We start from the raw sequence: 115343 nt of genomic DNA, 5'->3' as shown, positions 1-115343 counted from the left end.
CTTGGGGCAACCCGATGCTGTTTATTGAGTCAAATTTGATACAAGGGTTATCGTATCGCCGTCTTGAATCGAAAATCGCACGTCATTGCCTGGTTTGCTTCCCACTTTCTCGTCCTGTCCTTTCTTTCCGCGTCAGCCGCCGAAGAAAGCCTGTGCAAACCTGAATCGGCCCCAGCGGCCGCATCGACTCCCGTTCGTTCGCCGACTCGGGTATTGCTTATTCCCCTCTTAAGAAAAGATCCGGATTCCGCGGAAAACGAACGCTGGCCAGAACGCCCGGCCGCGGAAATCGAAGCCTTTTATCGAACCCGCTTCTCCGCACAAGTCACTTGGTTGCGGGATGTCCGCAAATGGGAGGACTACTACCGCAAGGCCGATATGTTGGCGCAGCGCTCGGCGCCTTTCGACCGAGTGATTCTTATCGGACACGGCGGATATGACGGACCGATTCTGAACGGTCATATCATTCAGAACGCGCTCACCATCGAGGGAGATCACGCTAAAGCGACCCGGATCGTCGAGGCGCAGCCCGGAGTTGCGGAGATTTTCACCGTTACCTATGACATCCGCCAGAATCGGGAATTCAGCAGCTTCATGGACGGCCGTTGGAAAGAACTTTCCCGAAAAGATTCTACGGAAATCAGAAATATTCTGATAAGCAAAGAGCGCAGACTCCAACCCTTGGATACCGCTTGCCTGCAGCGCCAATGTTCGGCCGCGATGCTGGCCTCCATTCCGAACGATACCGATCGGGATCTCAAGCGCGCAGCCTGCGAATCCATATGCAGAGTTCCGCTCTTCGTTTTGCGCTCATTCGAAGAGCTTAGCCCGGAGCGGTTTCGAAACTTCGTCCAAAGTTTGCGTTCTCTCGTCAAGCCGAACGGCTTGATCGTGCTCGGCATGTGCAATCCGGGCAGCAGCGTACCGGAGAAAGAATCTCCCTGGGATGTCGGCGGTGCCTTGGTACACTCGAAGCTTGCCTCCGGCCCTCATCAAACCTATGTACACTTGCTCGCTGCCGCGACCGGGCGGAGCGTAGCCGGCCCCATCGGCAAGACCAGTGCCGAGGATGTCGTGAACCGGGTGACGCTGTTCGAAGAGCGGCGACCCCAACGATATCTGCGCATTGTCGCTCCGACCGAACGCTGCGCTCCCTGAGTGCCCCGCAACGATCGTCCAGCGGTCTCGATTGCTCCGGATTCGGTGCGACAAACTACTTCTGCGCGTAAAATTCCCGTTTTTTCCTGTCCCACACTCCGATGGCTTTAATCACCTTCCGCAATATACACGTCAGCTTCGGTCAGCCTCTGCTGGACGGAATCGGCTTTTCCCTGGAAAAAGGCGAGCGGGTGTGCCTCGTCGGGCGCAATGGAGCGGGGAAATCCACGTTGCTCAAACTTTTGACAGGCGATTTGATTCCGGATGAAGGGGAAATCATCGATCAAGAGGGCTTGCGCATCGCCCGGCTCGATCAGGAAGTCCCGCTGGACGCCACCGGCAGCGTGTTCGACGTCGTTGCAGGCGGGTTAGGCGATACGGGCGAGTTGATCCGCCGGTTTCATGACGTATCCCATCGCGTTGCGAGCCATTCCGACTCGAAGTCCTTGGCGGAATTGGAGCAATGCCAGCACGCGATCGATGCCATCGGCGGCTGGGATCTCCACCGGAAAGTCGAATCCTTGCTGTCTAAGCTCGACCTGCCGGTGGATACCGATGTCGAGTCTCTGTCGGGCGGCCTGAAACGCCGGGTGCTGCTCGCCCGAGCCCTAGTCTCAGAGCCCGACGTATTATTGCTCGACGAGCCCACCAACCACCTCGATCTCGCGGCGATTCTTTGGCTGGAGGAATTTCTGCTCGGTTGGCCGGGAACTTTGATCTTCATCACCCACGACCGGATGTTCCTGCAAAGGCTGGCAACCCGGATTATCGAGCTCGACCGGGGCAAGCTGTTCGACTGGCCCGGCGATTACGCCACCTATCTGAAGCGCAAGGAAGAACAACTGAACGCCGAAGCCAAGGCTCAATCGGAATTCGATAAAAGGCTCGCGCAGGAAGAAGCCTGGATTCGCGAAGGCATCAAGGCGCGCCGCACCCGCAACATGGGCCGGGTACGGCGTCTGCTCGACATGCGCCAGGAACGCGCGGAACGGCGGGGCCGTACCGGCCAGGTCAGCATGCTGCTGCAGCAGGCGGAAAAGTCCGGACGACTGGTGGTGGAAGCCGAGAACGTTCGCTTCGATTACGGCGGTCAACCGATCGTGCGCGATTTTTCCACCACGATCCTGCGGGGCGACAAGGTCGGCATCATCGGGCCCAACGGCTGCGGCAAGACCACCCTGCTTCGCCTGATGCTGGGCGAACTGCAACCGACGTCGGGCCGCATCCGTCTTGGAACCAACCTGCAAATCGCCTATTTCGACCAGTACCGGGCACAGCTCGAGGAAGAAAAATCGGTGATCGACAATGTCGCCCAAGGCAGCGACCGGGTGAGCGTCAACGGGCGCAACGTTCACGCCATCGGCTACCTCAAGGATTTCCTCTTCACTCCCGAACGGGCACGTCAGCCGGTGAAGTCGCTTTCGGGGGGCGAGCGCAACCGCCTCCTGCTCGCGCGGCTGTTCACTCAGCCCGCGAATCTCCTGGTGCTCGACGAACCCACCAACGATCTGGACGCGGACACGCTGGAACTGCTGGAAGAACTGTTGACCGATTACGACGGCACCGTATTGCTGGTGAGCCACGACCGGGCGTTCCTGAACAACCTCGTCACCAGCGTGCTGGCGTTCGAAGGCGACGGCATTGTCAACGATTACGTGGGCGGCTACGACGACTGGGTGCGGCAACGCCCGGCACCTCGGCCCGCCCCGGCGAAACCGGCCGTTGAAAAACCGATTCCGCCCAAGCCGGTCAAGGAAAAGCTGAGAAAGTTGAGCTTCAAGGAACAGCGCGAACTCGAGGCTTTGCCCCAGCAGATCGAGGCGCTCGAAACCGAAATAGCCTCATTGAATGAAGCGATCTCCCGCCCCGAGTTCTATCAGCAGACGAAAGACACCATTACCGGAACCCAGGCCCGGCTGGCGGAATTGCAGCAGACGGTGGAGGCGGCGTATATGCGCTGGGAAGAACTGGAGGCCTTGCGGGAACAGCTGAGCACTTGAGCCGGCGCCCGCAGGCTCATTTTCCGTAGTGGTCCCAATGCTCCCGAAACAGAGCGTGCTCGCTGATCGGACTTCGCGACGACCGCGACGGCGGCGGCCGCCGCCTATTGCGGTCTGGGCTATACCGCCGTCTTCTGGGGCGACGCGCCCGAGCGTATCGACGGCAACTACCGCATCACCCGCATGCTGCAAGCCGAGACCATGTTCACCGGCGATCCCGACAGAGCTTCGATGGATCATGGTATACAGGCGGTCTGCGAGGACCTGCGGCTCAGGGTCGCCATCCCTACCCCATCCGCCTGTGCTCTAGGCGCATTGGGGCATGCGCTGCCGGCGCGGGAACTTCAGCGGTTGGCATCGGCATTCGCCATGATCTTCCGGGTGTCGGCAAGAATCTCCAGGACCATCTCCACACGAGGGTGCGCTGCGAGATCAGGCAACCGCTTACCTTCGCCCCACTTCCAGAGGAGCAAAAGGCCGCAGCGCTGCGGGAATACGAAGCGAACCGAAGCGGCGCGCTGGCTTCGAATTTCCTCGAGGCGGGGGCCTTCGTCAAAAGCCGTCCGGAAGAGACGATTCCCGGACTACAGCTGTTCTTCCTGATGACCCTGCCGCCCGATTATCCCGAAGCGGGAGCCACCAACCGGCACGGCATCACGTTCACCGCCTACATCAATCGGCCCCTGAGCCGCGGAGAGGTCATGCTGGCCTCGGCGATCCGCTCGACCGGCCGGTCATCGACCCCAACTACCTGAGCCATTCCGACGAGGTCGCACCGGGAGCACACCTCCGAAGCGACGCGGATCTCGAATCCTTCGTGAGGCGTACGGCCTCCACCACCTGGCACCCGGCCGGCACCTGCGAGATGGGCCACGACGCCATGGCGGTCGTCGATTCCCGCTTGAAGGTGCACGCAATCGAGGAACTGCGGGCGGTCGATGCTTCGATCATGCCGACCATCGTGAGCGGCAACACCAATGCGCCGACGATCATGATCGCCGAGAAGGCCGCGGATCTGATTCGGAACGGCTAGAGCGTTTTCCGGTTTGGCGTAGAGCCCGAAGTAGGTCGGCAATCCGTTGCCGACCTACGAATTTCCGGTCCTCGCCTACGCGCGCAGCCCTTCCGAATGCATTGCGTGTTTCATATTCGTGCGGCATCCCTGCATTGGTGCACGAAAGGTCGACGAGTTCTGCCAATAAGCGGATCGCAAAGGCTCGAATATCCATAGCTCCGTGACTTTCCGGCGCCTGGCATACCTTCTGCTTCTATGACTCATTGAACAAGCTGCGCGCCAAAGGCGGCGCGCGAAAAATCGACAACGGCGTCTCGCTGCCATCGATGATGGCAGCCAGGCGCTTTTTTTTGCCCGACGATAAACACTGGAGCACAAAAATGGGAGACGAAAAGGCTGTACGGGGAGCGGGGGTCCAAAGGGCCGGCGTCGGTCGGCGCCGGTTCATGCGGCAGGCGGCCGGCATGGCCATGGCGGTTGCGCTTTGCGCGATGATGGCGGCGGGTCCCCACGAGGCGCAAGCGGAGGTGGGGCCACCGGAAAAAGTTTCGCTCAAGTTCGGCTTCATCAAGCTGACCGATATGGTGCCGCTGGCGATCGCCTACGAGAACGGCTATTTCGAGGACGAGGGGCTGTCCGTCACGCTGGAAGCCCAGGCCAACTGGAAAGTGCTGCTCGATCGGGTGATCTCGGGCGAATTGGACGGCGCCCACATGCTGGCCGGGCAACCCATAGGAGCAACGATCGGCTTCGGCACCCAGGCCGACGTCATCACCGCCTTCAGCATGGACCTCAACGGCAACGGCATCACCGTTTCCAACGCCGTTTGGGAGGAATTGAAGAAGAAGCTGCCGATGAAGGACGGCAAGCCGGTGCATCCCATCGACCCCAAATACCTCAAGACCGTCGTCGACGGTTACAAGAAAAAGGGCAAGCCCTTCAACATGGGCGTGGTGTTCCCGGTATCCACCCACAATTATGAATTGCGTTACTGGCTGGCGGCAGGCGGCATGAATCCGGGCTATTACGCGCCCACCAAGGGCGACATCAGCGGCACGCTCAAGGCCGATGTGCTGATATCGGTGACGCCGCCGCCGCAGATGCCTGCCACCATGGAAGCGGGCACCATCGACGGCTATTGCGTGGGCGAGCCCTGGAACCAGCAGGCCGTGTTCAAGGGGATCGGCGTGCCGGTGGCCACCGACTACGAGGTCCAGGTGAACAATCCGGAGAAGGTGTTCGGCGTCACCAAAGCCTGGGCGGACGCCAATCCCAACACCCATATCCGCGTGGTGAAGGCGCTGATCCGCGCCGGGTACTGGCTGGATGCAGAGAACAACAAGAACCGCGCCGAGGCTGTGAAAATCATCTCGAAACCGAACTACGTGGGTGCGGACGAAGCGGTGATCGCGAACAGCATGACCGGCACCTTCGAATACGAAAAGGGCGACAAGCGCGAGGCACCCGATTTCAACGTGTTCTTCCGTTATCACGCCACCTACCCCTACTACTCCGATGCCATCTGGTACCTCACCCAGATGCGCCGCTGGGGCCAGATTCCCGAGGCCAAGCCCGATTCCTGGTACATGGAGACGGCGAAGAAAGTCTATCGTCCGGACATTTACGCCGCCGCGGCCAAAGAGTTGATTGCCGAAGGCAAGCTTAGCGCTCAGGACTTCCCCGATTTCGACAAGGAGACCGGATTCAAGGGCCCGCAAAAAGGTTTCATCGACGGCACCGTCTACGACGGGCGTAAACCCAACGATTACCTGAAGCAGTTCAAGATCGGCCTCAAGGGCAACGAAAAGCCGTAACCCTGGAAACGGCAGTTGACCGCTTCGATGCACGAGAAAAGCCCGCTGCCTTTTGTAGCGCGTTTTTTTACCGCGGTTTGGCTGAGCATCGGAAATGCGCAGGTCGGCAATCCTTTGCCAACCGAGTCCCTTGCCGACGGCGTGTGTCGGAAGGGTCGCGACTAAAGCGACCGTTTGCGATCGGGAATGGATTGCCGACCTACTTCGGGAGCTACGCCAAACCGGAAAACGCTTTGGGTAACCAGTGAAACCATCTTCATTCAGTCACGTCGAAGGCCCTTGCGCTGCGCGGGCTCTCCGACAGGGAGGATCAACATGACGGCACAAACATTATTGCAACGATTGGGCACTCTGACACAGGCCAACGCCAACGGAGATTCGAAACTGGCGGCCATCTTCCACAGCAACTGGCCGCCCCTATTCGGCATCGCCCTCTTTCTGGTGCTCTGGCACGTGGGAGCCGCCGGAGTCAAAACCTCGCTCGGGGAACTGCCGGGTCCTGCGGCGGTGTGGGAACAAACCCAGAACCTGTACCAGGAACACATCGCGGAACGGGAACGCGAGGCCGCGTTCTACGAACGTCAGGAAAAGCGCAAGGAGCGGTTCTTGGCGGAAAATCCGGGCAAGGAATTCACCCCGCTGCCGTACACCGGCAAGCCGACCTACCTGGACCAGATCTTTACCAGTCTTTACACGGTGTTCGCCGGATTCACCATGGCGACCTTGGTCGCCGTGCCGCTGGGAATCCTGTGCGGCCTGAGCAAATCCTTCCAGAACGCGATCAATCCGCTGATCCAGATCTTTCGGCCGGTGTCGCCTCTCGCCTGGCTGCCCATCGTCACCCTGGTGGTGAGTGCGGTATACGTGACGAGCGGCACGCCCATGTTCGAGAAATCCTTCATCATCTCGGCTATCACCGTGACCCTGTGCTCGCTCTGGCCGACCCTGATCAATACGGCCGTCGGGGTTGCCTCCATCGACAAGGACCTCATCAACGTGTCCAAGGTGCTGCGGCTTTCCACCCGCACCAAGGTGATGAAGATCGTCATTCCGTCCTCGCTCAAGCTCATCTTCACGGGGCTCCGCCTGTCCCTGGGTGTGGGCTGGATGGTGCTGATCGCGGCGGAGATGCTGGCCCAGAACCCCGGCCTCGGAAAATTCGTGTGGGACGAATTCCAGAACGGCAGTTCGCAGTCGCTAGGGCGCATCATGGTGGCCGTATTCACCATCGGCTTCGTCGGCTTTCTGCTGGACCGCATCATGCAGACCTTCCAGCAACTGGTCAGCTTCGGCGAGCGTTCAAGCTAAGGAGCCCAATATGTTAAGCCTACAACGCATCCACACCGACGACTTCGAAAGCCAGCCGCCCGAGGAGCAGGCGCCGCGGAACGTAGCGCTGGAACTCAAAGGCGTCGGCAAAGGCTACGGCACCGGCGCCCGGCGGACCGAGGTGCTGAACGACATCAACCTCCGTATCGAGGAGGGGGAGTTCGTCGCCATCGTCGGTTTCTCCGGCAGTGGAAAGACCACTCTTATTTCGCTTATGGCCGGTCTCCTCGACGCCGATGTCGGCGAGCTGTGGTGCAACGGCAAGACCATCGAGGGTCCGGGACCCGACCGGGGCGTGGTGTTCCAGAACTATTCGCTGATGCCCTGGATGACCGTGCGCCAGAACGTGGCGCTGGCGGTCGACCAGGTGTTCAAGGATGCGCCCAAGGCAGAGCGGGCGGCGCGGGTGGAGAAATACATTGCCATGGTGAATCTCACCCCCGCCATGGACAAGCGTCCCGCCGAACTTTCCGGCGGCATGAGACAGCGGGTTTCGGTGGCGCGCGCGCTGGCGGCTTCGCCCGACATCCTGCTGCTCGACGAACCCCTGAGCGCTCTGGATGCGTTGACTCGTTCCAAGCTCCAGGACGAAATCATCCGCATCTGGCGCCAGGAAAAGAAGACCGTCGTGCTCATCACCAACGACGTGGACGAGGGCATCATCATGGCGGACCGCATCATTCCGCTGAAGCCCGGCCCGAACGCAACCCTGGGACCGGAATTCCGGGTGGTCCTGCCCCGTCCGCGCGACCGCCAGGCCATCAACCATTCCCCGGAGTTCAAGCGCATCCGGCGCGAGGTGACTCAATATCTCATGCAAATCAGCCATGAGCGGGAAGTTGCGACTTCCGACAACATCATCAGCTTGCCGACGGTCCTTCCCAACACCGCACGCGAACACCAGGCTCCCGACATCAAGCCGGTTCCGGCAAAAGCCGGTTTGGAGCGCTACGTGGAATTCTCCCGCGTCTCCAAGATCTATCCGAGCCGCAAGGGTCCCATCAAGGTCGTCGACGGCTTCGATCTCAAGATCCGCAAGGGCGAATTCATTTCCATCATCGGCCACTCCGGCTGCGGCAAATCGACGGTGCTGTCCATGGTGGCGGGTCTCAACGACATCAGCGAGGGCGGCATCGTCCTGGACGGCCGGGAAGTGGTCACCGCCGGCCCGGACCGCGGCATCGTATTCCAGGCGCCCAGCCTGGTGCCCTGGCTCACGGCGTACGAGAACGTCTGTCTGGGGGTGGAACAGGTCTATCCCCACGCCAGTAAGAAAGAGCGCATAGCCATCGTCGAGCACTATCTCAGCCGGGTCGGCCTGACCGACGCCAGGGACAAGAAAGCCAGCGAGCTGTCCAACGGCATGAAACAGCGGGTGGGCATCGCCCGGGCATTCGCGCTATCCCCCAAGCTGCTGCTGCTGGACGAGCCGTTCGGCATGCTCGATTCACTCACCCGATGGGATTTGCAGGAAGTTCTGATGGAGGTGTGGACCCGCACCAAACTGACCGCCATCATGGTGACTCACGACGTGGACGAGGCCATTCTGCTCGCCGACCGCGTGGTGATGATGACCAACGGGCCGAACGCGAAAGTCGGCAAGATCCTCGAGATCGACCTGCCCCGCCCCCGTACCCGCACCATGCTGCTCGAACACCCGAACTACTACGAATTGCGCGAGCAGTTGCTCACCTTCCTGGCGGAGTGCGATCACAGTTGATGAAATGGGTCACGCTGAGGAACCGCCACGCCGGACGCTGCGAGGGCGGTGAGTAGTCCGCACGGAGCGCAACGCGATATCGTTGCCAAATGGCCTTTTGGCTCGTTCCCAGACGGATGGGAACGGGAAAGCCGGAGGTTGAGAACCCGCGCAAATGGAAAGCGGCGGCTCAAGGTGCCGCTTACCTTTCCTTTCCCGACCCCGCCGGCTCAGGCGTAGGCCACCTCCTTAATATAACCGAGGCCAGCCGCCGCAGGCCCCCATTGGGCTCCAGGGCATGTTGGCATGTGGAACAGACCCCGTATGCGCCCTTGTTCCGCTGTGCACCATGTTAGTTCAAGCGATATCTTTTTATTCTATTCCAAGCCGCACAAAATTACGCAATTGCCATGATCTATCAATAACTTAGCAAGAATAACGAAATTTGGCACAAAATCCGCTTATATCGAGCTGAGGTTTATTAAGCAACGGCGCTTTAACCCCTTTAGGGTTATGGCGCTTTTTTTTGCCTCACTGGTTCTTCATCGCATGACCGATACCAATAATCGAGCTAAAGGAGAAAATTATGTCTTATTTAGTCCCGTCAGAATTTGTCACCAAGATGGTGGATGCAGGTGAATCGAAAGTATTCATGTCAACCAGGGATACGGTGATCAGAGCGTATATGGCCGGCGCCATCCTGGCATTGGCAGCGGTGTTTGCGGTTGCGATGACCGTACAGACGGGCTCTCCGCTCATTGGCGCCATGTTGTTCCCCGTCGGTTTTTCCATGCTGTATTTGTTGGGCTTCGATCTACTGACCGGGGTATTTGTTTTGACGCCGCTTGCATGGCTCGATAAACGCCCGGGGGTGACAATTGGCGGTATCTTAAGGAACTGGGCGTTGGTCTTTATCGGCAATTTCATGGGGGCGTTTACCGTGGCGGTGATGATGTCGATCGTTTTCACCTTCGGTTTCTCGACAGAACCCAATGAAGTAGGTCAAAAAATTGCCGGTATCGGGGAAGCGCGTACGCTAGGTTATGCAAAGTATGGAGCGGCAGGCATGCTGACGCTCTTTATCAGAGGCATGCTTTGCAACTGGATGGTCTCTACCGGCGTTGTCGGCGCGATGATTTCCACGTCGGTAAGCGGTAAGGTGATCGCCATGTGGATGCCGATCATGCTCTTCTTTGCAATGACCTTCGAGCATTCGATCGTCAATATGTTTTTGTTTCCGTCAGGTCTGATCATGGGCGGAAAGTTTTCGATCATGGATTACCTTATCTGGAATGAGATTCCGACCGTTGTGGGAAATCTGGTTGGCGGGCTCGCGTTCACCGGACTGACTTTGTATTCCACACATGTAAGAACGGCGCCAAAACGGGTCAGTAAGGAGCGTGTCTCGGTGGGAAGAGCAGCCTGACGAGTGACCTCTCATGCCAAAAAGTTGGTGAAGAGGAATCAGTGAGGCTGGTAATAAAGGATGATGGCTGGCGGGAATTCCGGATGAGTTGTGGGAGCGGAACGGTGGGTCGGGAGGCGCGCCCATAGCCGGCTTATTAACCCGGCCTATAAATATAGGCCGGGTTAATCCGGGGCAGGGATGCCCCGGCGCGGCGACAAGCCGCGTGAGCGCAGGCCGGGCGTGTACCGGGCCTGGGCGGCGGCCCGAAATACCAGGAGGGTATTTACGGGCCTGATTAATAATCTGTTCAGCCGTAATTTGATCCATTGGGAACAACGGGCGATAACGATCTTGCCATGCTCTACTTGGCCTGCAGCATCATCGCCTGACGTGCGACCAGCCTACTGGGATCGGCTCCAAATAATATGCAATAAGATGAAAGAGCTTCAGCTGTCTACACGGTTGAAGCTCCCTCAATCTCGTTCTTGATCCGGTCCCCATGAAGTATTAGGCCGTTTGTGCTGGGCTTGCCGAAGCTTTGTAGTCTTTCGACAAGCTCAAGGCGGGCGGCTTAAAAGCTTTACCAGGTCGGATCTATAAAAACAAAAATGTCCAGTCAATTAAGAATCTCCGTAGGACAATACTCCGACAAAGGCCGTAAGGAAACCAATCAGGATTTTCACGGTGTTTGCATACCGAAAGAGCCCCAGTTGAGCTCGAAAGGAATTGCGATTGCGCTGGCCGACGGGATCAGCAGCAGCGATGTGAGCCAGATTGCCAGCGAAGCCGCTGTTAGGAGTTTTCTCGAGGATTATTTCTGCACTTCGGACGCTTGGTCTGTCAGGAAGTCAGCACAGCGGGTTTTGATCGCGACCAACTCCTGGTTACATTCACAGACACAGCAAAGCCAGTATCGTTACGATAAAGACAGAGGTTATGTGTGCACCTTTAGCGGCATGGTGATCAAGTCAACCACCGCACATATTTTTCACGTGGGCGATACGCGCATCTATAGATTGCATGATGATGCCTTGGAGCAATTGACCAACGATCATCGATTTTGGGTATCGCAGGATAAAAGCTATCTTGGTCGGGCTTTAGGCGTTAATCCTCAGCTCGAAATTGATTATCGAGCATTGCCAGTGGAAGAAGGCGACATTTTCTTATTCGCGACAGACGGCGTTTATGAATATGCCAGTCCTCGGTTCATCATCAATGCCATCAGAGAGCATGAAGACGATCTCGATACCGCTGCGAAAGCGATCGTGGACGCAGCATACCAACAAGGCAGTCCGGATAATCTCACGGCTCAGGTCGTTAAAATCGAAAACTTGCCTAAGCAGAATCCGGATGAACTCTATCAGCAGTTAACCGAACTGCCGTTCCCCCCGATTTTGGAAGCCAGAATGGTTTTTGATGGCTACAAGATCGTCCGGGAGGTGCATGCCAGCAGTCGCAGCCATGTTTATCTGGCGGTTGATAACGAAACCGGCACACCGGTCATCATCAAAACGCCATCGATCGATCTTCGGGGCGACCCGGCTTATTTGGAAAGATTCTTGATGGAAGAATGGATCGCTCGGCGCATCAATAGTGCGTATGTACTGAAGCCTTGCGCACAGACGCGGAAACGCAACTATCTCTATATCGTCACCGAATTCATTGACGGTCAGACATTAACGCAGTGGATGATCGACAATCCGAGACCGGACCTGGAAACCGTGCGCGGCATCGTTGAACAAATTGCCAAAGGATTACGCGCTTTTCACAGGCTGGAAATGCTGCATCAGGACCTGAGACCGGACAATATCATGATCGACCGTACCGGCACGGTGAAGATCATCGATTTCGGTTCGACGAAAGTTGCCGGCCTGACGGAGATCACAACGGCAATCGAGCGAAGTCATCTGCTAGGTACTGCCCAATATACCGCGCCGGAATATTTTCTTGGCGAAAGCGGGACAACATATTCCGATATGTTTTCGCTGGGCGTTATAGCTTATCAAATGCTGTCGGGTAAACTGCCTTATGGCGCCGAAGTCTCCAAGGCCAGAACCAGAGCCGCACAAAAGAAATTAGCCTATCACTCTGTACTCGATGACGATCGGGAAATCCCTGCCTGGATCGATGATGTGCTCAGGAAGGCAGTACATCCGAACCCGTATCAGCGTTATGGGGAATTATCCGAGTTTATCTATGATCTACGCCACCCGAACCAAGCGTTTCTGAATAAGACCCGTCCACCGCTCATCGAACGTAATCCAGTAGTTTTCTGGAAAAGCGTTTCCTTCATTCTGGCAATTACTGTTGTTGCCTTATTGTTTAAGTTAACAAATAGGGGTATCTAAAATGAAAACAAAATCGACACAGACACCGTCATCTTGCAAAGCCGATTCTCTGCTGACCAAAGAACAAATGACGGACCGCATTATTACTGCAAAAGTAAAAAAACAACTCACTTGGACAGCCATTGCCGAACAGATTGGCGTCAATGAGGTTTGGCTGGCCTCGGCTTGTCTTGGCATGAACAGCATGAAACACGACATTGCCGAAAAGCTCTGCGCCATTTTGGAGCTGCCTATTGAAGTTCGAGCCGCCTTGGAAATGTTTCCTCACAAACAATGGCCCTTCGAAATACCCCAAGACCCGCTTATTTATCGGCTTTATGAAATCGTCGGCGTTTACGGAGAAACCTTGAAAGAAATCATTCATGAAAAATTCGGAGACGGTATCATGAGCGCGATAGATTTCAGCATGACGGTCGGCAAAGAAGAAAACCCAGCCGGCGATCGCGTCGTCATCACCATGAACGGTAAATTTTTGCCTTACAAATCCTGGTAAATCGGTAAAGGATTGCTTTGCCGGGCTCTATGAGACGAGTCGGCAACCGGCGGATCGGGCGAAAGAGCGGGCTCGAGTGAGAGCCGCTACTAGCTCACCGCCCGGTCGAATTCGAACTCCGGCGCCGGCTCGCCCCGCTCCAAATCGTTGGCGGAGGTTGAGCCCCAATCAGACACAGTCTGGGCGGCGATATGGAGCTGGCGTGGCATCACGCAGTCGCGATGCTCGGCCAGGAACGCCCCGATGTTGGAACGGTGCATGGCGCGGGCCGCCTCGATACCCAGCAGCAAGCCGCCGAGCACCACGGTGCGGTGGGTGCAGCCGAATCCTCACGGTCGAATTTGTATTCGGGTAGTGCCGACATTTCTCTTCCGAAGCCGAAAAAAAAAGCGCCCATGCCGGTTCCGTACGAAACCGGCCAAGGACGCCTTTGTCCGAGGAAGCTATGAACGCCGCTGTTCGCGCTTCCCCTTGATTTTCAAAAATTCCTGTCATGGAAGGAAAATCGGCTCCCGGTCTGCGAAGAACACGTTGCTTAGACGCAGTGCAACGGTAACTTCCGCCGTTGGACGATCACGAGTGCATACGGACGAACTCGATAATAGCCTTAGCGTACACGTCCGGGTGGGTGGCGTGCGGGATGTGCCCTGCTCCCGGAAATTTCAGGACCTCCGCGCGAGGCATCGCCTCTGCAAGCTTGCCGACTACTGGTCCGAAGATGGGTGGGCTCTGGTCGCCCAGCGTGAGGAGAGCCGGACGCGTAAACTCCTTGATCCACTCCAGCTCGAAAACCAGCTGTTCGGGATCTTTCGCCTCGTCGAGGAAGGTCGGAGCATTATCCATCATGATCTTCTTGTACTCCGGCGGCAGTTGAGCCCAGGACCCCGGGCCGAGCACAACAGTCTCGACGAACTGTTCGGCGGCGCCGGCATGATCGCCCGAGGCGATCCGTTCGACCACGCCCCCAACTCGTTGCCGAACCTGCTCCAGCATCGGCGCAACGGCGGAGTCGTCGGCGAGCAGCGCGAAGAGGGGCCGCTCGTGAATGATGAGGCCGCGAAGGAGGTCGTGCCGCTCACCGGCCAGCCGGAGCGCAATCGATGCGCCGAACGAGTTTCCCGCTACCCATGCCGGCGCGAGTCCCAGGTCCTGTATCAACGCAGCAAGGTCGGCCACGTCCTCGCGCACACTGCCTTGTCCCGGTGGACACGTACTCTCGCTGTGGCCACGGCGATCGTAGGTGAGAACTCGAAAAGAGTCGACCAAACGGGGAACGAGCAGGTCCCAGTCGTGATGAGAATCCCATGAGCCGTGAACCAATGCGAGGGGAGCCTCCCCGCTGCCTTGGAGTTCATAGAAAAGCCGCACACCGTTGACATTTGCGGCTGCCATGCCGACCTCCTATGTCCGCGACTTCGCCCTGCAACAAAGCGTCACGGGCGATGCTCGGTGTATTTCTTTTCCTTTAATCTCGCCGTCAAACAATATCTCGCCACCCGCTTTGCAATCGGACGTTACCTTTTTGAGGGGAAAGTATTTGACGATTTCATCATACCGCGTGAGCGCATCGAATATCGTCTCCGGCCTTGCTTCGATAAAAATACTTTTCCTTATCGTAAAGCTATCCATTCTCCGTAGCGCTCCGTCTGTTTATTAGGTATTCAAAGTGAGTAGGTTACGCCGTATTGCTTTTCTCCATTCGGCTAACAACCCGCGCTTAAGTACATCCCATAAAGTTCTGCGGAAAGGGCGTACACTGGTGGCATGAAAGCCATCCTGATCCCCCCGTTGGGCAAAGCGCAACAGAGTGAGTTAGACACCCTGTATCGAAAGACCAAGGACCCACGGCTCCGAACTCGTGCCCAGATGGTCTTGCTCTCGGCCGAGCGGGGTCTCAAAGCGCTGGAGATCGCGGGGATCGTGCGGGAGAGCGAGGACACCGTGGTGCGGTGGCTGAAACGGTATCAGAGCGAAGGCGTGGACGGGCTGAAAGATGCGCCGCGAGCGGGACGGCAAGCCAAAGTGACGGCGGCGTATCGGGCCGCCCTGGTGGCGGCGGTACGGCGCCGTCCGCGCAGTTTGGACCTGCCGTTTTCCATATGGACCCTGCAACGGCTGGTGGATTACCTGGCCGAGCAAACCGGGATTCGCATCGCTCTGGAAACCCTGCGCCAAACCTTGAAGCGCGAAGGGATTGTGCTCAGTCGTCCGCAGCATAAGATCAGCAGCCCTGATCCAGACTATGCGGTGAAAAAAAAGCGGTCGAAGACACCCGTGATCACTTGAAACCGGGCGATGTGTTTTACTACGCCGACGAGTTTAACCTCAGTTGGCTGCCTACCTTGACGGCGTTGTGGAGCCCGGTAGGCCAGCAAATTATGATTCCGACCCCAGGTCAGCCTAAGAAGCGCTATGGGTTGGGAGCGGTGAATTACCATACCGGTGAAACCGTGGTCTTATTCAAACGACACAAGCGCCGTCGGGAGGTGGCCGAACTGCTGCAAGCCATAGTGGACCAGCATCCCACGGGGACGATTTACGTCGCGTGGGACAATGCCGACACGCATCAAGACGACGAGATCGAAGCGGTCGTGCGCGGAGCCGCCGGGCGACTGGTCCTGCTGTACTTGCCGACCTATAGCCCTTGGCTCAACCCGATCGAGATGCTGTGGCGCCATTTCCGCCGCGAAGTGACCCATTGCGAACTCTTCGAGACGGTAGCCGCCTTGCTCCAAGCCGCCCGCGAGTTCTTCGACCGTCACAACCGCTCTCCACAGCAGGTGCTCTCGATTATCGGTTCCTATGCCGCAAAAGTTTCATGAATGTACTTAAAGTGCTTTTCCATCGTTTCCCGCGGTTTCTGCTGATGGCGTTCATAGAGGATGCTCCAGACGGCTTGATCCGTCAGCGAGACGGGTCCTTGATATCGAGGATGACGAGCCGACCACCAGGCCGAAGCGAGCGGGCTGCGTCCCGAGCCCTACGCGTTTTTCCATCTCCAGTGATCTTGCCATTCCGCAAGTTAAATAAGGCAAACCTGCCCGTCTCCGGGGAAGGTTGCAACTCGTTCCTCCCCGGGATATAAGAAACACCCATTCGTTGTCCGGAAATCGTGCCCGCCATCCGCAAGATGAGTACTCGTATCGAATATCCGCACCACAGGTTGCAGCTCATGTTCCTGTTGTCGATAACCGCCGGCGTGGTTCTTCACCTGCTGCAACTGCCGAGCCTGTTGCCCCAGCGGGAGGCCGGGACGATTATGCTGGTGGCGGCATGGCCTCAGCGCTTCTATTTCTGGACATTCGAAGCGCTGGCCTGGTTGCTTGCCGGAACTGCACTTGCCTTGAACCTCTTCTCGCCGAACCTTCCGGCCTGGTACGAGGGCGCAACCCCAACTCAGCGAGCGCGTGCATTGGGTACCGCCCTGGTCCTGGTTCAGCTCCTGCTCGGTCTCGGGTTTTGGCTTACCCGAGACAAGGGAGCGGACCAGCTCAGATGGCTGCGTGCCGCGTTCTGGATGGGCGGCGAGTTCCGAATTCCGGCCATTTTTGCAAGCTTACAGCTCTGGTTTGCCGCGTGGCTTTCGTTCCAGTGCTACCGCCTCGACCGCGCGATTTTCTGGTTCGCGTCCGCGCTGGTATGTACCTACCTCGGGTTCGATGAGTTGCTTTCGTTCCACGAGGCGGTCGGCGTCTTGCTGAAAGGCAGCACACTGATCGGCGACGGCGAGAACACCCTGAGCGTCGGCCCGGTCAGGACGTATTTCTGGCCACTGGTTTTCCTGCCGTTGCTGCTGGTCATGAGCGCCTGGTTTCTTGTCGCGGCACGTCGAGCGGTCGGCCCCCGCGCCCTGTGGCAACTGGTATTGGCCGGGCTCGTATTCGCGACAGGCGCGCTGGGCTTCGAGATCGTCGAGGCGAACGGCGCAGCACGCCTGGGAGAAGCATGGTTTAACTCCACGCCGGGGCAGGTCGTACTTCTGGCGGAGGAATCCTTCGAAACACTGGGGGTGACGCTCGCCGTCGTCGTATTCGCGAGGCACCGCTGGCAAACCCTTGCCGTGTCCCGCGGCGTCGATTGAACGGCCGGTTCACCCCGGCCGTACCTCGGTGGTGCCGGACGCGGAAACACCACCGAAACCTTCAAGTCGCGCTGTTCCGGGCCTTCCAGCAATTTCAGCGTTGCGCCCGACGGGACCGTAGGCTGGGTTGCAGCGATAGCGAAAACCCAGCTAATCCACGTCTTAAACTGACGAAAAAACCGCATCACTCGCGAACGATGCGGTTTATGCCCGGCCAGTCCCGGTTCGGCATCCAACCGGCTCCACCTGCTCTATCCGTTACTTTATATAGACTCACCGGAATACGGGTGCCGTCTTACCACCGTTAAGCGCCCGCGATCCGTACCTGCGCTTCAACTCGGTGCACCGTAGGCGCAACAATGGTGCAAATAGCTGCGGGAAGGCATTCTGCACAGCCCAGCCGACCGCCGAAATGCTGGGCCGACGTGCTTTCGCGCTGTTTGGCACGCGAGCTGCTTACATCAATCAATAGAATGTACCTGCGCCAACGGTGGCGTTCAGGAACATGGCAAAGGCGTCTTGCGATCATCGTGCATCGATGTTCGCCGGGCGCTTTTTTTTTGCTCCGGATTCACCGGAGAGCGGCTCTAGGATTTTTCGAGAAGATTTGTCGATGGACTTCAAAGAATTCAAGCGTGCCGGCCACTGGCCAACCCTGTTGTCCGCCTTTCTTTATTTCGACGTCTCCTTCATGGTCTGGGTGATGCTCGGGCCTTTGTCCCTGTACATCACCAAGGATCTGGGGCTACCGGTGGGGGAGAAGTTCACCATTGTCGCGATTCCCATCCTGTCCGGCGCAATATTCCGCATCGTTCTGGGTTCGATGGCCGACCATCTGGGACCCAAGCTGACTGGCGTTCTGGCCCAATTGCTGGTGATCCTCGGGCTCACCTATGTATTCGTGTTCGGCCTGCATTCCAAGCTGGAAGTGGAGTTGCTGGGATTGCTCTTAGGTATAGCCGGAGCCAGCTTCGCCGTGGCCTTGCCCCAGGCCAGCCGCTGGTATCCGCCCCAATACCAGGGCGTGGTGATGGGTATCGCGGGAGCCGGCAATATGGGGGTAGTCCTGGATTCCATGATCGTCCCTTGGCTGGCGGAACGTTTCGGCTGGCAGGCGGTGTTCGGTTTCCTGCTCATTCCTCTGGTGCTGGTGCTCGTCATCTACGCCGTTCTCGTCAAGGATGCCCCCGACAAACGCACGCCGGTCACCCTGGCCAACTACGCCGCGGTCATGAAGGACCCCGACACCTGGTGGTTCATGTTCTTTTATTCCATTACCTTTGGGGGCTTCGTGGGGCTCGGCAATGCCCTGCCTCTTTATTTCACCAACTGGTATCACGTCTCCGGAATAGCCGCGGGCATGATGGTCGCGCTCGTGGTATTCGCCGGCTCGATGTTCCGGCCGGTGGGAGGGCTTTTGGCCGATCGGGTAGGCGGCATCCGTGCCCTGCAAGTTCTGTTCGTAATCGTTTCCCTGAGCTATCTCGCGATTTCGTTCTTGCCGGAGGGGCCGGCGCCGCAATCGGCGAGCGACGCGAAAGTGGCCGGCTGGGGTCTGTTCGAACTGCCGGCGCTCGCATGGTCTGCCGTCGGCATTTTTTTCGTCGGCACGCTGGCCCTGGGGATGGGCAACGGAGCGGTATTCCAGTTGGTGCCGCTGCGTTTCCGCAGGGAAATCGGCGTGATTACCGGACTCGTCGGCTGCGCCGGAGGTGTGGGCGGATTCTTCCTGGCCAAGACCCTGGGCTGGTCCTGGAATGTGCAACACGGCTTCGCGCTGGGTTTCAGCGTGTTCGCGGGGCTGCCGCTCCTGGGGCTCGTCGGCCTGATCATGGTCAAGAAACGCTGGCGCACGACCTGGGGCGCGGTATCCGGTGCGCGGGTCTGAGCATGGCGGAATGGGGATAAGGGAACACACCGGGGTGCGTCAGTGACTGCGAACGGACAACTCGCCTTGAGCGCCGCCTTCGCTTCCCGCCAAGGGCGGCGCGAAGACAACCAGGACTACGCCGGTATCGCTCAACCGTCGCAGCAGGAACTGGCCTGTCGCGGCGTCGTCGCGGCGGTGGCGGACGGCATGGGCGGGGCCAAGGGAGGGCGGGTAGCCGCGGAGTTGTGCATGCACAGCTTCATGGAAGCCTATTACAGCCTGGCCGAAACCTTGGCGGTGGAGCAGTTGCTGGATCGAAGCCTGGATGCCGCCAATCGCTGGATACACGCGATGGGCAAGCGTGACCCGAATCTCGCCCACATGGCTACCACCTTCAGTGCCTTGATTCTTCGCGGCCGCCGCGCACATCTGATACACGTCGGCGACTCGCGCATCTACCGCCTGCGCGGCGAGCGGCTGGAGCTGCTGACGGAGGATCACACTTTGAACGGCCCCGAGCTGGACCATATCCTGTACCGGGCCGTGGGCCTGGAGCCCCTGCTCCGGACCGACTACGCCGTGCACACGCTCGAAATCCACGACCGTTTCCTGCTGTGCAGCGACGGCCTACACGGCGGACTTAAACAAGCCGAGATCGCGCGCATCCTGCTGGAAAGGGCCGCGCCCCAAAGCAGTGCGGACGCTCTGGTCGAATCGGCGCTGGAGCGAGGCAGCACCGACAACGTCACCGCGCTGGTGGTGGATGTCATCGCCCTGCCCCGGGCCGACCGGCAATCGCTGCGGGAAATCATCGAGTCCTTGCCGATCCTGGAACTACCCCGTCCCGGCGATACGGTGGATGATTTTCAACTGGAAGAACTGCTGTCTTCCGGGCGCTACAGCGCGCTGTTCCGCGCGGTCGACCGGCGCAACGGCAACCCGGTGGTCATCAAGTTCCCTCATCCGCGGGTAGCCAGCGAGCGGCAATATCACGATGCCTTTGTCCGGGAAGCATGGATCGGCGGGCGGGTGAAGAGTCCGTGGGTGGCCGAAATTCTGGAACAGCCGCCGGAGCGGCAAAGCCGTCTCTACTCGGTCATGCCGTATTATCGCGGCGCCACGCTCGAACGGCACCTGCGGCGAAACGCACGCATCGGCCTGGAGCCGGGCATCGACCTCGCTCTCAAACTGTGCAAGGCGGTGCACGCACTGCACCGCCAGCAGATCGTGCACCGCGACATCAAGCCCGACAACATCCTGCTTCCGGACGACGGCGGCCTGAAACTGCTGGATCTCGGAATCGCCCGGTTGCCGGCCTGGGACGAGGACCAGGCCGATCCGATGCCGGGCACCGCCAGCTACATGGCGCCGGAACTGTTTCACGGCGAGCGGGGCAGCGTCGCCAGCGACATCTTCGCGCTGGGGGTAACGCTCTACCGCGTGTTCTCCGGAGGCGCCTATCCCTACGGCGAGATCGAGCCCTTCAGCACGCCCCGGTTCGGAAAACCCAAGCCCCTGACCAGCCGCCGTCCGGATTTGCCGGTCTGGCTCGACGCCGCCTTGGCGCGCGCGGTCGCGATCGACCCCGGCGAACGCTATGCCGACGCCATCGAGCTGGCCTTCGAGCTGGAATCCGGATTATCCAAGGGCGGCGGCAAGCGCGTCTCCGCCCGTCCCCTTCCCCTGTACCAGCGCAATCCGGTTCTGTTCTGGCAACTGACCGCGCTGCTCCTGTTCGGATTGCTGATGGCGTGCCTGTTTCAGGCCTACGGGAGGGTTTAGGTGTTTATCAATGCAGTAAATAAAGCCGTCATGCCGGCAGGGAAGGGTCATCCGGGCGCTCCCTGGATGACCGTTTGCGATTGGAAGGGTCATCCGGGCGCTCCCCGGATGACCGTTTGCGATTGGAATGCCGGCATCCAGAGCACAGGGATTGTGATCCGGGCCGATGCCATCCTTGGCGTCTGGATTCCGGCACAAAACCGTCGGGAACGGTTTTGGACAGCCGCAGGCTGGTCTGAAGGACGAGCCCCCTGGGAAGGGGCGAGCAATCCGTGCCGGAATGACGAGGTTCATCTCACGTCCCCGCATCCTACGAAAGTTGATTTGACGAATGGGATTCATCCCGGAGGTAGGTAAGCCATGAAAAAACAGAAACTCATCGTAATCGGCAACGGCATGGCCGGCATACGCACAGTCGAGGAGCTGCTGAAAATCGCTCCCGACGCATACGACGTCACCGTGTTCGGTGCCGAACCGCACTGCAATTACAACCGTATCCTCCTGTCCCCGGTCCTGGCCGGCGAAAAGACGCTGAACGACATCATCTTGAACGATGACGACTGGTACGCGTCGAACGGCATCACGCTGCACAAGGGGCGGAAGATCGTCGCGATCGACCGCCGGCGGCGGCTGGTTCGGACCGAAGACGGGCTGGAGGCCGGCTACGACCGCCTGCTGCTCGCCACCGGCTCCATGCCTTTCATGCTGCCGGTCCCAGGCAGGGATTTGCCGGGCGTAATCGGTTTTCGCGACATCCGCGACGTGGAACTGATGCTGGAGGCTTCGCAGAAGTACCGGCATGCGATCGTCATCGGCGGCGGCCTCTTGGGGCTTGAAGCGGCCAATGGGCTGAAAAAGCGGGGGATGGCGGTTACTGTCGTGCATCTCCTCGATACCCTGATGGAAAGGCAACTGGACAAACCTGCCGCGGACCTTTTGAAACGGGCGCTCGAGGACAGCGGCCTCGATTTCCGAATGGAAGCGCAGACCGAAGCTATCCTCGGCCACGACCGCGTCACCGGCGTACGCTTCAAGGACGGCTCGGAAACCCCGGCCGATCTGGTGGTCATGGCAGTGGGCATCCGCCCCAACGTCGATCTCGCCAAGAGCGCCGGCATCCATTGCGAGCGAGGCATCCTGGTCAACGACACCCTGCAAACCTTCGATCCCCGCATTTATGCCGTAGGCGAATGCGTGCAACACCGGAAGCAGCTTTTCGGCCTGGTGGCCCCGCTTTTCGAGCAGGCCAAGGTCTGCGCGAATCACCTGGCGGAATACGGCATCGCGCGCTACGAGGGCTCGGTGACGTCCACCAAGCTGAAAGTGACCGGCATCGATCTTTTCTCCGCCGGCGAGTTTCAGGGCGGAAACGGCTACGAAGAATTGTTGTTTCAAGATCCCGCCCGAGGCATCTACAAGAAGCTGGTGGTCGAATCCAACCGCATCAAGGGCGCGGTGCTTTATGGCGATACCGGCGACGGCGCCTGGTACTTCCAGTTGATGCGGGACGGCACCGATATCTCCGCTTTCCGGGAAAACATCCTGTTCGGACAGGCGCATTTGGGCGATGCCGGCCACGGGGCGGACAACCGCGCAGCGCTCATGCCGGACACGGCGGAGGTCTGCGGCTGCAACGGCGTCTGCAAGAAGACCATCGTCGACGCCATCGTTCAGAAAAAGCTATTCACTCTGGATGACGTGCGCACCCATACCAAGGCATCGGCTTCCTGCGGCTCGTGCACCGGTTTGGTGGAGCAGATCCTGCAAAGCACCCTGGGCAGCGATTACTCGGTCAGCCCGGCCAAAAAGCCGCTATGCAAATGCACCGACCATACCCATGAAGAAGTGCGAGAGGCCATTCGCGCGGAAAATCTCAAGACGATTCCCGAAGTGATGCGATTCCTCGATTGGAAAACCGTCGACGGCTGCCATTCCTGCCGTCCCGCGCTCAATTATTACCTGCTCTGCCAGTGGCCCAACGAATACCTGGACGATCCGCAGTCGCGCTTCATCAACGAGCGGGCCCACGCCAATATCCAGAAGGACGGCACCTATTCAGTGGTGCCGCGGATTTGGGGCGGCGTCACCAATCCTCGGGAGCTGCGCGCCATCGCCGACGTGGCCGAAAAGTTCGAGATTCCGACGGTCAAGATCACCGGCGGCCAGCGTATCGATCTTCTGGGCGTCCCGAAACAACAGCTTCCGGCGGTTTGGGCGGAACTCGGCAAGCACGGCCTCGTCTCCGGCCATGCCTACGGCAAATCGCTGCGCACGGTCAAAACCTGCGTCGGCAAGGAATGGTGCCGGTTCGGCACGCAAGATTCCACCAAGATGGGCATAGACCTCGAAAAAATGACCTGGGGGTCGTGGACGCCGGCCAAGGTCAAGATGGCGGTATCGGGCTGCCCGCGCAACTGCGCCGAGGCCACGATCAAGGACTTCGGCGTGGTGGCGGTGGATTCAGGCTGGGAACTTCACGTCGGCGGCAACGGCGGCGTGAAGGTCCGCGCCACCGATTTTCTGTGCAAGGTCGATACGGAAGAGGAAGTGAAGGAATACTGCGGCGCCTATATGCAGCTATACCGGGAAGAAGCCCGCTACCTGGAGCGGACCGCGCACTGGATCGAACGCGTCGGTCTCGCTTATGTCCAGGAGCGCATCGTCTCGAATCCGGAAAGCCGACGCGCCTTGTACGAGCGGTTTCTCGAATCGCAGAAAAGCGCCCAGATCGATCCATGGGCGGTTCTCGCCAAGGAATCCGAGCGGCAACACTTCGAACCCTTGAGGAAAGTAGGATGAATGTCATGAGCGACTGGATCGAAATCGGCCGAATCGAGGACATTCCCCGCCAAGGCGCTCGCGTCGTCGCCACGCCGGCCGGCAATGTCGCCATCTTCCGCACCCTGAACGACGAAATTTTCGCGGTTCGCGACCTCTGTCCGCACAAAGGTGGGCCGCTCTCCCAAGGCATCGTATGCGGAAAGCGGGTGGCCTGTCCGTTGCACAACTGGGTGATCGACCTGGCGTCCGGCGATGCCGCTCCGCCGGACGAGGGCCGAACGGCATGCTTTCCGGTAAGGCTGGAAAACGAAAGGTTGTGGTTGCAGCTCGACAGGCCGGAATAGCCGGAATTCCGTGAACGTTTGCCCTTATCCCAGCCACACTTCGTTATTAAGAGGAAGAGAAACGTGAGTTCTGCACCGCTCTCAGATCCGTCCTTAACAGCGGACGATGCGCCCATCGCCACCACCTGTCCCTACTGTGGCGTCGGCTGCGGCGTGCTGGCCAAGCCGCGCGGTCCCGAGTCGGCGGACATCAAGGGCGATCCGGAACATCCGTCCAATTTCGGGCGGCTTTGCTCCAAGGGCTCGTCGCTCGGAGAAACCCTGTCGCTGGAAACTCGGCTGCTTTATCCCGAGATCAGGGGCCGGCGGGTGAGTTGGGACGAAGCGCTAGGCACCGTCGCCGACACGTTTCGACGGATCATCGATATCCACGGTCCCGACTCGGTGGCGTTCTACGTCTCCGGTCAGCTCTTGACCGAGGACTATTACGTCGCGAACAAGCTGATGAAGGGTTTCATCGGCTCTGGAAATATCGATACCAATTCCCGCCTCTGCATGTCGTCCACGGTCGCGGCCCAGAAACGGGCCTTCGGCGAGGATGTCGTGCCCGGCTGTTACGAGGACCTGGAACTGGCCGATCTCGTCGTGCTGGTCGGTTCCAACGCGGCCTGGTGCCATCCGGTGCTGTTTCAGCGTCTGGTTGCGGCCAAACGGGAAAATCCCCGCCTGAAGATCGTCAACATCGATCCGCGCCGCACGGCGACGAGTCAGTCCGCCGATCTGCATCTCCCGATACGGCCGGGTACCGACGTGGTTCTGTTCAACGGACTCCTGAATTATCTGCGCCAGGATGACAGGATCGATTTCGCCTTCCTGGAAAATCATCTCGGTCGCTATGCCGAAGCGTTCGAGAACGCGCGCAAAACGGCTCCCTCCCTGCCCGCTATTGCCAGGATCTGCGGTATTCCCGAAGAGGACCTCGCGAGCTTTTACCAATGGTTCGCCCGCACCGAAAAAGTCGTCACCGCCTGGTCGCAAGGGGTCAACCAGTCGTCCAGCGGCACCGACAAGGTCAACAGCATCATCAACGTTCATCTTGCCACCGGGCGGATCGGCAAACCGGGCATGGGCCCCTTCTCCCTGACCGGCCAGCCCAACGCCATGGGCGGGCGGGAGGTCGGCGGACTCGCCAATCAGCTCGCGGCGCATCTCGACATCGAGAATCCCGAACACCGGGCTCTCGTGCAGGAGTACTGGAATGCGCCGCGCATGCCGGATAAGTCCGGACTCAAGGCCGTGGAGTTGTTTCAGGCGATCGCCGAGGGACGCATCAAGGCAGTCTGGATCATGGCCACCAATCCGGCCGTGAGCCTGCCGGACGCGAACGCGGTGCGGGACGCGCTCCGCCGCTGCGAATTCGTGGTGGTTTCCGAATGCGAGTCGGGCACCGACTTGGGCGCCTACGCACATGTGAACCTGCCCGCGCTGGCCTGGGGTGAGAAGGACGGCACCGTCACCAACTCGGAGCGTCGCATTTCGCGCCAGCGGGCATTTCTGGCAGCGCCGGGCGAAGCCAAGCCGGATTGGTGGATCGTCAGCCGGGTTGCCCAGCGTATGGGATACGAGGAAGGTTTTCGCTACGGGTCAGCTTGGGAAATTTTCCTGGAGCACGCCCATTTGTCCGGCCTTCGGAACGACGGCAAACGGGTGTTCGACATTTCCGGTCTCGCGGAACTCGATCGCGCCGGCTATGAAGCCTTGAAGCCGATCCAGTGGCCGGTAAATGGGCATCATCCGAACGGCGCGTCTCGCCTGTTCGACGCAGGCGGGCTTTCAAACTTCGGCCGCCGCGCCGGAATGGTGCCGGTGGTCCCCAAAGCGCCGGCCAACCCGCCCGACGCGGCCTATCCGCTGGTGCTCAATACCGGGCGCGTCCGCGATCAATGGCACACCATGACCCGCACGGGAAAAACCGCCCGCTTGACCAACCATGTTCCCGAGCCTTACGCCGAGCTGAACCCCCACGATGCGGCCCGATTCGCCATTCAGGACGGAACCCTGGTTCGCCTCGAGAGCCGGTTCGGCCAAGCCCTGGTCCGCGCCCGCGTCAGTAAAGACCAGCAGCCAGGATCGGTGTTCGTGCCCATGCACTGGAGCGGACCCTATGCCAGCAAAGGCTTGATCAATGCCTTGGTCAACCCGGCAACCGATCCGATGTCCGGCGAACCCGAATCCAAGCATACGCCGCTCCGGATCGCGCCCTATCGGCCGGCGTGGCACGGCTTCTTGCTGTCGCGCGAACCGCTTGACGCTATCGAGGTCGAGTACCGCGTCACGATACGGGGAGACGGCCATTGGCTTTACGAGCTGGCACATTCCGAGTCACCTTCGGACTGGCCTGTCTGGATGCGCGGCTTGTTCACCCATCCCTCGGGTTCGCGCGAATCCGCGTCCGCCGAGCCGGTGCCCGGCAGGGAAGAATGGCTGGAGTTCGCCGACATCCACTCGGGCCGGTACCGCTGCGCACGCCTCCTCGGCGGACGTTTGCAGTTTTGCGCCTTCATAGACCGGAGCTTCGAGCTGCCGCCGCGCAGTTGGCTGGCCGGTCTATTCGCACTGGATGAAGTGCCCGATCGGGCACGCATGAGCCTTTTGGCCGGAAAACCGGCTTCGGCCGAGGATGATCAGGGGCGTATCGTCTGCTCCTGTTTCGGGGTCGGCATCAATACCTTGAAACGCGCCATTCAGAAGCAAAATCTGTCGACAACGGAACAAATTGGTGCAGCACTCAAAGCGGGAACCAATTGCGGTTCCTGTATTCCCGAGCTCAAGTCCTTATTGCAGGGGTAAAAACACCAGCGCCGCTGCGGCGGCACAAGGCGTCTAGCATTGCCTCGTATTTGTGCACTTCAACGGCCTATGTTCCTATTTAAGGCATCGCTTATCTCGGCCTAATTCAAAATCGCTTTTAATAAAGAATTCATGTTTGTAGGGTGGGTTAGGCCGGAGGCCGTAACCCACCGAGCGACCTCGAATCGGTGGGTTACGCGGAGCCTGTCGAAGGGCCTGTCCCGAGCGGAGACTAGGGGCTAACCCACCATCGATGGGTTTCGCTTCGCTCTACCCATCCTACGATGAATGTTCACTCGAATGCCGAACGGAATGACGTAGGTCGGCAATCCCTTGCCGACTGTCTGGGCTACGGCCAAGCACTGGACCGTATGGCACGATCATTGCTGAAACCATAACGTCGTGGCAGGCTACTCGCGTCGTAACTGCTATCGGAGCCGATACGCTCTTGACGCTTCACAATCCAATCCATCCTGGAGAATTTTGGACAAGGAGACCCTTAACTCATGACCTCGGTTCCCCAATGGCTGCGCCCTGGCGTTCATGCGGCAGGCGGCGAAGGACTCGAGAAAACCCAGATCGACTTGGGTTTCATCCCGCTGACGGACTGCGCACCGCTCGTCATCGCCTACGAAAAAGGTTTTTTTCGAAAACACGGGCTGGAAGCGAGACTTTCCCGAGAGGTGTCCTGGGCCAATATCCGCGACAAGGTATTCGCCGGCTTGCTGGACGGCGGTCATATGCTGGCACCCATGCCCATCGCCACGACGCTCGGTCTCGGGGAACTGAAAAAACCGACCATCGCCGCTCTGTCCCTGGATCTCAACGGCAACGCCATTACCGTTTCCCTGGACTTGTACCGGCGCATGGCCGAACTCGATCCGGCGGCGGCAGCCGAGCGGTCCATGAGCGTCCGTGCACTGAAGAAAGTCATCGATACCGGCAAGAACTCAGGAAGCGAGCCCTTGTGCTTCGCAACGGTATTTCCGTTCTCCCCCCATAACTACATGCTGCGCTACTGGCTGGCCGCCGGCGGCATCGATCCGGACCGCGACGTGCGCCTGGTCGTGATCCCGCCGCCGCACATGGTGAAGTACCTGAGCAGCGGAGAAATAGACGGTTACTGCGTCGGAGAACCGTGGAACGCGCAGGCCGTGGCCACCGGCGTCGGACGCACGCTGATCACCGATTACGAAATCTGGAACAACAAGCCGGAAAAAGTGCTGGGCGTGAACCGGGAGTGGGCCGAGCGGCATCCCAATACTCACCGTGCCTTGCTGATGGCGCTTCTGGAAGCGGCGCAATGGATTGATCAACCGGAAAACCGTATCGAAGTGGCCGATATTCTGGCTCGGGAGGAATACGTCAACGCGCCGGCTGACGTGGTGAAAATGTCCATGGTCGGCTCGTTTCGCTACCAGGTCGACGCCGCGCCCGCGCCGCTTCCCGACTTCAACGTGTTCTTCCGTTATGCCGCGACGTTTCCCTGGCGCTCCCATGCCGTCTGGTTCATCACTCAGATGTACCGTTGGGGACAACTCCGCGATCCCGTAGACATGCGAAAGCTTGCCGAAGAGGTCTATCGGCCCGATCTTTACCGCGAAGCCGCCCAGGCTCTGGGCCTGCCCTTCCCCACCGCGGACTACAAGACCGAGGGGCAGCACGGCGAACCGTGGACGCTTCGGGAAGCCACCGAGCCGATGATCCTGGGTACGGATCAGTTCCTGGATGGCGGCACCTTCGATGCGCTCCGTCCGGTGGATTATCTGGAGCGCTTCGAGCTGCACAATCGGCAGGTTTCACTGGACGAACTGGCCAAGGTCAATCCATGAGCCTCAGAATCATGCTGGTCGATCAGGATTCGGCACGCAGCGCCATATTGGAGCAAGCGCTGCACGATGCCGGACATCAGGTCGTCGCCCGGATCAAGCACGGCCACAACCTGCTTCGAGAACTCAAGGAATGCCAGCCGGACATGGTGATCATGGATCTGGAGGCGCCGGGCCGCGACACCTTGGAGCAAATGCGGGAGATTAGCCGCGACCAGCCGAGGCCGATCATCCTGTTCTCGAACAAGCGCGACGGCGATTACATCCGCCAGGCCGTGCAGGCCGGGGTAAGCGCCTATGTGGTGGACGGCCTCAGTCAGGAACGCATCATGCCCATCGTCGAGGTGGCCATGGCCCGTTTTCGCGAATTCGAGGCGCTCAAGCGCGAACTGCACGAAACCAAAACCCAGCTAGCCGACCGGAAAGTGGTGGACAAGGCCAAGGGCATTTTGATGCAGCGAAAAGGAATGAGCGAGGACGAAGCGTATCAGTTGCTGCGCAAAGCGGCCATGAGCCGCAACATGCGCATCGCGGACGTAGCCAGGACCCTGCTTACTCTGGAAGGGCTGACGGACTGACTTCGGGGCGAATTCCGCCCGCCTTTCGCGCATCGCGCACTCTTTTGTCGCACCCGATGCACCAGCCCACCCGCCCGGCGCCTCCGCACTGCGCCGCCAGCTGCTGTTTCAGAGCTGTTTAGCGCGTTAAACGAGCTTGGCACGCTTCCTGTTAGTCCTATGAAAGCTAGAGTCGCGCGCTGACGGCGGCGCTCGACTTCCGGACAAAGGCGTCCTCCCGCAGCTCTTCAACTGCGGGCGACGCCTTTTTTATTGCTTATCGGATCACAACAGAATGGGGGTACAGTCATGGGGATTATCAGGCAGCCGCTGAGTAGCGGCAGCTTAGCGCGGCTTCTGATGCTGGGGCTCGGCACGGCCAGCCCGGTTTTTGCGGAGGGTATTAACGAGAGTATCGAAAAGGCGTTGAACGTCGGCGGCGGCAAGATCAACATCGATATCCGGTATCGGTTCGAATACGTGGATCAGGCCAATCTGCCCGAAATCGCCAAGGCCGATATGATCCGGGCGCGCATCGGCTATTTGACTCCGGAATTTCACGGGCTCAAGGCCTTCGCCGAATACGAAGGCAACCAGGATCTCTTCAGCAACGAGTACAACAGTACCTGGAACAACAAGACTCGACATCCCGTCATCGCCGATCCCCAGAAGAACGAGGTCAACCAGTTATGGCTGAATTACAGCGGTTTACCTCAGACCAACCTAAAAGTCGGCCGTCAACGCATCATCTTCGACAACCATCGTTTCATCGGCAACGTCATCTGGCGGCAGCTGGAACAGACTTATGACGCCGTGGCCATCACCAACGCCAGCCTGCCCGACACCACGATCACCGCCGGTTATATTTGGAAAGTGCAGGACGTCACCTCCCGCACCATCGGCATGAATTCGCCGATCTTCAACATTGCCTACACCGGTCTCCCTTGGGGCAAACTCATCGTCCACGGTGAATGGCTGGATTACGACAATCAAAACGAAAGCTTTCCGACGCGAACCTTCAATACCCTCACCAATTCCACCCAGACGGTAGGCGTTCGCTTTGACGGCGCGACGCCCATCACCGACAAAATCAAGGCCCTCTACACGGCCGAATACGCCTGGCAGGAGGACTATGCGGAAAACCCGAAGGACTTCAAGGTCGATTATTGGCTGGCGGAAGGCGGGGTCGATCTGTGGGGCTTCGTCTTTAAAGGGTCCTTCGAGGAACTGGGCTCGGACAACGGCCAGGGCTTCCGTACGCCGCTCGCGACGCTGCACGCCTTTCAGGGCTGGGCGGACAAATTCCTGGTGACGCCGCCCGACGGCATCCGGGACGTGTACGGCACGTTCAAGACCAGCCTGTACGGCTTGGATTTATGGTTCGTCTACCACGATTTCCGGGACGATACCGGCAGCATCCGCTATGGCGAGGAGTTCGACGTACAGGTGGAAAAGAAATTCGGCAAGCATTATTCCCTGCTCTTCAAGTTCGCCGACTACAACTCGTCCAACCCGAGAGCGTTTGCCGGCAACGTCGACACTCAAAAATGGTGGCTGCAGGCGGGGATCAGTTTCTAAGAAAGCTGGGAATTTAAGGCCGTAGGATGCGGTGAGTATTCGAACCGCATCGATCGCGACAGATGCGGCTCCTACGTCGCCACATCCTACGGTCATTTACATTTATCCTTGCAAGTGCTTGAGCTCGCGTAGGGCGCATTAGCTTTAGCGTAATGCGCCGCATGGGAAATCCATTCTACGCAAACCGGTATTTCTACCCCTGCAAGTGCTTCAGCACCTCGTCCAGCATCTTCTTGGCGTCGCCGAACAGCATCCGATTGTTCTCCTTGTAGAACAGCGGATTGTCGACGCCGGCATAGCCGGACGCCATCGAGCGCTTCATGACGATCGAGGTTTTCGCCTTCCAGACCTCCAGAACCGGCATGCCGGCGATGGGGCTGTTGGGGTCTTCCTGCGCCGCCGGGTTCACGATGTCGTTGGCACCGATGACCATGGCGACGTCGGTCTCCGGGAAGTCCTCGTTGATTTCGTCCATTTCCAGCACGATGTCGTAAGGAACCTTAGCCTCGGCCAAAAGCACGTTCATATGGCCCGGCATACGGCCCGCCACCGGGTGGATGGCGAAACGCACGTCGACGCCTTTTTCACGCAGCAGCCTGGTGATCTCGTACACCGTATGCTGGGCCTGAGCCACCGCCATGCCGTAGCCCGGCACCAGAATGGCGCGGCTGGCGTTGCGCAGGAGTTCGGCCGTTTCTTCCGGTGTGATCGGCTGCACCTCGCCTTGTGGCCCCGCCCCAGCCGCCGGCGCTACGCCGGTACCGGTACCGAACCCGCCGGCGATGACCGAGAGGAAATGGCGGTTCATGGCACGGCACATGATGTAGGACAGGATCGCACCGGAAGAACCCACCAGAGCGCCGGTCACGATCAGCAGATCGTTGGACAGCATGAAGCCGGTGGCCGAAGCCGCCCATCCCGAGTAGCTGTTGAGCATGGACACCACCACCGGCATATCGGCGCCGCCGATCGCCATGACCATGTGCACGCCGAAAGCTAGCGCAACGGCCGTCATCAGCAGCAACGGAACGAACCCGCCCGCAGTGGACTGCGCGTTGACGAAGCCGGCCCCCAAGATGATGGCTAGAATCAAAAGGCCCAGATTGAGCCAGTGCCGGGCCGGAAGCAGCATGGGTTTGCCGTCGATCTTGCCCGACAGCTTACCGAATGCGATGACCGAACCGGAAAAGGTCACGGCGCCGATCAGAACGCCGAGATAGATTTCCACCTCATGAATGGTTCTCTCCACCCCGGTAAAGGCAGCGGTCGGATCGATGAAGTTCGCATAACCCACCAGCACCGCAGCCAACCCCACCAGGCTGTGCATCAGCGCGACGAGTTCCGGCATTTCGGTCATCTTGACCTTGATCGCGGCGTAGACCCCGACGCTGCCGCCGATAGCCATGGCGACGATGATCGGAACATAGCTGGTCACCTTCGGCCCGAACACGGTTGCGAGGATGGCGATGGCCATGCCGAGGATGCCGTAGAAATTGCCGCGCCGCGCGGATTCAGGATGGGAAAGCCCCCCGAGGCTCAAGATAAACAGTATCGTCGAGCCGATATAGGAAACGGTAACTAATCCTTCTGACATTGTTATTCTCTCCGCTTATCTTCTGAACATGCGCAGCATGCGCTGGGTGACCCAGAAACCGCCGGCCATGTTGACCGAGGTCAGAACGATGGCGAGCCCCGCCAAGATGGTGATCAACACACCGGGCGAGGAAATCTGGATCAAGGCGCCGATGGCGATGATGCTCGAAATGGCGTTGGTGACGCTCATGAGCGGAGTGTGCAGAGCCGGGGTGACGTTCCAGATCACCATGTAGCCCACGAAACAGGCCAGCACGAAAACGGTGAAGTGGGACATGAACGCCGCCGGAGCCACAGAACCGAGGCCGTAGAACAGGAGACCCGCCACGCCCAGCGTGATGCCGGTTTGCGCCCAGGCGGGCAGCAGCGGCTTCTTTTCCGCCTTCTTGATTTCGACCGGCGGTGCCGGGGTGGCGCCTGCCGGGGCTGCGGTGATTTTCGGCGGTGGCGGCGGCCAGGTAATTTCCCCCTCCTTGATCACCGTGGTTCCGCGTATGACCTCGTCCTCCATGTTGACGTCGATCGTGCCGTCCTTGTTCGGGCACAGCTCTTCCATCAGTCTCAGAAGGTTGGTGGCGTACAGCGTGCTGGACTGACGGGCAAGCCGGCTGGGCAGATCGGCATAGCCGATGATGGTGACGCCGTGTCGGACGACGACTTCGCCCGGGACCGTCAGCTCGCAGTTGCCGCCCTGCTCGGCCGCCAGGTCGACGATGACGCTGCCGGGTTTCATGGATTCCACCATTCCCGCGGTGATCAGTGTGGGCGCGGGCTTGCCCGGAATCAGCGCGGTCGTGATGACGATGTCCACGTCCATGCACTGGCGGGCGATCATTTCCTTTTGGGCCTTTTGGTAGCCCTCGCTCATCACTTTGGCATAGCCGCCGACGCCGGTGCCCTCCTCCTGATAGTTGACTTCCACGAACTCTGCGCCCATGGATTTGACTTGGTCTTTGACTTCCGGGCGGGTATCCGTTGCCCGGACGATGGCGCCGAGACCGTTCGCCGCGCCGAGGGCGGCCAACCCGGCGACGCCGCAGCCGATGACGAATACTTTCGCCGGCGGCACTTTGCCGGCGGCGGTCACCTGTCCCGTGAAGAACCGCCCGAAATGCTGGGCCGCCTCGATCACTGCGCGGTAGCCGGCGATATTCGCCATGGAACTCAAGGCGTCCAGCTTCTGCGCGCGGGAAATGCGGGGCACGCTGTCCATCGCCAGCACAGTGGCTTTCTTGGCCGCGAGCCGTTCCATGAGATCGGGGTTCTGGGCCGGCCAGATAAAGCTGATGAGATTGCCGCCCTCGCGCAAATAGTCGACTTCATCCACGGCCAGTTCGGGATGGACTTGAGGACCACGCACCTTGAGCACGATGTCCGAGCCGGCCCATAAGGATTTAGCATCATCGGCGATGTCGCAGCCGACTTCGCGGTAGGCATCGTCGGAAAAGTTGGCGCTGTCGCCGGCCCCGGTTTCCACGGTCACCGAGAAACCGAGTTTCATGAGTTTTTCGGCCACCTCCGGCACGGTTGCAACACGCTTCTCTCCGGCGTGTATTTCTTTGGGAACCCCAATTCGCATAAAACGTACTCCTCCTAGCGCTATCGAGCGCAACAATTACGAACGTTGTTTTTGTTCAAGAGGGCGAAAACAGGGCGCCAGAAGTCCCGTTCCTGGTGGGACGGAAATAGCTAACTTGCGTGCGACAATGAGAAATTCACAATCTATGTCTCGATAATTGACAAAATTTTCTGGCCCGGCGTAACGACCCCCGCACCTTCTTAAAGTAATTGCCGGGAGAGGTCAACTTATTTTGCCTCTGGCAACCCATCCGGATTGGGCTGCGGAACTCTTTGCAACGCCGCCGATCAGCCGGATTTTTCGGCGACCAGCATGTAGTTGACGCTCATTCCGGGACTTAGCCTGAATTTCCGAGTAAAGGGATCGATCTTGACGCCGGTGCGATCGAAAACACGCATGCCGCTTTCGAGAAGCATGCCTTCCAATTCGTCCGGTTTCGGAAACTTCCGCCAATGATGGGTTCCCTTGGGGAGCCAGCGCAGCACGTATTCGGCGCCGACGATCGCGGTAAGAAAGGATGCGGCCGTCCGGTTGAGCGTGCCGATGACCATCAGCCCTCCGGGCCGGACCAATCGGCCGCAGGCGCTCATGAAGAGCGGCAAATCGGCCACGTGCTCGACGACTTCGAGATTCAAGACGGCATCGTACGATTCGCCCTGTTCGGCCAAACCTTCCGCGGTGCCGCAGGTGTACCGGATCGCCAGACCGCTCGCTTCTGCATGCTGCTGCGCGATGCGGATATTCTTTTCCACCATGTCGACGCCGTGCACCTCCGCGCCGAGCCGCGCCATCGCTTCGCTCAGCAACCCTCCGCCGCAGCCGATGTCCAAGAGACGAATCCCCTGAAGCGGCACAGCTCGATTCGCGCTGCGACCGAAGCGTGCGCTCAAACGCTCGGAGATGTAACCGGCTCGAAGCCGATTGAGGCGATGCAAGGGCCAGAATGGGCCGTCGGGGTCCCACCAGGCATGGGCCAGCCGGTCGAAATGCGCCGCCTCGGCGGGATCGATTGTGGTTTTTGTGCTCAAGGTTTATTTTTCCAGAGGAAGGAAGCCCGATATGCGTGCCTTCGTCTTAGCGCGTGGCGAGGAATCGGGATAAAATCGCTTTTTTGATTGGAAAGACCGGATATTCAATGGTTCACGTCGGCATCATCATGGGCAGCAATAGCGACTGGGAGATCATGCAGCATGCCGCCCGTCAGTTGAAAGATTTCAATGTCCCGTTCGAAACGAAGGTGGTTTCCGCTCACCGGACGCCGGATTTGTTGTTTCAATACGCCGAAACGGCGGCCGATCGCGGACTCAAATGCATCATCGCCGGGGCTGGAGGCGCGGCGCATCTGCCCGGCATGATGGCGGCGAAAACCCACCTGCCCGTGCTGGGCGTTCCGGTGCCGACGACATACATGAAAGGCAAGGACTCCCTGTACTCCATCGTCCAGATGCCCAAGGGCATACCGGTCGCGACCTTCGCCATCGGCGAACCGGGCGCGGTGAATGCCGGTCTGTTCGCGGTGGCGCTGCTAGCCGTTCACGATTCGGACTTGGCCGCCAAACTCAAGGCTTATCGCCTTCGGCAAACGGAAGCCGTGCTGGGGCTGACGCTGCCGGAAATCGAATGATGCCGAAAGCAGGCCGCTGATTTTCCGAAACAGGACGTCCTGAAGCTAACTAGAATAAGAACGGCTGTCGTCTATCGACCCGTTCCCGTAGTTCCACATTAACCCTATCGACGATGAAACACATTCTACCGAATGCCATGCTCGGCATCCTGGGCGGTGGTCAATTGGGCCGCATGTTCACCATGGCGGCGCGGGCCATGGGCTATCGCGTCACCGTACTGGATCCCGACGGCGACAGTCCGGCCGGCGGATTGGCCGATGTGCACATCCGCGCTGCCTACGATGACCGGGCGGCTCTCGACAGACTCGCCGAAACCTGCGCCGCGGTCACCACGGAATTCGAGAATGTCCCGGCCGAAAGCCTCAGCTACCTGGCACAGCGCGTACGGGTAAGCCCTTCGGCGGAATGCGTTTCGATCGCTCAGGACCGTATCGCGGAAAAGCGATACATTTCCGGGGCAGGGCTCGGAGTCGCTCCGTTTCTCGCGATCGAGACCGCCACCGACCTGGATCGGAATCTGGCGGACCACTTGCCCGGCATTCTGAAGCTGGCGCGGCTCGGCTACGACGGCAAGGGCCAAATCCGGGTGAAAACCGTCGAGGAAGCGAAAGCCGCATTCGCCGAACTGGGCGGAAAGTCTTGCGTACTGGAGCGGCAACTGAATCTAAAAACCGAGATTTCGGTCATCATCGCCCGTTCTTCGCCGACCGAAGTAGTCTGCTTCCCCGTGGCGGAAAACCAGCACGAATCGGGAATTCTCGACGTCAGCATCGTGCCGGCCAGGGTTGCGCCGGCCGTCGCGACACACGCGCAAGACATGGCGCTTAAGCTCGCTCAAGCCATGGACTATATCGGCGTCCTGGCGGTGGAATTCTTCGTGCTGGACAACGACGACCTGGTCATCAATGAAATCGCCCCGCGCCCCCACAACAGCGGCCACTATACGCTGGATGCCTGCGCCGCCAGCCAGTTCGAACAACAAGTCCGCACCTTGTGCGGATTGCCGCCCGCGGATACCCGCTTGCTGAGTCCGGTGGTGATGGTCAATCTTCTGGGCGATATCTGGCGAGACGACGAGCCGGCCTGGGACAAGCTCTTGAGTCAGCCCAACGTCAAGCTCCATCTTTACGGCAAGAAGACTGCCCGCATCGGCCGCAAAATGGGACATTTCAACGTGCTGGCCGAAAACGTGGAAGCCGCTTTGTCCCAGGCACTGGAACTGAAACAGATGCTCCAGGCTTAGCCGGAAAAGCGGCGCTTCCGGCAAGCTGGCGGATCATGCCGAAAGACCCCCTTCAGGTCCTGCGCAGCGTCTTTGGCTACGAACGGTTTCGCGGCCAGCAGCGCGCCGTCATCGATCATCTGACGGCAGGGGGCGATGCGCTGGTGCTGATGCCCACCGGCGGCGGCAAGTCGCTCTGCTACCAGATTCCCGCGCTAATCCGCCCCGGTACGGGCGTCGTGGTCTCGCCCCTGATCGCCCTGATGCAGGATCAGGTCGAAACCCTGCTCCAACTCGGCGTTCGAGCCGCCTTTCTGAATTCCACCCTGGCTTACGACACACAGCGCCAGGTCGAGCGGAACTTTCTGGACGGCCAACTGGACCTCCTCTACGTCGCGCCCGAACGTCTCTTGACCGAGCGCGTGCAGGCGCTCATCGGGCGGGCCGAAGTCAGCCTTTTCGCCATCGACGAAGCGCACTGCGTGTCCCAGTGGGGCCACGACTTCCGCGCCGATTACTGGCAGCTCTCCTTGCTGCACGAACGTTTTCCCGGCATTCCCAGAATCGGCTTGACCGCCACCGCCGACGAGCGGACCCGGCAGGAGATCGTCGAGCGCCTCGGACTGCAGGAGGCCAGGGTCTTTTGCAGCGGTTTCGACCGGCCCAACATACGCTACCGGATATCGCCCAAGCAGGACGCGCGCCGGCAGCTGGTTCAGTTTCTCCGAAACGAACATCCGGGAGATGCCGGCATCGTTTACTGCCTGTCGCGAAAAAAGGTGGAATCGACCGCGGAATGGCTCCGCGCTCAAGGATTCTCCGCCCTGCCCTACCATGCCGGCCTTTCCGCCGAGGAACGCCAGAAAAACCAGCGGCGATTTCTGATGGAGGAAGGCGTGATCGTCGTGGCGACGATCGCCTTCGGCATGGGCATAGATAAACCCAATGTCCGTTTCGTCGCGCACCTCGACCTGCCCAAGAGCCTCGAGGCTTATTATCAGGAGACCGGACGCGCGGGACGCGACGGCTTGCCGGCCAATGCCTGGATGATTTACGGCTTGCAGGATGTGATCACCTTGCGGCAAATGGTGGAGGCCTCCCAAGCGGATGAACTGCATAAACGGGTCGAGCGCCACAAACTCGATTCGATGCTCGGCTTCTGCGAGCTGACCGGTTGCCGTCGGCAAGCGTTGCTCCGCTACTTCGGCGAAATCTCCGACAAACCCTGCGGCAATTGCGACAACTGCCTCAACCCGCCGGACACCTGGGACGGCACCGACGCCGCCCGCAAGGCATTGTCCTGCGTCTACCGCACCGGCCAGCGCTTCGGCGTTCACCACATCATCGACGTACTGCGCGGCAAGTCCAACGAGAGAATACAGCGGCTGGGTCACGACAGGCTCAGCACCTTCGGCATCGGTCACGCCATGGACGAGAAACAGTGGCTCTCGGTATTCCGTCAGATCATCGCCCAAGGCTATTTGACGGTGGACTGGGAGGCTCACGGCGCACTCCGTCTGACCGAGGAATGCCGCCCGGTACTGCGCAGCGAAGTCGACCTTCGGCTAAGGCGGGACAGTTACAAGGAGGCCTCGAGCGGCCGACGCCAGGCCGTCGAGCGCTTTTCCAACCCGGAAGACGAGCGTCTCTGGCAAGCCTTGCGCGCCTTGCGGCGCACGCTGGCCGAGGAGCAGGACGTGCCTGCTTACGTGATTTTTCAGGACGCCGTTCTGATGGAAATGGTCCAGTCGAGACCGACCAGCCGCACCGAAATGAGCCGCCTGGCGGGCATCGGCGAACGCAAGCTGGAGCTCTACGGCGACGAGTTTCTGTCGGTCATCCTGGAGCACGGAAGCGGCGACGGTTCGGCCTCGACCGCCAGCACGACGGCAGACGAAAGCCTGGCGCTATTCCGGCTCGGCATGAACGCCGAACAGATCGCTTATCAGCGCGGATTGACGATTTCGACCGTCTACGGCCATCTGGCCAGGGCCATCGAAACCGGGGCCGTGGAACTCGGCGAGGTGGTGGGTTTGAGCGATTCGGAAATCGGAGAAATAGAAGCAGCGTGGCAGAGCCTGCCGGAAGACCAACGGCGCGCCCTCAAGCCGCTATACCAGGCGCTGAACGGCAAATACAGCTATGAAGTGCTTCGTTGCGTGCGGGCCTATTACGACAGGCTGCGTAACTCGCCTGACTCCGAGGCATAGAGTGAACGCCCCCTCGGTGGGTTACGGTGCGCGTCTAAACCTGCCGGCGCAAATCCGGTCTTTCAAGGCGCACCTAACCACCCTTCCATGGCCCTTTTCAATCGCAAACGGGCCGCGACAGGAGCCACCCAACTGACGTAGGTCGGGAATCCTTTCCCGACGTAACAGGTCGGCAAGCGGGTACGTCGGCAAAGGATTGCCGACTTACTTCGCTGGGGAAATTCCGAAAAAGCCCTCCTCGGATCAGACGGCGTGCATGCTGTATCCGGCCCGAAGATCAAAAACTGGGCAGCGCTCCGCTTATTCCGCGTACCTCTCGTACAACCGCATCAGCATGGCGAGCTCTCCTTCCTGCGGCACGCACCAGCCGTCGAACTGGATGTCCTTTAGGATGCCCTTACCCTGCTCGTCGTCGCCCATGCCGGTAAAGACTTTCGCGACGGATTCCCCGAGGTCGGCGATTTGCGGGCTCGCGCAAAGAAGATGGAAGGCAAACTGGGTGTCGCTTTCGTCCACGACACGGGTATTGTTTCGAGTGAGATTGGACAGGCCGTAATAGGTCTTCTTCAGCATGAACAAGACATCCGACTGTTCCTTTAGAAGCAATTGCAGCGCTTTGATTTCGTTGCCCGCGAAGTGATGCTGGAACTTGGACGAGTCCAGCCCGTTCTCGTCGCAGAGGAAACGACCCAGCAGGTAGACGAAACTGCCCTGCGAAGCCGTGACTGCGCGGACGTCTCCCATGTCGGCGAGTGACCGCTCGTCGTTGGCGCGCATGACGATCACTACTTCGTCGGCCTCCCCCAAGGGCCGCAGCAATGGCACGAACTGCTGCCGCCGAATCATGGCACAGGCTTCGAAAGGCTTGGCGAAGAAAATGTCCACCGTTTCGTGGCCGATCTCATGTCCCGCCGGCAGCTGCTCGAAATGGATCGCCCGCTGCAAGTGCCGTTGCAAATAGGTGTTGAGCAGGTACCAGCCGCTCAATTGAGCACCGACCTGTAGACTGGCCACGAAATTCAGTTTGCCCCGGGGATGCGGCGAACCCGATTCGACGGGACGCTCGGGTGCGGCTCGTACGGCGCTGACCACGGACGGCTGGGCCCGCTCCGACGGCAGGCTGACATCGGTGGTGAGGAAACGGCCTAGCCCCGTAATCTTGAACAGCATCGCCACCATGCGATTGGGGTTATTGACTTCGATCTTGATACCCTGCCTTTCCCAGTGTTCGAACAGCTTGAGGAGCAGAGACAGGCCCATTGAATTGACCCGCTCAACCTGTTTGAAATCCAAACTGACGCGGGCGTTGGCCGGAATGCCGTTCAACTGACCGAGGGTCTGCGCGGAATGGGCGTCTACCGAACCGGCAAAGGCGTAGCACAGCACGCCTTCCTCGCCGGACGGCAGGCTGTTAATGAAAAGTGAATCTGCCAGAGTCATGGCTTACAACCTCATCGTGCTCGCTGTGGTAGAGGAACTGGAATCCGGTTTTCAAGCCGACCTGCAAGGGCCGGCTCAGATCCCACAGAGTGGTGATCTGGGTACGGCGATGCGGTGTGACGCGCACCTGCAAGTAATCCGACATACGCCACATCAGATATAACCCGGCTCCACCGATACCGGCTTCGACGCCTTTCGCAAGCGTGTGAGTCAGATGGTCCAGGAAGATTGCCGGGGTCAAGGTGCCCCAGTTATCGGTAACCGACAAACCGATGGTGTCGGAACCTACCGCCAGGTGGATGCGCACGTGTTCGTTCTCGGACAGATTCCGCGTCGTTCCCTTCAGATAAAACGGGCGGCTTTGGCCGTCACGGGGCGCGCCGTACAACGAGTTCTCCACCATTTCGTCGAGGACCAACAGGATAGACTCGAGTTGGTCCGGCGCCATGACGCCCAGTTCCTCCAGCCAGGCGCGACCTTCCTCCATGAAGAACAGTTTGTCGTCGCTGTGGGTGAGCTGGAATTGCCGCTCTGCGACGCGCCCCGGGACGAGACAGTAAATATCATCATCCGGCGATGCTTGATGCTGACTGAGCAAATGTTCCCAACCGAGCCGATGGTAAAAGGCATCGTCGCGGGGCAATACCCGGCGGATACCGTCCACGCTGAGGCGCGGCAAGAGGTCGTGAAACTCGCCTTCGGACAGGAAAACCACCAGCTGGCGCGAGGTCGGCGAGGTAAAGTGATCGCTTTGGCCTCGGTAAAATCCCTCGGTGATGCGGATGAGCTGAGCCGAGTCCTCGTCGCGCGCGGCCTGGACCTCCACGCGATCGGTATGCTCCAGCACGGCCACGGTCACATCGTCGTCGAAATGGTCGCGTCCGCCGTAAGCCTTGAGTGCAGCGAGAATTTTTTCTTCCAGCACGCGCGGCTCGGCCTCGGCGTTTTCGTTCAGAATGGCTTCTAGCCGCTCGTAGCCGAAGGGTTCGCCGCGCGCCGATTCCTGTTCCACCACGCCATCGGTGTAGAGGAATATCCGGTCGCCGATATCGAGTTGCAGATCCAGTTCTACCGAGAGGTAATCGGAATCGCGGCTCTTTCCCAAGGGCAAGCCGCCCCCCTCGATCATGGTCCAGTGCTTATCCCCGCGCCGCTTGATGTAAGGCAGCACGTGTCCGGCGTTGGCGAAGCGCAAGTGACCGGTGCGGCTGTCCAGACTCAGACAGCCCATGGTCATCAGCAACGACTGGTGCGCCGTTGCCAACATGGTTTCGTTGAGGGAACGAAGGATCTCCGCGGGGCGGGTCACCCCTTCATTCGCCAGCGGATAGAGACCTGCCTTGGCGGCGCTCACCATGGTGCCCGCCGCCACGCCGTGCCCGCTCACGTCGCCGATCACCATAACGGCGTAATAGCCGCCGACCTTGTAATAGTCGTAGTAGTCGCCGCCCACCTCGCTGGAAGTAGTCAAGGAGGCGACGCCGTGTACGCCCGGCAGAACGATGTCGGGGCTCGGCAGAATGGAATGCTGCAAGGCGGCGGCGAGGTTGATTTCTTCCTGCAGTCGGCTGCTCAGCTTTTCCAGTTCCACCAGGGTGGCTTGCAGACGATCTTCCGCCCGCTTGCGCTCGGTAATGTCGTCGCCGGTGATGAGGAACAGGACCGGCTGCTTGCTGTCCTGATCGCGGACCACCGTGGCATGCCAGATGATGTCCACCAGTTCCTCGCTACGGATTCGCATGGGAACTTCCGTCCCGGTCTCGCCGGACAGACCGCCCTGCACGACATCGTCGAACAAAACCCGCATTTGGCCCTGCTGTTCGGGCGTAAAGAGCATGGCAAAGAACTCGCTACCGCGCACCTCGTCCTCGGTCCAGCCGGAGATTTCCTGGGCATAGCGGTTGAACAAGATGATCTTGCCTCGGGTGTCCAAACCGATGATCAGCGCTTGAGCCGTATTGATGATGTTTTCGTTGAAGTCCCTCTGGGCCTGTAGGTTCGCCATGCTGTCCTTGAGGCGCTTGACCAGAGGATTCAAGAGGCCCATGCCGCCGAAAGCCAAGGCAAACAGGAACAGCGCCAGCATCACGCCTTGTAGGTCTTGGGTATTTTGCAGGCGGAAGTCGGCATTTTGCTGGTAATACGCCACCACCTTGTCGAGGCCGGAGAGGATCTTTTCGGGGGCGTCGGAAGTGAGATACTGAAAATACGGATCGTCCGAATTGACGGCATCCACCGGCCGCGACAATAGCTTACGTATCGCCTCGATGTAAGCATTGATCTGTTGATCGAGTTTGATCGGATCTTCGAAGTAGATGAGGCGCAGTTCCGGAGCCAGTTCGCCCGGCTCGGCCAGTAGACGCGGCCCCTGGCGCACCAGGCGATCGCCGTTCCTGAGATAACCGTGCATGTTCTCGAACAGGCTGATGGTATCCACCATCTGCTGTCGGATGGCCTGGCGCTCGACATGGCTTTCGGTGGCTGTCATTTTCATCGCCAGAACCACGCCGCGCTCCACCAACATGCGCTCGTGGCCAGCCAGGTTCAAGGCAGCGGCGCTGCCCTCCTGACTGCGAAGGTCGGCGATCAGAACGGCGTAGCTCACGACGGCCGTCATCGCCAGAAGGCCCAGCACGGTGCCGTACTGGTCCAATGCCCAGCCGAGAGACTCTCGAAAAAAACCTTGCATTTTCGAGGGTGTTTGCTGGGACAAGGGAAACTTTCCGGGCTCCATAAGTTCTCCTTCCTCTTTCCGTTCTATTAATGAATGCCCCCTTGTAGGGCATTCATTAATAGTAGATGGATTTGTAAACTTCGCCCGAAATGTTGATCTAGATCAGTAACTGATGCTCACAGCTCCAATATATTTGAGAATTTTTGCGTCAGAATGGCGCCTCATGGGACCACGGCGCCGGTGTCGAGGAGCGTAGCGGAAGCACAGCGCGGTGAACGGGAATATCGGGACGTTGCAGGATCTTATTGCTAGTCTTCGGTCTTAGTATGGATAACCCTCACCTCTTAAAAAGGCCGGAATGATCCGACATCGAAAGCCAATCACGGAACCCTGGCCCGAATAGTCGATTGGGCATCGGCCGACGGTCACCCGGCTTGTTTGCCCATCACGTACTTTTTGCCGATTTGTCTGACGTTCCCGCAGAATTACCATCCAATTGCCAGAGACCGCTCGGCCGCGTTCGCGAATCCGTGAAAAACGGAGTATGCACTCTTGGCATCAGCGAACGACTCGCGCACAAGGCCAAGATAGTTCCATTGTCAAGCAGTCATGGCAAAGAAACGCACTCAAAAAACACGGGACGAATCGCAGTCCAAGAAAACCTCACCGTCAACGCATGTCGCCTTGTCCCCAAAGCACCCGCTCATGATCGTCGGCACCGGTGCCTCTGCCGGCGGCTTCGAAGCTTTCAAGGAGCAGCAAAACCTTCTCAGAATTGTGCTGGTTCCCAAACTCCAGCTTGGGAACCCAGTGCCAACTCGGGCGTCTCGGATATGGCTTCCAAGCGGGAGCCTGGAAGCCAGCGAAAGCCCTGTTGGAAGCATCCCGATTAAAACGACCCCTTGCTATTGAAATGAGAAGTGGGCCGTAACGCACGGGCAAACGCCCGACTCACTCGTTGCCGGCTTCTTCGTCGAGACTGGCTATGTTTTTTCTGCCGTTGAGCAATACGGTACGGATCACGTCGGCGTTTTGTTCGGTTTCCTTCGCCTGATCCGAAAACCTTTGCTCCGAAAAGACGCTGCCGTGCTCGTGGCATTGCGCGGCCATGCGCTTTAGCAGGGCTGCCCGTTCCTCCAGGGAACGGATTGCGGACCAAAGGGCGACTTCAAGCGTTTCGGCCTGTTCATTGAGCAGGCTTTCCGTGGAAAACGCATGTCCGACATGGCAGCGGTACTTAACCATTTCGCCGTGGCCGAGTTCCCACATCACCCCGCCGCATTCCGGACAGGTCAGGACACTGGCAACGCGCGGGTTTCCCCCGGATTCGAACTGTCTTATGTCCTTTTTGACAATCTCACGCTCTTTTTCTGTTTCATCCGGCATGGGGGCACCTCTTCGTTGTCGCACGGGCTGTTGGGCTAACTGCTCGATGGTTGCGGCAATGCCCGCGACGGGCAGGATGTAGTCGACCGCGACGCTTTCGATGGCGTTCAGCGGCATCTCGGAGAAAATGGCTTCCTGTGGATCCTGGACTATCACTATCCCGCCGGCGTTCTTGATGGATTTGAGTCCGAAACTGCCGTCGCCGAGCGTGCCCGATAAAATGACTCCTATCACGCGAGAGTCGTATATCCTCGCCGCCGAGCGGAAAAGCGGATCGATCGCGGGGCGGAAGCCGTTCTCCCTGGGGCCTCCCGAAAGATGAATTTTCCCGTCTCTGAGCACCAGATGCCGGTTAGGCGGGGCGACGTAGATATGCCCCCGCCGAATCGTCTCGCCGTCATCCGGGTGGGTGGCCAGGAGCGGTCCATTTCGCTGGAGAATATTCGGCAGAAAGCTCGTACTATGACTTGGGACATGAAGGACAACGAGAAGGGTCGCCTCAAGATCGGAAGACAGATCGCCGACCAGATTTTTCAACGCTTCCACGCCTCCCGCCGAGGCGCCGATGACGATCATGTCGCGGGTATGCATCGTACGGGTTTTTATTCCAAATACTTACTTAGACCCGAAGGACGCCGAATGGTTGATCAAGGGCGAAATTGGATCGACGTTCGGGTACAACGGATAGGAGTAACTCGACCACCCCTCCAAATCGCTTTCAATCAGGAATCGTTTTTCGTAGGGTGGGTTAGGCGCACATTAGCACTGACCGACTGCCGATCACTGCGCTTCGCGTGCGCCGTAACCCGCCGAGCGACCTTCCATCGGCGGGTTACGCGGGGCCTGTCCTGCGCGGAGACTAGGGCTAACCCGCCATCGATGGGTTTCGCTTCGCTCTACCCATCCTACGATGAATGTTCACTCGAATGTCGAATGGAATTAGACCGTGGCGAATTCTTCCCGCGAATAACGGGCGGTTCCGAATCGGTAGTCGCTTTGGAGGCAGTGATCCAGCCAGCGGGTGAGGAAGTAGTTCAGCGACCATTTGTAATCGAGCACGCTCTTGGCGCTGGACCGGTCCCTCACCGCATCGAGGACCACCGGTCGGCAGTGGTCGCTGAGCGCTTCGGCGGTCTTGGCGTCCAGACTGACGCGGATTCTCACCGCCGGCTCGAAACCCCGCACGAAATCGTGGGTAAGCTCCAGCGTCAGGGTATAAGGCGACCTTTCGAGCAACCTCAGATGCAGGGACGGCTTGCCGTTGACTTGGGCGACGGCGGTTTCGTCGATGCGGTCCAAGTCGGGAATCAGGTGCGCCAGTTTCTCGTAGTTCGATTCGCAGACTTTTTGCAGCCAGAAGGATTTTTCTGCGGGCTGGAAAATGCTCATTACCGGTAAAAACGATCTCTCAAAATTCACTGTAGGTAGCGCAGGCGCTGGATGTCTCCCATAAGGTCACGCTCTTGACGTTGTATCCTCGGCTCGCGACGTGTCCGAATATCAGCTTGGCCAGATACTCGGCCGTAGGATGCTCGTCGAGCGCCAGAAAACGTTCTCCGGCCGAAACTAGCGCCGGCAGGAGTGGGTCATCCTTGTGCAGAAGCAGATTGTGATCGAGCTGCCGGTCGATATACTCCGACGCGACGGCGCTGATCTCCGCGAAATCGCAGACCATGCCCTGTTTGTTCAAACTTTCGGCAATCACGGTAATTGCTGCCTTGACACTATGACCATGGAGATGACGGCACTTGCCCGTATGTTCCATTAGACGGTGTCCATAGCAAAAATACACTTCTTTGGTAATCGTAAACATGAATTGCGACAAGGATATTGACCAGCGATTTCACTCGCTCTTGATGCCTTTGATGGCGCCGGCAATTCGGTAACCACCCGCTTCGCTCTCCGCGCAGCGGATCGTTTCGATATAGGCGGTCAAAGGCGGGGTGATTTTGTTCTGCGGAACGAGGCACACTTCAACGGCTTTACCGATCGCCACAGGAATATCGGTCTCGAACAAGATGCCGGAGCCGCTGATATTTACACATACCCCCTCATGTACAATATCGCTGTCGGCCAACCGGAAGGTCATCTTGCAATCGGCCTGCATGCGGATGAAATCCCGCTTTTCGTCGTACTCCAGCATAGCTGTGCATCTCCCCATTAGGTTTCCCGGTATTCTAACCGATAGATCATAGCCGAAGTCGTTCGGACGATTCCGATTTCTGGTTTGGCAATGCGCGCCCTTTTATGCCATAGTGCCGCGCCTAAATCGACACAACTTGTTGGAACGACGCAGTAATCCGACACCTTGAATCTATGAGCACGAAATCCATCGTCCTAACTGGAATAACCACGACCGGTACACCTCATCTCGGCAATTACGTGGGCGCCATACGCCCTGCCATCGAAGCCAGCCGCGATCATAACGTCCTGCCTTTCTATTTTCTGGCGGACTACCATGCCTTGATCAAATGCCAGGACCCGGAACGCGTCCGCCAATCGACACTGGAAATCGCCGCCACCTGGCTGGCCTTGGGTTTGGATACGGAAAACGCCGTGTTTTACCGCCAGTCGGACGTCCCCGAGATCACGGAGCTGGCCTGGATACTCAGTTGCGTCACTGCAAAAGGACTGATGAATCGCGCCCATGCCTATAAGGCCGCGGTCCAAGCCAATGAAGAAAGTGGCGAAAGCGACCCCGATAAGGGCGTCACCATGGGATTGTTCAATTATCCCATTCTGATGGCGGCCGATATTCTGATCTTCAACGCCAATAAAGTTCCCGTCGGAAAGGATCAGGTTCAGCATATCGAAATGGCACGCGATATCGCCGGACGCTTCAATCATATTTACGGCGAGCATTTCGTGCTTCCCGAAGCGGACGTCAGCGAGGATACCGCTGTGCTATGCGGATTGGACGGGCGTAAGATGAGCAAGAGCTACGACAACACCGTCCCGCTGTTCGCACCCGAAAAACAGCTGCGCAAGCTGATCATGAAGATCAAGACCAACTCTCTGTTGCCGGGCGAACCCAAAGATCCGGACACCTGCACCCTGTTCGGCATCTATAGGGCGTTCGCGACAAAGGAGGAGACTACGGCGATAAGGCGCCGCTACGCGGAAGGCATTGCGTGGGGAGAAATGAAAAACATTTTGTTCGAGTATCTGGACGATCATCTGAAAGCCGCGAGGGAACGTTATGAAGCACTGCTACAAGCACCCGACAAAATCGAGGAAGCATTGCAGGACGGCGCCCGCAAGGCCCGAAGCTACAGCGCCCCGCTGATACGGAAGGTCCGCCACAGCATCGGAATCCGAAGCCTGAGTCTCTGACCTTTGCGCGCCGTTCGGATGCGGCGTCGCCGCCGCTTATCCCGCGCCTTACCGTCGGGAATGACATGTCGCACGATCCCAAATACTGGGCAAAAGGATATCTCGAGGCAGCCGGCCCATTAAGATTGTTCCGGCTGCTGGTCCTGCTGGCGCTGCTCGCCGGCTGTGCGCCGAACCGACTGGACGAGGCGCTGGCCATGGAAGAGGCCGGCGCCGAACGCACTATCTATTTGGTCGATCTGGGCTGGCACACCGGCCTAGCCGTCAAACGAGCCGATATCCCGCCCGGGTTGTGGCCGGAAAGCCAAGACTTTCCGAAAGCGGAGTATCTCGAAGTAGGCTGGGGAGACCGCGATTTTTATCAGGCCGCCGGCTTCAACCTCTGGTACGGGTTCAAAGCCGTCGTGGCCCCCACCGCCAGCGTTCTGCACGTTGTCGGAGTCCCCGTTCATCCGACCGCTTATTTCCCCGCCGCCGAGATCGTTGAGGTCCCCTTGTCGGAACAGCAGCTCAGGCAACTCATCGTATCCATTCACAACACCTACGCCCGCGAGAATACGGCCAGAGCGCAAGCCATCGGCCCGGGTCTATATCCCGACAGCCGCTTTTACGCAGCCGAGGGCAAATTCCATCTGTTCAATACCTGCAATGTCTGGGTTGCGCGAATCCTGCGCGATGCGGGCCTGCCCGTCGTGCCGTTTTTCGCGGTCACGTCGCGGGGGCTCTTGTCCCAGGTGCGAGAGTTCGGCAAGATCGTTCGGCCGGAGTCGGAAGGTCGCTAAGTATCGGCGTAAGAATCGCTTCAAGGCTCTTTTTGATATTTCACGCTTACCGGTTATCGCGAGGAAACTCCATGCACGTCGTCATCATTGGTTCAGGTATCGCGGGCATCACTTTCGCGGAGGAACTTCGGAAACTCGCGCCGGAATGCCGAATTTCCGTCGTAACTCAGGAAGGCCACGGCTATTATTCGCGGCCTATGCTATCCCACGGCTTTTCGAGGGACGACATCGAAACCAAGATCATTCTGAAGCCGTTCGATGCACTGCACGATGCCGGCATCGCGATCTATCGCGAAACCAGCGTATTGACACTCAACCGCGACGACAAAACCATTGTCTGCCGGAACAGTTCGGGCGAATTTACCCTGAATTACGACAAGGCGGTGCTCGCGCCCGGCTCGGATGCGCTGATTCCGCCCCCGTTTCAGACGAGCCGCGATTTGTTCTTTGTCGTCAACAGCCTCGATGACTTGATCGAACTCCGGCGGCATCGGGAAAAAATCGTCGAGACCTCGGCAAAGCCCCTGTGGGCGGTGATCGGTGGCGGGCTGATCGGCTGCGAAGTCGCTTCCGATCTGGCCAAGGCGGGCGATCGGGTGGTCTTGTTTCATGCCTTGGCAAGACTCATGGAACGTCAGTTGATCGAGGAAGATTCGGCAACTCTGTTGCAGGTATTGCAGGGCCACGGGATAGAGGTTCGCTTGAATGCCTCGGTCCAGGGCTTCGAAAAAATCGGCAGCCTTTACGCGGTGAAGTTGCAGGACGAAACGGCTAGCGGTTTCCACGGCGTCATCGTCGCCTGCGGTTTCAAGCCGCGAACCGAACTGGCGCGGCGCATCGGGTTAAATGCCGATCGGGGCATATTGGTCGATGAGTTCCTGCGCACCAACGACCCCGACATCCACGCCATAGGCGATGCCGCCGAATTCGTGGACGGCCGCTTGTACGCCTATATCATGCCGATACGGCATCAAGCCTTCTGGCTGGCCCGTTTTCTTGCCGGGCAAACCAACGAGCCATGGCAGCCGCCCGATTTCAAACCGCGCGCCAAAGTGCACGGTTTCAATGCAGTGCACCCTTATATTTTTTGATGGGGCAAGGGTCGAGAAACCGAAGGTCACATCCGCCAAACCAACAGCTTGCCGGAGCGGCCATCTCGCGGGATCAAGGTCTGATCCGGTTCGACACCCGGTACCTCGAACGTGTTGCTGATGAAAAGCGACCCCGGCTTCATTTCCTTCCGCGCCTTGCGCCACAGGCGAGGCATGGGTGCCGGCGATAGAAAGGCGTAAACCACATCGAAACGGCCGAGATCCTCGATCCAAAAATCGCCGAAACGGATACGGCAGTTCTTTTCGTTCCGCAATCGAAACCGGCCGAGCAGGGCCGGCAGAGGCGCCGATTCGACGCCCCGGAATTCGCCGGATTTGCATTGCCCGGCTAAAACCGCCAGGCCGCCGCCCCAGCCGCAACCGAGGTCGATGAATTTGAACGCGGCGTTCCGCGGCAACAACTCGGAAACGGCAAGCCAGGTTTCGCGATCGGTCAAATAAAAAGGAACCCGCTCGCGAAGATTACTGCGAAAAACCAGCCACATCAGGACGAAACCGGCCAAATACAGGACCGGCGGGAGATTCAGCCGCCAGCTGACGGCGATTGCGGGAACGAACAGCGCCTGGATCGGCAGCCACCAATAAGGAAGTCTCAGCATCCAGCCGAAGGCCATGGCGAGAAGACCTTCAAATGCCACGGCGAAGCCGAGGGATGCCCAGAACAGGCCGCCGCTCTTTAGAAGCAGGAATGTGCCTAAGATGGCCAAGAGTTGGCTCAGGACGGCCCTGAACCAAACCGGCAGCGCTTCGACCATGAATATGGTGCCCTAGAGTGCGGACGCGGCCTTGTTGGCGGCCGGCACCATGCCTTGGCCCGTAATCGCCCCTTTGTCCAGCGGCTTTTGCATAGATATATCTATCCCGGAACCGCCGGTAATGATTTCTTCGGCCGTATGCTTGTTCATCACGATGATGGAAATGCGCCGATTGGTGGCGGCCAAGGGGTCTTCCCTGACATAAGGAACGCTCGAAGAGAGCCCCACCACCCGCATCATTTTTTCTTCCTTGAGGCCGCTCTTGATCAGCTCCTTGCGGGCGGAATTGGCACGGTCGGCGGATAATTCCCAATTCGTATAACCCTGTCCTTTGCCCGGAAACGGCTTTGCATCCGTATGTCCGGCGATGCTGATCTTGTTCGGCAACTCGTTGATGACCGGCGCGATTTGGCGAAGTATCTCCGATGCATAGCCTTCCATTTTGGCGCTCGCCGAATTGAACATGGGCCGGCCTTCCGAATCGATGATCTGGATACGTAGCCCCTCCTGAGTGATGTCGATCTTCAGTTGATTCTGGAACTGTGTGAGCAAAGGGCTGGTTTCGATCATCCGCTCGATCTTTTCCTTCAGCGCCTCGAGTTGTTCCATCTCCTTTTCCGATTCGGCGGCTTCTCCGACGATATCTTCCTTCCCTTGGTCGGTCAGTTTGACTTGACCCTCGGATTGAGTGATGTCCTCCCCTCCTCCCTTGATCACGCTGGTTGCATCGCCCGTGTTGGGACCGCCTTGCCGGGAAGGTTTCCAGGGATCCTTGAAATACTCGGCGATGCCTTGCCTGAAAGCGGGTTCGGTCGTACCTAAAAGCCACATCAGCAAAAAGAACGCCATCATCGCGGTGACGAAATCGGCGTAGGCCAGCTTCCAGGCTCCTCCATGATGGCCGTGACCGCCTTTCTTGATTTTCTTGATGACGATTTGGTTCGAATTATCGGCCATGGTCTTATCCGGATAAGCTCGTTAACGGCTTTCTTTGAGATGCTTCTCCAATTCGGAGAATTCCGGACGCTCCGCGGAAAACATCGCTTTGCGGGCGAATTCCACGGCGGTGGATGGGGCGTAACCGTTTATCGAGGCGATCAGCCCGGCTTTGATGCTTTGATAATACTTCGTCGATTCCGCCAAACGTTGTTCCAACAGACCCGCCAGGGGACTGATGAAACCATAGGCAACCAAAATACCCAGAAATGTGCCGACCAGTGCCGCGGCGATCAGCTTGCCGAGTTCCGCCGGCGGCAAACCCACCGACTCCATGGTATGCACCACGCCCATGACCGCGGCGACGATGCCGAACGCCGGCATGCCGTCCGCGAGGCGTTGCAGCGCCTGTATGGGCAGGTGGCCTTCCTCGTGATGGGTTTCGATGTCGATGTCCATCAGATTGTCGATTTGATGGACGTCCAAACTGCCGCTCGTCATCAAGCGCAAATAATCGGTGATGAACTCGACCGCGTGATGGTCGGCCAGCACCTTGGGCGCGGATTTGAACAATTCGCTTTGATCCGGCGTCTCGATATCCCCTTCGATGGACAACAGCCCATTTTGACGGATCTTGTTGAAGATCCGATACAAGAGCGTCAAGGTTTCAAGATAAAGCGCCTGGTTGTATTTGGAACCCTTCAGGGAGCTCATCAACGCGCCGAAAACGGCTTTCAAGACCTTGGGATTGTTCGACACGACGAATGCGCCGAGCGCGCCGCCGAAAATGATGATGACCTCGTTCGGTTGAATAAGAACGCCGATATGGCCTCCCGCCATCAAAAAACCGCCCAGAATGGCGCCCACGACGATGATGTAACCGATAATGACGAACATGCGTTAACTCTTTGGAGATGCTTAACTGAAGGGCGGCACGGATAGCCGGTCGAAGTTTGGTGCTGGTTGTCCGAGCCACAGCAGGCTCGAAAAAAGTCTAGACGAAAAAACGTGGCGCTCGTCTCAAAAAACGAAACAGACTTGAAAACGGGAAGGATCGCCCCAAATTCTCATCGTCATCTTATTAACCCAGGGCAGGGATGTTCCGGCGCGGCGACAAGCCGCGTGAGCCAAGGCGGGACGTGTAACCGGCCTTGGCGGTGGTCCGTAAATACCAGGAGGGTATTTACGGGCCTGATTAATAGAGTCGATCCACTTAAACCTCCGGAGGAAAGTCACTGCCATGACCGTAGCAGAAAGCAAGGTAACTTTTGGGTTCGAAGCTGAGGTAAAACAGCTTCTGCACCTGATGATTCACTCCTTGTACAGCAACAAGGAAATCTTCTTGCGCGAGCTCATCTCGAACGGATCCGACGCTGCCGACAAGCTCCGCTTTATGGCACTGGGAAACGATGCGCTGTACGAGGGCGACAGCGAGCTGAAGATTCGGATCGAACACGACAAAACGAACCGGACTTTGACCATTACCGACAACGGCATCGGCATGACCCGCGACGAGGTCCGCGAGAACATCGGGACCATCGCCCGCTCCGGCACCCGCCAGTTCTTCGAGTCGCTGACCGGGGACGAGGCGAAGGACAGCCAGCTCATCGGCCAGTTCGGCGTGGGCTTTTATTCCGCATTCATCGTTGCCGACAAAGTCACCCTGGAAACCCGCAAGGCTGGTCTGGACGCGGCCCAAGGGGTACGCTGGGAATCCAAGGGCGAAGGCGATTACACGCTGGAAACCATCGAAAAACCCGAGCACGGAACGAAGATTACGCTGCACCTCCGCGAAGGCGAGGACGAGTTCCTGGACGGTTGGAAACTCCGGTCGATCATACGCAAATTCTCCGATCACATTTCCTTGCCGATCCTGATGAAGAAGGAAGCGTACGGAGACGAAAAGCCGGCAGCGGACGAGTGGGAAACCGTCAACAGCGCTTCCGCCTTATGGGCAAAGAACAGGGATGAGATTTCGGACGAGCAATACAACGAATTCTACAAGCACGTTTCCCACGACTTTCAGGAGCCTCTGGCTCGCCTCCACAGCCGCGTGGAGGGCACCAACGAATACACCCTTCTGCTCTACATTCCGTCGCATGCGCCGTTCGATCTGTGGGACCGCGACGCGAAGCACGGCGTAAAGCTTTACGTGCGGAAGGTTTTCATCATGGAAGGATCGGAGAAGCTGATGCCCCGTTATCTCCGCTTCGTCCGCGGCGTGATCGACTCCGATTCGCTCCCCTTGAACGTTTCGCGGGAAATTCTTCAGGAAAACGCGCTGCTCGAAAAAATCCGCTCCGGCGCGGTCAAGAAGGTTCTCGGTCTGTTGGAGGACGTGGCCAGGAACGAGCGGGAAAAATACCAAGCTTTCTGGAAGGAATTCGGCCAGGTCATCAAGGAAGGTCCGATCGAAGACTTCAAGAACCGCGACCGCATCGCCAAACTGCTGCGCTTCGCCTCCAGTCATAACGATTCCGATGTCCAGAACGTTTCCCTGGAGGATTACGTCGGCCGCATGAAGGAGGGGCAGGACAAGATTTACTATATTACCGCCGAGAATTACGCCGCGGCCAAAAACAGTCCGCACCTGGAAATCTTCCGTCGCAAGGGATTGGAAGTACTCCTGCTGCACGATCGGGTCGACGACTGGCTGGTCAGCTATCTCACCGATTTCGAAGGAAAGCATCTGCAATCGGTGGCCAAGGGGGATCTGGACCTGGGCACCCTTGCCGACGAAGCGGACAAGAAGCATACCGAAGAAGCCAGCAAGGCGTTCCAGCCCGTTATCGACAAAATCAAGCAAACGCTGGGCGACAAGATCAGCGATGTGAAAATCAGCGCTCGCCTGACCGACTCTCCGGCTTGCCTGGTCAGCGAAACCTACGGGTTAAGCCGTACCATGGAACGCATCATGAAATCGGCCGGGCAAGACGTACCGGCCAGCAAACCGATTTTCGAGATCAATCCCGATCATCCCCTAGTGACAAGGCTCAAGGACGAGGCGGACGAATCGCGCTTCGCCGATCTGACCCATATTCTTTATGACCAGGCGGTCCTCAGCGAAGGCGGCCAGCTGGACGATACCGCCGCCTTCGTCCGCCGCTTGAACGGCTTGCTTCAAGCTGTCATGCACTATTAACCCGGCCTATAAATATAGGCCGGGTTAATCCGGGGCAGGGATGCCCCGGCGCGGCGACAAGCCGCGTGAGCCCAGGCCGGGCGTGTACCGGGCCTGGGCGGCGGCCCGAAATACCAGGAGGGTATTGACGGGCCTGATTAATAATCCATAAGGCGGCGCTGACCGCGACGATGGATTTAGCCGTTCGGCGATCCTCTGCCGACTCAGCGAATCGCCGAACGGCTGCGTCGGGAAAGGATTCCCGACCTACTCGCAACGCTCTTGTAGGTCGGCAATCCCTTGCCGACGAACCGGAAAACGCTTTTAAAACCCGTACTTGGAGTTATTGTGCACAGGACCTTTCTTCTTCTCGGCGCTGCTGCCGGATTCCTCGGCGTTGCCATGGGCGCATTCGGAGCTCACGGATTACGAGCGGTTCTGGACGAATACCACCTCGCGATTTACCGCACCGGCGTGGAATATCAGATGTGGCATGCGCTGGGTCTTGCCTTGATCGGCATAACGGCCAAACAACTCCCCGATACGCGCCTTCTTGTCAAGGCCGGCTGGTTCATGTTCGCGGGAATCGTACTTTTTTCCGGAAGCCTTTATGTCTTGAGTATCACCGGAGTTCGCTGGCTGGGCTGGATTACCCCCTTCGGGGGCTTGTCGTTTCTCACCGGCTGGTTCCTGCTAGGGCTTTCAGCCTGGCGGCTCGGACGGGAATAACCGACCCTTCAGATCTCCTCGTCGGCGCTCACGGTGGTTTTGCCTCGCTCGTCGTACAATCGGTTGACCGTTTCGAGGAACCATCGCGGGCGGTTGATGATGACGTACAATCCGATCAGCCCGACGACCGGTATCGGAAAAATATCCAATATCATCAAGCCTATCAGCGTGATGAAGCATTTCGCTCTGGTGCTCATAATCTCGGATCCAGACGCTTACTATTAACCCGGCCTATAAATATAGGCCGGGTTAATCCGGGGCAGGGATGCCCCGGCGCGGCGACAAGCCGCGTGAGCCCAGGCCGGGCGTGTACCGGGCCTGGGCGGCGGCCCGAAATACCAGGAGGGTATTTACGGGCCTGATTAATAAGATCGATAGTCTGACCAAGGACTCTAGTGCGCTTTGGGCGGTCGACTCTCTTGCACCAACACCCACGGCGCAACGACCACGGCCCAAAAGGTGCACTTCGAATCGACCCATCGCCTGGCGTGATCGTCGGTCGCCCGCACAACCTGCCCTCTTTGGATCCACTCTTGCAAAGCGCTTTTATCGTCTTCGGCTATCTTTGCCGCAGCCTCGACCAAGTTCAATTCCGGTCCAATAACGATTAAGACGCCTCTGGCGAAATGGCGCTCCAGCTCCTGCCAGCCGATTTGTCCGGTTTCCGCCGCAAGTTTCTGGCGCAGTTCGGTATCGTGCATTTTGGCTGTTTTTAAAGTCATCAAATAAAGGATTGGAATCGAGAAACGCTCGCGAATTCACTGAACCGGCAGCCGCCAAGCTTCGCCTATCGGTCGAATCGCTCGATTATGATCGCAGAAATGGAGGGATAAAAGAGAGTCCTGTTTTTATCCTCATCACATGCGGTGGGGATAAAAAAAGAAGAAGGCAGAAACGGTATATTTGGGTGGGGGATATTTCTGCCTTCTGGGGAAACCGAATCTAGAGAGTCGAAAAACCTGCTTAAAGGGAACCCGCTCTGATTTCCTTTTCAGCCTCTAGCCAATCTTCGACTTCGTAACCTGGAACAAAGCCCCGCTTTTCAGCACGGTAATACGCGGCTTCGGCAATCTTTTGGTTTATCTCGTCATCGGGAAATGGAACCGGATTGCTCGGAGCATCCGACATCAAATCTTCCGACATGTCATCCACGGCTTTCAGCGCTTTCCTAGCCATAGCAAGAGAACCTCCTAATTTCTAATTTCTTTTTCCTTAAAGACAGAAGGGAAACGAGAACCTCCCTGTTCGAAATTGCATCCCAGCCGAACTCGGATTGTCCGGTCACATAGGATCAATTCAAATCCATTGCAACCATCCCGGTTGGATTAAGAATTGTCTCAATCTCCTACGGAACATCCCGGATCCGTCAAGAACGTCCTGTCCTTCGGCAAAAATCCCTCTGCTTCTAAGCCGTATTGCGGTCCTTATTGGAACGTTCCGGTTCCGAACTCGACGTCATCCTTCGGAGGTTTTGCCAGCCTACGGCTGTCGTTCGAGTGGGTGTATTTAACCGTCGTGGTTTCGTGTGGAGAATACGTAAGAGTTCGTATCCTGCCGGATTAGATTGCTACGATTCGCCGTCGTGGGCTTCCGCTCGCAGGAGGACAGCCGGACTACCCTTTACTCCTGGCTCGCATGGCGCAGCTTCTCGAGATCCCACACCTTGGCGGCATCCCAACCGACGGTTACCACCTTGCCCTGCCTCGAGCATGCGATCTGCTCGATGGAACCCTCGTGTGCGAGCACACTTCCCAGCTTTTTGGCCTCCGCAATATCCCAAAGGTATAGATTGCCGCTTTTCGTACCCACCGCTATCCAGCCTTTCCGGCTTTCGCGGCAGAAACCCGCAATCTCGCTGTCATGATCTCCCAAGCTGGCGATGAGTGTGCCTGATCGCGTATCCCAGAGTTCGAGAACAGGCCCCTCGCGAAACGCCACCAAGAAACCGTCCTGACTCAAACCCAGAAGGGATCGGTCGGTATTGAGCTCGGATTGCTTGGCGATCTCCATGGACGCCGCATCCCAAAACCAAACTTCCCTGCCCGAGGCAGTGACCAAAAGGGGCTTGCCGTCGTCCCTGCGAACGAACGCCAAAGCGTCCGATCCCTCATGCGTAGCGCGCAAGAATTTTCCGCTGCTCGGTTCCCAGATTCCGGCCGGTCCACGGGCGATCCACCCCACGGATTTGCCGTCCGGCGAAAATGCGACGGACTTCACGTCGTACCACTCCACGGCGTAGTCCGCCAGCAGCTCTCCTGTTTTTTGATCCCACAACACGAGATACCCGCCTTCGTGCCCGGACATTCCGGCCGCGATCCGGAGGCCGTCCGGAGAATATGCCAAAGCCTCCAAATAGCGACCGCCGCGGGTCTGAAAGCCGTTCTTGTCCCGGATCAACCGCCGTCCCGTAGTCGAATCCCAAAAATATAGGCTGGTTCCGCCCACCGCCAGAATGTCCCGTCCGTCAGGCGAAAAAATGGGAAGGGCGATGCCGGCGCGTGGCGGCAAGTGCGTGCGCTCGAGCCGGGCGACCAATCCCCGCTGGCGCTGAAGCTGATCCAATGCTTTTTCCGCATCCTGCTCGTGTGGACACGCTTGGCAATCCCGCAGATAGTCCAAGTATCCCTCGATGGTATTCTGGGTTTTGGCCTGCTTCCAGGATTTTCGATCCTCACCTTCATCGCCCTGGTAACGAATCAGCGCGACCAGTACCAGCACCGCAAGGCCTAGTACGAACAATCCGATGAGCAGTTTTTGGATAAACGACAACAGCGCGTTCATGATTGAAACAGAATTCCTGAGCGTTTCGATGCAATACCGATGACAAGCTTATTCTTTAAATAACCCTACCGCTACCGGGGTTCATGGAAAGGAATGCTAGCGAACCGATTGCGCCAACGGCAAGCTTGTCCCCTTTCGACGCATTGGCCGATGCGACGCAAGAAATCCGATATCGCTCGTCGACGAGTCGATGACTCCGGAGCGTTATCTCTCCCATTCGAAAAGAATGTCCGCCCCGCTCTGCTCTCCGGTCTCCGATTGAAGCCGCCAATGCTCATTGAGCTTATAGCGCAGCTTGAACACGTTGCTCGACTGGAATATGCCGAGACCGTATTGCAGGTAAAGCCGCGGCGTTAGGTATTTCCCCAAGAATAGCGATGTGGTTTCGGTGCCGTTCGGTGTTCCGACTCCGATCTCGTCCAATAGTCCCCCCAGTCCGAACCGGCTGCTGATTTCTCTCGCGAGCAGACTTCCGGCCGCTCCGCCCAGGGAAGAAGCGGCATTTCTCAGCCTGTCGCCTTCCTCGCGCGGCGCAAAGTCCATGGGTTTTCCGGCGATCAGGTAGGCGAGAATGTCCGCTTCGGGCAACGGCGGTATGGAGTACAAGGAAACGTTGGGGTTCTTGAGCGAGCCGAGTACCCGCACACCGGCCACTACCTGGTCCAGCCTGCGGGTGACGGTAACGTCCAATCCGGGGTTGTCCACCGGCGTGTCCGTGAAAATCAAACGCCCGTCGTCTATGGTCAAGTCAACCCCATAGAAGGAATAGGTACCGTCCTGAACCACGATCTGCCCGGTTCCGCGCGCCTCTTCGTTCGGCTCCTGAACGATTCTTACCCTGCCGCCGATTTCGCCTTGGAAGCCGGCGGCCTTTACTTGAATCTTGTCGCCGAGGACGACTTGAACGTCGCTATGCAGTCGAAACTCTGTTTCCTCCTCGCCCGGTTCGCCGTTGACCAGCACGACGTCCTCGGACGGGGTCACGGCCTGTTCCTTCTTGGGAACGTTGATAAACGCTTCCGGAACATCTACCCGTCCCCGCATATCGATCCGCTGCCGTTCGGTCATGATGTTGATATCCGGCGACAAGTAGACCTTGGCTTCCGGCGTGTCGACGCCGAGAAACCGGGTTCCGTCCAGATTCAAGGTCAAGGGCCAGCCCGCCGTACCGTCAAGCCGCCAGAGGCCGCTCATCCGTACGGTTCCGCCACCCGACATCGCGCTCCCTTCGAGCCGGATTTGTCGTTGGTCTACCGAATTCGCCCGCAGCGTCAAATGTTCGATACCGATGCCCAATTGAGGTATGCGAAAACCGGCATCCGGCACGCTGGCCTCGAGATCCAACAAAGGCGCTCTCGCTCTGCCTTCGATCCCTAAATCCGCCCGGAACGAGCCGCTCAAGCCTTCGATTTGCGCCAGCCAGGGTTCGAACACCGCCAAGGTTTCCAAATCGACGGTCAGACGTCCCGACACCGGCAGATCCTGAAGCTCGGCCAATCGGAAGGTTCCCCGGCTCTCCAGCGCCCCTTGGATGTCCAGGAGTCCCGCCTGACGTATTCCGACTTGCATCGTCAATATTTGGCCGGAAAGATCCGCGTATATCGATGCCGTTTCCGGTCTTATCCGAACCTTCTTCGACTCGTTGACGGTAAGATCGAACGCTAAGCCTTCCGCATCGAGATCCAGAATGCCTTGATCTATCAGATCGTCTTTGCCGCGAAGTACGGCGCTGCCTTCCAGCATGCCCGAGATAGGCATCGGCTCCGGCAATTCAGCCCCGAATAGCTTTAAGGGAACACCCGACACGCGGGCGGCGGCCCACCATTCGCCGCCTTCGGCGATCTCTCCTTCGAAACACCAGCGTGCGTCCCGGTTGGTCAAACAGATTTCCTCGATCTCGCTTCGGGTTCGCCCGAGCTTCAATCTTGCGGGCTCGCGCAGGGTCCAGGAACCCGATCGAGGTTCCTTGAGATCGAACCTGCTCAGTACGCCGCTCCAGGCATCTTCGCGCAACCCGCCTTCCGCTTCGAAGGCTAGCGCATAGGGCGGGCTGTCGATCCGTCCGGTCAATTCATGTCTTTCCCGGCTGCCGCGTCCGGAAAGTCCGATATCCATGGTATAGGTGTCGAAGCGGACCGAATTCCCTTGTAGATCGAAGGTCAACGGCGCGTTGGGCGCGGCGCCCGCATTGAGCGTCAGGCTCAAATCCCGTACGCCGTACTCCTGGTATTTCAAGCCGGCGGCATTGAGCTCCGCTTCGACGGCAGGCGCCGATCGGGCTCCTTCCAGCTTTCCGCTGCTCGTCATCCGGCCTTTGGCGCCCGGCAGCCAGATTCCCAAATCGTCGGACCTCAGTGTCCAGCGGAGATTCAACTGCGGCCCCCAAGCGCCGTCCACCACCAGGGCCGTGGACACGCTGTTCACGCGAAAATCCCGGAACACGACGGCGTCTTCCGGAAATCCGATGTTTCCTTTCGCCTGAACCCGCTGATCCCTTATCAGCCCGTCAAGTTCGACCCGGACATCCGAGCGGGTTCCGGCAACGGTCAACCTTCCTTCGGGACTCCGCCATGCGCCATCCGCTTGCGGCGGCCAGAGCAGGTTCTTCCATCGGGCCTCCAGATCGATTTCCGGTGTTTCCTGAAGACCGCGAACCTGCCCCGAGATAGCGATCTCCGTTCCGGTCTCGGGGAGCCTCAGGATGAGCGCTTCGAGCGCAAGTTCGCCGGGATCCCGGTAGCTCAGGTCCAAGCGCCCTCGCGCTTGGCCCACGTCCGGCACGGTCAACGCGAAATCTCCGGAAACCTTGGCTGTGCGGCTGGTGCCCTCGCCTTTCAACTGTGCGGAGAACGGCCACGCCTTCCAGTCCCGATCGAGCCGGTCCAACGGAAATTCGGGAAGATCGACCTCGGCATTCCAAGCGCGGGAATTTTCTCGGATCAGGACCTCCGCCGTCACGCGCATTGCCGTCGGAGCCGTAATCCGCTGGACCGTCGAAATCCGCTCCAGGTCTCCTGTAATCCTTCCGCCCCCGGCAATTTTCGGCCGGTCCGGCAGCTCGACGGTCCATGCGGTATCGAGGTCGATAGGTCGTTCTTCGCCGGGAGCGATGGTTCCGCCGAGCGATGCGCTGACCTCGGGCGTTTTTACGCTGAGCCGTTCGACCGTCATGCGGCCTTCGCGAAGTTTCAGACCCGCATCGATCCGTTCCAGACGGATCGGCTCCGCCGATTCGGACGACTGCCAGCTTGCATCGCGAATCTCGATCTCGTCGATCGCTATATCCAACGGCAGACGTAAATCGGGCAACCGAGGGGCTTTCGGCTCCGGCGCGGCTTCGGCGATCTGCAAGACGCGGACATCCCTCAAGCGAACCGTGTCGAGATGCAAGGTTCGGCGCAGCAAGGCCCTCGGCCGCCATGCAATCTCGAGTTCCCGGAGGTCTATGCTCAATCGCTCATCCCGGTAACTCAGATCCTTAAGCGAAAATCCGCCCAGCACCGAGCCTGAGGCAGGGCCGATTTTCAAACCGCCGACCCCACGCTCCACGCCGCGAACCAGCCATGTTAGGCCGATCTCGGTCGCGAGCAGCACGTAGCCGACGGCGGCGAGAACAAGAAATACGACCAGTACGGCTGCCGTCAGGCGCTTCATAAATCGGGACCCAGAATCAGATGCACCTGAAACGAGTCCTCCGCCCTCGACAGGGGCACGGCGAAATCGAGCCGAACCGGACCTATGGGCGAACGCCAGCGGGCTCCCAGGCCGACACCATGACTGAACGGTTCGTCGAAATGATTGGCGGCACGTCCGACATCGTAAAAGACGGCCACGCCCCAAGGGCCGAACAGCGTCCGCTCGTATTCGATGCTGCCGACGGTCAGGTAGCGCCCGCCTATGCGGTCCCCGTCCGCATTCCTCGCGCTGATCTCGTTCAGACGATAACCGCGCACGGACCTGTCGCCGCCGGCATAAAAGCGTTGCGTAAGCGGCAGCTCGCTGAATTCGTCGGTCGCGATATAGCCGAGCTGGGCGCGCGCGATCAGCCGGTTGCGCTCCCCCAGGCTGTAGATCCCCTTGGCGTTGAGCCGCAGCTTGAAAAACGAAACATCGGATAGCAGGTCTTTCGAAGCTCCGTTCCCGATCAGGTCGATACGCGCCCCGCGCTCGGGATTCAGCACGTTTTCCGAGCTCAACCAGGTATAACCCAGGCTCGGAAGCAACAAAACCGCAGTCTGCGGACCCTCGCCCACATCGAAACGCTCGCGCTGCAGATCCAGCGACAATACTTCCCGCAAACCCCAACGGGCGGTCGAATGCCTGATGCCGATGCGTGCGACTTCGGCTGTACCGGCCAGGGTATCCTCGGTGCCGATTTGCGCGGCAAAGCCGAGCTGATCCTTTTCCGGACGCTTCAAGGGAATGGCGTATAGCGCGTCGAGTTCGGTACGGATGAGCGACAGCCGCAGGTCGGCGTAGAAGCTATGTCCATGGCGATTCAGGTAACGATTGCGATAGCCCAGGGTTAAGCGCGGGCCGGTGTCCGTGCCGTATCCGGCACCGGCCTGAAACCGGTTTTTCGGCTGCATTGCCAATGAAACCGAAACCGGGACCTGTCGAGCATCCGCCTGCTCGGGGTGCGGGATGACGTCGGCCTTGCTGAAATAACTGCTGTCGAGCAGGTTTTTCTGAAGCCTGGTCAGGGTCGAAGAACGAAAAGGTTCGCCCGCGTGGAAATTCACGAAACGTTCGAGCAGCGACGGCTTGAGCGGCGTTTCCGAGAATGAGACTTCGCCGAAGCGGTAACGTTTGCCGGTATCGAAATGCAGATGGATCTCGGATCGGTAATCCGAAAGATGCACCAAAATTTCAGCACGGCTGAAGCTGGCGTCGAAAAACCCGAACTCGGTCGCGGCTTCCGAGAACGCCTCCTTTCCCTTTTCGTAACGGGTATGGTCGAGAACATCACCCTCCTTCAGCGGAAAGCGTGCAATCAAGGTTTTGAATTCCCGCAGTTCGAGACCTTCGCCCGTCAAGCGGACATCCACTTCGCTCAGCTTGATCGGATCTCCCGGATCGATTCGGTAGACCGCCAGCCAGCCCGGCCCTTCGCGCGTCAACGCCGCGTCGATTTTCGGGCGGTAGTACCCGAACGGTTCCAGCGCTCTTCGGATCTCGTCCGGCGCGCGCTCGTGAGCGATGCGAATCCTGTGCGGGTCGCTCATGCTTTCCGCCTGGGCGATGGTCAGCAGCGCACGGACGTTTCTTTCCAGCCTCTCGTCGAGCCCCTCGATTCTGATCGCAACCTGTTCGGCGCTCCATGCGGATGCGAAACATAGCAAGCAACTGAGCAATAAGATCCACCGCACCCCTGTTCCCCGTAATCCCGTTTGCGCCGAATAAACTCGCAGCACAGATGGTCTAATGATCGCAGAGGCTACAAACACGGAAAAGCAAAGGAGTAACAATCATGGGACTTTTCGATTTTGCAAAGGACATCGGACATCGGCTCTTCAGCGAGGAAGGCCAGGCCGCCCGAAAAATAGAAGAGCACATCAACGAAAACAATCCCGGCATCAAGAACCTGAAGGTGGATTACCGTGATTCCGTCGCCTATCTCTCCGGCGAGGCGGACTCGGCGGAGGCTTTGCAGAAAGCCGCACTGATGGCCGGCAACATCAAGGGCGTCGAAGCGGTGAAGGTGGAAGGCGTCAAGCTGCCGGCAGGCGTAGCTAGCCCCCAGGCGGCGGAGACCTACGGCGACACGCAGTACTACGTCATCCAGTCCGGCGACACCCTTTCCAAAATCGCGCAGCAGTTCTACAAGGATCCCAACAAGTATTCGAAGATTTTCGAAGCGAACCGCGAGGTCATCAAGAACCCCGACCTGATCTTTCCGGGGCAGAAGATACGGATTCCGACCGAGCATTAGAGAGCTGGCGACCGATAACGCCTCGTTCTCCTCGAAACCGATTGTGGGGTGGGTTAGGCACGCATCGCACGGAATCCACAAAGTTCCAGCGGAGTTTCCGCGTGCCGTAACCCACCGGACAAGGCCGCGGTGTCGGTGGGTTACGGCGCGCAGAGAGTCCTGCGATCACGGCATCGTTCGTGGTCATGCGCGCCTAACCCACCCTACACCAGGAGCGCCAATCGGAACCTTGTTTCCGGCCACGTCCCTCAGACTAGGAGCGTCAGTTGCTCCACCCGCTGAAAGCCTTTCGGCAGCGGATTTCCGCGCCGCGCGCGCGATCCTTGGTAATGGGCCAGATCCTTGGCCGTCACGCTCAGGCTACGCTTGCCGCAGTGAACCTTCAGACCGGCGTCGGGGGGCACGGCAGTCATGGCTACTACGTAATCCTGCCGCGCGGCCAGATCCGCCGGTTGAATCTGGATCAGCTTATTGCCTTTGCCCTTGTTGAGGACCGGGATCTCGCTGATGGGGAATACCAGAAACCGGCCTTGCGCGGTGGCGATCGCCACCAGATCGGACTCGGGTTGACCGACCAGTACCGGCGTCAGGACCTTCGCATGTTCCGGTACCGTCAGCAGGGCTTTGCCCGCCCGGTTCTTGGTGTGGAGCTCCTTGAGCTGGGTAATGAAACCATAGCCGCTGTCGGTCGCGAACAGATACCAGTCGTCGTCCGCACCTGCCAGCACTGCCTTGAACAGCGCACCCGGCGGCGGGTTGAGCCGTCCGGTCAGGGGTTCTCCCTGGGAGCGGGCGGATGGGAACTCATGGGCCGGCACGGCGTAACTTCGGCCCGTTGAATCGAGGAAATAGGCCGGCTGGTTGCTGCGCCCGAGCGCGGCAGAGAGAAAGCTGTCGCCGGAACGAAAGGCGAGCGTGGTCGGATCGATATCATGCCCTTTGGCGGCGCGAATCCAGCCTTTTTCGGAAAGAATGAGCGTGACCGGCTCGCTGCCGATCACCACGGTAATGTCCAGGGCTTGGGACGCCTGGCGAGCGACGATGGGGGAACGGCGCGCATCGCCGTATTTTTCGGCGTCCTGTTTCAGCTCGTTCTTGATCAGAGCGTTTAGCTTCTTCTGTGAACCCAGCGTGGCTTCGAGGCTGGCCCGTTCCTTTTCCAGCTCGTCCTGTTCGCCGCGAATCTTGATTTCCTCGAGCTTGGCCAGATGACGCAGCTTCAGTTCCAGAATGGCCTCGGCCTGCACGTCGCTCAGCCCGAAACGCTCCATCAGCACGGGCTTAGGTTCGTCTTCGTTCCGGATGATCGCGATCACCTCGTCGATATTGAGGTAGGCGATCAGCAAGCCTTCGAGGATGTGCAAACGCGCGATGACCTTGTCCAGCCGGTACTGAAGCCGCCGGCGCACGGTCTCGGTGCGGTAGCTCAGCCATTCCAGCAGGATTTCCTGAAGATTCTTGACCTGCGGCTTGCCGTTCAGCCCGATCATGTTGAGATTGACCCGGTAGGTCTTCTCCAGATCGGTGGTCGCGAACAGATGCGACATCAGTTGATCCGCGTCGATGCGCCGCCCGCGCGGCATGATGACCAGCCGGGTCGGGTTCTCGTGATCGGATTCGTCGCGGAGATCCTCCACCATGGGGAGTTTCTTCGCCTGCATCTGGGCGGCGATCTGTTCCATGATCGCGTTGCCGGACACCTGGTGAGGCAAAGCGGTGACGACGATATTCCCTTCTTCCAGCTCCCACCGCGCCCGCAAGCGGATCGAACCGTTCCCGGTCTGGTACATGCGGACGATATCTTGGCGCGGGGTGATGATCTCGGCTTCAGTCGTGAAATCCGGACCCTTGATCGAGTCGCATAGCTCTTCGACGCTGAGCCGGGGGTCGTCCAACAAACGAATGCAGGCTCCGACCACCTCGCGCAGGTTATGCGGCGGAATATCCGTCGCCATGCCTACCGCGATGCCGGTCGAGCCATTCAGCAGCACGTTCGGCAAGCGCGCCGGCAGCAGGGCCGGTTCGTCGAGGGTGCCGTCGAAGTTCGGCAACCAGTCGACCGTACCCTGCTCCAGCTCCGACAACAGGGTCTGCGCGTACGGCGTCAGGCGCGCCTCGGTATAGCGCATGGCTGCGAAGGATTTGGGATCGTCCGGCGAGCCCCAGTTCCCCTGTCCGTCGATCAAGGGATAGCGGTAGGAAAACGGCTGGGCCATCAACACCATGGCCTCGTAACAGGCCGAATCCCCGTGGGGATGGTATTTACCCAATACGTCGCCGACCGTGCGGGCGGATTTTTTATATTTGGCCTGGGCCAATAAACCCAGCTCGGACATGGCGTAGACGATGCGTCTTTGCACCGGCTTGAGTCCGTCGGCGATATTGGGCAAGGCACGGTCGAGAATGACGTACATGGAATAATCCAGGTACGCCTTCTCGGTGAAATCTTTCAATGGTATGCGTTCGTGGGAAACGGAATTCACGGTTTTTTCGGTAGAGAGTGAGCGATTGATAAACAGAAGAGCCTGGGCGGTTGCATCTCCGCCGATGTGTTAAGGAAGCTCTGAGTAAATGGATTTCGATTATGGTTCGACAAGCTCACCACGAGCGGAATCAATACCTTACCGTTCGTCCTGAGCCTGTCGAAGGACTTAATCAGAGCTTCCTTAACTGATCATTTTAAGTCCTTTCGCAGCCGCCTGCCTTATCACGGTTACGCTCGTTCCCAATCTCCGGATTGGGAACGCTGCCTTGGAAGCTCCGGCTTCGCGAAATACGGCAAGCAGGAGCTTGCAAAACCCGGTTCCCAAACCGGAGCTCGGGAACCGGCACATCGTGGGTTTGTGCTGCCCGTCAAACCACGGCAGCGCCGAATCTTGTAAGATTGCGTCTTTAAACATCCACTGCCATCCATGCAACGACTGACCATCACCTGCCCTGACGACTGGCATTTGCACCTCCGCGACGGCGCCGCCATGCGCGACGTGCTGCCGGACAGCGCACGGCAATTCAGCCGAGCCGTCATCATGCCCAATCTGAAGCCGCCGGTCACCACCGTGGCGGACGCCCTCGCCTACCGCCGCCGCATTCTGGAAGCCTTGCCCGGCGGGCTCGAATTCGATCCGCTGATGACGCTCTATCTCACCGAGGGAACCTCGCCCGAGGAAATTCGGCGGGTTGCCGAGGAACCCGAGATCGTGGCGCTGAAACTTTATCCCGCCGGCGCAACGACGCATTCGGAAGCCGGGGTCGCCACCCTCGAAAAGATCTATCCGGTGTTCGAAGCCATGGAGCGATACGATGTGCCCTTGCTGGTGCATGGCGAAGTGACGGATGCCGAGGTCGATATCTTCGACCGCGAAAAAGCGTTCATCGACAGGCATCTGACCGCCATCGCAAGCCGATTTCCGGCGCTCCGCATCGTTCTGGAGCACGTCACCACACGGGACGGCGTCCAATTCGTGCAGGATGGCGGGCCGAACATCGCGGCTACCATTACCGCCCATCATCTGCTTTATAATCGCAACGCCCTGCTGGCCGGAGGCGTTCGTCCCCATTTTTACTGCCTGCCGGTATTGAAACGCGAAACTCATCGCCTGGCCTTGGTCGAGGCGGCAACCAGCGGCAACCCAAATTTTTTCCTGGGAACCGACAGCGCGCCTCATCCACGCAGTCAAAAGGAATCGGTCTGCGGCTGTGCCGGGTGTTATACCGCCCGCGGGGCGCTCGAGCTCTATGCGACGGTTTTCGAATCCGCCGGTGCCCTGGACAAGCTCGAAGCGTTTGCGAGCTTCAACGGCCCGGATTTTTACCGTCTGCCGCGCAATCAGGCAAAAATCGCGATCGAGAAATCCGAGTGGAAGATGCCCGAGGCCATCCCATTCGGTGACGATACCCTGGTGCCGCTCAGGGCGGGCGAGACGATAGGCTGGCGTGTTGTCGAGCGGCTACGATAAACGATAAATCACGCGTCAGACACTCCATTGCTGGAATCGAGGCAGTCCATGGACGGAATTCGGAACTTCCACTAACAGGTGATTCGTGTCCGGTCCCAAGTCGATCTCCAAAGAGAAATCTTCGATGCCTCCTGCTTCGTCCTCCGATTCATTCCTGGCGGCGCCGAGCAAGCCACTCAAGCCCGTACAAGGCGAGCTGGACTTGGTCCCTCCTGCCTCATCCCCTCCCAAAAAGCGGCGATCCAATAACGCGGCCAAGCCGAAAAAGAAACGGACACAGGCCAAGAAAGGCGCCGAGCCCGCGGCAAAACTGAACCCGTGGCGATGGGTCGCCGTTATCGGCACCGAAATCCTGGCATTGGCTGCGTCCGCCCTCATCGGAATCATCGCGGTATTCGGACGCTCGGTGGATTGGTTTGCCGGAACCGGATTATGGTCCAATCTGCTTCCGTTCGCCGCAATGGTACTCGCCGTAGGGATCGCAAATGCGGTGCTGTTGCGCCTCTGGCTGGGCATGCGCGCCAAGCTGGTGCTCAAAGGCATGATTCTGCCTGCGATCCTGGCGGTTTTCGTCGCCGTCACAGCCGGCTGGTTCGCCGCCCAGGAAGAATTCGGCCGCGATCTCGGCAAGCTTCGCAGCCTGGTCGGCGGCATGCAGGAGGCCGAGCGGAACACGATTGCGCATCAGGTGTTTGCCGCCTATCGGCGTTCCGATCTGACTCAAATGCAGCGCATCATCGAGCGAGCCCAAATCTATCTGCCGACGATCCACGAAGCTGCCAAGGCCTTCGATGTCGACCCCGAAGTCATGGTCGGCATCGGCGCTACGGAATCGTCATTCTATCCGCGGGACAGCAAAGACGGAGGCCGCGGACTCTTCCAGATCACCGCTGCCCCGAAGTCGGCGGTCAGCGTCGTCAAGAAACATCTGGATGTCGACCATCTGGACATGCTCAACCAGCGCCACAATACCTTCGTAGCCGCGGCGACCCTGCGTCTTTATCTGGCGGAGATGCGCGGCGATTTGTTCCTCGGTCTTCTCGCCTACAATATCGGGCCGGCCAACGGCGGTTTGCGCTCGATCATGACGCAGTACGGCGCGCGCGACTTCGTGACGATCCAGCCCTATCTGCAAAACCTTCCGCGCGATTATCCGATCCGGGTTTTGACGGCCGCCCTGGCTTATCGGTTGTGGCACACCGAAGGGCGGCTCCCGCGTTATGAGGAAGGCAGCAACGCCATGCACATCCAGAGCGTCGGCATACCCGGCTTGAATCAGGGATTCTCGCCGAAAATCAGCATCGGCAAGGACAAAGCAGCCTAAAAAGTGGCGAAACCGGCTAAGTACATTCAGGGAAGTCTTGCGGCATAGGCAACCTGCAGGACAACCCCGCCAATCAAGCCAATCTGTCGAGATTCCGCAAATATTTGCGGAATGTACTTAGAGCGTTTTCATCTCGCTCGTACGGCAAAACCGGCTCGGCGGGCGTCATTGGCGCCTTCGGCGACGGTAAATTGATTCAAGCATTCGTAGGTCGGCAATCCTTTGCCGACGAACCCGTTACCCCAACGGCACCGTCGGGAAGGGCGGCTTCGGCGCTCCCGAAGACGCCGTTTGCGATTGGAAGGGTCGCGACTAAAGCGACCGTTTGCGATTGGGAGGGATTCCCGACCTACGCGCGAGTGCCCGTACAGTAGGCATGAAAATGCTCGAATCGATCGTCCGCTCCCGGAAGCAAAGCCGGGCATCAGTTTTCCGTGTAGAGCAGCTTCAAGCCTACGACGCCCAAGACGATTAGCAGAATGCAGACGATCCGGACCAGGTCCGTGGATTCGTTGAACAGTATGATGCCGATAATCGCGGTCCCGGCGGCGCCTATTCCAGTCCAAACGGCGTAACCGGTGCCTAACGGTATCGTCCTCAGCGCCAGGGACAAGAACACCAGACTGATTATCATGGCGGCGCCTACGCCTAAACTCGGCCACCAACGCGTAAAGCCCTCGGTGAATTTCAATCCCACCGCCCAGACGATCTCGAATATCCCCGCAACAAGTAAATATGTCCAACCCATGCTTAAAAGAATGTCGCTACGCAGCGAAGCCATAGCCTAGTTTAGACAGACGATATTACCCGATCTTTCTGCCGAGTCGGTTTGCGAGATTTGATTTTCCACAAGACTCGCATACGTTGATTCCCGATCTTCGAGCCAGCTGATCTTCCGTTCCGCTGATTCGGTTAGCTGCTCCCAAGTCCTTTCAAAAGGTACGGAAATGTACGTATGTTTAATTTGGGGGTGGTGAGCTTAAATACATCCACCTGAGCTGATCTCGGGTCCGGAACATGGATGCTCCCGCAGGACGGGATTACGGCGAATGGACTTAAGGATGTCGCCAAGAACAGGACGTTCCCAAACGCAACCAGGATGTTGCGAAGGGAGTTGGAGTGTTTCAACGGATTCTGGACGCTCCCTATCCTCGGGCCAGGATGCTCGACACGGAAATGGAATGCTCCGCATGTAACTGGACTGATCCGAATTTGGCTGGGATGTATTTTTGGGAACACGGAAGTTCCATTTTTCTTTCTCCCGTCGTTCACACACTTGCTCATCCAGCTTCACGGCCGGCAAAGTCGCCAGGCGCCCTGCCGTTCCGTCAAAAACGTATCCTCGTTTTCGATGTTGCGTCCGGCGCCATCCAAGGTCGGAAATCCCTTTCTGACATAGCTGCCTGAAATCCTTGGCCGTTCATCGAAGGAGTGAACAGCGTGATGAAAAGAAGACAGTTTCTCGCCCTGGCCGCAGCCGCAATGGTCGTCGGGTGCGCCGGTTCGAAGACCCGCGAGAGCACCGGCGAATATCTCGATGACACGGCCGTTACCACCAAGGTCAAATCGGCTCTGCTGCGCGATGAAGTGGTCAAAGGGCTGGACATCCAGGTCGAAACGTTCAAAGGTACCGTGCAACTCAGCGGCTTCGTCAACACGGCCTCGGAAAAGCAGCGCGCCGAAGCGATCGCGAGAGACGTCGCCGGCGTTCGATCCGTCAAGAACGATATCCGCGTGATGCAATAACCGCTACCGTAAGCCGTGGCCGACTCACATTCAACGGCCGACGCAACATCGTCTCAAACTCGATCCAGTGTCAGGAGCGCCGGCACGGCCCGGCGGCATCATCCTTCATACGCATCCAACCATCCGCGCGGCGCTCGAAATACTCCGCGGCAGAGGGAACGAAACGCGCATTTTCGGATTCCCATGTGCAACGCTCCAGGACAACCTTCGGATGCTCGATCCGGAGCACGTTAAACGCGTTTTTTTCCTTTCGCGTGCGGACCGAAAGCGCGGTTCCGGCGCTGATCACGAGCGCCTTGTAACCGGCGATGCGATACCGTTCTCCCGTGTGCCCCGAATGGCTGACATGGAGATGCCCGGCTAAGAACATATCGACTCCGCAGCTCGCCAGCGCTTCCATGGCCATCCGCGCCCGGCCGACAAGATCGCCCTCACGGAAGCCCTCGGGCAGGTCGAAAGGGTGATGGGTCACCACGATCTTGATGACCGCACCGGGGTAATCACACAAGCGTTCCCGAATGCGGTCCAGCTGCCTTCGATTGACCCGCCCGTTCTTGATGGTCAGCGAGCGCGCCGTATTGACGCCGACCACGGCGATCTGCTCATCGGCATAGAAGGGCTCGATGTTTTCACCGATATAGCGCCGGTATTTGACCAGCGGCCGGAAAAAACGGGCCAGCGGATTATAGAGGGGTACGTCATGATTGCCGGGCACCACGATTTGCGGCTTCGGCAGCGCATCGAGAAAGCGCCGGGCTTCGAGAAATTGAGCGGTTCGTGCGCGTTGGGTCAGATCGCCAGAGATCGCGACCAGATCGGGCCCTATCTCCCGAACCGATTGGATCAGCGGATCGACCAAGGAGCTGTCGACGCGGCCGAAGTGCAGATCCGAAAGATGGACGATGGTTCGCATGCGCCGCGTTACGCCTCGCCGACCGATCGGCAGCCGGACCTAGCTCGCAATGGCGCTTCCGCGAGACTCGACCTTCGTGTTCGGCACTATCACCCGTAGAGCGCCCGGCCGAATTCGATAATGCAGCGGAGTCTGCATGACGATCACCTCGCCGTCGGTAGCGACCCGAAGGCGGCTGCTGTGCCTAGCCTCGATAACGATCTCCTTGGTCCGCATCATGTCGAAGTCCTTGTCTTTACGCAAACTCCGCAAGAGCGCGCGGAGCCCGAATCGCAAAAGGCCGAGCCGGCCGATTTCTCGAGTGGTATACAGCCACAACCAGCCCGAATCGAGGGTGGTCCGCGCTCCGATATTGAATCCTTCGACCTGGTACCGATTGTTCCCGACGAAAATGAAAGGCGTGTGCCGCACGAGTTCCCGGTCGTCGACACGCAATCGGGCTTCCAGAATGGCATACCGGCGCAAGACGGACAGAGATGCCCAGAGAAACGCCGGCCATTTGCCGTATTCCAGGCGGTCCTGCAGGGTCTCCCGACCGTGTACGATGCTGGGATACAGCCCCAGGCTGGAATTGTTGACGAAAATCCTGCCGTTGACCTCTCCGACATCGATCCGGGCGGGCGTGCCGTCGACAAGAATTTGCGCGGCTTGCTCCAAATCCAGGGGAATCCCGAGATCCTTGGCGAAGTGGTTGAGCGTGCCGAGCGGCAGTACGCCCAGTATCTTGCCGGTTTCGGCGAGCACCGAGGCAACCGCATTGATGGTGCCGTCTCCGCCGCCTGCCGCTATCAGATCGGCGTTCTCGGCCAGGGCTCGCCGCGCGAGGTCCGGAACTTCATCGCCGCTGTTCGCAACCCATATCCGGGCATCCCGGTTGCGTGAGACGAAGAACTCTTCGAGCCGCTTTTCCAGTCCCTTTTTTTCGTCACTACCCGCAGAAGTGCTAACGATAATCGCCAAACGGGCGGCCATAAGCTGATTTTACCGGGGGAATTACATGGGATAGATCACCAAATGCCGGTGTGGTTCACAGCCAATGCTTTCGGCGACCAAGCCGTGGCGGGTAACGATGCGATGTTGCATCTGGCGCAAGGCGGCCGAACGCGGCGAGAGTTCCGCCATGACGCCTTCGGCCTTGACCTGCTGCACGGCACGCTCGGTCTCGCGCACCATTTCCCCGACCTCGTCCTGTTTGTCGCCGGGAACGATGTGAAACAGACTGCGCAGGAGCTGCCGAATCTGAGCGGTCGTGTTCTTCTTGACGGCATGCACCGGCAATTGACCGCCTTGAACGATGCGTTGCAGGCTTGCATCGTCTTCCCGCGCGCGCAGCGTCACGACAAGATCGGCCTGGTCCGGATATCTCACTGTGCGGGCCTCCAAGTGGAGGTCGCGGATCACGCGTTCCACCGAGTCCCGGCTGAGCGCATAAGCATAGATGCGAACCGGACGCTGCCGGTCGGAGCGGACGAATAAGACCTCTCTCGCGATTTCCACGGCCGACTCGGGTTCGCTCGCCGTCACCGGCGACTGAACGGCAACCGGGCCTTGGCGGCGTATGCCTTTGGGCTGTGTGCCGCTCAGGATGGCATCGACCGCCTGCGCGGTGTCCAGGTGCACGACCACCTCGTCCCTGGCGGTAATCTCTACGACGATATCGAAGGTGGGCGGAGCCTTCCGCTCGCTTACGGTTTTTTGCGTGCCCCGAAGCCGGGCCTCTTCGTCGCTGAGAGTCACCGTTTGCACGCCGCCGACCAGATCGCACAGCGTGGGATTCAGAACTAAATTCTCCAGCGTGTTGCCGTGAGCCGTGCCGATCAGCTGAACGCCACGCTCGGCGATGGTGCGCGCGGCCATTGCCTCCGTGGCTGTGCCGATTTCGTCGACGATGATCGCTTCGGGCATATGGTTTTCCACCGCCTCGATCATCACTGCATGTTGTCGATCCGGATGCGCGACCATCATTCGCCGGGCGCTGCCGATGGCCGGGTGCGGGACATCGCCGTCGCCGGCAATCTCATTGGATGTATCGATCACGACGACGCGCTTGCCGAAATCGTCGGCCAGTACGCGCGCCACCTCTCTCAATTTGGTCGTCTTTCCGACGCCGGGCCGGCCGAGCAATACGAGGCTCTTGCCGCTCTCGACGAGATCACGTATCAGATCGATGGTTCCGAATACCGCGCGCCCCACGCGCAAGGTCAAACCGATGATCTCGCCCCGCCGGTTGCGAATGGCGGAAATGCGGTGCAAAGTCCCCTCGATGCCGGCGCGGTTGTCCGCGCCGAATTCACCCAAGGCGCCGATTACGGCATCAAGGTCTTCGCGGGTAACCGGTTGATTCGATAAGTTCAGGGCGGCGTGGGGATAGCGTGCCTGGGGCAGGCGCCCTAAGTCCAAGATGATTTCGAGCAATTCCCCCTGGCCTTGCAGCGCTAGGGATTTCTGGAGCTCCGGTGGAAGGAGCTTTATGAGCAGGTGGAGATCATCGAGATGGGTCTTGGCGGTCACATCTTTGCACGGGGTGTTCTTTCAAGCCCTGTCCGACGCCGTAACGGCATCCAATCGCGTGTCCGCAGCTCCGCCGAGCCGTCAGGTCGATGATTCGAGAACATCTCTATCGACCATTACCTTCCCCGCCCGTCCGGCCGCGGACGCCTCCCGGTCAGTCGCATTCGTACGATTTCTGGATCCGTCCGTTCTCGTCCACCGTTTCGAGTCTCGCCTTGAATCCCCACAGCCGGCGCACATGCCGCAGCATCTCGTTGGTGCTCTCTCCCAAGGGGCGGCGATGATGCTGATAATGCCGCAGGGTCAACGACCGGTCTCCTCGGGTGTCCACCCGGTAGACCTGAATGCTGGGCTCCAGGTTGCCGAGGTTGTACTGATCCGAAAGCACGTGGCGAACGGCTCGATAGCCGTCTTCGTCGTGAATGTGGGTGATTTCCAGTTCGTCGTTCAAATCGTCGTCCAGCACGCTGAACAGCTTGAAATCCCGAATGACCTTGGGCGAGAGGTATTGGGCGATGAAACTCTCGTCCTTGAAATTGCGCATGGCGAAGTCCAGCGTCTTGGTCCAATCGGTATCCACAAGATCGGGGAACCATTTCCGATCTTCGTCGGCGGGATGTTCGCAGATCCGCCGAATGTCGCTCATCATGGCGAATCCCAAGGCATAAGGATTGAGTCCCGAAAAGTGATTGCTGTAATACGGCGGCTGGCTGATGACGTTGGTATGCGATTGCAGGAATTCCAGCATGAATCCGTCGGTCACCAAGCCTTCGTCATAGAGCCTGTTCAGAAGGGTGTAGTGCCAGAAGGTCGCCCAACCCTCGTTCATTACCTTGGTTTGACGCTGGGGATAGAGATATTGCGCGATCTTGCGGACGATTCGAATGATTTCCCGCTGCCAAGACTCCAGCAGCGGCGCGTTCTTCTCGAAGAAATAAAGGAGATTTTCCTCGGGTTCGGCCGGAAACTGATGGGCTTGCTCCTGGAAGTATCTTTCCTTCTTTGGAACGGTGCGCAGCCATAAATCGTTAATCTGCGACTGAAGATATTCCTCCCGCTCTTTCTGCCTATGCTTCTCCTCGGTTATCGAAAGCGCCGGCGGCCGGCGGTAACGGTCCACGCCGTAGTTCATCAAGGCATGACAGGAATCCAGCAGCTCCTCTACGGCCGAGACGCCGTAACGTTCTTCGCATTCCGCGATGTAGTTCCGGGCGAACACCAGGTAATCGATGATGGCGTCGGCATTGGTCCAGGTCTTGAACAAATAATTGTTTTTGAAGAAGGAGTTATGGCCATAACAGGCATGCGCGATGACCAGCGCCTGCATGGTCATGCTGTTCTCCTCCATGAGATAGGCGATACACGGGTTGGAATTGATGACCAGCTCGTAGGCCAGCCCCATGTATCCGCGCCGATAGCTTTTCTCGACGGTCAGAAACTGCTTGCCGAAGGACCAATGCGGGTAGAACACCGGCATGCCCGTGCTCGAATAGCAGTCCATCATCTGTTCCGAGGTGATGATCTCGATTTGGTTGGGATAAGTGTCCAGGCCGAAACCAGCCGCGATTCGGGCGATCTCGGTGTCATAGCTCTGAAGGAGTTCGAAAGTCCATTCGGAGCCTTCTGAAAGGGGTTTGCGGCTCATGCCTGCTGCTTCTTGAAGAGTTCTCTAAAGACCGGATAAATGTCCGCCGCGCTATAAATCGGCTGCATGGCAAAGTTGGGCCAGTATTCCGCCACTTTTTCGTATTCCATCCACAGGCTGTGGGGCTCGTGGTTGTTGATCTCGATATAGGCGTAATACTGCACGCTCGCCATGATGTCTTCGATCAGCAAGCGCGAACAATTCGTCGAGTCCTCGGGCCAGTTGTCGCCGTCCGACGCCTGGGCGCCGTAGATGTTCCAGTCGCCCGAGGGGTAGCGGTCGCGGATGATGTCCTTCATCAACTCGAGTGCGCTCGACACAACGGTCCCACCGGTTTCCCGCGAATAGAAGAAATCCTGTTCATCCACCTCCAGCGCCACCGTATGATGACGAATGAAAACCACGTCCGTCTTTTCGTAATTTCGCGTAAGAAACAAGTAAAGCAACAAGAAAAAACGTTTCGCAAGATTCTTTTTCACCTCGTCCATGGAACCGGAGACGTCCATGAGGCAAAACATCACGGCCTGGGTGCTGGGCTTCGGAACTTGAATGCGGTTTCGGTAACGGAGATCGATGGTGTCGAGGAACGGCACTGCCCGAATCCTGCGCTCCAGCAGGGCGATCTCCTCGCTCAATGCGGCGATACGCTCCTCGTCAGGCTCACCGCCAGTTAGCAAAGCCGCGAGTTCGACTTCCAGCTCCCGCTTCCGGTCCGCCGATGGCGCGCGCAAGGCCGTGCGGCGCGCCAAGGCCTCCCGCATCGAGCGGATGACGTGCAGGTTCGAGGGCGATCCGTCGCTGGTAAAACCCGCGTGCTGACTCTTGAAAGTGGCTTCTCTCGCCAGTTGCCGCTTCACCATGTTCGGCAGCTCGAGATCTTCGAAGATGAATTCCAAAAACTCTTCGCGCGACAATTCGAAAACGAATTCGTCCATGCCCTCGCCGGTATCGCTGGCACGGTTGCCCGAACCGCCCTCCTCGCCTTCCGGACGGGGTACCTTGTCGCCCGCTATAAACTCCTTATTGCCGGGTTGAACGACCTCCCGCCGCCCACCTTGGCCATGCCGAAACGTCGGTTCCGAAATATCCTTGGTCGGAATCTGAATCTTTTCGCCACGGTCTACGTCCGTTACCGACCGCTTCGCGACGGCATCGGCAACGGCCTTGCGAATCTGACCGCGGAAGCGTTGGAGAAAGCGCTGCCGATTGACAGCGCTCTTGTTCTTGGGGTTTAAGCGGCGGTCTATAAATTGACTCATGGGCTTGAATACCTATCGCTCGGTTAAGAGGACTTGCGCACCCTGAGATACCATTCGCACAACAGCCGCACCTGCTTGGGCGTGTACCCTTTGTGAACCATGCGGTTCACGAATTCCTCATGTTTCTTCTGATCGTCCAGCGACGCCTTGGCGTTGAAGGAGATCACCGGCAGCAGTTCTTCCGTATTGGCGAACATCTTCTTCTCGATGACCGCACGCAGCTTTTCATAGCTGGTCCAGGCCGGATTCTTGCCGGCGTTCTTGGCGCGGGCACGCAGCACGAAGTTCACCACTTCATTGCGGAAATCCTTGGGATTGCTGATGCCTGCCGGTTTTTCGATCTTTTCGAGTTCCTCGTTGAGCGCCCTGCGGTCGAAACTCTCGCCGGTATCCGGATCGCGGTATTCCTGATCCTGTATCCAGTAGTCGGCGTACGTAACATACCGGTCGAAGATGTTCTGTCCGTACTCGGAATACGATTCCAGGTAAGCGGTCTGGATTTCCTTGCCGATGAAATCCACATAGCGCGGCACCAGGAATTCCTTGATGAAGCGCAGATAACGCTCCTGCACCTCCGGCGGGAATTGCTCCTGCGTGATCTGCTGTTCCAGCGTATACAGCAAGTGAACGGGATTCGCCGCGACTTCGGAATGGTCGAAGTTGAACACTTTCGACAGGATCTTGAACGCGAAGCGCGTGGAAAGACCGGTCATCCCTTCGTCCACGCCCGCGAAGTCCCGGTATTCCTGATAGGATTTCGCCTTGGGATCGGTGTCCTTCAGGTTCTCGCCGTCGTAAACCCGCATTTTCGAGTAAACATTGGAGTTCTCCGGTTCTTTAAGCCTCGACAGCACCGCGAACTGCGCCAGCATTTTCAGTGTGTGGGGTGCGCAGGGCGAATCGGACAGCGAACTGTGGATCAAGAGTTTCTCGTAAATCTTGATCTCTTCTGAAACCCTTAGGCAATAAGGCACTTTGACCACATAGACACGGTCCAGAAACGCCTCGTTGTTCTTGTTGTTCTTGAACTGCAACCACTCGGACTCGTTCGAATGGGCCATGATGATGCCCTCGAACGGAATGGCCGAAAGCCCTTCGGTACCTTTGTAATTGCCCTCCTGGGTCGCCGTCAGGAGAGGATGCAGCACCTTGATCGGCGCCTTGAACATCTCCACGAATTCCATGATACCTCGGTTGCCGAGGCAAAGGCCGCCCGAGAAGCTGTAGGCATCCGGATCGTCCTGGCTGAAGCGCTCCAGCTTCCGGATGTCGACCTTGCCGACCAAGGACGAGATGTCCTGGTTGTTTTCGTCGCCCGGTTCGGTCTTCGACACCGCCCGCTGATCCAACATGGACGGGCGCACCTTGACGACGCGAAATTTGGTGATATCGCCGTTGTACTCGTGCAGGCGTTTCACCGCCCAAGGCGACATGATCGTATTGAAGTAACGGCGCGGGATACCGTATTCGTTTTCGAGAATCGGACCGTCCTCTTCGGGGTCGAACAGTCCCAGCGGCGATTCGTTGATGGGCGAACCCTTGATGGCGTAAAACGGCACCTGCTCCATGAGGTGCTTCAACTTCTCGGCCAGCGAAGACTTGCCGCCTCCGACCGGGCCCAGCAAGTACAGAATCTGTTTGCGCTCTTCCAGCCCCTGAGCGGCGTGGCGGAAAAATGCCACCATCTGCTCAATGGTTTCCTCCATGCCGTAAAAATCGGCAAAAGCCGGATAGCGCTTGATGACTTTATTGGCGAAAATGCGTGAAAGGCGCGGATCGAGCCTGGTATCGACCAGTTCGGGTTCGCCGATGGCGATCAGCATACGCTCGGCTGGACTGGCGTAGGCCGTCGGATCCTTACGGCAAATTTCTAGATATTCCTGAAGCGAATACTCTTCTTCGCGCGCTTTTTCATAGCGGGATTGATAGTGATCGAAGATACCCATAGATGCGAGGTCTCCTCTGCAATCAGCAGATGCTCAAAAAGGTCTTAACGTCTCCGGCGAGAGGACCGCAAGCTGCCTCGTTCGATATTTTGCTGGTTGAGACAACGAGCGTATTAACTGTCCCTATCATAGCGAACGTGGCTTTCTCATCCATCCGCACTATGCAATAAATGCGGCGCTCGCGGCTCTTACCGCTAAGACGTAGCCTAACATATTTCGGTTCCTCGGCTGCGAGACACCCAAGAAAAACTTTATGCCAAAGAGAACCTCATCGAGCATGTAACAAAACTGTTTCGCACTGCTTGCCGAGCGATACACAATACTTAGCGATGGCCGAACTCGAGCCCACTCCGCTGTATTGTCCTCTTATTAGTTTAGAATTAATCGTCGGCCATACGTTCGACGCTAAACACCCGAGTTTATGCCGGGAAGCGTATTTCCAATAAACGGCACCCTCTTCTCGATCTTTTGCAATGCTCAGCCACACTTGACACGAAACCTGTGCCGATGTTCCACTTCGGGCCACAAGCACGTTTGAACTCCGAGGAGAATGGACTTCCGGATGGGCGTCTACCGCCTGAGAGCGGGACGGTTTTTTCAAGTCAACAAGTGGCCGGCCCGCATCTCGTCGCGGTGCTCGATCGCGCTACTGCGCCTGCTGTTTCTTCTGTCCCTCGGTTTGCCGGTGTGGTCCTGCCGCAATCCGGAACCCGTCGGACCGCCTCATTTGACCTGGTATGTGTTCGACGAACCTTCCGGCGCCTTCCGAGAAGCCGCCCGGCGCTGCACCGAATTCGCAAAAGACCGCTATCGCATCGATGTCGTCTCTCTGCCGGCCGATGCCGATCAGCAAAGGGAGCAATTGACGCGCCGCCTGGCTGCAGGCGACGAATCTATCGACATCATCGGGATGGACGTGATCTGGACCGCCGAATTCGCCGAAGCGGGCTGGATACGGGAATGGCCGATGAGATCGACCCGCCGGGCTTCAGCCGGTCGGTTTCCGATAACGGTTCAAACCGCTACTTATAAGAATGTGTTCTGGGCGACGCCTTTCACGACCAATGTCCAATTGCTTTGGTATCGAACCGACCGTGTCCCGACACCGCCGGATACCTGGGACGAGATGATCGATTCGGCCGAGAAGTTGGGCAGGAATGGCCGGATTCAGGTTCAGGGCGAACGCTATGAGGGGCTGACCGTCCTTTTTGTATCCCTGCTCGCCTCGGCCGGGGGCACGGTCCTGGATGCTGGGGGACAGCAGGTCTCCCTGGAGCCCGAACCCACCCGTAAAGCTCTTCAGGTGATGAAGCGGTTGGCGACTTCTCCCGCGGCCGATCCGGGGCTGTCCACCAGCCGCGAAGACCAGGCGCGGCTGGCTTTCGAAACCGGCAATTCGGCATTCATGCTCAACTATACCTTCGTCTGGCCCAGCGCTCGGCAGAACGCGCCCGACGTCGCGGCGAACATGGGCTGGGCACGCTGGCCCGCGGTTCTGCCCGGCCGGCCCAGCCGGGTGACGGTCGGAGGCATCGATCTCGCCGTCAGCACCTACTCGCGTTATCCCGAACTCGCCTTCAACGCGGCCGAATGCCTAGCAAGCAGGGATAATCAGCGGATCGCCGCACAACGCGGGGGACTTCCACCCACCGTGTCCGCCCTTTATAACGATCCGGCCGTGCGTCGCCGGCTGCCGTTCGCGGACGTGCTGCGAGCGGCCTTGAACGATGCGGTGGAACGTCCTCAAACGCCGCTCTACGCCGACGTGTCCCTCGCCATCAGCCGCACCCTTCATCCCATGCGCGACATCGAGCCGGACCGGGATACGACTCGCTTGCGGAAAGCCGTGCAACGAGCATTGCGTTCGGAAGGCTTGCTATGAGGCGTGTCCAGAACGTCAAAGGATGGCTTTTTTGCACCCCGGCTCTAGCCGCGATGGCTTTGGTTACGGCCTATCCCATTCTCGATGCCGTCCGGCTCTCGCTTTACCGCTACGACCTACGCCACGCGGCTCCGCCCGATTTCATAGGCATCGGCAACTACTTCAGCGTATTAAGTTCGGAAGTATGGTGGCAGGCGCTTGGAAATACGCTTCTGATCACGACCATTTCGGTTTTTTTCGAGCTGGTGCTCGGCTTCGCTCTCGCACTGCTCATGCATAAAGCCGTGTTCGGACGCCGAACGGTCCGTTCGGCGGCTTTGGTGCCTTACGCCATCATCACCGTGGTAGCAGCTCTCGCCTGGAAGTTCGCATTCGATCCGACCACCGGATTCGTCAACAGCCTGCTCGGCGTCGATCGAGCCTGGCTCAACGAACGCTGGTCGGCATTCGGCGTCATCATACTCAGCGAGATCTGGAAAACCACACCGTTCATGGCTCTTTTGCTGCTGGCCGGCCTGAGCCTCATTCCGGATGATGTGCTCAGGGCGGCTCGGGTCGACGGAGCATCCGCCTTACAGCGCTTCCGTCTCATTACCCTGCCCTTGATGAAACCGTCCATCTTGGTGGCGCTGCTGTTCCGGACCTTGGATGCTTTTCGCATCTTCGATTCGGTCTATGTTCTGACACGCGGCGCGCATGGCACCGAATCGGTATCGGTGATTGGATACAACACGCTGATTGCCCGTCTCAACCTGGGTTTGGGTTCGGCGGTATCGGTGCTGATTTTTCTGTGCACGCTCGCGATCGCTCTGCTCTTCACCAAGAGCTTCGGAACGCCCTTGCTCCGCACGGGACGGTGACATGCGAATACGATTCGCAGGTATGGACGGATTCCTCGGCGCCTTGGGAAGTCTCCTCGTTGTTACTTACGCCTTGTTGCCCGTGATTTGGATCATATCGCTGTCGCTCAAGCCTGGGCGCGAACTCGGCAATGCGCGTTTTTTCCCGGACACGCTCAGTCTCGAGCACTACCGAACGGTCTTTAACGACCCGCAATTTCCGGCGGCGCTCTTGAACTCCGTGGGCATCGCTTCGATCGCCACCGGGTTGTCCATAATAATCGCCATCTTTGCGGCGTACGCCATCGTTCGGCTCGACTTTCGCGGCAAACACTGGATTTTTTACGGCACGCTCGCAGTAGCCATGTTTCCGCCGATATCCGTGGTCGGTCCCTTGTTCGAACTCTGGCGCACGCTGCGTCTTTTCGACACCTGGCCGGGCTTGATCCTTCCCTATCTGAGCTTCACCTTGCCGCTCGCCATTTGGACCTTGACCGCTTTTTTTCGCGAAATCCCGTGGGACCTGGAGCGAGCCGCACGGGTCGACGGCGCCACCCCGTCGCAAGCCTTTCGGCTCGTCATCTTGCCGCTGGTGGCGCCGGGAATCGTCGCTTCGGCCATCTTGGTCTTCATTTTCGCGTGGAACGATTTTTTGTTCGCCGCGTCCCTCACGTCCACGGATCGGGCCCGCACCGTGCCGGTCGCCATCGCGTTTTTTACGGGAAGTTCCCAATTCGAGCTGCCTACCGGTTCCATCGCCGCCGCTTCCGTAGTGGTCACGATACCGATCATCGCACTGGTCCTGATGTTCCAGCGCCGCATCATTGCCGGACTTACGGCCGGTGCCGTCAAAGGATGACCGGGAGTAGCAAAAATGGCCGAAATCGTCTTCGATCACGTGAGCAAACGCTTTGCCGGTGGGGCCTGGGCGATCAGAAAGGCAAATTTCACCGTCAAGGACGGCGAGTTTTTCATTCTCGTGGGACCGTCAGGCTGCGGCAAGTCGACCCTGCTGAACATGATCGTCGGTCTGGAAGACATCACCGAGGGCGAAATCCGGGTCGACGGCAACAGGATCAATGAACTCGACCCCAAGGACCGCAACATGGCGATGGTATTCCAAAGCTATGCGCTCTACCCCCATATGACGGTCAGGGAGAACATCTCGTTTCCGCTCAAATTGGCCAAACTGGCGCGGGACGAAATCAAGCGGCGGGTGGACGAGGTCGCGGCCATCCTCCAACTGGACCCGCTGCTCGACCGCAAACCTTCGGACCTGTCCGGAGGACAGCGCCAGCGGGTAGCCATGGGACGAGCGATCGTGCGAAGACCCCAGGTGTTCTTGTTGGACGAGCCCCTATCGAATCTCGATGCTCGGCTGCGCGTTCAAATGCGCACCGAGATCGCGGCCCTCCAGGAAAGGCTGGGCATCACGACCGTTTACGTCACTCACGACCAAACCGAAGCCATGGTGCTGGGCGATCGTGTGGCGATATTGCGAAGCGGAGAAGTCCAGCAGATCGGAACGCCGAAGGAACTGTACGAGACGCCCCGTAACGAATTCGTGGCGGGCTTCATCGGATCGCCGTCGATGAACTTCCTGAATGCCGAGATCGGCGATACCGGCGTGCTGCTGCCTATGGGGCCTTGCCCCCTGCCGCCTTCCTTTCCGTTAGAGCGCCTGAGCAACCGCTACGTCGTCGCCGGCATCCGTCCGGAACATTTTTGTTTGCCGGGAACGTCGCGTAGAGCCGGCCCCGTTTTTCCGGCTGAAATCATTTCGGTCGAATGGCTGGGCGCGGATCTTTATCTTCATGTTCAGCCGGCCCCGTCACTCCGGCCATCCAGGGACAAATCGGCGGTTGTCGAGCCGGGAACTCATCCAGCTGGACTGGTTCTGATTGTCCGAGTGCCTCCCGACCTCCGGCTGAAACGCGGCGATAGGATCGAGCTGACTTACGACGCCACGAAGATTCAACTGTTCGACGCCGATACCGGCGAAAATTTTTTGCGGAACCATTGAAACGACAGTCTGTCGAAGCGCCTTCGGTGATGTGGCGCCCGCGACGGGCATGTTTGAAACGATCAAAACGTATAGGGAACCGCTATGAGCAACCTCGAACTCGGCATTATCGGCAACTGCATGTACAGCGCACTGATCGACCGCAAGGGGCGTATCGTCTGGTGCTGCTTGCCCCGTTTCGACGGCGATCCGATTTTTTGCAGCCTGATCAACGGCGATGAGGACGAGGTGCAGGAAGGATTCTTCGACATCGTGATCGACGATTTCTCCCATAGCGAACAGCACTACGAGCACAACACCGCTATCCTGGTAACCACGCTTTACGATCAGCACGGCGCTGCGGTGCAAATTACCGACTTTGCCCCGCGTTTCCGACGGTACGGCCATATGCATCGTTCGCAACGGCTGATCAGAAGGCTTCAGCCGATCAACGGCACGCCGCGGATTTCCGTCAGAGTGCGGCCGACCTACGACTACGGCGTCAAACCCATGCAAACCATCCAGGGGTCCAACTATATCCAGTTCGTCGCTCCCGGTATGTGTTTCCGCATGAGCACCGACATGCCGGTTTCCTACATATTGGACGAGACGCCCTTTCTGCTGGAGGAACCTTCGGCGATCACCTTCGGTCCCGACGAACCGCTGCGTTATACGGTGGCCGAAGCAACCCGCGAAAGCTACGAGCAAACCCTGCTGTATTGGCGCGAATGGACCCGATCGCTGTCCATTCCTTTCGAATGGCAGAAGGCCGTGATCCGCGCCGCCATCACCCTCAAGCTGTGCTGTTTCGAGGAAACCGGTGCCGTCATTGCCGCCATGACCACATCCATCCCCGAAGCGGCCGGCACGGAACGCAATTGGGATTATCGCTATTGCTGGCTGCGCGACGCCTATTTCGTCGTGAGCGCCCTAAACCGGCTTGGCGCGACCGGAACCATGGAGGAATATCTGGACTATATCTCGAATATCGCGGCCGAGGCCGACGATAGCCTGCTTCAGCCGGTCTACGGCATCGCCCTGGAGAAAAAATTGATCGAATGCCGGATCAGCTCTCTCAGGGGCTATCGGAATCACAGGCCGGTACGGGTCGGGAATCAGGCCTATGAGCACATCCAGAACGACATCTACGGCAGCGTGATCATGGCCGCCACCCAGGCCTTCTTCGACCGCCGCCTCGCGCATCCTGGAGATCAGCGTCTTTTCGAACGCCTGGAAAATCTCGGCCGCCAATGCACCAGGCTGTATAACGTACCGGATGCGAGTCTCTGGGAGTTCCGCGGGTTCGCCCGCATCCATACCTTTTCGGCAGTGATGTGCTGGGCCGGCTGCGATCGTTTGGCCCGCATCGCCGATCACATGGAGCTGCACGACCGCGCTCAATATTGGCGCTCCCAGGCCGAGCGGATTCGGACCGAAATCATGGAGCATGCCTACGATCCCGGACGCAATACCTTCGTCGGAAGCTTCGGCGGCTCCGAACTCGATGCGAGCCTTTTGCTTCTCCACGACCTTCAGTTCCTCGCTGCGAATGATCCCCGCTTCATCGGTACCGTCGAGGCGGTGGAAAAGGAATTGCGGCGCGGCAATCACATGATGCGGTATGTGGAACCGGACGACTTCGGCGCACCGCAAAACGCCTTCAATATCTGCACCTTTTGGATGATCGGCGCTTTGGCGGCCATCGGCAGAAAGGAAGACGCCCGCGCCATATTCGAGGAAATGCTCAACTGCCGGAACCATCTTGGGCTCTTGTCCGAAGACACCGATCCGCAAACCGGCGAAATGTGGGGCAATTTCCCGCAGACCTATTCCATGGTCGGGATCATTCACTCGGCCATGGTTCTGTCCAAGTCATGGGAGGAAGCGTTTTAACAAGGCTTCTCAATGAAAGCGTTCTCCCGGAACTCGTGCATGATCAGTTGTCGTCTTCGACCCACGTCGCCTGTGTTGGCGATGCCGGGTCAAGAGAAACGACGTATGCTCCGGCCACCCCGAGCCACCGACGGTCCCCAAATGAAATTGGCGGGAGCAAACCGGTATCGTAGCCGTTCAGGTTTTTCAGTGCGGACATGAAGCTATCTCTTCCCAAGCGCCGGCCGGCACGCCGCAGCCCTTCTTCGAATAAGCGGGCCATAACATAGGTGACGACCTCCGAATGCTCAGGCGACTGCGTACCGGCGAGGACCGCAAGTTCGGCGATCTTCTCGGGCGCACGGTCGCGGGGAAGCGTCGGATAACCGATCAGCAGACGTTGACGAAAATCCGGTGGTGCCTGAAGCACCGACGTCCCGGCCAGGGCACCGGGCAGTAACACCCATGGTCTCCAGGTCGTTTTCAGTGCACTCCGGTAAAACTCCCCGAGTTCATCGTCCGTACCGAAAAAAAATGACGGCCCGCACGCGACGCTGGCGAAGGGCGTTGACAGTCTCCTCGGCGTGCCCGCGGGTTCCGACATATTCGATAGGTTCCAGAGTTCCGAGGTTTTTGCTTCGAATGCGTTTAAGAATGCGCTGAGTCAGCATACTCGATGCTGCTCCCGGACCGTGAACGATCGCAAGAACGAAGCCGCGCTTGGCGAGAACTCGAGCCGTGTAATCTGCCAATAGTAGACTCTGCTCGCTTATCCCGGACAGCAGATAAAACGTAAACGGATTGACTGCGCGCTCGGGATCCGGAAACTCCGGAGAAGGCTCGATTACCGGGATGCGCAACGCTTTTGCTATATCGGCAAGATCGGCTTGTGCTCGAGGGGAAGCGAATCCGAAAATGGCGAACACATCCTTCTCCTCGATCGATGTTCTTAACCCGGAGCCAGATTTTTCGCCGTCAAGAAACACCGGCTCTACGGTTCGGCCGAAATAGCCGCCCTCGTTATTTCGCGCTCGGAAATAGGCGGTAATGACCCGCCGTATTCTCTCGCCCTTTTGATCGGCCGGAATCAACACTCCTACACGGATGATGCTGTCGCTCAGCCCAGAATCGTGGTCGCCCTCGATGCGCTTGATATAAGCGATCAAATCCGCGAGATCCCGAGCCGACATTCGGTACCGCGGCATTCCCTTATCAAGCTTGTTGCGCGCCGGGTCGAGGCCTTGCGTAATAGCCCGTGCAAGTGTTTCGTCGGTGAACGGCGGATGTGTTCTCCCGTAGGAATGGGCGTGGCCGTAAGGTTTGGCGAGATTGGTCCAGGTGATGTTGGACGGTGTCAGGCCACCTTCGGCCCGCCCGAGTCCGTCTTTGCCATGGCAGCTGGCACAAGGAAGCGCGCGTCCGTTCAGTTCCGCATCGTCGTCGCCCATCAGCGCTGTAACAGGCGTTCCGGACAGACTTTCGCCTCGGAGATAAATGTGCGTTCCGCGCGTTTCCGCCGGCGTCAGTTGCTGCGCGCCGGCAGCCGATTCGAAAAGGAACAGGGATATAGTTGCCAGGTACGCCCTGATGCTGATTCGGAGCCTATCCCTTTGCATGCTGCTCACAAGGCTTAATCACGACGCCAGCCAAATCGCGTCCTCTTATATCTTTATTGCGATAGTCGGTCCGCTAATGTATCGGGCTTCACCTCAACCCGCGCTAGCGAACCTGACCTCGCGAGCATGTCGATCTGGCCATGACTTTTTTCACGCCTTGAAAGCCATAGAGACGAGTCCACAGCCGTCGGCGCCCGTCGCCGATCAAGAGTAAACGCCGCTTATCGATCCATCTCATCGATAAGGTCCGCATTTTCGAGCCTATCCCATTGATGCTCTCCTTTGAGGGGGCAATGGAATAGCTGCCGGCTGCCGGGCAGCCGTTAGTAGAGCTGTGAGAAAACAATAAGACTAGAGTTGTGGCGGAAGACCCGACAAAAACGACTGGGTCAACGAGAAGACTTCAGCGCCGCTTGCCGCATCCTTGGCCAGGAAATAATCGGCGCCGCATGCCGAAGCGGCTTCACGATACTCGACCGCGTCGTAGCTGGTCAGAATGACGATGGCGGGAGAATAAATTGTCTTTATCTTGCGGGTCAGTACGAGACCGTTTTCGCCGGGCAGCTTGAGATCCATGAAAATCAGGTCGGGCCTGACTCCGTCGATTATTCTCATCGCTGCTGCACCGTTCTCGGCTTCGACAATGCCGAGGTGAGCGAACTGATCGCTGAGAAACGCTTTAAGAAAGCGCCGAAAAGACGCGTTGTCATCGACGATTAATATTTTGCACACGACCGCGAGTTCCTTGAAAAATGCGGAAAGCACATATCCCTTTGCGCGTCGAAAAGAAATCCTGTTCAAGCATCCAACGCGCTGCTTATCCGATCATTTGACCGTACACGCTCGCTTTGTTTCCGGCACTAAGGAGTTTTGCTTATTTGGTTCGGCTTCTTCGCCGTAGAAGATGAGCGAAAACAAAGTAGCGTTTTGCCATGGAAGAAAAAAAACGAATCTGCATAGCCGAAGACCATACGATTTTGCGGGAAGGATTACGGATGCTCTTGTCGCAAGATCGGGATCTGGAAGTCGTCTGCGAAGTCCATAACGGCATCGAACTCATCCGGCGATGTCGCGAAGTCATAGCGGATCTCATCTTGCTGGATCTGTCCATGCCCAAGCTAGGGGGCTTGGAGGCCATCCAAGAAATCAAAAAACGAGCGCCGCAATCGAAGATCCTGGTACTGACAGTGCACGATGTCGAAGAATACATCCTCGCGGCCCTGAGATCCGGCGCAGACGGTTATGTTCTAAAGGATGCCACTCATGCGGAACTACGCATCGCCATCCGCAGTGTATTGATCGGGAAGACCTATTTAAGTCCGAGCGTCTCAGGGAAAATCATAAAGGGGTATCTGCAAGTCAAGAGCGCGGAAGAGCCTCGGTCAGCATGGGACAGCTTGACCCATCGGGAGCGAGAGCTTTTGAAACTGATCGGCGAGGGCCATAAAAACAAAGAGATCGCGCAATATCTCCACCTCAGCGTGAAGACCGTGGAAACTCACCGCGCGAACTTAATGAAAAAGCTGGATCTTCATAGCGCGGCGGCACTGACTGCATATGCTATCGAGAAGGGGTTAGTTCTGAGATAGGTGTAGCGGATCGCAATCGGAAACGATCAGGACTGCATTCATCACAAATTCAGAACCGGATTATTCGCAACTATCCGAAGCGCCGGGACCGAGTTTGCGGCCGCTGAGCCTGCCATCATCGCCGCAGGACTGAAATCATCCGGTCCAGGACCGCGTTAGTTGCCACTGTGTCGGTAGGGTTTAGACCAGGGACTGGCGGTGTTCCAAATGGTCCGGACCAACCTTAATGAGACGGGAAAACTGTCTCAGTCTGGCCGTCTCGGTTGGGTATACCTTAACCAGACGATCCCCCCTTGATGGCCAGCTTACACGCTGGAGTGGCTAAGGACGGAATCGAACCGCCGACACGGGGAATTTTAGGAACTCTCTGAAGAATAGCGCTATGCGTCAATGTCTTGCAGGCCCCCGCGCTCTGGCATGAATGGTTACAAAGCCTGGAAATCAAGATCCACTAAACTTATTGGTTACGGAATGGGTATGGCATTGTGTCCGGCACAGTTGATGTGACCCGTGGCACTAATTTGGGAAGGATTGTTTAGCCATTTGGGTAATTTGTCACAGACGGACGCCCGGTGACTCACTTTCAATTCCGCAATTAAAGAAGGCCCGACTCGATCGGACCCAGAACGGATCGGCACAACAACAAGAAGGCGAGGTGGGGGATGGCTTTCACTAGCAAAGCGAGTTCAGCGCTCATAACGCTTTTAGGGGCGATCCTCACTCCGGGACGCCTAGCGGTTTTCCTTATCCTCCCGCTGCTGCCCAATCTGGCCGTGGCCGACACCTATTCCCCGAAGATTACCTGGTGGATTAGTGCTACCGGGGTGTACGTCGAAGGGGATTCCGCTTTTGAAACGGGAACCCTTTACTGTCAACAAACTTTTAACGGCACCCTGCAAAGTGTCGATTTTGATTACGGTGCCCTGGGATGGGTGGTCGGCAATACCTTTCAGGTAACGTGCGCCCGACCGGCCCCTTACTACACGTGGAGTCAGGGTGGGTTTACTCGGGGTGAGTGTTTATACGGCGGCAGCCGGTATGAGCCTTATTCGGCGCCGGCCCAGTGCATCAACGCGCCGTCGTGTCCGGTCGGACAGCAGCGAAATGCGCAAGGACTTTGTACTGTGGATGGTGTTCCAACCGCCAAAAATGTGGGTTGCCCCGACACATGCACATCCGGAAAACCTGAGGAGAACCCCATCAGTGTCGGCAACCCAATCCATACCGGCATCGGCAATAAATACCAGATTGAAGTCGACTATCGCGGCGACGGGGTGTTCCCGCTCGTACTCAAACGCACCTATAACAGCCAAACCCCGGTTGCCAACTACAGTGCTCAGAGCACCTTGGGCAAGGTATGGCAGCACACCTACGATCGAAGGATTGAATATCCGTATCCCAGTACCTCGTGGGCCAAGGTCATTCGGGAGGATGGTCGATTCTACACCTTTCGTTTCCTGAACGGCCAAGCCACTTATGACGCTGACGTCAACTTCAAATTGGCGTGGCTGGGCTCATCTGGCGCGGTGATCACGACCGAGGACGGTTCGCAAGAGACGTACGATTACAACGGTCGGCTAGTCTCGATCAAGAACCGGGCGGGGGCCACCCAGACGCTGACCTACAGCGGCGGTCGGTTGTACCAAGTAATCGATCCCACGGGGCGTACCCTTACCTTCGGCTATGACGGCATAAACCGTCTGATTACCGTCACTGATCCGGCCGGCGGGGTTTATGGTTACACCTACGATAACACCACGAACAACAATGTCGTTAAAGTCACCTACCCGGACGGAAAGTTTAAGACCTATGTCTATAACGAACCGGCCTATACCTCTGGGGCGAACCTGCCAAATGCCCTGACCGGGATCGTGGACGAGAATGGCACCCGCTTCGCCACTTTCAAATACGACAGCGCCAATCGGGCGCTTTCGACCGAGCATGCCGGCGGCACCGATTGGTTCGCCGTGGCGTACAACAGCGACGGCACCCGGACAGTCACCGATCCCCTCGGCACCAGCCGAACCTATGGCTTCCAAACGACACTTGGAGTCAGGAAGAATACCGGGATCACCGAACCCTGCATTTCCGGCTGCACCACCAAAACCCTCAGCCAGACCTTTGATGCCAACGGCAATCTCGCTTCCCGCACCGACTTTCGAGGCGTTCAGACCACCTATCAATACGATCTGACCCGGAATCTCGAAACGAGCCGCACCGAAGCGGTGGGGAGCCCAGAAGCTCGAACCATCACCACCCGATGGCATGCCAGCTTCCGGCTGCCGACCCAGATCACCGAACCGGGGCGGACCACGACCTTCACCTACGATGCCGCCGGCAACCGCCTGACCAAAACGATCACCGCGGGCGGACAGAGCCGGACCTGGAGCTATACCTACAACAGCTTTGGCCAAGTCACCAGCGTCGATGGCCCTCGGACCGACGTCAGCGACGTCGCCACGCTGACCTACGACACCAGCGGCAATCTGACCTCCATCACCAACGCCCTGGGGCACGTCACCACCTACGGCAATTACGACGCCCACGGCCGCGTCGGGCGGATCACCGATCCGAACGGCGTCATCACCGATCTGACCTACGACGTCCGCGGAAGGCTCATCAGTCGCACCGTGGACGGCAAGACCACCACCTTCGAGTACGACGGGGTCGGCCAGTTGACGAAAGTGACCCCGCCCGACGGGGCTTACCTCCAATACACCTATGATGCCGCCCACCGGCTGACCGACATTACCGATGCCTTGGGCAATCGCATCCACACCACCTACGATTTGGCCGGCCATAAGACGAAGGAAGAGGTGTTCGATCCCGCCAATACCCTGGTCCGGACACACCAGTGGGTCTATGACACCCTCTCGAGGCTTTCTCAGTCGATCGGCGCCGCTGGCCAGACCACCGCGTTAGGCTACGACGCCAATGGCAATCGGACCTCCATCACCGATCCTCTGAACCGGGTGACGACCTACGCCTACGATGCCCTGAACCGGCTGGTGTCCGAAACCGACCCCCTCTCGGGCAGCACCGGCTACAGCTACGATGCGCTGGACCATCTCCTCGCGGTGACCGACCCCGCCAATCTCACCACCAGCTACAGCTACAACGGCTTCGGCGATCTGCTCCAGGAGACGAGCCCCAATACCGGCACGACCCACTATACCTACGACAGCGCCGGCAATCGGCTGACGCGAACCGATGCCAACGGCACCCTGGCGACTTCGAGCTACGATGCCCTCAACCGGCTCACCGGCATTGATTATCCCGGCACGGCGTCGGATGTGACCTACTCCTATGATCAGGGCGCCTACGGCCTCGGCCGGCTGACCCAACTCGGCGATAGTCAGACCTCGACCGACTTCGCCTACAGTCCGACCGGGGCGGTGCTCAGCCAGACTCTAAAAGAGACCGCGAGCGGGCTGACGCAAGGGACGATCGCCTACCAGTACGATGCCGCCGACCTTCTGACCCGGATCACCTACAACGCCCTGCACCAGGTCGACTATGCTAGGGCCGTGAACGGGCAAGTCCAAACGATCACCCAAACCACCGGCGGTGGCCCGGTCGAGACCCTTGCGAGTGACATCCAGTACCAGCCCTTCGGCCCCCTCCAAAGCCTCACCTACGGCAACGGTCTCGTCTGGACCCGGAGCTTCGATCTCGATGGGCGACTCACCGGGCAAACCACCGGAACGCTCCAGAGTCTCGCCTATGCCTATGACCCTGTTGGGAATCTCACTGGGTTGACCGATGCGCTCAACAGCGCCCACAGCCAGAGCTTCGGCTACGACGCCCTCGACCGGTTGGTCTCGGCCGCCGGACCCTACGGCACTCTCACCTACACCTATGACCCCACCGGCAACCGGCAGAGCGAGATCCACGACGCCAATACTACCCATTACCAGTATGGCCTGACCGACCAGCGGCTCCAGGCGCAAACCGGCGCGGTGACTAAAACCTACGCCTACGATGCGGCGGGCCACACCCTCCAGGCGGGGACCACCGAGTTCGTCTATGGGGCGAACGGCCGGCTGAGCCAGGCGAAGCAAGGCAGCACGGTCCTTGCCGACTACGGCTACGATGCCCTCGGGCGGCGGGTCACGAAGACCGTCACTGGCCAAACCCGCTACTTCAGCTTCGATTTAGACGGGAAGCTGCTGGCAGACGAGAATGCTTATGTCTACCTGGACGACCGGCCCTTGGTCCAACTCGATAGCCTTGGCAACCCGAGCTATCTCCACCCGAACCATCTGGGCGCGCCGCTCAAAGCCACCAATGAGACGGGAACCGTGGTGTGGGCGGCGGACTCCGAACCGTTCGGGAAAACGAGCCTCGTCAATCCGAGTGTCAGCGTCAACTTGCGCCTGCCGGGGCAGTATTACGATGCCGAGACTGGACTCCACTACAACTATTTCCGGGATTACGATCCGAGCCTCGGGCGGTATCTCGAGAGCGATCCGATTGGTTTGAAGGGCGGTATCAATACTTATGCCTATGTTGGGAATAATCCCATCAACTGGGTAGATCCTTTGGGGTTAGAAAGTGCCAAGTACAATGTTCCGACACCGCCGTTTGTATTTCCGCCGGGAAGCCCGGAGTACAACGCTACAGCTAAGGCGCTTGATGGTCTTAGCGATGCTATGCATAGCGATGCTATGCACGATGCGGTGGACAGTATTTACAACGCAAAGCCACCTAAGAACGCTTATAACCCGAATGGACCGAAAGCGCCAGGTAAGCCACGCCCGGAGAATGGCTTTGAAGATCCGAAAGATGGTGAAAACTGGGTTCCTAACCCTTATCCTGGGAAAGGAGGTAGCAGCCATGGTTGGCAAGACAGCAAAGGCCGCGTTTGGTGTCCAACCGGACAGGGTGGGCGAGCTCACGGCGGACGGCATTGGGATGTGCAGTTGCCTGGCGGCAGAAACATCAATGTTCGTCCAGAAGATAATATAAACGACTTGTTATGACACAGCAGCGCATTGTTATTAGAGAGCCAGGTCCATTTTATTCGCCGCAAGACGAGGATTATTTCTTTGAGTGGCTGCAAAGTATTCCTGCGGTTAAGGGAGTAAAGGGAGTGAAAGGTGGCTGTCTGGAAGTAACGATTGATGGGCCGGTCAATGAAGGGTGTTTAGCGGACTTGATGGCCGTGCTATCCCGATATTCCGTGGACTTGAAGCCATTGAAGGCGCTCTGTGCACCGAACAATGAGAAGTGGTTTCGTGATCCAATCAAATATTGGTATCCAGCAGTTTTTGGTGACGAGTCGCAAACTTAAGCCCGCATAGGATGCGCAGAGGTACGAAGCGCATCGATCGAGAGCTTATGGTCATGGCGCCAACAGCGATCCAAAAATGAAACCGCCGGTGATCAGTTGCAAATAAAGTGGTCCTGGACCGGATGATTGCAGTCCTGCGCCGATGATAGCAGGCTCAGTTGCGACGAACTCAGGCCCGATCGCACAAATAGTTGCGTTTAATGTGGTCCTAAAATCGCGCTGATTGCAGCCCTCTACAGATAGGGACTGCATCCGGGAGCGTTTCCGGCTTGTGGTTGCGCCCTCGGCAGCGAGCGCTACGCGTCCGGGCGATTTCGCCCCCAAGCGTCGCCGACCGGAAACGGAGAAGAAGATTCTACCCGGTCCACACCGCGCGAATGGTCGTTCCGATGCCTGGAGCGGATTCGATGTAAAAGGACCCGCCCGAACTTTCGCTCCGCTGACGCATGCTTGCGAGCCCCAGGCCGCGTTGTCGTATTTCTCTTTCCAGCGCCTCGCTCACCTCGAATCCGCAACCGTTGTCGGTGACGGTCAGTTCGATCGCGGAGTCGGTTTTTATCAAACGAAGGACGACGCGATCGGCTTTGGCATGTTTAGCGACATTGTTCAGAGCTTCCTGGACTATTCGGTAGATCGAGATTTTCAATCCTCCGGACAGGTCGTTTTCTCGTATATCCACTTGTTTTTCGATTGCGACGTCGGCGTAGATGTCCTGAAATGTACGGCAATGCCAGCTCAGCGTTGCGAGAAGACCCAAGTCGTCGAGAATCGCCGGTCTTAAATCCATCGAGATGCGCCTCACCTCGGAAATGGCCTCTTTGATCACGGGAAGAATAGCCCGCAGGGATCTCTGGCCGGATGCGATCTGGTTGTTTTCAAGCAGAACGTTGACGTTGTCCAAGCTGAATTTAATGGCGCTCAAATACTGTCCGACCGTGTCGTGAAGTTCCGAAGCGATTCGCTTGCGCTCTTGCTCCTGAGCGCTGAGAAGCTTTGCGGACAATAGGCGGAGTTCGCGTTTCGACTGCCAGACGATTTCCTTCAGCCGTTTCTTCGGAGTTAGGTCGACGACATTCCCAAAGACGGCGCTCGATCCGTTATACGAAATCAAGACTTCGCTCCGCTTGATCCAGATGATCTCGCCATCTTTCCTGACGGCTCTGGCTTTGGGCACCGATGGCGTAGCGGCCAGTCTTCGCTGATGTATGACCACGCCTTGTTGAGATGACCGATGATCGGAATGAAACAATTTCGCCGGTGACATGCCGATCAGCTGATCCTTGGGATATCCGAGAATTTTGGCCAGCTTGTCGTTGGCATAGACGATCTCTCCATACTGGGTGACGTAGATGCCGATGAGCAAACAGTCGTCGAAGACATGCCTGATCGCCAGGTGCTCCGATTTCTCGGCTTTCTTGTGGGAATCAGCGATATTTCGACTAAGTTTTCCGGCGTCGGAGGGCTGCCGATAGGCGTGGGGAAAGGGTTCGCTGGCGTGCGGTACCAAAACGCCTCGATGCGCGGCCTCGACCATTCGTCGGAGCCATTCGACGGGTTTCTTCTTTTCGGCCATCCTTGCCCTCCGCTCGTTCGCTGTAATCCATAAAGTGGCCAACCATCGGAGAATCGTGCACTCCGCCTTTGCCGTGCCTCCATAACCTTGGACGGCATCCCTTCTCCTCCAAGTGGCGGTAACGAAATATAAACGAAAGGAGATCCTGTTTGCAAAGCGTAGCCGGCGGGCCTCGGAAGGCCTTGCGACAGCCTCGGATCGGTAGCTCCGTAGGTCGACAATCCCTTGCCGACAAACGTACCTGACGTTCTTGAAAATCAGTGATCGGATTCGGCGATGCGCTTGAGATTTTCCAGGCCGGCTTTAAATAAAGCCTGCATCGACTGAACGGCCGCCTCGTCGTTCAGTTCGTCGGGCGGGAAATTGCCGGTGTCTCCGCGATACAAACGGCTTTTCCATTCCGCCTTGGTCCCCTGCCCCGCCGGCGTCAGCTTCAATACAGCGGAATAGGAACTCGCCGGCAGCGCCTTGACGTTGGCTTCCATCAGCCGGTAGTCGTACTCGTAGGTTTTTTCGTCGTAAAAGTCGAGTTCCTCCACCAGTTGTTCGCCGTTCGGAAAAGTCAGGGTACGCTTTTCGCCAGGCTTGTTGCCGCCTTGGGCTTCGCTTTTCGAGATGGCCGGATTCCATTGCGCGACGGCGCCGAACTCCTTGACCGTCTCCCAGACTTTTTCGATGGGGCGGTCGATTTCGACGGTTTCGACCACTTTCTGGGGTGTCGGACCATGGGCCGAAACTCCGGCGGAAAAAGCCAAACCGAGCGTCAACAAGGCAGGAACGATCATTTTCATGGAATACACAACTCCTCGGGTTAATGAAAAAGAATGGTGGGAGCGCGCCTTTCGACATAGCTCAAGACAGGTTTCACCCCGCGATATAAACCGTGCTATCCATCAGCGGAGCCTAAACGGCAGAATGCCGTAAAGCACGACCAGCGCGGCCAGAGCCAGGCCGGCAGGCAGCCAGCGAATATCCGCGGCAACCGCTTCGAGGCGCGCGAACTCCGGGCTCTTAAGCGCCAAGCTCAATTCCTCGGGTTTCTCCAGCCGCCGGTAAACGAGTCCGGTCTCGTCGGCTAGTTGGCGAAGATAGTCTTCCTTGAGCGAGGACAGATGCTCGGTCCCGATCACCCGCTCGCTGCCGAACGGCGCGTTCCGCTCGTGATAGCCCTCGATCTCGGAAGGCGGCTTGGGCGGCAGCCCGAACGAGGATCGGTGAGGGACGTCGTCCTCCGAATAGAAACCGACGGCTTCGCCGCGTTCGTCGAATTTCGGAATGGGCGCCGGGCTCAGCCCCCCGGCTCCAACGATCAATCCCCTGAGCTTGCCCTTGAAAGCGCCGAACTCCCGCTTGTAGCGAGGATTGAGAGGCGGGGCTTCCTGGCCGTCGGTAACGAAAACCAGGTTCGAACCGTAATTCTGAAATTGATTCAAGGCATCGTAGAGTCCATCGGCGATGCGGCTGTCGGCACCCCAGGCCATGCGCCAATCGATGTGCTCAATGGCGGTATCGACCGCTTCGAACCCGCGGCAGACTTCGATGGGCTCGAACAGCAGGAAGGATCTTCGCTCGGTGAAGAGCCCCAGCCCCAACCGAGAACCGCAGGGCAATTCCCGCAGGGCCGAGCGCAAGGCGGACTTGACTGTTTCCAAGCGGCTCGTCGACCGGCTTTCTACCCGATAATCGGCGACGTTCATGCTCCGGGTAATGTCGACGACGACGATGTGATCGAATACCGGCCGCGACAGCTTCAGGGTGGGATGGAAAAGCGTAACCCCGACGCTGAGCAAGGCCAGAGCCAGACAGACGAAGCGCGGGTCGCGTGCGCGGGTGGACAACTTCAAGGCAGGCCCCGCGGAAAACCCGGCACCGTGGTCCACAGCGCCCCCTCTTCTTCATCGTTTTCCTCTTCTCCGTCCTCGCGGCGAATCCTGTCCATTTCCGGCAGAAGCCGCATGGCGACTTCCAGGTTGTATTTGCTGTCCCAGTGGTTCGGGTCCAGGCGCAACGCCTTCTTGTAGGCATCCTTGGCCAATTCCACCAGCGGCAGCGCCCGGTTGATCTCGTTTTGTTCCACGTGTGTCAAGGCGCGTCGCAGGTGCAGGTTCCCGAGATCGAACAGGGCCGTAACGCGAAATCGGGTATTGCCCTGGTCGACCAGATAGCCGTAGGCATCCAGGGCCTCTTCATGACGATCCTTGCCGGCGAGATAAACCGCCCGAGCCAGCCTCACTTCCGGCGCCGCACGGACTCGATCGTCCGGGGAAATATCGGTGCCGCTCAGCAAGCTTCGAACCTGCTCCCCGGCAAGCTCGATCCGCCGGAGCTCCTGCCATTCCAATATTCCGGCGATGGTCGAAACGGCTAGCGCCAGCAGCGCGATTTTCAGCTCTAGGCTTTTTCCCATGATTCAGCTTCCGAGAGTTTCACGCCGATCAACAGCAGCAACGCGAAACCTGCCGCGCCGTAGCAGAGCGGCGTCAGATCGAGGCGCGGAATGCGTGCCTGATAATGGATCGGCAGGCTTTCGATCCGGTCGATATCGGCTATGGCCTGACGCAGGGCAGCCGGATTTTCCGCCTCGTATGCCTTGTACGGGATGCCGAGGCTTTCGAAAAACAAATGCAGATAACGCTCGGGCCGGACGCTCGCGTTATCGTCGCGCGGATCCTCCGGTATTTCGAAGATGCCGGGACTTCCGAGAGTCCGGAGAAAAATCCAGTACAGGCGGATTTGATGCTCCTTGAACAGCTTGCGCAGTTTCTGCTCGCTGTCCGGATCGACAACCGCCGCGCCGTCGGACACCAGCAGCACGATGCGAGACCCGGTGAGCGCCTGGCCGGCGAAGTACGACAGCGCCAGCAGCAAGCCTTTACCGATGTGCGTTTGCGCCAGGGCCGGCAAACGCAAGGCGCGCACCGCGGCCAGCACCGCCTCGCGGTCGTCGGTCAGGGGCAGTACGAATAAGGGGCCTGTGCTGTAGGCCGCGACGCCGGTCCGGTCGTTCTTTCGTTCGCTGACGAATTCGCTGAGCAAGCGCTCTGCCGCGGCTGATTTCGCCTCTTCGGCGCCCGACGTCGCACGCCCCGCGAAACTGTGGTCCATGCTCTGGCTGCGGTCGAGAAGCAACACGATATGGGCGCCGTTACCGACTCGATCGACCGCATATTCCTCCCGATGCAGCCCGGCGAGTCCGAGCACCAGACCGGTGATGGCGACGACGCCCATCAGCTTGATCAGCCAGGTCCAGACGCGCGATTGCGCATCGGCGGGCAGCAACGCATTCCACGGCGCATCGAAGCCAGTCACCGGCAAACGGACCAGCGGCAGCAGAGCGAGGCCGAGGAACGGCAGAACCCAGGCATGATCGACCGCCAGATTCATCGAAGATTCCGCTCTACGTCGTAACAGTCCCGGCAAAGGCGGAAGAGCCTGGGCATCGGAAATTCCGTCTGCGCCCCCCCTCTCTGGGGTTCGCCCCTTCGGGGCCCGCTTTGCGGTCCAAGTTCGTTCCCGACGAACTTGTCCTTGGGCCGTTCGGTGAAAAAGAAATCGTAGGAGCTCGCGAAAAAGGCGGCAATTTCCTCGCGCAAAGGCTCGAATGCCGGATGATCGGCAAAGAATGCCTCCAGATGATCCGAAAATAGCGGCTGCCCGTTTACGCCGTTGAACGCCCGGTGGATGGCGGTATAGGCGGAGGAATAGTCCGGCGTCCCGGATGCTCGGCTCAAGGTCCGGACGGAGCGGCAGGCCGCTCTGAAATGGCGGCCTCTCTGCTGCCAGGGAAGATAGCCGTAAAGATAAACCAGGTACAATCCAGCCCCCGCGCCGGCGGCGGCGGCCGAAGCCAGTCCTCGGAGCGGACCGGTTCGGCTCGGAAGCGCGGGAGGCGCATCAGGCTGCATCGGCTCCAGCCCTTCCTCCCGAAGAATCGAAAGCTCGCGAATCGGCGCCGTGGTGAAACGCCAGGCCGGCACTTCCAGTTCGAAGACATCCTCACCGTGGGTAAAGGCCAGCTTGAAGGCGGGAATCGCCAGATTCTTGACCTCCAATGGCGCGTAAAAACTTTGATAGGCGAGTTCTATCGAATAGCGGCGCAGACCGTCGTGCTCCGACTCCCGTACGTTCGCCTCCCGCAGTTCCAGCCAGCGATTGATTCGGCTCGGAGGAAGCGAATTTCGGTCGAGCAAGGCTTCCCGATCGACCGCGACATTCAGCGTCTGCCGGATAACATCACCGATGGCATAGCCGAATGGACGCGGCGTCGAGACCTGAAAATCCCTGACCGGGCCGGGAGTCTCGCCGCCGGGCGAAACAGCAGCGCCTAAAAAAAGCAGCAGAAAAGCGAGGTACGTCCTTTTCATAAGGCGCGCTGAAAATACCGGGTAAGATAGTCGGCCTTGAATCCTTCTTCGAGAAACAGCGGCTCCCGCCCGTGACTGAGGAACAGATGAACCAGACGCTCCCGCCGATCCCGGTAGGATTCTTCCAGCCGCGCACGAAGCTTCGGGCGCAACAGGAGCAAGCGCTCCGAACCGTCTTCCAGGTCGCGCATACGGCGAAATCCGAGCGTAGCCTCGCCCCCCATCTCGCTCGCGTCCCAAAATACCAAGGGCACTACATCGTGCGGCCCCAGAGACACCAGAATCCGTTTGACCAAGGTCAAGGGCATGTGGAAGTCGGAGACGAGAAAAACCAATGAACGCGAATTGGGCACGCATCGCGCCGCTTCCACCAGGCCACGGGCGTTTGTCCCCTTGGGTCGAAACCGGCGCAGACGCCTCACCAGGTTCAAAGCCATGGCGGGGTGACGGCACAGCGGCAGGGAAAATTCGGCGTGGATCTTTTCCGAGCAACCGATGATTCCCAAGGAGTCGCCGGTGCGGTACGCGGACAAGGCCAAAGACGCCAGGAAATCGGCCAGCGTGTCCATTTTGGAACCGGTGCCGCGAAACTCCATCGACGCCGACAAATCCACGATGGCGAACACCTTGATGGCACTGCGTTGCTCGTAGATCCGGACGGCATAGCCGCCGAAGGGATCGAGCACGCTGGCCCGGAGATCGATCCGGCGCGGATCCGGGTGTTTCAGCAAGGGCGCGAGCCCATGAAAGCGCTCGCCGCTGCCGGAGCGCCGGCTCGGATGAAAGCCGGGGCGCACGGCATCGGAACGCCAGGAAACCCGGTAATGGAATTCCTCGGTATGCCTAGCCTGCATTTCTCACACCCCTTCGTAGCGAGGACGTCGAGGCGTCGGTGCGGCGCGCCGCACGGACTGAGTGGCGGCGTCGTGGTAGGTCGGGAATCCTTTCCCGACACACGCTCGTCGGCAAAGGATTGCCGACCTACGACGTCGAGCCGGCGCGAAAGAGTACGGTGCGCCACGGCGAGCGAATCGGCGTCCGCAGTAGAAGGGGTGTGAGAAATGCAGGCTAGCAATCACGGTGCGGCAATCGAATGGAGGATTTTATCCACCAATCCCGGCACCAGTTCATCGCGCCGGTATTCGTAAGCGGGTTTCAGGAACACCCGATGAGCCATGGCCGGATAGAATACGCCCTGTATGTCCTCGGGAATGACCCGGTCGCGGCCTTTGAGCCAGGCATGGACGCGCGCGGCGCGAATCAGATAACTCATGCCGCGGGGACTCGCCCCGGCCTGGATGAGCTCGGACATGTCGGCGTCGGCCACGGAGATGCCGAACCGCTCCGGTTCGTGACTGGCGCGCCACAAGTCGCGGGTATAGGCACGCAGCGTCGGGCTGGCCTGAATGCCGCTCTGGATGGCCGCGGCGATCTCGTCGAGCTCGCGATAAGGCAGCACGGCCGGCGTCACCACCCCGAGCAGACGGTTGGCATCGTGGTACCGCGGATCAAAGGTCAGCTGATCCAGGATATCCGCGTCGCTCGGATAGTCCATTGCGATCTCTAACAGGAACCGATCGCGGGCGGCAGCCGGAAGCTCGAAGGTTTCCTCTTTCTCCACCCGGTTGCGGTCGGCGAACACCTGAAGATAGGGGAATCGGAACTCGCGGTTGAATGCGGTGACGCTGCGCTCGGCCATGATGCGCAGCAGCAACGAGTGAATCTGGGGACGCGCCCGGTTGATTTCGTTGAAGAAGAAGGTCGAAAGCCCCTCACCGTGCTTGAGCACGGGACCTGGATCGACTCGCGGCCGGCCGTTCTCGTCGAGGTAGGTGTAATAGATCAAATCGGCGGGCATCAAATCGATGGTCCCTTCGATCCGTTCGTACTCGCCCCCGATGGCGAGTGACACGGCTCTCAGCAAAGTGGTCTTGCCCACACCGACGTTGCCCTCCAGCAGCACGTGGCCGCGGGCGAACACGGCGATGGTCATCAGCCGGATTGCTCGCGGCTGGCCGATGATGGCTTTTTCGATTTCCGACTCGAAGCGAAAAGCTTTTTCTCGCCAGTCGGCCAATAGTTGTTCGGAATGCATGTTTGAATTATTGGAATAGCCAACCTATCGTAAGGCGGGTTAGCCGGTATTCCGGCGTAACCCGCCTTACGAGGCGAGGCGGCGGGTTACGCAAGTACGCTAACCCGCCCTACAACTCCCAAGCCGCCAGCCAACTCAATCTACCTTGTAGACGAACTTCCCGGTCTTGCTGAACTGTTCCCAGCGCTTCTGATTGCGGGCTTCCATGGCCTTGATGGCCTCTTGTTGCTTGTTCAGCTCCGCCGGGTCGTGCTTCGGATCATATTTGCTGCCCGCCACTTTTTCGGGATAACCGGGTTTCGGCTCCCAGCAATTGCCCGGTGCCTTGCACTTGGTGCCGTCGTAGGCACTCGCGTTGAAAGCGGCTATGGACAACAGCCCGGCGCTCAGGATTAAAGTTTTCAGTTTCATTGGTCGAGTCTCCTGTTCGGTGGTGGGGAAAGCTATTTGAGCCATTCGGCCTTGGCGGGATCGCCTTTGTAGATGTCGCGCAGCCAAGCCATGACTCGAAGCATTTCGTCGGCGTTCAGATTGGTACTCTGCGGCCCCATCATGCCTTGGGCACCGCCCCAGAGAACTTCGAACAAGCCGACATCGGTAGCGGCTCTCGGGTAAGTCCAGTAGTCGTCTCCCAGTCCCGGCCCCAGTTTGCCTTCGGCCTCGTGACCATGGCAGCCGGAGCAGGCGGTGAGATACAGGCTATGGCCTTTTTCGATGGCTTCCTTGTCGCCGTTGTAGGGGTTCTTGCCTGTTTCCTTGAATTTCTTGAAAGCGTCCGTATCGCCGCCTTTTTTACCGTATTCGAAATCCAGGGTCTCGCCGGTGACGGCGTGGCGAAAAGTGATTTCCGCACAGCTTTCGGCGGATACGAGGGCCACGCCCACGGCGAGCGCAGCCATACTGATTCGTAATTTCATGAAGCTTGTGTCCTCTTCGTTTTTTTATTCATTTAATTCGTGGCCGGCTGAAACCTGGCAGCGCCCAGGAATTCCGCTCACGGATTCCTGCCGCACATCCCTGTGCGGCACCCCCTAAGGGTGCCGCGTGTGCAAGTCAGCCTCGCTCCGCTACTCAGTGCTGCCTCGCCGATCGCCAGGCCGACTTGTCATGCGGCAGATCCCTCTGCCGCACCTTCCATGTACTCTGCGGACCAGCCGGCAGAACAGCCCTCGGGAAGAGGGGTTTGACGCGAACGGTCAGCCAAACTGAAAAACGGGAATGTTTTTCATTAGCCACCACTCGTCCGCCGCATCCGTGCTACGTCGATTTGCCTTTTTTGGCGATCTCCCTCGCAGCCGCTCCCGTTTCCTCCACGGGCAATAGCGGAACTCCCTCCGCCTTGAGCAGCGCGCGAATCTCCTTCTCGCGCTTCTTCAACACCCGGTTGATGTCCGCCAGCAAGGCTTCCTCACCTTTTCTCACGCCAACGGAGGTGGAATAGTGGTGCGGCACCTTTTCCCCGTCCGAGCGGGCCTGATGATCCGGGATCACTCGCATCTCCAGAGGTCTGTCCGCGTTTTTGACATAACGGGCAGCCTGGGGCCCCCAAAGCACCGCCAGGTCGGCGCTGCCGGACTCGACTTCCCGAACCAGTTTTTCGGGGTCGTAGCGAACATATTGGTTGCGGCGCGCCTTGAAACCAACCAGGGATTGCAGGTAGTTGAACTGGTCGTAATAGCGTCCGACCTTCTTGAGCATGGTCTCCGCGGGGGTATCCGGCATGAACGCGATACGTTCGGCCTTCTTCAGAAAGTCGCTGTCCCAATCGGCGACCTTTACTCCTTTTTCCTTGCGGTATATGAACACGTACCCGGAACGATAATACGGCTTCGACGTCGACATCCGCGGATCGTCCGTATCCACGCCGATAACGACATCGCACAAGCCCCGATCCAGCTGGTCCCGAATGAAGTACCGCGGATCTTGCCACCACACGTATTCCACCGGCCTTCCCAATTCCTTGCCGATCAGTTCCGCCAGCTTGTTTTCGAAGCCTTCGCCGTCCTTGTTTGAATAAGGCAGTTCGTTTTCCGCAGCACAAACTTTGAGGGGCTCTGCGGCCGCCTCAGGTCCGCTGCCGATACCGGCCAACAGCCAGGCGCAAATGACTATGCGTGTCAAACGCATGGGGTGATTTCCTCCCAATAAATAAAGAGTCGCTCGACGTAGGGCGGGTTAGACGCGCAGCCCCACCTTGCCATCCGGATTCCACGGCAGTCCGGCGCGTCGTAACCCGCCGGATGTCGCGGACGGCGGGTTACGCGAGTACGCTAACCCGCCCTACGACCATGCGGTACTTATAGCGAGAACACGAACAGCGCACCGCCCATCTGGGTGTGGTGAGCCAGCTCCTTGAACGCGCCTACCGCACCAAGACCAGCGGTCGGGTCCTTCAGGTCGAACACCAGACCGACACCAGGCCAGCCGCCGACGCCCGAGTAGATGGCGACGTACTGTCTGCCGTTGTGCTTATAAGTGATGGGATGGCCGATAACGCCGGAAGGAAGCTTGAACTTCCAGACCTCCTTGCCGTTGCGGGAATCCAGCGCCTTGATGTAGCCATCGAGCGTACCGTAGAACACCAGATTGCCGGCGGTCGCCAAGGTGCCTCCCCAGACGGCGAACTTCTCCGGAATTTCCCATTCGATCTTGCCGGTGACCGAGTTCATGGCCTTGACCTGACCCAAGGTGCCTTTCGGTCCCGGATACATATTGAGGGTCGCGCCCACGAAGAACTGGCCGGCACGGTAAGGCAGCATGAACGGTTCCCAATCCATGCAGATGTGGTTCACGCCCATGAAGAACAGTTTCTTTTCAGGGTCGTAGGATTCGATACCCTGGTTGTGGTAACCCATGGCCGAGGGGCAAATCCCTTTCGCTTCGTGGTCCATGCGGGTGGAGTATTCCGGATCGCGGATCGGCAAGCCAGTCTTGAGATCGACCTTTTTCACCCAATTCACGGTGTCGTCGATCTTGAAGGCGTTGACCAGATCGCCGGTTTCCCGGTTGAGGGTGTAGACGATGCCATTGCGGTCGGGATGGGTCAGAAGCGGCGTCATCTTGCCGTCCACTTCCTGCTCGGACAAGCCCATGTAATTGACACCGGCGTAATCCCATTCGTCGTGCGGCGTCTTCTGATAGCCGAACTTGGCCTTGCCGGTGTTGAGATCACGACCCCAAATGGTCATGGTCCACTTGTTGTCGCCGGGGCGCATGGTTTCGTTCCAGGGCGCCGGGTTGCCGGAACCGTAGTAGATCATGTCCAGCTTGGGATCATAGGCATACCAGCCCCAGTTGGTGCCGCCGCCGATCTTCCAGGCGTCGCCTTCCCAGGTTTGCTGGCCGAGCCCGAACTGGCCGTAGTGAGGGTTATGTACGTTGAACGACTTGTCCAACAGCAGATCTTCGTCGGAACCGGTGGCGTAGGCACGCCATTCCATCTTGCCGTCCTTGATGTTGTAGGCGGTCACGTAGCCGCGCACGCCCAGCTCGGCTCCGGCGGACCCGACCAGCACCTTGTCCTTAGCCACGAAGGGCGCGCCGGTCAGGGTGGAACCCATGGTGATGTCGGAGTTTTCCATCTTCCAGATTTCTTCGCCGGTCTTGGCGTTGAGGGCGACGACGTGGCCGTCCAACTGATTCAGGAAAATCTTGGCCGGACCGTGGTCGCCGGCGGGTACATAGGCGAGGCCTCGGTTCACTACGTCGCAGCAGGCAACGGCGCGGGCCGCCGGATTCTGCTTCGGCTTGTATTGCCAGAGAATCTTGCCGGGATCGTTGAGATCGAGGGCGTATACGTTGTTGGGGAACGGCGTGTGGACGTACATGATGCCGTCCGCTACTAGGGGGGCACCCTCGTGACCATGCAGTGTGCCGGTGGAGAACGTCCACGCCACCTTGAGGTGATGGATGTTCTCTACATTGATTTGGTCCATCTCGGAGTAGTGGGTGGCGCTGTAATCCTTGGTCTGCATGACCCAGTTCTTCGGATCCTTAGCCATTTCGATGAGAGCGTCGTTTGCGGAGCCGGTGCCGGAGACGGCCAAAAGCCCCCCTGCCATCAGAGCGCCGCTGACGGCCGCCGCCAGTTTGCGTTTTTGCATGTTTTCTCCTCGCTGAATACTTGTTCGGACTGTCCTGAGACAGAGCGATCACGGATCGATGATCACGGCGGCGAATTTTGGAAGAATCGCATGGCGGGCTGTAGTGAAATAAGCCCGAATTGGGACAGGAAAAAATCAGGAAGAAATGCGATAAATCTCCCGCTCCCTTACGGGTTTCCGTTTTGTTAATCAGGCCCATAAATACCCTCCTGGTGTTTCGGGCCGCTGCCAAGGCCACGGTACACGCCCGGCCTTGGCGCAGGCGGCTTGTCGCCGCGCCGGGCCATCCCTGCCCCGGATTAACCCGGCCTAATTTAGAGGCCGGGCTAATAAATCAAAAAACGGTACGATCTCGGGAAAAATTCCTTTTTTTTCAAGTATTGGTTCACGCTCTTGACAGGGTAATTCGTGTTCTCTAGCTTGATTCGATTCAAATTCCCGTTGAAAAAGATGAAGAGAGTTACCGAATTGCTAAAGAATGACGCTCATCCGTTTTGATTTACTCTCGAACGGGCTCGCTGGAGCCCGTTTTCGTTTCTATGAAAAGGCTGAAGATTCACAGCCGCGCCGATAAAAATCATGCACGAAAGTCTTAGCTTACGTTTTCGCCTGAACCTGATGATCGTGCTGACCATGCTGGCGATACTGGGCCTCGGCACTTTATTCGCCGTCCACAACGCCCGCCGATCGGTAGCAGAGGAAATCGATTCCACGGTCAATCTAGCCCTGCAACTGATCGAAGTCAGCTTGTCCGAAGGTCGAAACTCTACGGATGATTCGCTAGGCAATTGGTTCTCCCAGTTGAATAGACTGGACAAGACCCGGCACCTTCGCATTCAAGTCCGCCAAACCCCGGATCGAGTGGATGGAAGCACATTTGGACAGCCGCAGGCTGGCCCGAAGGGCGAATCCCAAGGACGGGGCGAGCACTCTCTCACCGACTCGGCGGCACGAGGGAATCCACGAACATCCAAAGTGCCCGGCTGGTTTGCCTGGGCCGTCAAGCCCGATTCCAGTTCCATCGTCGCCGAAAAACGGGTAGAAACCGACGGCAAGGATGTCATCAGCATTCTTATCGAAGCCAACCCGGAGGACGAAATTGCCGAAGCTTGGAACGAAGCTCTGGGCTTTTTGACGCTCATAGCGGTCCTGGCAGTGACGATCTATGCCCTGGTGCACATTACGGTAGGCAGGGCCTTCCGGTGCGTAGGCGTGATTCTCGACGGTCTGGAAGACATCGAGAGAGGCGATTACGGCAGGCGTCTGCCGAGCTTTTCCTTGCCTGAATTCGCGCGGATTTCTCGAGCGTTCAACCATATGGCCTCGACTTTGGAAAAGGCCCGCGACGAAAACCGCGCGCTCACTCAGCAGTCCTTGGCCATACAGGAGGAAGAACGGCGCTATCTGGCTCAGGAACTGCACGACGAGCTCGGACAATCTTTGAGCGCGATCAAGGTCATGGCAGCCTCGCTGCGCAAGCGGGACAGCCGCCCTCAGGATAATGAAGCCATCGAGTGCATCATGGGCGTTTGCGACCGGCTGTTCGGCGTCGTGCGCGGAATGATGCGCCGTCTGCGCCCTCTCATGCTGGACGAACTGGGGCTCATCGCCTCGTTGGAAGATCTGATCGAAAGCTGGCGGAGCCGCAATCCCGGCGTCAGTCTTCACTTCGATTGTGAAGACGATGTCGACGAACTCGCCGGTGCCGGGAAAATCCATCTGTTTCGTATCGTGCAGGAATGTCTTACGAACGTCGTTAAACACGCCGAAGCCGACGGCGTTTGGATAGAACTTCGACTGAAGGAAATGGACACCCGTTCTCGAAGCTGGATCCAGCTCAAAATCAGCGACAACGGATGCGGATTCGATCCGAACCAACCTAGGCGCGGCTTCGGATTGATCGGCATTCGTGAACGCGTCGCCAGCCTGGGCGGGCAATTCAGCCTGAACACCCGCTCCGGCGAAGGCGTATCGCTCGAAGTCTGCGTACCTTGCGGAGAAGCCTCCCGATGAATCCGAAAATCACCGTTATGCTGGTCGATGACCATGCCGTGGTCCGTGCGGGCTATCGCCTCCTGCTGTCTCAAAGCGAAAATATCGAGGTGATCTGCGAAGCCGAACGCGGCGAGGAAGCCTGCCAATACTATTCCGAGTCGCAACCCAATGTGATCGTCATGGACCTCAGCCTGCCGGGGATAGGCGGGCTTGCCTCGATCCGCCGCATTTCCGGTCGCGATCCCGGAGCCAAAATACTCGTGTTCAGCATCCATGACGAACTGGTTTATGTCCTTAGGGCCTTGGAGGCCGGCGCCAAGGGCTACATCACCAAGAGTAGCGCTCCGGAGACCTTGGTCGAGGCCGTTAAGAAAGTGGCCGGGGGCGAAACTTATGTGGAACCGGAAATCGCTCAGAAACTATTGGTTCAAACCATCACCGGAAAAGACGCTTCCACCGATTTGAACTCGCTTTCCGCCCGCGAATTCGACGTGTTTTGTCTGTTGGCCAAAGGTTATACGACCCGAGAGGTCGCTGACGAACTCCGCCTCAGCTATAAAACCGTCGGCAATTACACCACTCTGATCAAGAACAAGCTCAATGTGAGCACCACCGCGGAAATGGCTCGCCTCGCCTATCAATACGGCCTCTTGAAGGCTTAAACGTCGGGAATTTTTCCCATATTCCATCCGGTTAAACTCCCTTACCATTCCCTGTTCTGCTGAATGTGTGGGGGTTTTTATGTTTATAAGAAGAATATGTTACACGGGAACCTCTCTGCTGGTCCTCGTGAGTACGGAAATTGCCGTTGCCGCGGAAAACGAAGACGGCAGCGTAAATCTGGGTACGGTCGAAATTGTGGGTGAAACGCCGCTGATGGTCTCGGGCGTACCGGCGGAGAAAATTCCGTCGCCGGTGCAGACGGCCACGTCCAAGCAACTCGATGACTATCAGAGCTTTTCGCTCGCGGATTACATGCGTTGGAACTTCGCCAGCGTCAACGTCAACGATGCCCAAAACAACCCGTTCCAGCCCGATGTTCAATTCAGGGGGTTTACCGCATCGCCGCTGCTGGGATTACCCCAGGGCTTATCGGTCTATGTCAACGGCATTCGTTTCAACGAACCGTTCGGCGATACCGTCAACTGGGACTTGATCCCCGAAGGCGCCATCGAACGAATGACGCTGCACTCGGGCTCGAATCCGGTTTACGGCCTGAACAGCCTGGGTGGGGCTATTTCCATGCGCACCAAGACCGGTTTCAGTGCACCGGGCCACACGCTCGAGGTGGCAGGCGGCTCCTGGGGACGGCACTGGCAGGAAATTACCAGCGGATGGAACAACGGCACCGTAGGCTATTTCGTCGATCTCAAGAGCTTCTATGAAGACGGCTGGCGCGATAACTCGCCCACCGACGTCAAGCAGGGATTCGGAACGTTTAGCTGGCAAAACGAACGGTCCAAGTTGAACCTCACCCTGGCTTCCAACAATAACCGATTGATTGGCAACGGTGCTTTGCCGCTTCAACTGGCCAAGCAAGATCCGGAAGCAATTTTCACCCATCCGGACCGTACCATCACCCGATTGTTCCTGGCGTCCTTGGACGGCAGCACCTGGCTTACCGATCACTTCGAGCTGTCGGGTAACGCTTATTTCCGGCAAAACCGGATCAAGACGTTCAATGGCGACGATTCCGATTTCGAGGAATGCGAGGACGAGGCCAACGAAGGTTTCCTTTGCGAGGAGGAAGGCGACGAAGAAGAGATCGTCGAAGATGTCAACGGCGGTAACGTCTTGGCCAGCGACGCCGTCGAGGGAGCGACCAACAACACCAGCCAAACCAACCAGCGCAGTTACGGCGGCAGCTTGCAGGGCGCTTTCGAGCACGAGATGTTCGGCATGCACAACCGTATCGTCGCCGGCGGAAGTTATGACGAAGGACGCATTCATTTCAGCTCGGATACGGAGCTCGCTTCTCTCACCGACGACCGAGGCACCATAGGCAGCGGAGTCCTGGTGGGCGAATCGCGGGTGAGAGTCCACGCCCATGTTCGTCACCACGGAATTTATTTCAGCGACACCTTGTCGGTCACCGACAAACTGGCGGTGACGGCAGCGGGCCGTTACAACCTGTCTTTCGTCCGGCTCGACGATCAGTACGGCGAGGACTTGAACGGCTTTCACAAGTTCGAACGGTTCAACCCCTCGGCCGGACTGACCTATGCCTTCCTACCGGAATTCACCGCTTACGGCAGCTATAGCGAATCGAACCGGGCACCGACTCCGGTTGAGCTGACCTGCGCCAATCCGGAAGCCCCTTGCAAGCTACCGAATGCGTTTCTTGCCGACCCGCCGCTGGATCAGGTGGTGGCCAAAACTTGGGAAGCCGGTTTCCGGGGCGAATTCGCTCGACTGTGGGGCGGAAATATCAACTGGAACGCTGGCCTGTTCCAAACCGAAAACCACGACGACATTCTTTTCATCAGCAGCGGCAATCTCACCAATCAGGGTTACTTCGACAACGTCGGGACCACCCGGCGCCGGGGTATCGAACTTGGGCTTTCCGGGGCATTCGAGCGGGTGCGGTTCGGAATCAATTACACACTGCTCGATGCCACCTTCCGTACGCCATTTCTTGCTAGCAGCCCGAATAACCCGTCCGCTGATGATAACGGCCAGATCCAGGTGGAAAAAGGCGACCGCGTCCCCGGCCTTCCGAAGCACATGCTGAAAGTCTCGACGGACGTGGAGGTCGTTAAAGGACTGACCGTGGGCGTAAACATGATTTACAACAGCGGTCAGTACTTCCGTGGCGACGAAGCCAATCTAAACAAGCCGCTTGAGGAATATGCCGTGTTCAACCTACATGGCGAATACCGTTTCAACAAGCACGTGGCATTATTCAGCCGTATCGACAACCTGTTCGACAAACGGTACTACACTTTCGGACTATATGGCGAAGCTGACGAAGTGCTTGGTGATAGCTTTACCGATCCACGTTTCGTGGGCATCGGCTCTCCGAGGGCTGGTTGGGTCGGGCTTAAGCTGTCCCTATGAGTTCGGCGTTTACCATCCGCTGTTTTACATATTGTTTTCCGGACGGTAATAACCGGGCCCTATTTAATTCATAAGAATGTCTTATGACAAAGGCGAGTATAAGTCTGTATACTTTATACCAACCTCAATAGAACTTGGTGTGATTTAGTTCGAAACTTCGATTGAGTCCGGCCGAAAGTTCTCCTCCTCTTGGCGACCCTAGTGGTCGCTTTTTTTTGCCCGACGGCAGGCAAAAAAAAGCCCGCAGTACGCGGGCAATATCATTATTATTGTTGTTGTAGCGTAACGCGTCGGCCACTAGCGGCGACGCATCTTGTTAGTGCTTTTATAGTAGTTATATCGCCCCCTAAGGGGTCTTTCCTCCTCTTTGACGACTCTATGTTTTCGCGCTTCCTCCGTAAAGCTGCGGCACAGTCTAAAGAAAAAATTTTGTGTGTCCACACTTTTTTACCCGTCCCTTGATCTATGAACACCCTCACAATTTTTTCTTTAAAAATCTGAAACCTATTTGTATTCGAATAGAAGTATTTTCTAATACCCAAGCAAATTACTAAGGATTTAAGTATCGCTGAGTATCCGCAATGTTTCCAAAAATGATCAGGTCGATACAGTTCGCGTCCAACACACAAATCTCATTTTGAGACATGCGAGATGAGGTGCTATCGGATGGCGCCCCTCGGTAACCGGGGATGGGATATGGATACGACCGCAAAAAACGGCTCAAGGAGTTCCCCCAGCGGCCCCACGCGCGAGATCCATCCCTTCCATCCAGGTCCGGACCGCCGCTATGGCGTCGTCGGCCAGATCCGCCAAGGACACTACCGCGCCTGCGGCATCGGCGCTAGGCGAGATCTTGTCGAGTTCGAAGGTCCGTTCGGCCAGAAGCTTCTTACTGCTGCGATCGTAAGCCGACGCGCGAAAGCGAATCAGCGCCTTGGCGTGGTCGGGGCGGTCGAAAATCTGCTCGAACTCCTGAAGTTCGATTCGAACCCGTAGTGGTCCGCCATCGCCCGAAAGTTCAAAGCGCAGTTCCAGAAGTTCAGGCGGAGGCGCGATCCAGCGGTCCAAAGTGTAAACTCCAACCCGTGTGGCATCCGAATACACGAGACGATAACGAATTCGGTCGTCTTTCAACCACTCCGGAGCGGTCACGTCCACTTTGGACCAAGGTGCCGGCAGACGGTCCGAACCGTGCGGCAGCGGTCCCAGATCATGAAGCCTAGGCGGAGGTGATTTTTCAGGCGTGAAGGTACAACCCGAGGCGATCAAGATCACAAGAAACAGCTTTGCGAAAAGAAATCTCTTCATTTCGGCTCCTGAAAGCCCGGCTCTCCCGGTCCAGGCACTTGCTTGGGCGGCCCGAGCAACAGGATCCGCGGGTCATCTCTCAGCATATCGGACAGATGTCGAACGTTGACGGCGATCGAACGGGTCTCGTCGAGCAATGCGTTTACCTTAGGCAGAGTGGATTGCACCACCACATCTCCCGCCGAGCTACCGGCGGTGATCAAGTCTTCCGTGTTCCTGGCGAGCCCTCGGATTTCCTTGACAGCGATTCCCAGGTCATCAGTCAGGCGCGTGATTCCCGCCATCATCCGCTGCGCCTCTCCGGTCAAAGCGGGCATTTCCGCCAGCATCTCGTCCATGCTTTCCTCTAATGTAGCCAATTGTTCGGCTGCGATCGCAACCGATTCCAGAATACGCTGAATCCGTTCGCGATTGCTTTCGTTCAGCACGCTGTTGAGCCGGTTCGCCAACACGCCGAGCTGGGAGAGGATGTCTTGCCCCGATTCGGTCAGCTTATCGAACAGCGAAGGCCGTAGCGGAATACGCGCGGGATTGTCGGGATCCGTAGGTAAAGGCTCCGGTTGTTCGCCGGTGTCGAACAGTTCCACCTGCGCCAGGCCGGTCAGCGCCTGAACGCGCAGCATGGCGTAGGTGCCATGGGTAATCGGCAGATCCTCATTCAACTCGACCCGGACGAGAATGTTCCGGCGGTCTTCAGGATCGAAACTGATGGATGACACTTTGCCGGCATTCACGCCGCGAAAAAGGACGGTCGACTCGGGATTGAGCCCCGAAACCGCTCCCTGGGTGACGACATAATAGCTCTTGTATTCTTCGCCGTAGTTCCCCAACCATAAGGCGGCGATGATCGACGCCGCACCCAAAATGATTACGAACAATCCGGTCAGGAATGCATAGGTTTCTCTACCCATATCAACCGATCCGCTCGAAAACGCGGTGACCGCGCTTTCCATGAAAATAATGCCGGGCAAAAGGATGTTCGGAAGCCAACGCATCCTCAACCGGACCACACACGACTAGCTGCTGATCGGCCAGTACGCCGACCTTCGTGCATAAATCTTTTACCGTGTCCAAATCGTGCGTCACCATGACCACCGTAAAGCCGAGTTCCCGATGCAGCCCGCTCAGTAGATCGACAAACTCTTCGCTCAGCACGGGATCGAGCCCCGAGGTCGGCTCATCGAGAAACAGCAATTCAGGCTCCATCACCAGCGCCCGCGCCAAGGCGACCCGCTTGATCATGCCGCCGGACAGTTCGGATGGCATCAACAAACCGGCGTTTTCGGTCAACCCCACCATAGTAAGCTTCATACGTACCAAATGGCCGATGAGTTCTTCATCGAAAAGACCGAATTCACGCAATGGGAATGCGATGTTATCGAAAACGCTCAGGGCACTGAATAAAGCTCCTCCCTGAAAAAGCACGCCGCAACGGTTGCGGAGCCGCTGGTGACGATCGGCCGCGGCCTCTTGCAGACACTCGCCGAAGAGGTAGACTTTGCCACGGGTCGGCTCCTGGAGTCCGATCATTTCCCGCATCAGCACCGTCTTGCCGCTCCCAGAGCCGCCGACCAACCCGAAGATTTCCCCCTTGCCCAGCGTCAGGCTGATGTCCCGATGCACCACGTTTTTTCCGAAACAGGTCCAAATCCGTTCCATTCGGATGACGGGATCGCTCATGATTACAGCCCTACCCCGCGGAACAGGATTGCGAAAACAGCGTCGATCAAGATTACTAGAGTAATTGATGCGACCACCGAGCGGGTGGTTTCATTGCCCAAACTCTCGGTGTTCGGCTCTATGCGTAAGCCGAAATGACAAGCCAAGAGTGCGATGAACAGCCCGAACACCGCTCCCTTGCCGAACCCGATCGTGAAATTGGCCGCCGGTACCGCATCAGGTAATTTCATGAAGAATTGATAATAACCAACTCCCAGTTCGAAATGCGCGGCGATCGCTCCGCCGATCAATGCGATCGCATCGGTCCAAACGACCAGGAGCGGCAAGGCAACCATCAGGGCGACGACTTTTGGAAAAATAAGGCGTAGCGAACGGGAAATACCTAGCGCTTCGAGCGCATCCAATTCCTGAGTGACTCGCATCACACCGATACGCGCGGTCATGGCCGATCCCGAGCGTCCCGCCACGAGAATGGCTGCAAGCAGTGGACCGAGTTCTCGGATAATGCTCAGCCCGAGTATGTTGACGATGTAGATTTGAGCGCCGAAGGTTTGTAATTGCAGGGACGAGAGGTAGCTAACCACGATTCCGATGAGAAACCCGACCAAAGCGGTAATGCCCAACGCACGTCCCCCGGTCTCATGAATCGCCGCCGAGATTTCCCGCCACGGCACGTCCCGAGGATGGCG

At 58.3% G+C, this 115343-nt stretch carries 92 protein-coding genes (1 of these 92 cut by a window edge); 44 read left to right on the top strand and 48 right to left on the bottom strand.

Translation table 11 applies throughout. The features are described from left to right. The first annotated feature begins 63 nt into the window (after positions 1–63). The 10 genes from ACR2TX_RS17685 (at position 64) to cynS (ending at position 13264) form a co-directional block, all read left to right on the top strand. Positions 64–1158, top strand: coding sequence for a hypothetical protein (locus tag ACR2TX_RS17685; RefSeq protein ID WP_434130379.1), 1095 nt, complete (start codon positions 64–66; stop codon positions 1156–1158). A 101-nt stretch (positions 1159–1259) separates the two neighbouring features. Further along, a complete protein-coding gene (locus tag ACR2TX_RS17680) occupies positions 1260–3158 on the top strand; it encodes an ATP-binding cassette domain-containing protein (protein WP_347258592.1) in 1899 nt (632 codons plus the stop codon). 419 nt (positions 3159–3577) lie between these two features. After that, a complete protein-coding gene (locus ACR2TX_RS17675; protein ID WP_434130377.1) occupies positions 3578–3913 on the top strand; it encodes a hypothetical protein in 336 nt (111 codons plus the stop codon). Continuing rightward, a complete protein-coding gene (locus ACR2TX_RS17670) occupies positions 3895–4191 on the top strand; it encodes a GMC oxidoreductase (RefSeq protein ID WP_434114178.1) in 297 nt (98 codons plus the stop codon). Before ACR2TX_RS17675 ends, ACR2TX_RS17670 begins: the two co-directional genes overlap by 19 nt. Before the next feature lie 473 nt (positions 4192–4664). Next, on the top strand, positions 4665–5987 hold the full coding sequence (locus ACR2TX_RS17665) for a CmpA/NrtA family ABC transporter substrate-binding protein (protein WP_240507076.1): 1323 nt from the start codon (positions 4665–4667) through the stop codon (positions 5985–5987). A 315-nt stretch (positions 5988–6302) separates the two neighbouring features. Next, entirely contained in the window at positions 6303–7295 is a 993-nt protein-coding gene (locus tag ACR2TX_RS17660) for an ABC transporter permease (protein WP_434130376.1), read from the top strand. 10 nt (positions 7296–7305) lie between these two features. Further along, the gene (locus ACR2TX_RS17655; protein WP_434130374.1) at positions 7306–9036 is read left to right on the top strand and encodes an ABC transporter ATP-binding protein; all 1731 of its coding nucleotides are present in this window, start codon (positions 7306–7308) and stop codon (positions 9034–9036) included. A 565-nt stretch (positions 9037–9601) separates the two neighbouring features. Then, complete coding sequence (locus ACR2TX_RS17650) at positions 9602–10441, top strand: formate/nitrite transporter family protein (protein WP_077729537.1); 840 nt, start codon at positions 9602–9604, stop codon at positions 10439–10441. A gap of 590 nt (positions 10442–11031) precedes the next feature. Next, positions 11032–12771: a protein kinase domain-containing protein gene (locus ACR2TX_RS17645; protein ID WP_434130372.1), complete on the top strand. Its 1740-nt coding sequence runs from the start codon at positions 11032–11034 to the stop codon at positions 12769–12771. Between the two features lie 52 nt (positions 12772–12823). Then, complete coding sequence (gene cynS, locus ACR2TX_RS17640) at positions 12824–13264, top strand: cyanase (RefSeq protein ID WP_077729639.1); 441 nt, start codon at positions 12824–12826, stop codon at positions 13262–13264. An 89-nt stretch (positions 13265–13353) separates the two neighbouring features. On the opposite strand, the gene ACR2TX_RS17635 is transcribed toward cynS, so the two are convergent. From ACR2TX_RS17635 to ACR2TX_RS17625, 3 genes are all read right to left on the bottom strand, one after another. Continuing rightward, positions 13354–13524 (bottom strand): hypothetical protein, encoded by a 171-nt coding sequence (locus tag ACR2TX_RS17635; RefSeq protein ID WP_156881205.1) that lies wholly within the window; start codon positions 13522–13524, stop codon positions 13354–13356. A 313-nt stretch (positions 13525–13837) separates the two neighbouring features. Beyond that, positions 13838–14656: an alpha/beta fold hydrolase gene (locus ACR2TX_RS17630; protein WP_077729540.1), complete on the bottom strand. Its 819-nt coding sequence runs from the start codon at positions 14654–14656 to the stop codon at positions 13838–13840. Between the two features lie 9 nt (positions 14657–14665). Beyond that, positions 14666–14893: an SRPBCC domain-containing protein gene (locus ACR2TX_RS17625; protein WP_077729541.1), complete on the bottom strand. Its 228-nt coding sequence runs from the start codon at positions 14891–14893 to the stop codon at positions 14666–14668. Positions 14894–15028: 135 nt separating this feature from the next. On the opposite strand from ACR2TX_RS17625, the gene ACR2TX_RS17620 reads away from it, so the two are divergent. The 11 genes from ACR2TX_RS17620 (at position 15029) to ACR2TX_RS17570 (ending at position 30876) form a co-directional block, all read left to right on the top strand. Next, complete coding sequence (locus ACR2TX_RS17620; RefSeq protein ID WP_156882070.1) at positions 15029–15550, top strand: helix-turn-helix domain-containing protein; 522 nt, start codon at positions 15029–15031, stop codon at positions 15548–15550. Further along, positions 15547–16086 (top strand): IS630 family transposase, encoded by a 540-nt coding sequence (locus ACR2TX_RS17615; protein ID WP_434130369.1) that lies wholly within the window; start codon positions 15547–15549, stop codon positions 16084–16086. Before ACR2TX_RS17620 ends, ACR2TX_RS17615 begins: the two co-directional genes overlap by 4 nt. Positions 16087–16394: 308 nt before the next feature. Beyond that, positions 16395–17345, top strand: a complete 951-nt coding sequence (locus ACR2TX_RS17610) for a hypothetical protein (protein WP_434130367.1) — start codon at positions 16395–16397, stop codon at positions 17343–17345. A 613-nt stretch (positions 17346–17958) separates the two neighbouring features. After that, positions 17959–19233: an MFS transporter gene (locus tag ACR2TX_RS17605; RefSeq protein ID WP_347257764.1), complete on the top strand. Its 1275-nt coding sequence runs from the start codon at positions 17959–17961 to the stop codon at positions 19231–19233. Positions 19234–19275: 42 nt separating this feature from the next. Then, on the top strand, positions 19276–20997 hold the full coding sequence (locus ACR2TX_RS17600; RefSeq protein WP_434130365.1) for a protein kinase domain-containing protein: 1722 nt from the start codon (positions 19276–19278) through the stop codon (positions 20995–20997). A gap of 360 nt (positions 20998–21357) precedes the next feature. Continuing rightward, on the top strand, positions 21358–23796 hold the full coding sequence (gene nirB, locus ACR2TX_RS17595) for a nitrite reductase large subunit NirB (RefSeq protein ID WP_434130363.1): 2439 nt from the start codon (positions 21358–21360) through the stop codon (positions 23794–23796). Further along, the gene (nirD, locus tag ACR2TX_RS17590) at positions 23793–24122 is read left to right on the top strand and encodes a nitrite reductase small subunit NirD (RefSeq protein ID WP_156881208.1); all 330 of its coding nucleotides are present in this window, start codon (positions 23793–23795) and stop codon (positions 24120–24122) included. Before nirB ends, nirD begins: the two co-directional genes overlap by 4 nt. A gap of 63 nt (positions 24123–24185) precedes the next feature. Further along, positions 24186–26912 (top strand): molybdopterin-dependent oxidoreductase, encoded by a 2727-nt coding sequence (locus tag ACR2TX_RS17585; protein WP_434130360.1) that lies wholly within the window; start codon positions 24186–24188, stop codon positions 26910–26912. Positions 26913–27418: 506 nt separating this feature from the next. Further along, positions 27419–28744: a CmpA/NrtA family ABC transporter substrate-binding protein gene (locus tag ACR2TX_RS17580; protein ID WP_434130358.1), complete on the top strand. Its 1326-nt coding sequence runs from the start codon at positions 27419–27421 to the stop codon at positions 28742–28744. Beyond that, positions 28741–29319, top strand: a complete 579-nt coding sequence (locus tag ACR2TX_RS17575) for an ANTAR domain-containing response regulator (protein WP_086134794.1) — start codon at positions 28741–28743, stop codon at positions 29317–29319. Before ACR2TX_RS17580 ends, ACR2TX_RS17575 begins: the two co-directional genes overlap by 4 nt. 288 nt (positions 29320–29607) lie before the next feature. Beyond that, on the top strand, positions 29608–30876 hold the full coding sequence (locus ACR2TX_RS17570) for an alginate export family protein (RefSeq protein ID WP_434130356.1): 1269 nt from the start codon (positions 29608–29610) through the stop codon (positions 30874–30876). Between the two features lie 193 nt (positions 30877–31069). Here ACR2TX_RS17570 and pntB read toward each other — a convergent pair whose 3' ends face one another. The 3 genes from pntB to ubiG all read right to left on the bottom strand — a co-directional run bounded on the left by pntB (position 31070) and on the right by ubiG (position 35076). Then, the gene (gene pntB, locus ACR2TX_RS17565; protein WP_077729550.1) at positions 31070–32470 is read right to left on the bottom strand and encodes a Re/Si-specific NAD(P)(+) transhydrogenase subunit beta; all 1401 of its coding nucleotides are present in this window, start codon (positions 32468–32470) and stop codon (positions 31070–31072) included. Positions 32471–32485: 15 nt separating this feature from the next. Next, entirely contained in the window at positions 32486–34048 is a 1563-nt protein-coding gene (locus ACR2TX_RS17560; protein WP_434130353.1) for a Re/Si-specific NAD(P)(+) transhydrogenase subunit alpha, read from the bottom strand. 287 nt (positions 34049–34335) lie between these two features. Continuing rightward, positions 34336–35076, bottom strand: coding sequence for a bifunctional 2-polyprenyl-6-hydroxyphenol methylase/3-demethylubiquinol 3-O-methyltransferase UbiG (gene ubiG, locus ACR2TX_RS17555; RefSeq protein ID WP_156881211.1), 741 nt, complete (start codon positions 35074–35076; stop codon positions 34336–34338). A 107-nt stretch (positions 35077–35183) separates the two neighbouring features. On the opposite strand from ubiG, the gene purE reads away from it, so the two are divergent. The 3 genes from purE to recQ all read left to right on the top strand — a co-directional run bounded on the left by purE (position 35184) and on the right by recQ (position 39105). Further along, positions 35184–35672: a 5-(carboxyamino)imidazole ribonucleotide mutase gene (purE, locus tag ACR2TX_RS17550; protein WP_077729553.1), complete on the top strand. Its 489-nt coding sequence runs from the start codon at positions 35184–35186 to the stop codon at positions 35670–35672. Positions 35673–35785: 113 nt separating this feature from the next. Next, the gene (locus ACR2TX_RS17545) at positions 35786–36916 is read left to right on the top strand and encodes a 5-(carboxyamino)imidazole ribonucleotide synthase (protein ID WP_077729554.1); all 1131 of its coding nucleotides are present in this window, start codon (positions 35786–35788) and stop codon (positions 36914–36916) included. A gap of 35 nt (positions 36917–36951) precedes the next feature. After that, the gene (gene recQ / locus ACR2TX_RS17540; RefSeq protein ID WP_077729555.1) at positions 36952–39105 is read left to right on the top strand and encodes a DNA helicase RecQ; all 2154 of its coding nucleotides are present in this window, start codon (positions 36952–36954) and stop codon (positions 39103–39105) included. 300 nt (positions 39106–39405) lie between these two features. Here recQ and ACR2TX_RS17535 read toward each other — a convergent pair whose 3' ends face one another. The 6 genes from ACR2TX_RS17535 to ACR2TX_RS17510 form a co-directional block, all read right to left on the bottom strand. Next, positions 39406–40545 (bottom strand): PhnD/SsuA/transferrin family substrate-binding protein, encoded by a 1140-nt coding sequence (locus tag ACR2TX_RS17535; RefSeq protein WP_077729556.1) that lies wholly within the window; start codon positions 40543–40545, stop codon positions 39406–39408. Beyond that, positions 40517–43279 (bottom strand): SpoIIE family protein phosphatase, encoded by a 2763-nt coding sequence (locus tag ACR2TX_RS17530; RefSeq protein WP_434130351.1) that lies wholly within the window; start codon positions 43277–43279, stop codon positions 40517–40519. Before ACR2TX_RS17530 ends, ACR2TX_RS17535 begins: the two co-directional genes overlap by 29 nt. 891 nt (positions 43280–44170) lie before the next feature. Then, positions 44171–45196: a chemotaxis protein CheB gene (locus tag ACR2TX_RS17525; RefSeq protein WP_434130349.1), complete on the bottom strand. Its 1026-nt coding sequence runs from the start codon at positions 45194–45196 to the stop codon at positions 44171–44173. Positions 45197–45544: 348 nt separating this feature from the next. Next, positions 45545–45994, bottom strand: coding sequence for a DUF1249 domain-containing protein (locus tag ACR2TX_RS17520; RefSeq protein ID WP_077729558.1), 450 nt, complete (start codon positions 45992–45994; stop codon positions 45545–45547). A 19-nt stretch (positions 45995–46013) separates the two neighbouring features. Beyond that, on the bottom strand, positions 46014–46418 hold the full coding sequence (locus tag ACR2TX_RS17515) for a 6-pyruvoyl trahydropterin synthase family protein (RefSeq protein ID WP_434130347.1): 405 nt from the start codon (positions 46416–46418) through the stop codon (positions 46014–46016). A 30-nt stretch (positions 46419–46448) separates the two neighbouring features. Further along, a complete protein-coding gene (locus ACR2TX_RS17510; protein WP_434130345.1) occupies positions 46449–46748 on the bottom strand; it encodes a PilZ domain-containing protein in 300 nt (99 codons plus the stop codon). 173 nt (positions 46749–46921) lie between these two features. Here ACR2TX_RS17510 and ACR2TX_RS17505 point away from each other — a divergent pair, with 173 nt between their 5' ends. The 3 genes from ACR2TX_RS17505 to ACR2TX_RS17495 all read left to right on the top strand — a co-directional run bounded on the left by ACR2TX_RS17505 (position 46922) and on the right by ACR2TX_RS17495 (position 49811). Further along, a complete protein-coding gene (locus tag ACR2TX_RS17505; protein WP_086134803.1) occupies positions 46922–47938 on the top strand; it encodes a tryptophan--tRNA ligase in 1017 nt (338 codons plus the stop codon). 65 nt (positions 47939–48003) lie between these two features. Next, positions 48004–48720, top strand: coding sequence for a DUF2459 domain-containing protein (locus ACR2TX_RS17500; RefSeq protein WP_086134804.1), 717 nt, complete (start codon positions 48004–48006; stop codon positions 48718–48720). Between the two features lie 71 nt (positions 48721–48791). Further along, entirely contained in the window at positions 48792–49811 is a 1020-nt protein-coding gene (locus ACR2TX_RS17495) for an NAD(P)/FAD-dependent oxidoreductase (protein WP_086134805.1), read from the top strand. 26 nt (positions 49812–49837) lie between these two features. Here the strand turns inward: ACR2TX_RS17495 and ACR2TX_RS17490 are convergent, their stop codons facing one another. Genes ACR2TX_RS17490 through motA form a run of 3 tightly spaced genes read right to left on the bottom strand, consistent with a single transcriptional unit; the run spans position 49838 to position 52420 of the window. Then, on the bottom strand, positions 49838–50587 hold the full coding sequence (locus ACR2TX_RS17490; RefSeq protein ID WP_434130343.1) for a class I SAM-dependent methyltransferase: 750 nt from the start codon (positions 50585–50587) through the stop codon (positions 49838–49840). A gap of 12 nt (positions 50588–50599) precedes the next feature. Continuing rightward, a complete protein-coding gene (gene motB, locus ACR2TX_RS17485; RefSeq protein ID WP_086134807.1) occupies positions 50600–51544 on the bottom strand; it encodes a flagellar motor protein MotB in 945 nt (314 codons plus the stop codon). 21 nt (positions 51545–51565) lie between these two features. Next, positions 51566–52420 carry a flagellar motor stator protein MotA gene (gene motA, locus ACR2TX_RS17480; RefSeq protein WP_156881845.1) on the bottom strand — a complete coding sequence of 285 codons (855 nt, stop codon included), beginning with the start codon at positions 52418–52420 and terminating at the stop codon, positions 51566–51568. A gap of 343 nt (positions 52421–52763) precedes the next feature. Here motA and htpG point away from each other — a divergent pair, with 343 nt between their 5' ends. Further along, the gene (gene htpG / locus ACR2TX_RS17475) at positions 52764–54665 is read left to right on the top strand and encodes a molecular chaperone HtpG (protein ID WP_347258385.1); all 1902 of its coding nucleotides are present in this window, start codon (positions 52764–52766) and stop codon (positions 54663–54665) included. 381 nt (positions 54666–55046) lie between these two features. Continuing rightward, the gene (locus ACR2TX_RS17470) at positions 55047–55373 is read left to right on the top strand and encodes a DUF423 domain-containing protein (protein WP_077729643.1); all 327 of its coding nucleotides are present in this window, start codon (positions 55047–55049) and stop codon (positions 55371–55373) included. An 8-nt stretch (positions 55374–55381) separates the two neighbouring features. Here ACR2TX_RS17470 and ACR2TX_RS17465 read toward each other — a convergent pair whose 3' ends face one another. From ACR2TX_RS17465 to ACR2TX_RS17440, 6 genes are all read right to left on the bottom strand, one after another. Then, entirely contained in the window at positions 55382–55570 is a 189-nt protein-coding gene (locus ACR2TX_RS17465) for a hypothetical protein (protein WP_077729570.1), read from the bottom strand. Between the two features lie 195 nt (positions 55571–55765). After that, the gene (locus tag ACR2TX_RS17460; protein ID WP_208110007.1) at positions 55766–56095 is read right to left on the bottom strand and encodes a DUF2288 domain-containing protein; all 330 of its coding nucleotides are present in this window, start codon (positions 56093–56095) and stop codon (positions 55766–55768) included. 241 nt (positions 56096–56336) lie between these two features. Then, entirely contained in the window at positions 56337–56549 is a 213-nt protein-coding gene (locus ACR2TX_RS17455) for a DUF2934 domain-containing protein (protein ID WP_077729572.1), read from the bottom strand. A 444-nt stretch (positions 56550–56993) separates the two neighbouring features. Further along, positions 56994–58154, bottom strand: a complete 1161-nt coding sequence (locus ACR2TX_RS17450) for a WD40 repeat domain-containing protein (RefSeq protein WP_086134811.1) — start codon at positions 58152–58154, stop codon at positions 56994–56996. 204 nt (positions 58155–58358) lie between these two features. Further along, a complete protein-coding gene (locus ACR2TX_RS17445; RefSeq protein ID WP_434130340.1) occupies positions 58359–61808 on the bottom strand; it encodes a translocation/assembly module TamB domain-containing protein in 3450 nt (1149 codons plus the stop codon). After that, positions 61805–63523 (bottom strand): autotransporter assembly complex protein TamA, encoded by a 1719-nt coding sequence (locus tag ACR2TX_RS17440; protein WP_086134813.1) that lies wholly within the window; start codon positions 63521–63523, stop codon positions 61805–61807. Before ACR2TX_RS17440 ends, ACR2TX_RS17445 begins: the two co-directional genes overlap by 4 nt. 101 nt (positions 63524–63624) lie before the next feature. On the opposite strand from ACR2TX_RS17440, the gene lysM reads away from it, so the two are divergent. Next, positions 63625–64086, top strand: a complete 462-nt coding sequence (gene lysM, locus ACR2TX_RS17435) for a peptidoglycan-binding protein LysM (RefSeq protein WP_077729576.1) — start codon at positions 63625–63627, stop codon at positions 64084–64086. 248 nt (positions 64087–64334) lie between these two features. Here lysM and parC read toward each other — a convergent pair whose 3' ends face one another. Further along, a complete protein-coding gene (parC, locus tag ACR2TX_RS17430) occupies positions 64335–66569 on the bottom strand; it encodes a DNA topoisomerase IV subunit A (RefSeq protein ID WP_434130339.1) in 2235 nt (744 codons plus the stop codon). A 429-nt stretch (positions 66570–66998) separates the two neighbouring features. Between parC and pyrC the strand changes: the two genes are divergently transcribed. Further along, on the top strand, positions 66999–68042 hold the full coding sequence (gene pyrC, locus ACR2TX_RS17425) for a dihydroorotase (protein WP_077729579.1): 1044 nt from the start codon (positions 66999–67001) through the stop codon (positions 68040–68042). Positions 68043–68166: 124 nt separating this feature from the next. Beyond that, complete coding sequence (locus ACR2TX_RS17420) at positions 68167–69366, top strand: transglycosylase SLT domain-containing protein (protein WP_156881852.1); 1200 nt, start codon at positions 68167–68169, stop codon at positions 69364–69366. A 424-nt stretch (positions 69367–69790) separates the two neighbouring features. Here the strand turns inward: ACR2TX_RS17420 and ACR2TX_RS17415 are convergent, their stop codons facing one another. Beyond that, positions 69791–70114, bottom strand: a complete 324-nt coding sequence (locus tag ACR2TX_RS17415) for a DMT family transporter (protein WP_077729646.1) — start codon at positions 70112–70114, stop codon at positions 69791–69793. Positions 70115–70809: 695 nt separating this feature from the next. Here ACR2TX_RS17415 and ACR2TX_RS17410 point away from each other — a divergent pair. Further along, positions 70810–71112 (top strand): BON domain-containing protein, encoded by a 303-nt coding sequence (locus ACR2TX_RS17410; protein ID WP_077729580.1) that lies wholly within the window; start codon positions 70810–70812, stop codon positions 71110–71112. A gap of 70 nt (positions 71113–71182) precedes the next feature. Here the strand turns inward: ACR2TX_RS17410 and ACR2TX_RS17405 are convergent, their stop codons facing one another. The 6 genes from ACR2TX_RS17405 to ACR2TX_RS17380 form a co-directional block, all read right to left on the bottom strand. Further along, entirely contained in the window at positions 71183–72025 is an 843-nt protein-coding gene (locus ACR2TX_RS17405) for a metallophosphoesterase family protein (protein WP_347257659.1), read from the bottom strand. Between the two features lie 39 nt (positions 72026–72064). Then, positions 72065–72997 (bottom strand): diacylglycerol/lipid kinase family protein, encoded by a 933-nt coding sequence (locus ACR2TX_RS17400; protein WP_077729582.1) that lies wholly within the window; start codon positions 72995–72997, stop codon positions 72065–72067. Between the two features lie 21 nt (positions 72998–73018). Beyond that, complete coding sequence (locus ACR2TX_RS17395) at positions 73019–74536, bottom strand: R3H domain-containing nucleic acid-binding protein (RefSeq protein ID WP_434130337.1); 1518 nt, start codon at positions 74534–74536, stop codon at positions 73019–73021. A 154-nt stretch (positions 74537–74690) separates the two neighbouring features. Then, positions 74691–76181 carry a SpoVR family protein gene (locus ACR2TX_RS17390; protein WP_077729584.1) on the bottom strand — a complete coding sequence of 497 codons (1491 nt, stop codon included), beginning with the start codon at positions 76179–76181 and terminating at the stop codon, positions 74691–74693. Next, on the bottom strand, positions 76178–77440 hold the full coding sequence (locus ACR2TX_RS17385) for a YeaH/YhbH family protein (RefSeq protein ID WP_077729585.1): 1263 nt from the start codon (positions 77438–77440) through the stop codon (positions 76178–76180). The genes ACR2TX_RS17390 and ACR2TX_RS17385 overlap by 4 nt, the downstream gene beginning before the upstream one ends. A 23-nt stretch (positions 77441–77463) precedes the next feature. Further along, positions 77464–79386 (bottom strand): PrkA family serine protein kinase, encoded by a 1923-nt coding sequence (locus ACR2TX_RS17380; protein ID WP_077729586.1) that lies wholly within the window; start codon positions 79384–79386, stop codon positions 77464–77466. Between the two features lie 550 nt (positions 79387–79936). On the opposite strand from ACR2TX_RS17380, the gene ACR2TX_RS17375 reads away from it, so the two are divergent. The 5 genes from ACR2TX_RS17375 to ACR2TX_RS17355 all read left to right on the top strand — a co-directional run bounded on the left by ACR2TX_RS17375 (position 79937) and on the right by ACR2TX_RS17355 (position 86002). After that, a complete protein-coding gene (locus tag ACR2TX_RS17375) occupies positions 79937–81268 on the top strand; it encodes an ABC transporter substrate-binding protein (RefSeq protein ID WP_240502452.1) in 1332 nt (443 codons plus the stop codon). Continuing rightward, complete coding sequence (locus ACR2TX_RS17370; protein WP_434130334.1) at positions 81265–82128, top strand: carbohydrate ABC transporter permease; 864 nt, start codon at positions 81265–81267, stop codon at positions 82126–82128. The genes ACR2TX_RS17375 and ACR2TX_RS17370 overlap by 4 nt, the downstream gene beginning before the upstream one ends. A gap of 22 nt (positions 82129–82150) precedes the next feature. Further along, positions 82151–82966, top strand: coding sequence for a carbohydrate ABC transporter permease (locus ACR2TX_RS17365; protein ID WP_166642413.1), 816 nt, complete (start codon positions 82151–82153; stop codon positions 82964–82966). 15 nt (positions 82967–82981) lie between these two features. Then, positions 82982–84130 carry an ABC transporter ATP-binding protein gene (locus ACR2TX_RS17360; RefSeq protein ID WP_434130332.1) on the top strand — a complete coding sequence of 383 codons (1149 nt, stop codon included), beginning with the start codon at positions 82982–82984 and terminating at the stop codon, positions 84128–84130. 84 nt (positions 84131–84214) lie between these two features. Then, the gene (locus tag ACR2TX_RS17355) at positions 84215–86002 is read left to right on the top strand and encodes a glycoside hydrolase family 15 protein (RefSeq protein WP_434130330.1); all 1788 of its coding nucleotides are present in this window, start codon (positions 84215–84217) and stop codon (positions 86000–86002) included. Positions 86003–86045: 43 nt separating this feature from the next. Here ACR2TX_RS17355 and ACR2TX_RS17350 read toward each other — a convergent pair whose 3' ends face one another. From ACR2TX_RS17350 to ACR2TX_RS17340, 3 genes are all read right to left on the bottom strand, one after another. Further along, positions 86046–86444 (bottom strand): hypothetical protein, encoded by a 399-nt coding sequence (locus ACR2TX_RS17350; protein ID WP_077729593.1) that lies wholly within the window; start codon positions 86442–86444, stop codon positions 86046–86048. A 49-nt stretch (positions 86445–86493) separates the two neighbouring features. Further along, positions 86494–87597 (bottom strand): cytochrome c/ABC transporter substrate-binding protein, encoded by a 1104-nt coding sequence (locus ACR2TX_RS17345; protein WP_077729594.1) that lies wholly within the window; start codon positions 87595–87597, stop codon positions 86494–86496. A gap of 351 nt (positions 87598–87948) precedes the next feature. Next, on the bottom strand, positions 87949–88329 hold the full coding sequence (locus ACR2TX_RS17340; RefSeq protein ID WP_168183716.1) for a response regulator: 381 nt from the start codon (positions 88327–88329) through the stop codon (positions 87949–87951). A gap of 200 nt (positions 88330–88529) precedes the next feature. On the opposite strand from ACR2TX_RS17340, the gene ACR2TX_RS17335 reads away from it, so the two are divergent. The 3 genes from ACR2TX_RS17335 to ACR2TX_RS17325 all read left to right on the top strand — a co-directional run bounded on the left by ACR2TX_RS17335 (position 88530) and on the right by ACR2TX_RS17325 (position 94479). Then, positions 88530–89186: a response regulator transcription factor gene (locus ACR2TX_RS17335; protein ID WP_347257654.1), complete on the top strand. Its 657-nt coding sequence runs from the start codon at positions 88530–88532 to the stop codon at positions 89184–89186. A gap of 662 nt (positions 89187–89848) precedes the next feature. Then, the gene (locus ACR2TX_RS17330) at positions 89849–94168 is read left to right on the top strand and encodes an RHS repeat-associated core domain-containing protein (RefSeq protein WP_434130328.1); all 4320 of its coding nucleotides are present in this window, start codon (positions 89849–89851) and stop codon (positions 94166–94168) included. Beyond that, the gene (locus ACR2TX_RS17325) at positions 94165–94479 is read left to right on the top strand and encodes a hypothetical protein (protein ID WP_434130326.1); all 315 of its coding nucleotides are present in this window, start codon (positions 94165–94167) and stop codon (positions 94477–94479) included. Before ACR2TX_RS17330 ends, ACR2TX_RS17325 begins: the two co-directional genes overlap by 4 nt. A 355-nt stretch (positions 94480–94834) precedes the next feature. Here ACR2TX_RS17325 and ACR2TX_RS17320 read toward each other — a convergent pair whose 3' ends face one another. From ACR2TX_RS17320 to ACR2TX_RS17265, 12 genes are all read right to left on the bottom strand, one after another. Further along, positions 94835–96052 carry a PAS domain-containing sensor histidine kinase gene (locus tag ACR2TX_RS17320; RefSeq protein ID WP_434130324.1) on the bottom strand — a complete coding sequence of 406 codons (1218 nt, stop codon included), beginning with the start codon at positions 96050–96052 and terminating at the stop codon, positions 94835–94837. 257 nt (positions 96053–96309) lie between these two features. Then, on the bottom strand, positions 96310–96843 hold the full coding sequence (locus ACR2TX_RS17315; protein WP_133715940.1) for an SRPBCC family protein: 534 nt from the start codon (positions 96841–96843) through the stop codon (positions 96310–96312). Between the two features lie 102 nt (positions 96844–96945). Beyond that, positions 96946–97896, bottom strand: coding sequence for a vWA domain-containing protein (locus tag ACR2TX_RS17310; protein ID WP_086133157.1), 951 nt, complete (start codon positions 97894–97896; stop codon positions 96946–96948). Then, positions 97893–98459 (bottom strand): hypothetical protein, encoded by a 567-nt coding sequence (locus ACR2TX_RS17305; RefSeq protein WP_077729599.1) that lies wholly within the window; start codon positions 98457–98459, stop codon positions 97893–97895. Before ACR2TX_RS17305 ends, ACR2TX_RS17310 begins: the two co-directional genes overlap by 4 nt. Further along, positions 98444–99436, bottom strand: coding sequence for a VWA domain-containing protein (locus ACR2TX_RS17300; RefSeq protein ID WP_133715939.1), 993 nt, complete (start codon positions 99434–99436; stop codon positions 98444–98446). The genes ACR2TX_RS17305 and ACR2TX_RS17300 overlap by 16 nt, the downstream gene beginning before the upstream one ends. Then, a complete protein-coding gene (locus tag ACR2TX_RS17295) occupies positions 99433–100416 on the bottom strand; it encodes a nonribosomal peptide synthetase MxaA (RefSeq protein WP_434130322.1) in 984 nt (327 codons plus the stop codon). Before ACR2TX_RS17295 ends, ACR2TX_RS17300 begins: the two co-directional genes overlap by 4 nt. Next, positions 100413–101270: a DUF58 domain-containing protein gene (locus ACR2TX_RS17290; protein WP_077729602.1), complete on the bottom strand. Its 858-nt coding sequence runs from the start codon at positions 101268–101270 to the stop codon at positions 100413–100415. The genes ACR2TX_RS17295 and ACR2TX_RS17290 overlap by 4 nt, the downstream gene beginning before the upstream one ends. Before the next feature lie 221 nt (positions 101271–101491). Further along, positions 101492–102511, bottom strand: coding sequence for an AAA family ATPase (locus ACR2TX_RS17285; protein WP_077729604.1), 1020 nt, complete (start codon positions 102509–102511; stop codon positions 101492–101494). Positions 102512–102646: 135 nt separating this feature from the next. Continuing rightward, positions 102647–102922 (bottom strand): methanol dehydrogenase [cytochrome c] subunit, encoded by a 276-nt coding sequence (locus ACR2TX_RS17280; RefSeq protein WP_077729605.1) that lies wholly within the window; start codon positions 102920–102922, stop codon positions 102647–102649. Positions 102923–102954: 32 nt separating this feature from the next. Further along, positions 102955–103428 carry a cytochrome c(L), periplasmic gene (gene moxG, locus ACR2TX_RS17275; RefSeq protein WP_077729607.1) on the bottom strand — a complete coding sequence of 158 codons (474 nt, stop codon included), beginning with the start codon at positions 103426–103428 and terminating at the stop codon, positions 102955–102957. 340 nt (positions 103429–103768) lie between these two features. Further along, positions 103769–104638, bottom strand: coding sequence for a methanol oxidation system protein MoxJ (gene moxJ / locus ACR2TX_RS17270; RefSeq protein WP_434130320.1), 870 nt, complete (start codon positions 104636–104638; stop codon positions 103769–103771). Between the two features lie 170 nt (positions 104639–104808). Further along, positions 104809–106614, bottom strand: a complete 1806-nt coding sequence (locus ACR2TX_RS17265; protein ID WP_434130318.1) for a methanol/ethanol family PQQ-dependent dehydrogenase — start codon at positions 106612–106614, stop codon at positions 104809–104811. Positions 106615–107193: 579 nt separating this feature from the next. On the opposite strand from ACR2TX_RS17265, the gene ACR2TX_RS17260 reads away from it, so the two are divergent. From ACR2TX_RS17260 to ACR2TX_RS17250, 3 genes are all read left to right on the top strand, one after another. Beyond that, positions 107194–108627 (top strand): ATP-binding protein, encoded by a 1434-nt coding sequence (locus ACR2TX_RS17260; protein WP_240506777.1) that lies wholly within the window; start codon positions 107194–107196, stop codon positions 108625–108627. Then, positions 108624–109271, top strand: coding sequence for a response regulator (locus ACR2TX_RS17255; protein ID WP_077729611.1), 648 nt, complete (start codon positions 108624–108626; stop codon positions 109269–109271). Before ACR2TX_RS17260 ends, ACR2TX_RS17255 begins: the two co-directional genes overlap by 4 nt. 127 nt (positions 109272–109398) lie before the next feature. Next, positions 109399–111666, top strand: a complete 2268-nt coding sequence (locus ACR2TX_RS17250; RefSeq protein WP_434130316.1) for a TonB-dependent receptor — start codon at positions 109399–109401, stop codon at positions 111664–111666. 720 nt (positions 111667–112386) lie between these two features. Here the strand turns inward: ACR2TX_RS17250 and ACR2TX_RS17245 are convergent. The 4 genes in view from ACR2TX_RS17245 to ACR2TX_RS17230 are tightly spaced (at most 2 nt apart) and all read right to left on the bottom strand, a layout consistent with a single transcriptional unit that may run on beyond the window. Beyond that, positions 112387–112974, bottom strand: a complete 588-nt coding sequence (locus ACR2TX_RS17245) for an ABC-type transport auxiliary lipoprotein family protein (protein WP_077729612.1) — start codon at positions 112972–112974, stop codon at positions 112387–112389. Beyond that, a complete protein-coding gene (locus ACR2TX_RS17240; protein WP_077729613.1) occupies positions 112971–113885 on the bottom strand; it encodes an MlaD family protein in 915 nt (304 codons plus the stop codon). Before ACR2TX_RS17240 ends, ACR2TX_RS17245 begins: the two co-directional genes overlap by 4 nt. Position 113886: 1 nt before the next feature. Further along, a complete protein-coding gene (locus tag ACR2TX_RS17235; RefSeq protein WP_347257797.1) occupies positions 113887–114654 on the bottom strand; it encodes an ABC transporter ATP-binding protein in 768 nt (255 codons plus the stop codon). Between the two features lie 2 nt (positions 114655–114656). Continuing rightward, positions 114657–115343 carry the 3' portion of an MlaE family ABC transporter permease gene (locus ACR2TX_RS17230; protein WP_077729615.1) on the bottom strand. It continues 450 nt past the right edge of the window, so only the last 687 of its 1137 coding nucleotides appear in the window; its start codon lies beyond the right edge, outside the window — the gene reads right to left on this strand; it ends in the stop codon at positions 114657–114659.

This window comes from Methylocaldum sp. GT1BB (genome assembly GCF_051027545.1).
In the GTDB taxonomy this organism is placed as follows: domain Bacteria; phylum Pseudomonadota; class Gammaproteobacteria; order Methylococcales; family Methylococcaceae; genus Methylocaldum.
Note: the sequence above shows the minus strand (reverse complement) of the source record. Positions and strands in the feature narration are given on the sequence as shown.

Bases quoted from the DNA above. Each gene is read 5' to 3' on its own strand.
- ACR2TX_RS17680 (WP_347258592.1), top strand. From the start codon at position 1,260: ATGGCTTTAATCACCTTCCGCAATATACACGTCAGCTTCGGTCAGCCT.
- ACR2TX_RS17665 (WP_240507076.1), top strand. From the start codon at position 4,665: ATGATGGCGGCGGGTCCCCACGAGGCGCAAGCGGAGGTGGGGCCACCG.
- ACR2TX_RS17660 (WP_434130376.1), top strand. From the start codon at position 6,303: ATGACGGCACAAACATTATTGCAACGATTGGGCACTCTGACACAGGCC.
- ACR2TX_RS17655 (WP_434130374.1), top strand. From the start codon at position 7,306: ATGTTAAGCCTACAACGCATCCACACCGACGACTTCGAAAGCCAGCCG.
- ACR2TX_RS17650 (WP_077729537.1), top strand. From the start codon at position 9,602: ATGTCTTATTTAGTCCCGTCAGAATTTGTCACCAAGATGGTGGATGCA.
- ACR2TX_RS17645 (WP_434130372.1), top strand. From the start codon at position 11,032: ATGTCCAGTCAATTAAGAATCTCCGTAGGACAATACTCCGACAAAGGC.
- ACR2TX_RS17635 (WP_156881205.1), bottom strand. From the start codon at position 13,524: ATGCACCGTTCCAACATCGGGGCGTTCCTGGCCGAGCATCGCGACTGC.
- ACR2TX_RS17630 (WP_077729540.1), bottom strand. From the start codon at position 14,656: ATGGCAGCCGCAAATGTCAACGGTGTGCGGCTTTTCTATGAACTCCAA.
- ACR2TX_RS17625 (WP_077729541.1), bottom strand. From the start codon at position 14,893: ATGGATAGCTTTACGATAAGGAAAAGTATTTTTATCGAAGCAAGGCCG.
- ACR2TX_RS17620 (WP_156882070.1), top strand. From the start codon at position 15,029: ATGAAAGCCATCCTGATCCCCCCGTTGGGCAAAGCGCAACAGAGTGAG.
- ACR2TX_RS17610 (WP_434130367.1), top strand. From the start codon at position 16,395: ATGAGTACTCGTATCGAATATCCGCACCACAGGTTGCAGCTCATGTTC.
- ACR2TX_RS17605 (WP_347257764.1), top strand. From the start codon at position 17,959: ATGGACTTCAAAGAATTCAAGCGTGCCGGCCACTGGCCAACCCTGTTG.
- nirB (WP_434130363.1), top strand. From the start codon at position 21,358: ATGAAAAAACAGAAACTCATCGTAATCGGCAACGGCATGGCCGGCATA.
- nirD (WP_156881208.1), top strand. From the start codon at position 23,793: ATGAATGTCATGAGCGACTGGATCGAAATCGGCCGAATCGAGGACATT.
- ACR2TX_RS17580 (WP_434130358.1), top strand. From the start codon at position 27,419: ATGACCTCGGTTCCCCAATGGCTGCGCCCTGGCGTTCATGCGGCAGGC.
- ACR2TX_RS17575 (WP_086134794.1), top strand. From the start codon at position 28,741: ATGAGCCTCAGAATCATGCTGGTCGATCAGGATTCGGCACGCAGCGCC.
- ACR2TX_RS17570 (WP_434130356.1), top strand. From the start codon at position 29,608: ATGGGGATTATCAGGCAGCCGCTGAGTAGCGGCAGCTTAGCGCGGCTT.
- pntB (WP_077729550.1), bottom strand. From the start codon at position 32,470: ATGTCAGAAGGATTAGTTACCGTTTCCTATATCGGCTCGACGATACTG.
- ACR2TX_RS17560 (WP_434130353.1), bottom strand. From the start codon at position 34,048: ATGCGAATTGGGGTTCCCAAAGAAATACACGCCGGAGAGAAGCGTGTT.
- purE (WP_077729553.1), top strand. From the start codon at position 35,184: ATGGTTCACGTCGGCATCATCATGGGCAGCAATAGCGACTGGGAGATC.
- ACR2TX_RS17545 (WP_077729554.1), top strand. From the start codon at position 35,786: ATGAAACACATTCTACCGAATGCCATGCTCGGCATCCTGGGCGGTGGT.
- recQ (WP_077729555.1), top strand. From the start codon at position 36,952: ATGCCGAAAGACCCCCTTCAGGTCCTGCGCAGCGTCTTTGGCTACGAA.
- ACR2TX_RS17535 (WP_077729556.1), bottom strand. From the start codon at position 40,545: ATGACTCTGGCAGATTCACTTTTCATTAACAGCCTGCCGTCCGGCGAG.
- ACR2TX_RS17530 (WP_434130351.1), bottom strand. From the start codon at position 43,279: ATGGAGCCCGGAAAGTTTCCCTTGTCCCAGCAAACACCCTCGAAAATG.
- ACR2TX_RS17525 (WP_434130349.1), bottom strand. From the start codon at position 45,196: ATGCATACCCGCGACATGATCGTCATCGGCGCCTCGGCGGGAGGCGTG.
- ACR2TX_RS17520 (WP_077729558.1), bottom strand. From the start codon at position 45,994: ATGAGCATTTTCCAGCCCGCAGAAAAATCCTTCTGGCTGCAAAAAGTC.
- ACR2TX_RS17515 (WP_434130347.1), bottom strand. From the start codon at position 46,418: ATGTTTACGATTACCAAAGAAGTGTATTTTTGCTATGGACACCGTCTA.
- ACR2TX_RS17510 (WP_434130345.1), bottom strand. From the start codon at position 46,748: ATGCTGGAGTACGACGAAAAGCGGGATTTCATCCGCATGCAGGCCGAT.
- ACR2TX_RS17505 (WP_086134803.1), top strand. From the start codon at position 46,922: ATGAGCACGAAATCCATCGTCCTAACTGGAATAACCACGACCGGTACA.
- ACR2TX_RS17500 (WP_086134804.1), top strand. From the start codon at position 48,004: ATGTCGCACGATCCCAAATACTGGGCAAAAGGATATCTCGAGGCAGCC.
- ACR2TX_RS17495 (WP_086134805.1), top strand. From the start codon at position 48,792: ATGCACGTCGTCATCATTGGTTCAGGTATCGCGGGCATCACTTTCGCG.
- ACR2TX_RS17490 (WP_434130343.1), bottom strand. From the start codon at position 50,587: ATGGTCGAAGCGCTGCCGGTTTGGTTCAGGGCCGTCCTGAGCCAACTC.
- motB (WP_086134807.1), bottom strand. From the start codon at position 51,544: ATGGCCGATAATTCGAACCAAATCGTCATCAAGAAAATCAAGAAAGGC.
- motA (WP_156881845.1), bottom strand. From the start codon at position 52,420: ATGTTCGTCATTATCGGTTACATCATCGTCGTGGGCGCCATTCTGGGC.
- htpG (WP_347258385.1), top strand. From the start codon at position 52,764: ATGACCGTAGCAGAAAGCAAGGTAACTTTTGGGTTCGAAGCTGAGGTA.
- ACR2TX_RS17470 (WP_077729643.1), top strand. From the start codon at position 55,047: ATGGGCGCATTCGGAGCTCACGGATTACGAGCGGTTCTGGACGAATAC.
- ACR2TX_RS17465 (WP_077729570.1), bottom strand. From the start codon at position 55,570: ATGAGCACCAGAGCGAAATGCTTCATCACGCTGATAGGCTTGATGATA.
- ACR2TX_RS17460 (WP_208110007.1), bottom strand. From the start codon at position 56,095: ATGACTTTAAAAACAGCCAAAATGCACGATACCGAACTGCGCCAGAAA.
- ACR2TX_RS17455 (WP_077729572.1), bottom strand. From the start codon at position 56,549: ATGGCTAGGAAAGCGCTGAAAGCCGTGGATGACATGTCGGAAGATTTG.
- ACR2TX_RS17450 (WP_086134811.1), bottom strand. From the start codon at position 58,154: ATGAACGCGCTGTTGTCGTTTATCCAAAAACTGCTCATCGGATTGTTC.
- ACR2TX_RS17445 (WP_434130340.1), bottom strand. From the start codon at position 61,808: ATGAAGCGCCTGACGGCAGCCGTACTGGTCGTATTTCTTGTTCTCGCC.
- lysM (WP_077729576.1), top strand. From the start codon at position 63,625: ATGGGACTTTTCGATTTTGCAAAGGACATCGGACATCGGCTCTTCAGC.
- pyrC (WP_077729579.1), top strand. From the start codon at position 66,999: ATGCAACGACTGACCATCACCTGCCCTGACGACTGGCATTTGCACCTC.
- ACR2TX_RS17420 (WP_156881852.1), top strand. From the start codon at position 68,167: ATGCCTCCTGCTTCGTCCTCCGATTCATTCCTGGCGGCGCCGAGCAAG.
- ACR2TX_RS17415 (WP_077729646.1), bottom strand. From the start codon at position 70,114: ATGGGTTGGACATATTTACTTGTTGCGGGGATATTCGAGATCGTCTGG.
- ACR2TX_RS17410 (WP_077729580.1), top strand. From the start codon at position 70,810: ATGAAAAGAAGACAGTTTCTCGCCCTGGCCGCAGCCGCAATGGTCGTC.
- ACR2TX_RS17405 (WP_347257659.1), bottom strand. From the start codon at position 72,025: ATGCGAACCATCGTCCATCTTTCGGATCTGCACTTCGGCCGCGTCGAC.
- ACR2TX_RS17400 (WP_077729582.1), bottom strand. From the start codon at position 72,997: ATGGCCGCCCGTTTGGCGATTATCGTTAGCACTTCTGCGGGTAGTGAC.
- ACR2TX_RS17390 (WP_077729584.1), bottom strand. From the start codon at position 76,181: ATGAGCCGCAAACCCCTTTCAGAAGGCTCCGAATGGACTTTCGAACTC.
- ACR2TX_RS17385 (WP_077729585.1), bottom strand. From the start codon at position 77,440: ATGAGTCAATTTATAGACCGCCGCTTAAACCCCAAGAACAAGAGCGCT.
- ACR2TX_RS17380 (WP_077729586.1), bottom strand. From the start codon at position 79,386: ATGGGTATCTTCGATCACTATCAATCCCGCTATGAAAAAGCGCGCGAA.
- ACR2TX_RS17375 (WP_240502452.1), top strand. From the start codon at position 79,937: ATGGACTTCCGGATGGGCGTCTACCGCCTGAGAGCGGGACGGTTTTTT.
- ACR2TX_RS17370 (WP_434130334.1), top strand. From the start codon at position 81,265: ATGAGGCGTGTCCAGAACGTCAAAGGATGGCTTTTTTGCACCCCGGCT.
- ACR2TX_RS17365 (WP_166642413.1), top strand. From the start codon at position 82,151: ATGGACGGATTCCTCGGCGCCTTGGGAAGTCTCCTCGTTGTTACTTAC.
- ACR2TX_RS17360 (WP_434130332.1), top strand. From the start codon at position 82,982: ATGGCCGAAATCGTCTTCGATCACGTGAGCAAACGCTTTGCCGGTGGG.
- ACR2TX_RS17355 (WP_434130330.1), top strand. From the start codon at position 84,215: ATGAGCAACCTCGAACTCGGCATTATCGGCAACTGCATGTACAGCGCA.
- ACR2TX_RS17345 (WP_077729594.1), bottom strand. From the start codon at position 87,597: ATGCAAAGGGATAGGCTCCGAATCAGCATCAGGGCGTACCTGGCAACT.
- ACR2TX_RS17335 (WP_347257654.1), top strand. From the start codon at position 88,530: ATGGAAGAAAAAAAACGAATCTGCATAGCCGAAGACCATACGATTTTG.
- ACR2TX_RS17330 (WP_434130328.1), top strand. From the start codon at position 89,849: ATGGCTTTCACTAGCAAAGCGAGTTCAGCGCTCATAACGCTTTTAGGG.
- ACR2TX_RS17325 (WP_434130326.1), top strand. From the start codon at position 94,165: ATGACACAGCAGCGCATTGTTATTAGAGAGCCAGGTCCATTTTATTCG.
- ACR2TX_RS17320 (WP_434130324.1), bottom strand. From the start codon at position 96,052: ATGGCCGAAAAGAAGAAACCCGTCGAATGGCTCCGACGAATGGTCGAG.
- ACR2TX_RS17315 (WP_133715940.1), bottom strand. From the start codon at position 96,843: ATGAAAATGATCGTTCCTGCCTTGTTGACGCTCGGTTTGGCTTTTTCC.
- ACR2TX_RS17305 (WP_077729599.1), bottom strand. From the start codon at position 98,459: ATGGGAAAAAGCCTAGAGCTGAAAATCGCGCTGCTGGCGCTAGCCGTT.
- ACR2TX_RS17300 (WP_133715939.1), bottom strand. From the start codon at position 99,436: ATGAATCTGGCGGTCGATCATGCCTGGGTTCTGCCGTTCCTCGGCCTC.
- ACR2TX_RS17295 (WP_434130322.1), bottom strand. From the start codon at position 100,416: ATGAAAAGGACGTACCTCGCTTTTCTGCTGCTTTTTTTAGGCGCTGCT.
- ACR2TX_RS17290 (WP_077729602.1), bottom strand. From the start codon at position 101,270: ATGCAGGCTAGGCATACCGAGGAATTCCATTACCGGGTTTCCTGGCGT.
- ACR2TX_RS17285 (WP_077729604.1), bottom strand. From the start codon at position 102,511: ATGCATTCCGAACAACTATTGGCCGACTGGCGAGAAAAAGCTTTTCGC.
- ACR2TX_RS17280 (WP_077729605.1), bottom strand. From the start codon at position 102,922: ATGAAACTGAAAACTTTAATCCTGAGCGCCGGGCTGTTGTCCATAGCC.
- moxG (WP_077729607.1), bottom strand. From the start codon at position 103,428: ATGAAATTACGAATCAGTATGGCTGCGCTCGCCGTGGGCGTGGCCCTC.
- moxJ (WP_434130320.1), bottom strand. From the start codon at position 104,638: ATGCGTTTGACACGCATAGTCATTTGCGCCTGGCTGTTGGCCGGTATC.
- ACR2TX_RS17265 (WP_434130318.1), bottom strand. From the start codon at position 106,614: ATGCAAAAACGCAAACTGGCGGCGGCCGTCAGCGGCGCTCTGATGGCA.
- ACR2TX_RS17260 (WP_240506777.1), top strand. From the start codon at position 107,194: ATGCACGAAAGTCTTAGCTTACGTTTTCGCCTGAACCTGATGATCGTG.
- ACR2TX_RS17255 (WP_077729611.1), top strand. From the start codon at position 108,624: ATGAATCCGAAAATCACCGTTATGCTGGTCGATGACCATGCCGTGGTC.
- ACR2TX_RS17245 (WP_077729612.1), bottom strand. From the start codon at position 112,974: ATGAAGAGATTTCTTTTCGCAAAGCTGTTTCTTGTGATCTTGATCGCC.
- ACR2TX_RS17240 (WP_077729613.1), bottom strand. From the start codon at position 113,885: ATGGGTAGAGAAACCTATGCATTCCTGACCGGATTGTTCGTAATCATT.
- ACR2TX_RS17235 (WP_347257797.1), bottom strand. From the start codon at position 114,654: ATGAGCGATCCCGTCATCCGAATGGAACGGATTTGGACCTGTTTCGGA.